This window comes from Romboutsia sp. 1001285H_161024_C4 (genome assembly GCF_015550185.1).
GTDB lineage: Bacteria > Bacillota > Clostridia > Peptostreptococcales > Peptostreptococcaceae > Romboutsia_C > Romboutsia_C hominis.
Genome location: NZ_JADNAJ010000001.1, coordinates 529,931 through 645,273, shown reverse-complemented (window position 1 = coordinate 645,273; position 115,343 = coordinate 529,931). Strand labels below are relative to the sequence as shown.

Genomic DNA, 115,343 nt, shown 5'->3' with positions numbered 1-115,343 from the left:
CTAATAGATTTATTAATATTTCCTTTATCTTATCTTCATTTCCAATTATTTTTAAATTTTCCTTAACATCTACATCTATTTTCATATTATATTTTTGAGACTTGTGTATCATGTCCTCACAAATACTTATTATGATTTTTGATACATTTATTTTTTTAAGTTCATAGTCAAAATCTTTTTTAGAATTTCTAGATATTTCTATTAATTGAACTATCATTCTATTTAACCTATTAGCCTCTGATATAATTCTATCTATACCTTTATTAAAAAATTTTTCATCTGTAAACTGATTATCCTTTAAAACTTCACTATATCCTATTATAGTGGTCATTGGTGTTTTAAGTTCATGGGTTACATTATCAAAAAATCTCTTTTGTTTTTTTGATAATTCAATTAAATCATCTCTATCTTTTTCTATTATCTTAATTTGATGTTTTATTTTTTTTGCCATGGTTTCAAAATCTAAGCTTAAACGACCTAGTTCATCATCTGAATTAATATCTATATCTATATCAAAATTACCACTTGCTATCTCTTTAGTTTTATTAGCTAAAGTTATTATAGGCTTAGTTATCTTTTTAGATATAATGTATGCTATTAGTATACTTATAAAAAATACGCCTATAGAAAAATAAGCTATCTTTTCTATAAAAGATTTACTTTGATTATATAAATATGTGTAATCACTTTTATACCTTATAATTCCTATTAACTTATCATCATGTAGTATTGGATATGATGAATATACATTGGTTTTAGAATTACTATGCTTTATAGTGTAAGATACCTTTTGATCTATAGCCTCATCTAAATCTTGCGTTTTCTCTAACTTTTGAGAATTTTTGGTTCTTGGATATACTAGCTTACCTTCACTATCATATATATATACCATACTTTCTAGTCTGTAGCTTAAATCCTTTGATATGTTACTAGAAGCCGCTCTAAAAGATATATTATTAAGGTTTAGTCTATTAAATTCAAAATACTCTTTTAGGTATAAGTCAATGCTTTTAGATTTTTCTTTTATCTCTTTATCAATTATAAATTCATTGTTATTTTTGAGTACTGAATTGCTATATGTTACTATGGAATATATTACAAAAAATATTATTCCTAAGAAAAATAGCATTATTTTATTAGTTATAGATTTTTTCATATTTACCTACTCTTATCATTTAGTTTGTATCCTGTTCCTATTACAGTTTCAATACAGTTATATTCTTTTAATTTTTTTCTAAGCCTTTGAACATGAGTATCTACTGTTCTTGTTTCACATTCAAAGTTTATCCCCCATATATTTTCTAAGAGCTGATTTCTCGTCAATACTTTATTTTTATTATTTATAAAATAAAGTAGTAACTCATATTCTTTACTAGTTAAATGAATTGCTTCATCTTTATCATTTTTTACTCTCATCTCACTTTTATTTATTTCTAATCCATTTTGTAGCTTTATTTTATCTTCTTCGCTTTTAATAGATTTTGATAGCAAATCTATTCTCCTAAATATAGACTTTACTCTTGCTATAACCTCTCTTACATTGAAGGGCTTTGTTATATAATCATCAGCACCTAATTCTATCCCTAGTATTTTATCTATTGTATCTGATTTTGCCGTCAACATTATAATAGGCGTTGAATATGTAGTTGTAACTTTTTTACATATATCTAATCCACTTATATCTGGAAGCATTAAATCTAGCATTATTAAATCTGGATTAAAACTTTCTATAAGCTCAAAAGCCTTTTTCCCATTTTCTGCTACTTCTGTTTTGTATCCTTCTTTTCCCAAAGAATATGCCAGTAAATCTGATATATTTTCTTCATCTTCAACTATTAGTATTTTTTCCATAGATACTTCACTTCTTTCTTTTAAATAATTCTACCTACCTATTATATATTTAACTATAAACTATTTATATATTATGTATGTTACATGAATGAAACAATTTTGTAACATGAATAGGATTTATGGTTATATTTTTTGTATATATATATCTTACTATATTTTAACAACTTATTTTTACCTTAAATGATAAATTTTGACACAAAACTGACACATCATTGACACACCATTGCTATATAAGTTTTGTAAAATTTATATATGTTAAAAAGATATAAAAAATTAGTTTAATATAGATAATAATTAGAGGTGTAAGGTTTATGTGCGGATTTGTAGGATTTATTGATAAAAATTCAGATAAAGAAAATATATTAAATAATATGCTAGAGGCTATTGTTCACAGGGGTCCTGATGAAATGGGAACTTTTATTAACGAAGATATAGCCCTTGGATTTAGAAGACTTAGTATAATCGGAGTTGATAATGGGTTGCAACCTTTATATAATGAAGATAATAGTTTAGTATTAGTATTTAATGGTGAAATTTATAATTATAAAGAATTACGTGATGAACTAATTGAAAAAGGTCATATATTTAAAACTCAAACGGATAGTGAAGTTTTAATACATGCATATGAAGAGTTCGGAAAATTTATGGTAAAAAAACTAAGAGGTATGTTTGCTTTTTCTATATGGGATAAAAAAGCTAAAACCCTTTTTGCTGCAAGGGACCCTTTTGGTATAAAACCTTTTTACTACTCTAGAATCGATAATGATAAATTATTATTTGGTTCAGAGATTAAAAGTTTTTTAGCTTATAAGGATTTCAAAAAAGAAGTCAATAAAGAGGCTCTAAAACCTTATTTAACTTTTCAATACTCAGTACTTGATGAAACTTTCTTTAAAGGAGTTTATAAATTAAAGCCAGGACATTATATGATTTATAAAAATGGTGAATTGAAAATAAGAGAGTACTTTGATGTAGAATTTAAAAATGAAGAAATTTCACTTGATGAAAGTATTAAAAGAATAGAAAATGTTGTAGCTGAATCTGTTGATATTCATAAAAACAGTGAAGTACCTGTTGGTAGTTTTTTATCTGGTGGTGTTGATTCTAGTTATATAACTGCATCTTTAATGCCTGCTAAAACTTTCTCTGTTGGTTTTGAAGAAGACAATTTTAATGAGTCTGGACTAGCTAAAGATCTATCTGACATGTTAGAAATTAAAAATATACAAAAGCTACTAACTTCAGAAGAATGTTTTGAAAACTTATCAACTATTTTGTATCATATGGATGAACCTCAATCAAATCCATCATGCATACCACTATACTTCTTATCAAAACTTGCTAGAGAACATGTTACTGTTGTATTATCTGGCGAAGGTGCTGATGAAATTTTTGGAGGATATGAATGGTATGATGATGATGATAGATTAAAAAAATATAAAAAACTTCCTTCTTTCATAAGAAAACCATTAGCAATGACTGCAAAAAAACTACCTTATTTTAAAGGTAGAACAACAATAATTAGAGGTGGTTCTAAAGTTGAAGATTACTTTATAGGACAAGCTTTTATATTTGAAGAAAAAGAGGCTAATTCTATATTAAAGCCAAACTATAAAAATGCTCCTTCTATAAAAGATATAACTAAACCTATATATGATAAAGTTTCACATATGGATGACTTAACTAAAAAACAATATCTTGACTTAAAATTATGGTTAGCAGGAGATATATTACTTAAAGCTGATAAAATGAGTATGGCTCATTCTCTAGAACTAAGAGTTCCATTTTTAGATATTGAAGTTATGAAAGTAGGAGAAACTATCCCTCCAAAATATAGAGTTAATAATGGTACTACAAAACTTGCTTTAAGAGAAGCTGCTAAAAATAAGCTTCCTGATGCTTGGGCTAAAAGAGAGAAAAAAGGATTCCCTGTACCTATAAGACATTGGTTTAAAGAGGAAAGATATTATAATACAATAAAGGAAAGTTTTACAAGTGATTATGCTAATGAATTTTTTAATACTAATGAAATAGTGAAACTTTTAGATGACCACTTTAATGGCAAAACTAATAATGCTCGTAAAATATATACTATATATACTTTCTTAGTTTGGTATAAAAGATTTTTTATAGACCAAATATAAGAAATTGAAAATATAAAAATATTAAAAGAAGTGAATTATTATAATAGTTCACTTCTTTTAATATTTTAATTACAATACAGTTTTTCTTATTATATAAATTGAATATATTTTTACTTTATATGAAATTAAGTTTATTAAAATAATCAATACTTAACCTTATTAATCCAAATTATTTTTTATTTGAAAGATATAACTTCACTACTTTTTTCTATTACTTTCCAACCATCTTTTACTTTCTCTAATTGGAGTTTAGAATGAGCTATTGCCTCTGAATGTTTTCCACCTTGAGTTACTATTACTTCTTTACCATCTTTGTTAGTGTATTTATTTTCATCTATCGTCTTATGAGTATGCCCTGCAAATATAACATCTATATCACTAGTTTCTCTTGCTAATTCTTTTATTTTATTTCCTGGATTTTTGGGCTTTTTAGGTTCTTCCCCACTATGAACCACACTTATTATTATATCAGCCCCATCTTTTTTCATTTTAGGTACCCATTTTTTAGCATCTTCTACTAAATCATTCATATATAATTTACCCTCATATCCATCTTGATCTTTTAATTCTCTTGATTTAGTAGGAACCAATTTTTCTCCATCCCATTCTTTTGATTCTCCTACTTCTTTTATGGTTAGTCCTAATATTCCTATTTTTAAGTCTCCATATTTTGTATTAATATTTTTTATTATGTATGGCTTTGTATAGTTTTCATTATTACTTTTATATGTGTTTGCAGATAATATTTCCATATTATTATCTTTAAAATCATTTATTAATGTATCTAAACGACTTTTATTATTGGATACAAACTCATGATTTCCAAGAATCACAGCATCATATTTTAATTTTCCCATATTAGTTACTATTGGAGCAACTCCTTCTATTTCACCATCTTTAAATCGTAGAATAGGAAACCCATTTTCTTCAACTATTACACTATTTTTTTTAAACCATGAGTTCATTTCTGGAGTTTGCATATCAAAAAAATCTCCACTATCTACTAATATCAAATTTTCATCCTTTTTTTCTTTGTTCATTTACATATTTTTCTAAATCCTTACTTACTATCCCATGTAAATCTGTTGTTCCAAGTACATTTACCTCAATATTTTCCTTTTTCCCAAATCCTATGCTAGTTAGTGCTAATACTCCTGCTACTACTCCTAATATAACCCTTTTTTTCATAACATCCCCCTCATTATGCTTTCTAATTATAGTATATCATAGATATTTATATGTTTACTATGCTTGTGTTAATAGTATAAATTTCTTAATAATTTTGTAATAATTAATACATTGGTTTATAAATTCTTAATAAATCTATAATTTATTGTTAAAATATGTTTTTTAGTTGTATGATATAATTGTTTTAAGGGAGTGATAAAATGAATGAAAATATATTAATAGTTGATGATGATAAAGAAATAGTTGATGCGATAGAATTTTATTTAAAACCTGAGGGTTTTAATGTATTAAAAGCTTATGATGGAATTGATGCTATTGAAACTTTAATAGATAATAATGTAGATTTAGTTATTATGGATGTGATGATGCCAAATCTTGATGGTCTTAAAGCGACTTTAAAAATAAGAGAAAATAATAATATTCCTATAATACTTTTATCTTCTAAAAATCAAGATATTGATAAAATTTTAGGTCTCAATATGGGGGCTGATGATTATATTACAAAGCCATTTAATCCACTAGAGCTCATTGCTCGTGTTAAATCTCAATTAAGAAGATTTATTAACTTAAATAGTAACTCTAGTAATAAGAATATTAACGATTCTAACGTATTAAAAAGTGGTGGTCTTAGTTTAAATAAAGATACTAAAGTAGTTAGTTTAGATGGAGAAGTTATTAAAGTAACTCCTATTGAGTACAAGATACTTGAATTTTTACTTTTAAATAAGGGAATCGTATTTTCATCTACAGAAATATATGAAAATGCTTGGGATGATATAGCTTATAACTGTGAAAAAACCGTTGCTGTTCATGTTAGAAGGATAAGAGAAAAAATAGAGATAAATCCTAAAGAACCAAAATATTTAAAGGTGGTGTGGGGAATTGGATATAAAATTGAAGACATTAAATAAATCTATTAATATAGAAGACTCAAAATTAAAGGTAGCTTCTTTACTAATTTTATTTTTATCTATGTCTATATGTTTTGAATCACTATTTAATTTAGCATTTAGCTTTCATAACATATATGAATATTCTCCAATAGCAAGATATATATTCTTTGGAAATGTAATACATTTAGATAATCGGAGTATTTTAAGTATTGAAGTGATAGTTACTATAGTTTCTTTAGCTATATCTATAGGTTGTATTGTAGTTTATAACATAACTAAAAAATCTAATATAAAAATATTTGACTCTTTTATAAATCTAACTTCAAATGTTTCTATTGAAGTATTTTTATTTATAATAGGTTTTATATTCTTTATAAGATTTCATACTTGGTCATCTGCACCAGATTTTTTTGATAATTCACTTATAGTATGTGATTTTTTAATCCTTACAACTACTTATATAGCTTATAAAAGTTTTAAATTATCATCTAATAATTTATTATCTAGATTAATAGTACTTTCTATGATTAAGGATTTTTTAGATAAACAAAATAAAAAAACGATAAACAATAAAATAGCTAGTATATTAGTAATATCTATAATAATACAGTTTATAATTATGTTTATATTTTTATCAGTTATAAGCTATTTTTCTATTTTTGCAATGATTTATGCTATGCTATTTTCCCTATTTAGTATTATACCTTACTCTTATATATACAAATTATTAACTAAAAAAACAAAATATATTGAATATATATCTAAAAATATAAAAACTATAGAAAATGGTGACTTAAGCCATAAATTAAAGGTAATTGGTAATGATGAAATATCATCTATTGCAAGCAGTATAAATAATATAAGCTTAGGACTTGAAAAGTCTCTTAATGAGCAACTAAAAAGTGAAAAAATGAAAACAGAGCTTATAACTAATGTAAGTCATGACTTAAAAACACCACTTACTTCTATAGTTAGCTATATAGATATACTTAAAAATAACGAATTAGATTCTAAAACTACTAAAGATTATATAAATATCCTAGATAAAAAAGCTACTAGACTTAAAGATTTAGTTGAGGACATATTTGAAGCATCTAAAATAAGTAGTGGTGATATAGAAATTAATCTAAAAAAAACTGATATAAAGGAACTTCTAATTCAAAGTATCGTTGAATTAGAAGATAAAATAGAGTCTTCTAAGCTAGATTTTATAATAGATACGCCTGATTATCCTGTATTTACTAATATAGATGGTAAAAGAATGTTTAGGGTTTTTGAAAATCTTATAACTAATATTACTAAATATTCTTTAGCTAATACTCGTGTATATATAGATATTAATGTTAAAGATGACTATATATTTATTACTATGAAAAATATATCTAATCATAGATTAAATATTTCTTCCGATGAACTATTAGAGCGATTTGTCCGTGGTGATGTTTCTAGAAATACTTCTGGAAGTGGATTAGGATTATCTATTTGTAGCAATTTAGTGGATCTTCAAGGTGGTAGTCTTAAGCTTGATATAGATGGAGATTTATTTAAAGTTATATTAAAATTTAAGATTTACTAAATTTATTAATAAAATTATAAAGGGCTATATTTTAATATAGCCCTTTATAATTTTATTTTTTATCTTCAAATACGACTTTACCGCCACATATAGTATATTTTACTTTACCAAATAATTTATGTCCTTTAAATGGAGTATTTTCACATTTTGATACAAATTTATCTACTAAGAATTCTTCATTTTCATCAAATATAACTATATCAGCAACTTTCCCTTCTTCTATGCTCCCACTTTCTAGATTGTATAATCTAGCTGGATTTATAGTCATTTTCTCTATTAACTTCATCATATCTAAATGATTGTTTTTAACTAAGCTAGTTATACCAAGAGAAAGTGCAGTTTCAAGACCTATTATACCACTTGGTGCTTTCGTAAATTCTACATTTTTCTCTTCATATGTATGAGGTGCATGATCTGTTGCTATTATTTCAATTGTATCGTCCTTTAAACCTTCAATTATTGCCATCTTATCTTCTAATGTTCTAAGTGGTGGATTCATTTTAGCATTAGTACCATAAGTTAATACATCATCTTCAGTTAGTGTAAAATGATGTGGTGTTGCTTCTGCGTATACATTAGCACCTAACTTTTTTATAAATCTTACCATTTCTACTGAATTTTTAGAACTTATATGTTGTATATTAACTTTTGCCCCACTTTTTAAAGCTAACATACAATCACGACTAACCATAACATCTTCAGCAACATTTGGCGCACCCAATATTCCCATTTGTTTAGATATTTTACCATCATTTATACCAGCACAAGTTATAAGCGATGGGTCTTCTTCATGAAAACTAAGAGGAACGTTTCGTTCCTTCGCCATGTTCATAGCCTTAAGTATAATATCACTATCCATTATAGGTAGTCCATCATCAGTAAAGCCTACAGCACCAGCTTTAATCATTTTATCCATATCAACTATTTCTTTACCTTTAAATCCTTTAGTTATTGCACTTGCTTGTAATACATTTATTGATGATAGTTTAGCTTTTTCATTTATATAATCTAAAGTTTCTTCATTATCAACTATAGGATTAGTATTTGCCATACATACAACTGTTGTAAATCCTCCCTTAGCTGCTGAAGCTGAACCTGTTAATATATCTTCTTTATGAGTAAATCCTGGATCTCTAAAATGAACGTGTACATCTATAAGCCCAGGTGATACTATACATCCTTTAGCATCTATTATTCTATCAACATCATTTTCATCTATATTCCCTATTTTTTCTATTTTATTATCTTTTATAAGTATATCTACTACTTCATCTCTTTTTGTTTTTGGGTCTATTAGTCTTCCATTTCTTATAAGTATCATATTTATCTCCCCTTTAGCTGATTAATGTATAACTAAATTTACTATATTATACATTAAGTTGTGTATATTTTAAATAGTTTTACGAATTTTATGCTAAAATTATTTTTTATAGTTCACATTTAAATATATTTTTTCTAAAAAAACTCATATATTATAGTAGAAAATTTTAAATTAGATATTAAATAATAATTATTATACGAATATTTATATAATCTACTTTATTAATTTAAATATTATACTTCTCTTTATATCTATAGCTTTTTTAGGACATAATTCATGGCAACAAAAACATCTTATACATTTATTTAGGTCTATTTCTATTTTATTATTTAAAGTAATAACCTTGGCCGGACATACTTCTATACATTTTTTACATTTTATACAATCTTTATGTGATACAAAAGGCTTTGGAGTTATCATCCTTGTAAGTGGCTCGTGTATAAATTTAGGCATAGTTGATGATAACAGCCTAAAATCTTTACTAGTTTTAGGTATCTTAAAATCTTTTATTATAAATCTTTCTATGTTATCACCCACTATAGATATATCACTTAAGTCTTTTTTTATATATTCTCTTTTTATACTCCCTCTTATAGTAGGTACTTTATTTATATCTAGATTTATAACTTTACATGCTACTATATCTATCATATAAGGACTAGGCGATGCTAATGTTATGCCAATTTTTCTTGGTGTTCCAGCTGAAGGCCCTTCTCCTTCCATGCCTACAATTCCATCCATAATAGTCAAACTTGGGTTTACATAAGAACATATATCTAATAATACATCTTCACAAAATCTTTCTTCATTTGGAAATCTATAATGTATTTCTGCTTTTTGAAGTCCTGCTATAGAGCCATATAAATTTTTAACTCCACCTGTAAATGTTGCCATTCCATGAGTTTTTAATTTACATATATTTATTATATGATCTACTTTAGTTATTGGAGTTATAATATTCATGTATTTTAAAGCTTTAGCATTTTTATTTTCTACCTTAATTTCACTTATATCATAATTTAGTTCTACACCTAGTTCATCCGCTATATCTTTCATACCAGTTGACTTATATATACTTTTTAATGAAGGTACTGTATACGGACCACCTGGGCTATCTCCTATTATTATTTTACAATTTAACTTAAGTAACATTTCACACACAACTTTAACTACCATTGGATGAGTAGTTGTTGCTTCTTTAGGACTTTTTTTCATTAGCAAATTTGGCTTTATTAGTACTTTGCTATTTGGTTTTATATACTTTTCTAACCCACCTAAATCTTCTAAATTTTTACTTATTGCATGTTTTACACTTTCATATCCATAATCATTACATTCCCTAATTGATACATTCCCCATTTGTTTCCCCCTTGATAAAATTGTTATCCTATATCTTTACATAATTATATCACAATGAAAAAATCTTTCTTGAAATTCTCATATTTATGCCTATTTTTAGCTATTATTTTTATATAATGTATAAAAAGTTTTCTATAAAATAACTATATCTTTTAAATTTTTATAATACTTTATATATAATTAGATTATAATTAAATACATAAGGAGGGATATTTTATGAATTCTCATGAAATAGATTATAAACTACATGGACATGACATGCAATTTGTTGAAATTGAGTTAGATAAAGGTGAAAGTGTAGTAGCTGAAGCTGGTTCTATGATGATGATGGATGAACACATTTCTATGGAAACTATATTTGGAGATGGCAGTAAAAAAGGTGGTTCTAAGCTATTTGGTGCTGCTAAAAGAGTTTTAACTGGTGAAAGTCTTTTTATGACGTCATTTACTAATACTTCTAACAATAGAAAAAAAGTATCTTTTGCATCACCATATCCTGGTAAAATAATACCAATTGACTTATCTGAAATGAACGGTAAGCTAATATGTCAAAAAGATTCATTTTTATGCGCTGCTAAGGGAGTAAGTATTGGAATAGATTTTAGAAAAAAACTTGGTGTTGGATTTTTTGGAGGTGAGGGATTTATCCTTCAAAAATTAGAAGGAGATGGTCTTTGCTTTATTCATGCTGGCGGTACTATTATAAAAAAAGAATTAATGCCTGGTGAAAAATTAAAAGTTGATACTGGATGCTTAGTAGCTATGACAAAAGATATAAAATATGATATAGAATTTATAGGTGGTATAAAAAATAGCTTATTTGGCGGTGAAGGGTTATTTTTTGCAACTCTTACAGGTCCTGGATATGTTTGGATTCAAAGCTTACCATTTAGTAGACTTGCTTCTAGAGTATTTGCATCTGCTCCTCAAGTTAGTAGTGACCAAAAAGGTTAAAAAATTATATTTATATATATTGTAAATTTATTTTAAGAATAAGTAATAGGAGCAAATTTCTACTTGGAGATAGCTCCTATTTTAAGTTAAAGATTAATTTTTAAAAAGGAAATTGTAATAATGATAGGGCAAGTAAAAGATTAAGTGGGAATCTTCTACGTCTAAAACGTCTAAATCTTCTAGGTCTTCCAAATTGTCTGCCACGTCTTAGTTGATTATTATCTTCATCTACAATTACATCTTCCCCAACTAATACAGTAACACCATCTTTATCTACACTCTCAATAATTCCATCAAATACTTGTCCATCTTCCATCATTAATACAACGTGGTAATTTAAAAATCTTTTACATTTATCTCTTAAACTTTGTAAATCTTTATTTTCGTCAATTCTTTTTAAATTCATTTTACTAATCCCCCTTTCTAATTATATAGTATTTATTTTTAGGATAAATGGTGATAGTTTTTATTAATATATATTAGATTAATATAATAATATTTTTAATAAAAAAATGTATACTTGCCAGTTCTGACAAGTATACATTTTTTTATTTATATATAAATATTGTATTATTTTTACAAGATATCTTCGTTAGAAATAGATTTTAAATTTAAATAAAAATTCCCTAATGTAGTATAATAATATGGTGTATACCATAAGAACCCTATTCCTAAAGTAAATACACATAATATAGCCCAACCTAGAAAACTTAGTTCTAATATAAACAATTCCCACTTAAAGCCTTTCATCATATTTGCACTTTTCTTTAAACAATCCATTATTGATAACTCTGGATTTTCTGCTAATATATAATATGATTGTGAGAACATTAACATCACTATAATACCTGGTATTACAAATAAAAATGTTCCTATTACTGAAGCTATAGTTATTATTAAATTTATTACAAAAGATTTTATAAAAACATTAAATCCAGAGAATAAATCTGTAAATTTAGCTTTTTCATTATCTATTGCTAAATTTAATATAAATCTACTAAATCCTAATTGTATTGGACCTGCAAATATTAATCCTATTATGTTCAAAGTAATAACTATATTTTCATTTAACCAAGATGTAGCTGTCCCTGATTCAACACCTGTTCCTTCTACTATTATAGTATATATTAAACATGTTAATATTGCTAATCCCCAATGACCCTTTAATTGCATTTTAGCACTATTTTTTAATTCAGCTCTTGAAATCATATGCCTTCCCCTCCAATTATATTGTTAGTTTATTATATTCTAACAAATATTGGATATATTTTATACTATATTAACAATATTGTAATGACTTTGTTTTGTCATTATATTTATTTAATATTTTATTCCACTCCAGTATACATTATCCTTTATAATAGTAATATCATCAAATTCTACACCCTCAAGTGCCCATTTTTTAAACTCCATAAATCCTGTTCTGTCAACAATATATCCAATATGTTCTTTTGGTAAACTTTTATCTATATATTTTTCTACATACTTATAAGTATTTAGTATTATCTTAATTATATTTTCTTCATCTGCCCATATTAAAAAATCTTCTGCTAACCTTGGATTCTTCTTACCGCTTCTTCCCATTATAGCTAATCTATAATATTTCTTAGGATCTCTACTCCATGCATTTGTAGGACAATTAAGTACACATTCTCCACATCCTATACATTTACTGTGGTCTCTTATTACCCTATAGTTTTCTGCATGTAATGCACCTGTTGATAACTGCTTACACTTTTTAACACAAGCCCCACAAGATACACATCTATCTCTTTCGTAGTGCGGTAAAGTCATTCCTATTATTCCAAAATCATGAGTTCTTGCTTTTATACAGTCATTTGGACATCCTGTCAAAGCTATTTTTACATGTAAATCATTTGGAAATACTGCTTTTTCTATTTTCTTTGCAAACTCAGTTGTATTGTATTGCGCTTTTGGGCATACTTTATTTCCTATACATGATGCTATATTTCTAGTTCCTGCAGCAGAATATCCTTTATCCTTTTCTTCTTGATTTATTTCCATTTTTTCTATAATTGGTTGGACAAGCTTATTGACCTTTTCCATATCTTCCATTTTTATACCAAGTATTTCAAACCCTTGTCTAGTAGTCATATGTATTTGACCATTTCCATACTCATTTGCTATCTTTGATACTATCATTAAACTTTCAGAGTCAACACATCCTCCAGGAATTCTAACTCTTAATGCTGTTTCGTATCTATTTTTAGTTATTCTATAAGCATTTTTCATTGTCTTTTTAGTATTTAAATCTCTTATCATAACATTCCCTCCTAATCTATAAGATTTTTAGCATAAGAATAATCAAATACAGGCCCATCTATGCAAATATAAGTATCATCCATTTTACAATGACCACACTTACCTACTCCACAACACATTTTTCTTTCATAAGAAACCCATATATTATTTTCTGCCAAATCTCTTTTTAAAAATTCGCCTACTGTAAAATGCATCATCATAGGAGGACCTACTACTATTGCTGATGTATTATTTACATCTTTTATTTCTAAATCTGGTATATATTTTGTAACTAAACCAACATTACCTTTATAATCGTTTTCACCTTTATCCACAGTAACTATTACATCTAATTTTTCACCCCATCTTTTTAAATCATCTTTAAATAATATATCTTGTGGTGATCTAAATCCAGCTATTAATTTAAAGCTTTTGAATTTTTGAGGATTATTATAAAAATATTCTACAATTCCTCTAACTGGTGCAATTCCACTTCCTCCTGCAACTACTATTATTTCTCTATTTTCATATATACTTATATCAAAACCATTTCCATATGGTCCTCTTATGAAGAATTTATCTCCTATTTTATAATTAAATATTTCATTAGTTACTTTTCCTACACTTCTTATTGTAAAATCTATATAATTATCACCATATCCACTTACAGATATTGGACTTTCTCCATATTTAGGTATTGATATCTCATAAAATTTTCCTGGAAGTACATCTTTAGTACTACATTCTACTCTAAAAGTCCACTCTATATCTGTATGTTTAACTATATCTATTATCTTAGCTCCTACTGGAATATACGAATTCATATTACTTTCTCTCCTTACTTATTTCATTTACTTTTTCTATACATTTTGAAAATGATATATATTGAGGGCAAGCATCATCACATCTTCCACACCCTACACACATGTTGTAGCCAAATCTCTTATTGAAATCATATATTTTATGCATTGTTTTAAATCTCATTCTTTCACCCTTAGTTTTTCTAAATTCATGCCCTCCAGCCATACTTGTAAAGCCGTCAACTTGACATCCTGCCCATATTCTTCTTCTTTCACCTACTTTTTCATTTTCTTTGTAAAAAACATCTTGCATAGTAAAACAAGAACATGTTGGACATACAAAGTTGCATCTTCCACAAGCTATACATCTTGAGTTATACTCTTGCCACATTTCATGTTTAGATATTTCTTTAGAGTTTATTTTATCTATTTGTGGCACTTCTATATTAAATAAGTTTTCCTTTACAAAATCTATTTCAAATTCACATTTTTCTCCATTAAATATTTTTAAATCCTTATCTTTTATTTCTAGGAAAACTTCATTATCGTCTATTTTAATTCCCATAGAATAATTATCCGTTTTATTTGAATCCATACTTACACAGAAACAATTTCTAAAACTTTCTCTACATCCAACAAGAACAAATTTTACTTTCTCTCTTAATTTTTTGTAATAATAATCTTCATCAATTCCATTTTTTAAATATATCTCATCTAGTCTTTTCATTGCATTTATATCACATGCTCTTAAAAAGATTAATAGTTTTTTATCATCAATATCGCTTTCCTTAAATTCATTTTCTGTAAAATAAAATAATATTTGTGTTATAGGAAATACTATTTCCTTGGCAGAAAAGTTTGATTTTCTATTTAGTTCCATTTCATCTAAAGAACTTACTTCTTTATATCTTACAACGTCTGTATCTGAGAAAGTTCCCATATATTCTAATGATACTGGTGCTAATATTTTATATTCATTACTAAGTGTTTTCAATTTTTCATTAAAATTTTCTTTGCTTAATTTTATCTTCACAACAATCACCTTTTCCCTTTTTTATTGATAAAATTTTAACATTTATTATAATTATTTTCCGTGATTAATATCACGTTTTTATAAAAATAAAAAGAAATAGCAAAACTTTAATGTTTTACTATTTCTTAAAGTACTCTGATAATCCTTTTTCTTTAACAAATATTTTTTTATTTTCTAATTTAACTAATCCTTCATTTTGAAGTGTTTTCATTGCCCTTGATAAAGTTTCTCTTTTACATCCTAGCATATCTGATAAATAAGTTATGCTTATATTTACATCTATTAATGTCCATACTCCTTTATTTGTTCCAAATTCTTTGCTTATTCTATATAATTTAGCTGCTAACTTTTTATCCATTTTTATAGAAATTGAATTTTTTAGTTGTCTATATAATCTTCTATTTCTTCTTTCCATGTAATTTATTATATTTTTAGTTAAGTAAAAATCTTTCTCCATAACCTTTATAAAATCATCTATATTATATTTTAGTATAGTGGCGTTCTCAAAGACTTCACAAAATACTGATGATTCTCTTTTTTTATCTGTAGTTATTTCATTAATCATTTCGCCTTCATTTAATATAAATATTACTTTTCTATCGCCATTTTCATTTATTTTAAATATAGATACTTTTCCATCTATAACAAAGTATATATTATTTATTTTTTCTTTTTCCTCAAATAAAACTTCATTTTTTTCTAATTTTATTGTGTTGCTATATTTCTTAAGTTCTTCTTTTGTTTCATCTTTTAAATTTTTAAATATATTTATATTATCTATATAACTGCTTTTTATCATCTCTTCACCATATTCACTCTTATTATAGTTTTATTTATCTACTTAATTAGTATATCACATATTATTATAAAAATTAAAAAAGGCCATCTCATATGAGATGACCCCTTTATTTAAACTATAATTAGTTTTGCTTTCCAAAATGTCTTTCTAATAATCCTAAGAATGCTTTACCATGTCTAGCTTCATCTTTACACATTTCATGAACTGTATCATGTATAGCATCTAATCCTAATTCTTTAGCTCTCTTAGCTATTTTTAATTTTCCTTCAGTTGCTCCATATTCAGCTTCTACTCTTGCAGTTAAGTTAGCTTTAGTATCAGCTACAACAACTTCCCCTAATAATTCAGCAAATTTTGCAGCATGTTCTGCTTCTTCAAATGCTATTCTCTTGTAAGCTTCTGCAACTTCTGGGTATCCTTCTCTATCAGCTTGACGACTCATTGCTAAGTACATTCCAACTTCTGTACATTCTCCAGTAAAGTTAGCTCTTAAACCTTCTAATATTTCTTCGTCTACACCTTTAGCAACACCTATTCTGTGTTCGTCAGCCCAAACCATTTCACCCTTCATTTCTTCGAACTTATCAGCTCCAACTCCACATACTGGACATTTTTCTGGTGCAGTTTCTCCTTCATGTATGTATCCACATACTGTACAAACAAATTTTTTCATGATTATACTCCTCCAATTTATATATTAATTTAATTTAAATTCATTATTTAACTACTATACTATATACCCTAAAATACATTAACTAAATAATAAATTCTTATTATTTATAAATAAGATATTTAATATCTTATCGATCATATTTTATATATACCCGGTGTAGCATCCCCTAAACAATAAATTTAAATTTTTTACAAATATAAGTTTACCATCTATACAATCCTAATTACAACCTTATTTTTCCATTTTTATATTAAATTATTTATTTTATATAATATATATTAAGATTTACTTGTATCTTCGTTAGATTCTATACATGCTTCCTCTATGTATATGTCTTTTTTCTTTAAAAAAGATAGTTTAGTTTCAGCCATTATGATGGCTACAAATATTATAAAACTTCCTAAAATCATTCTTAATGTTACTAGTTCTTTTAATATAATTACAGAGAAAATTGTTCCAAATACTGCTTCTGTTGAAAGTATTATAGCAGCCTTATTTCCTTCAACGCTTTTTTGACATATAGTTTGCACCAAAAAACAAACAGTAGTACTAAATACTCCTAGATATAAAACTCCTAGATATCCATCTATTCCAGCATTTATACTTCCCTCTCCCATAAGTATTTGTGTAAATAATGAAAGTATAAATGCCACACTAAATTGTATAGCTGTAAGTACTATTGGATTATACCTTACAGCATATTTACTTGTAAAGAATATATGAAATGCAAATCCAAAAGCACATACTAAAGTTAAAAAGTCTCCAAAATTGATAGAAAAATCTGATTCAAGCGATAGTATACCTATTCCTATAACTGTTAATATACTACTTATTATACCCATTTTATCAAGTTTTTGTTTATACATTAAAAATCCTATAAACGGAACTATAATTACATTAGTAGCAGTTATAAATGCATTTTTTGATGGTGTTGTATAAACTAACCCTATAGTTTGAACAACAAAGGCTGTAAATAGAAAAAATCCTAATATACAACCATACTTTATTGCATCTTTGCTCACATTTTCTTTTATCTGTTTAAAAAAGATTAAATTTATCAAAAGCGCTCCTATAAAAAATCTAAGTGTTATTATTTGTAGTGGCGTAAGTCCCCCATCTAGCGCCAATTGTGTTCCTACAAATCCACTTCCCCAAATCATAGCAACTATTAGTAATCCTATTTGTGAAATATATGTTTTTTTCATCTTTTTCCCCCTTTTTTTTGATATAACTCACTATTAACATTAATATACTAGACATATTTTGTAAATACATTAACATTTCTTTTATTCATAATTTCCAAATAATTTTATTTTTATATATAATTTAATTAGTACATAAAAAAAGAACTACATAATATATTAAACGTAGTCCTTTTTATTTTATTTTATAATGTTAAGTGTAAACGGGAAATCATAATCTCTATATGATCCATATCTTATCATAGCTATTATGTTAAGTACTAGATAGGCTATTGATACTAGTGGTAATAATATCATTCCAACTAACAAAAATACTAATAATCCAGATACTATTTCATATATAAAAAATGATATGTGAAAATTCAAAAGTCTTCTACCATTTCTAGCTATAAAGTCTGAGTCTTTACTATAATCTTTCCATACAAAGTATGATATTATAAACCCTATAAAATTAAAAACTATAATTCCACCTGCCATTAAAAGCATTATAATATTTTCTCTAGATATTGATTTTTTATAATCATCCATAATTATATCCTTTCTTACATAGTTTATAAACTATATAAAATTTAAGTATTAAAAATTTCCCAGGAAAACATTTTTATAAAATTTCCCTTCTCATCATGAATACATGTGTATTTTTAGTCATATCCACTTCCAAAAATATTATATTCATATTAAAGATATATGAAATATGATTTTTGTATATATCAAAAATTTATTTTATATATCTAGCTTTAATTGTTTATATAGATCTTCTTCTTGATTTTTGTTAGATTCTTTTTGATTTTCATTTATTATATTCATTTTAGATAAAAACCTTTTAACATCTGTTAAGCTATCTACTGCTATTTCTTTATAATTTATCTCTAAAAAATATCCAGTTGCAGTTTTTTCTATCTTTACACTTGGTTTATCCATTATAATAGATATTACATTTCCATTTAAATACTCAACAGCAAATGTCTTTTCATTTTCAGCAAATAACTCAACTAAATTCTCTGATATCTTAAAACTTTTGCTTTTATCAACTTGACTTGTGCTAAACTTCATAAGTAAAGGTTTGATTGATTTTAGATCATTTAATATAACTTTAGAACCTTTTATATCTATTAAATATCCTTTTGTACTAGCACTTATCGTTATATTTTTATTGTCAACTACTACAGATGTTATTTTTCCTTTACTATAGTATATGATATAAGACCTATTCATATTAGATAATATTTTAGTTATTTTACTTGGTAAATACATATAGCTCCTCATCTCTTTTTCGTCTTTAATAGATAAAATATAACATTTATCATTATTTTTTACAACTGCTTTATTCTAATTAGTACTTGTTATATCATCTATTAATCTTTAGTATAATATATTTTATCATTTAGTATAATGTGAGGTATATTAGGATATTAATCCAAAAAGAGATATAAGTTAGTTTCTTATATCTCTTTTAATTATATTATTTTACAACTACTTTTATAAACTTCTTCTTACCTATTTGAACTACTAATTCACCCTCAGCTACTACTTCTTGTAAATCAGCTATTTTTTCACTATTTACTTTAACTCCACCTTGCTTAACTAATCTTCTTAATTCACTTTTACTTGGAGTTAACTTGTTATCAACTATTATTTGAGCTAAATCAAAATCATTAGCATCTGCTTCTACTGTTAATATATCAACAGGTATTTGTCCTTTTTGGAATACTGATTTAAATCTTTCTTCAGCGAAGTTTGCTTTTTCTTCTCCGTGGTATAATCTTACTATTTCTTTAGCAAGTGCCATTTTTATATCTCTTGGATTTTTTCTATCTTCTTTTAAATCTTTTTCTATTTCAGCTACTACATCAGGGTGAACATCAGTTACTAAGTTGTAGTATTTAACTATTAATGAATCTGGTATTTCCATAGCTTTTTGATACATTACACCAGCTTCTTCATCTACTCCTATGTAGTTTCCTAAACTCTTACTCATTTTATTAACGCCATCTAGTCCTTCTATTATAGGCATCATTATAACTACTTGAGAATCTTGACCAAATTCTTTTTGTAGTGCTCTACCCATAAGTAAGTTAAATCTTTGGTCAGTTCCACCTAATTCTATATCAGCTTTTATAGCAACTGAATCATATCCTTGCATTAATGGGTAGAAGAATTCGTGTACTGATATTGGAGTATGGCTTTCATATCTCTTTTTAAAGTCTTCTCTTTCTAACATTCTAGCAACAGTTATAGTTGCAGCTAATTTAACAACATCTTCAAAGTTTAACTTTCCTAGCCATTCACTGTTAAATCTTACTTCTGTCTTTTCTTTATCTAAAACTTTAAATATTTGCTCTTGGTAAGTTTTTGCATTTTCTAAAACTTGCTCTGTAGTTAATGCCTTTCTAGCTTGAGATTTTCCAGTTGGATCTCCTATCTTTCCTGTAAAGTCTCCTATTATTATTACTACCTTGTGTCCTAAGTCTTGTAATTGCTTCATTTTTCTAAGAACAACAGTATGCCCTAAGTGTATATCTGGTGCTGATGGGTCAAGACCTAACTTAACAACTAACTGTCTTCCCTCTTTGTGAGCATTAGTTAATTTTTCTCTTAAGTCCTTTTCATCTATTAAATCTTCTACACCTTTTAATATAATTTTTACTTGTTCATCTAAATTAAACATATTTACCCTCCTGTTATTTTATATTTATAAATTTGCTTAAGTCTTATTTTTTAGCAAATCGTTTTTTAAGGATATAAAACTTTTTTGTATTAAAAAAAGCCTTCATCCTTACAAAAGGACGAAAGCTTGTGCTTACGTGTTACCACCTTAATTTATTAATACCTCACAGTATTAACCTCATTAGGTACAAAATTATACCCTAGCATTATAACGTATGCTACTCCGTTTTTCCCTAGTGGTTGTTATCTTTCAGGAAAACTGCTCCAAGATGTATTCAAATTAACTTTTCTTGCTCCTCTCACCTACCGGAAACTCTCTGTTAGAATACATTAATCCTACTAATTCTTATCATAGCTTTATATTAATATTTTTTCATTTATGTCTATAATATATTCTTAAAATTATATTTTGTCAATACTTTTTAACATTTATTTGGATCTATACCTTCAAATATTATATTATCTGCATATTTGGATGCTTTTTTATATTGATTACAATCAAGTATAGTCCAAGTTATAACTGGCATCTTCTTTCTAATTAACTGAATCCTTTGACTTTGAATACTTTTTATATCATAAGATACAAAATCAGGCTTTGTTTTAAAATTTAGTATCATTCCCCTTAAAAATAGTTTTTTGTACCATTTTATTATTGTATCTTTGTAATCAAATGATATTTGCCCTCTTATTAAATTATTTGCATTTTCTTTGTACCATAGAAGTACCCTTGGATTAAAAGACTGTATAGCAAACTTACCTTCATAATTTTTTACTATCTTATAAACCTCACTACTCATATCTATAGCATCTCCAAGAGCCTTTAATTCTATTAAGACTGGTACCCTGTTATTTACAATATCTAATACGTCCACTAAAAGAGGTATCTTTTCATCAGTGTTTAATAGCCTTAGTTTGCTTATTTCATTATAAGTCATATTATTTATAGTACCTTTATATCCTGTCATTCTTTCTAAAAACTCATCATGAAATACTACTGCCTTTTTATCTTTTGTAAGTTGTACATCTAATTCTATACCATAGTTATATTTTATAGAATTTATAAAAGCCCCCATAGAGTTTTCTGGATATATATCATTATGAAGTCCTCTATGTGAAAAGGGACATTTTTTGATAAAACTTACATCCTTAACCACATTTTCACCCTCTACTTAATATATTATTTAATATTCCTATTTGTTGATTTCTTATATTTATCTTTATATCTAATATTATATTAATTATGATTATAATAAATGTAGTTATCTTAAATATTAATACTAATGCTATTAACATTAAAATCGATAATATTCTTATATGAGCTACTTTCTTATTTTTAGATAATAAATAATTTTGTATTGCTGTATATCCATCTTTTATCACAAAGTAAAATGATAGATACTCTATACTTATTATTATAGTTTTTAGATATGTATTATCTATGTTTATATTAAACGCTTTAAAAACTTCTACTATAAAAATATATACTGATAATACATAAAATACATTTTTAGAACAACATACAAATCTTGAAAGTCTTCTAAAGTTAGCTATAATTTCAAATTTTTTATTTATATTTCCTTTTAGCATATTTAATTTCTTGCACATAAATAAGGATAAAATATATATAGAAAATACAGTTCCAAAAGGAAATGCAGCTATAAGTATATAATAAATAACTTGTACATATTCTCCCGACTTTAGTATATTTATATATCCTTGAAACTCTTTCATAAAGCTGTATCCTATTAACTTAGATGCATATACATCTACAAATACCATAAGTACAACGCCTATAAAAGAAGTATATACCATATCATCCATAATAGATGTATCCTTACTTATAAAGTAGCCACAAAGTATTCCAAGTATTACACTTTGGCTACACCATATAGCTATGCCTATATTCCCAAGTATCAACCATACTATTAAAAGTGATGTTATTCCAGAAAGTGCTGAATACTTAAAATCACATCTAAGTACTACTATTGAAAAAAATACAGGAACTATAAAATCTATGTAAAGTGCATATCCAAAACCAATTCCTACAAATAGTAAGGTACTTATAACAAATAGTGCGGATAGTATTGCTGACTCTGTTAACTTTTTAGTTTCATTCATCAAATTACCTACCTTTTAATTTTTATTTAGTTTATCCGTATATTATAATACTTCTAAAAAAAATAATAAAGCATGCTTTATTATAATATAAAAGAAACTGTGAATATTCACAGCTCCTTTTATTAATATATATGAGTTTATTTGTTGCCTACTTTAAATTTATAGCTTCAAGTGCTACTTTTGTATCATCAAAAGAATGCTTTTTCTTACCTATTATTTGATAATCTTCATGTCCTTTTCCCGCTATTATAACTAAGTCTTTATCATTTGCCATATCTATTGCCTTATATATTGCTTCTTTTCTATCTTCTATAATTATATAATTATCCTTTTTTATATTAATACCTTTTAATATATCATTAATTATTTTATGGGGATCTTCACATCTTGGATTATCTGATGTTATTATAGCTACATCAGAGTATTCTTGTGCTATTTTTCCCATTATAGGTCTTTTTAGTCTATCTCTATCTCCTCCGCATCCAAACACTGTTATTACCTTGCCTTTTGTAAATTCTTTTGAAGCTTTTAATATATTTTCTAAAGCGTCTGGAGTATGTGCATAGTCTACTATAACATTTAGTTTTTTATTATTTTTTATGCTTTCAAATCTACCCTTAATACCTTTAGTATTTCTAAATACTTCTTTAACTATGTTTATATCTATATCTAATATGTAGCAAATACTTATTATTCCCAATGTATTATATACACTAAACTTTCCTGGTATATTTACATAGATATAATCTTCATAAGTTGGAGTTTTTACTTTATATTCTATATGATCTTTTTCTAATATAATATCACTTGCCATAAAATCAGCATGTTCATTTATAGCATAAGTGTATACAGGTATATCTAAGTTTTTAATATTATTTAATATAATCTTACCATGTTCATCATCTATATTTATTATATTTGCTTTTGTTGTCATATAAAATAGCTTTTCTTTAGAGTTTCTATAATCCTCTATATTTTTATGAAAATCTAAATGTTCTTCAGTTAAGTTTGTAAATAATCCCATTAAAAAACTAGTATCTTTCACTCTACCTAAGCTAAGTGCATGAGAAGATACTTCCATAGCGCAATATTTACAGTTATTTTTTAACATATCATTGAAACTTTTTTGAAGGTCTAAACTTTCTGGAGTTGTATTTTTAGGTATTATTTTTTCCTTTGAGTTGTCTATTTCGATAGTTCCTATAAGACCACATTTATTAACTTTATTTAATATCTCCTTTAAAAGAGTTGATACACTAGTTTTCCCATTTGTTCCTGTTATTCCTATTACATCTAATTTTGTACTTGGCTCATTATAAAAATTAGATGCAATTTTTGCCATGGCCTCTTTAGTATTACTTACTTTTATAAATGTATACTTATCCATATTATCTATATTTATATCTTCTTCTATTAAAAATGCCTTAGCTCCAGATTTTATAGCATTTTCTATATATAAATGTCCATTAGTATTATATCCTTTTATACATATGAACATGCTGTTTTTTGTTACTTCTCTTGAATCATAATATATATTATCTATATCAATATTTGTGTCTCCATATATATTTAAAGTATCTACATTCTCTAAAATTTTATCTAATATCATCATATCCTCCTTATCTATTGTTTAATACAGTATATTTTACATATGATTTTTTTATGATATATAATTTAAGGTGGGTCTCCCCACCTTATCTTTCTTTTATTATAGAATTAAAGTACTTTTCATTACATTTTACACATTCATCATTTGGATTTAATTCCATACATTTTTGATGGTGATAATAAGCCCTTGGTAAATCTTTCAATTCATAATAACAGCAACAAAGATTTAAATGAGGTTTAAATCTTAAGTAACTCATATTAATGCATTGGTTAGTATCACAAGATATATCAGTATTAAGTATTATTTTATACCAACTTATAGCTTGTAAATATTTTTCCTCCTCTTCAAATGAATAAGCTATATTATACATTATATCAGCTCTTGGTATATCTTCTTCAAAGGCTTTATATAAATATATCCTTGCTAGTTTGTATTCTTTTTGTTTTATATAACATTCTCCTATTTTGCATAATGCATCTACCGTTTCTTCCTTAAATTTACTTACCTTTATAAATTCTTTTAATATTTCTATAGATTTTTCATATTTTAAATTACAATATAATTCTCTTCCATAATAATACAAATCTCTATTGCTTAATATTTTGCCATCTTTTAGTTTTTTTTCGTATATTTTAAGATTTCTATCATCTATATTTTTTACCTTATCATGTATTATACAAATATCACTATCATATACATTACTTTCATTTATACCCTCTATAGATATATATTCATGAACATATCCTACCCACTTAAAACCTTCATTTCTTTTGATTATTCTATTTCTTCTAGCTACTATTTTAGGATTATTATTTTCATCTATACACATATGAGTCTCTGTAGATATAACACTTATACTTTCATTTAAATTTTCTTTCAAGTTTATAAGTCTTTTTCTATTTTTCTCATCTAAATACTCGTCTGCATCTAACCAAAGTATATAATCTTTGGTTGCTTTATCAAAGGAAAAATTTCTAGCCTTTGAAAAATCATCAATCCACTTAAAATCATATATATTGTTAGTATAATTTCTACAAACTTCCTTTGTTTTATCTACTGACCCTGTATCTACTATTATTATTTCATCTACTATATCATAAATACTATCTAAACATCTTTTTAAAATATTTTCTTCATTTTTTACTATCATACATAAACTTATAGTAATCATACTATTTACTCCCTTAATTAAAAGTTATACTTCAATGTATGATAAAATGACATTTTTTGTGTTTATTGTACTGAATTTTCATTAATGTATATATGTTTTTAATTTATCTATATATATATTTATTTCTTTAATTGTATCTTCTATTTCGTGTTTGTTAGTTTGTATACCTTTTATATTTTTTAGTATTTCTAGTGTTGTATAGTTTATCTCTATACTATAATTTTCATATATATCTTTTAGATTCTCACTTATTTTATACTTTAGATTTTCTATAAAAGTATCTATATCATTTAGCAATTCCTTGCTTTTTTTATCATCTTGTACTTTATCATATATAACTTTCCCTACTGCTCCACTTATAGTCCCTGCTATTAATAGCGGTGGACAATAAGTCATTAGTGCTGCTGATATAGTAGTTGAAGTTGCCGATGCTCCAAGTATTGCACTATACATTGAAACAACTGTACCCGAAGTTGCCCCAAGCACTGCACCTGTTCCTACTACTGCTAATAATTCATTTACTGTTGCTTGGTTTTTTTCTAATTTAAAGCTTTGGGTATCTATGCATTCATTTTTATATGTTATATCATTTATATATCTTTTTATATCATCATCCATTTCATTGCTTATTTCTTTTAAACACTGACTCCACTCATTAAAAAATAAATTATCCAATTCTATTTTTTTCTTGTTTACTAATTCATTTATATATCCTTCATTTATGTATAACTTAGCTAAATCTATATTTAATTTAATTTTTTGTATTTCATCACTAAAAAATATTCTATCTACCCAATCCTTTATCTCAAAATCCATCTTTGAACTTATATAGTCTCTTTTGTTTTGAAGTAATTTATTGTATCTTAATAATTCATCATCTAAAACATATAAAGTCTTTAGATAATCATTATGGCAAACTATATCTTTGTGTATTATTCTATCTAAAGATGATTTTATACTACTATTTTTTTCTTCTTGAGAATTTTTTATTAGATAATTTATATAATCATTTAATCTATTAAATTCGTATTTTAAATCATTATAGTTTGATAATACTAAATCAGTACTTTTTGTTTTTACCTTAGGTAATACCTTCTCTTGGTATTCAAGATATGAAGATATCATAAAAAATTCATCTATATATATTCCATATTCATCTTTTATATAATCTATAATTTCTTCTTTATCAGAACTTAATAAATCACACTTATTTACTATACCTATAATGTTATTTTTATACTCACTTATCAAATCAAGCGCTTCTATTACATCTTCTTGTCCTAGGTGAGTTGCATCTATTACAAATAATATCAAATCAGCATTTTTTATATAGTTTAAAGTTTTTTCTTCATTGTTTACAGTTATGCTCTTTAACCCTGGTGTGTCTACTATATTTATCTTTTTTAAATAATCTATATTAAGACCCACCTTTGTTATGTCTTTATATGTTTTAGTATATGGCATGTTACTATATACTATTTCTATTATACTAGAAGTAGCTTCAAGTACATCTACTTCACTTATATCCCCTCCTATTAATGAATTTACTAAGCTTGATTTTCCTGATTTAACTTCTCCTAACACAACAATTTTTAATGGTTCTTCCTTATTACTTTCTATAGATTTAATAAGTTCAACCACTTCTTGTAATGGTTCTTTTATTGTATTTTTATATGGTAAATTTAAATCTTCAATTAACTTTTTTCTTATTGGTGAATTTAATATTTCTTCTTTAACTATACATATACCTTTATTATTTTCCAAAATATCACCCCAAAGTATTTAAAATTCTTTCTATATTGTTTAGGAAGTCTATATAAATATTTATATACTTATAGTCTATATATACTTTTTCAAAACTATGATTTTTTATATATTCTATGTTTGAAATTATAGTATTTATATTATCTTTTAATATTTTTTCTATGTCTTTTGTTATGAGTTCTTTATTTATAGATAGGTAATTTGGTTTATAATTTACGTCTTCATTAAATGCTTTAACTAAAAATTTATTAAATAAATTTTCTAGTTTATCTTCTTTTGCTTTATCTTTTAATTGTTTTTGAATTGGTACCTGGATTTTATCTAAATTTATATTAGTATCTATTTTTTGATAAATGGAGTCTTTATTGAAATTTGATTTTTTATAAATTATATCATATATATTACTAAAATCATTATTGCATTTATTTTGCAAACTTATTATATGGTCCTTTATTTCTATATCTATATCTTTTATATAACTTAGAGCATCCTTTTTTATATTATCTAAGGTGTATTTTAATTCATAATCTATTTCATTATATATAGATAAGTCTTTGTATAATTCTCTCTTATGTGAGTATATAGATTGTATTATATTACTTTTAGTTATATATAAATTTTTGTATTTGGATTCTATTTGCTTATTTTCACAAAGTTTTTTAAAATTAACATCTATACTTTTATATAATTTTTCTATATTGCTTTTCTGTATATAGTAATAATCTTTATTTAATATTCCTTTTATAGCATCCTTAGCTGATATGTATACAATGTCTTTAAACTTATCTTTAAATAATTCTTCACATTTATCTTTAACTTTATCTAGATCTTTTTCTTTTATTATATCAATCTTATTTACAACAGCTATTATATTTTTGTTAGTGTAATTTTTATCTATATCATTAATTTCATTTATAAGCTTTGTATTTTCACTAGATACTATATTTTGAGCATCTATTACCCATATAATTCCATCTGCTATCTCATAATATCGCTCTACTTTTTTATCAGTATTTAATAGACTTTGGTTAAGTCCCGGTGTATCTACTATAGTAAAATCATTTATTAAATTTCCTTCTTTTAAGTAATATTTAACCTTACATATTTGAGGTTTATATAAATATTTCTCTTCTAATTCTCTTTTGTATTCTTTAAGTTCTTTTTTTGTTTTTGTATTTTCTTTTTTAAGCTCTTGAACTAATCTATATATTTTTTCTTTAGATTTTTTGTACTTATCTTCTTCATCTTTCAGTAATCTATATCCACCTTGTATACTTTTTAAAATTTTTTCTTCGTTGTCATATATTATCTCTATTTTTTCTAAATTACTCTTTAAAAAAACATCAACCTTCCAAGTACTTGGTATATCTTTTGTAGCTACTACCTCCCTTTTTATTAATGAGTTTATAAGAGTTGATTTTCCGTAGTTCCCACAACCCACTATACAAAGTACAAATGGATTTTCTAGCTCTTTTACATTGTTTTTTAATTTATTTATCTCTTTTTGTATATAATCTATAATATATATTGATTTTGTTTTATCTTTGGTATATATATACTTTGTAATATTATTTATTTCATTTTCTATAGGTGTAATAATTTTCATAATATTGTTTAATTCTTCATATCTTGAATTATACATAATATCATCCTTTTTTGGTAAATTAATTTAATTATATTTTTACTTTAATAAGTGTAGTGTATATAAATTTAATATATAGACAAAATTAAAAACAAAACCATATTTAAAGTATATGATCTAATTATCTTAAATATTATACTAACTTGAAATATTATTGTATATATGATTTAATATTTGTATAAATTTGTAATATTTTGAAAGGAGATTTACTATGAGAAAAGCATCATTATTTATAGTCGTTAATGCTATATCCTTATATATAGTATCTTTACTTTTAAATAGCGTATATATAAGTTCTTTTAAGTCATTAATAATACTTACATTAATATTTGGATTACTTAATTTAACTATAAAGCCTATACTTAAGTTCTTTTCATTCCCTATAACAGTTTTAACTTTAGGGTTATTTTCACTAATTATAAATGGATTAGTTTTAAAGCTAGCATTCTCATTTGTTAATGGAGTTTATATAAATAGTACTTTAAGTGCAATAGGTGCATCTATATTGCTATCTATTGTAAATAGTGTTTTATATAGTATATTAGACTAATTAATAATATAAAAAGGGACTAAAAGCCAACTTTAGTCCCTTTTTATATTATTTTAATTGTTTATATAAAATAAATACAAGTATCAAATTATTTTTGTATATTTATATTTTTTGATTTTATCCTGTTATTTATATACCCACCACATAAAGTATATATCATACTAAAAAGAGGTACTCCTATTAGGATCCCTAATACTCCAAACATTGATGAACCTATTATTATAGGAACTAATATCCAAAATGATGATAATCCTATGGAATTTCCTACTATAAATGGATATATAAAATTCCCTTCTACTTGCTGAATTATAACTATCATTATTATAAAGTAAAGTGCTGTTACAGGTTTTATCATAAATAATATCAAAGCAGAAAGAGCTGCTCCTAAAAATGTACCAAATATCGGTATTAAATCTGTAATTCCTATTAATGTACTTATTAATATAGCATAAGGCATATTAAATATGGTCATACCTATAAAACATAAACTTCCCATAACTATACCATCTGTACATTGTCCTACTATAAATTTTGAAAATTTAACATCGCCTAATTTAATAATGCTCATTATTTTATCTGCCATATTTTCACTTAAAAGACCATATATCACCTTTTTAAATTGAACTATAAGCTTGTCTTTGCTAAGTAACATATATATGGCTATAACAAAACCTAATAATAAGTTAGTTATTATAGATGTTATTGAAAAAGTAATTCCAACTATATTAGATATAAAATAATTTAAAGTTTTTATCATAAAGTCTGACATCTTATCAACTCCTGATAATAAACTGTGATGTAAATTATCTGATATATTTATATGAGACATATAAGTTGTTATATAAGACTGTAATGAGTCTATATCCTGCGGAATACTACTTATTAAACTTGAAGTACTTTTTACTAATTGTGGTATTACTAAGTTTATAAATGCACTTAATAATAGCCCTATTGTTATAAGTGTTAATATTAATGATATTATCCTTATAATAATTTTTGAATTCTTTATATTATATTTTTTAACAATTTTTCCTATTAATCTATTTTCAAAAGATTTCATAGGTACATTTAGTAAAAATGCTATAGCTAATCCTATTATAAAAGGTTTTAATATAGATAGTGTAGTGTTTAAAACATTTCCTACAGTTTTTATATTTAATAATAAAAAGGATAATATAATTATATAAGTTGCTAGTATAAATTGATTTTTCAGTTTAAAATCCCTCATAAATTTTGACTCTCCTTTTGTTGATTGTTTATTATTAAATTATACAACAAACAAGTTTAAATTAGTATGTTTTCAAACAAGATATAATATTTTATTATTTTTTATATAATTTTTTATTGCATTTAAATATTTATTGACTATATAAGATTTATAAAGTATTATTTTAGTTATTGATATTTATTTTCATTTATTTTTAATTAACATTTAATATTAATTCGCAAGGAGGTTTTATGAGTAATTGGTTATTTTATGCACTTTTAGCGGCTATCAGTGCAAGTTTTGTAACAGTTTTTTCTAAGGTGGGAGTAACTAACTTGTCTCCTTCACTAGCTACTAGTGTTAGAGCAGTTATAATGGGAGTATTTTTAGTATTAGTATCTTTTATAAAAGGGGATTTTTCTAATCTATCTTCTCTTTTAAGTCATAAAAAAGACTTACTATTCTTAATATTTGCTGGCGTATCTGGTGCTTTGTCTTGGTTATTTTTAAATATAGCACTAAAGACGGGAAAAACTTGGCAAGTAGCTCCTATTGATAAGTTATCTGTAGTTTTAACTGTAATTTTTTCTATTTTAATATTTAAAGAACAAATAAGTGTAAAAGGTATAATAGGCGTTTTATTTATAGCTATTGGTACTATATTTGTTGCCTTAGGATAAATTTTATATTACATATCAAGACAATAAAAATATTAACTATATATTTCATAGTACATAGTAATTAATTTTTTTATTTACTATATACTATGAATTTGTTATTTTCTGTAGAAACAAATTAACTTCTTTTGCTTTTTTCAAAACTACTATTTTATTTTTAAAATCTTGTTCTATTTGTTTATAATGATTGCGTATTTCTTTAGTGCGGCCTTCATAAAGAATCCACCAAATAAATTCTAAGTCAATTTTCTCTATACATCCTTTAGCCATATCTTCACGAGTTGTGTTTTTGTATCTAAAATACCTCTTTAATGCTCTATAAATACAAATTCTACGTGGAAAATTCAAAAAAATTATTTTATCAGCTTGTTCTAATCTTTCTTTTTGAAAAAAATCACTATAATTTCCATCTATCACCCAAGAATCATTTTTCATAAAATCACATACTATCAAACGCCCTTCATCTCTATCACGTTCAATCCAATTGGGCAAAAAATTAACTTTGTCGAGAAATAAAACAGGTGCCTTATAATATTTTGAAAGCTTCCTAGCAAGTGTGGATTTTCCACTTCCACTATAACCAATTATTGCAATTTTCATTTTAATTTCCTCCAAAACTTTAATATTAATAAATTAAAATAATAGTAAATACATTAAAAACCTATTGCTAGTTATTTATAGCCATAGGTTTTTAATGTATTTTTATAGCAAAATATTCTTGTTTATTTTATAAATTCTTTGTTTACTATACTAACCATTTTGTCTAAAGCTTCATTTACTATTAGTTCTCCTTTTTCTTTAGAACTAGTTCTTCCTATGGCTAATAATCCTGATTTTGGAACTAAATCCTTTGGTATTGGATATACATGATAAGTTGGTACTTCTTCTATTTTTTCATCTATTAATCTATCCATATGAACTAGTTGTGGAGCAAATTTAAGTATTAATGAAGTCTCTGTTATAGCTGCATGTTCTAATGCCCACCCTGGAAACTCTATTTCATCAAATACTTTATCAATAGTATCTTGGCTTATTAAGTCCCACCAGCTCATCATTATTATTTTAGTATCATTTGGCATAAATTTGCTTACTAAATCTATGGCTTCTAGTAAAAATGCTTGATTTTCAAAATGAGAGTTTACTATAGCTATTTTTCTTACACCATCTCTTATTAACTCTTCTAAAATATCTTTTACTAACTCTATTAAAGTAGTTCCATTTAAATCTATAGTACCTGGAAATAATGGACCTCCACCTGATGCCGGTTGAGATTTATATCCATAATTTATAGAAGGCATTACTATAGAATTTGTTTTTTCTCCTAATAATTTAGAGAATCCCTCAGATATTATAGTATCTGTAGATAATGGTAAGTGTGGTCCATGTTGTTCAACAGACCCTATAGGTAATATTACTACATCTTTGTCTTTTCTTTCATTAAACTCATACCATGTCATTTCTGCCATTAGTGTCATAAAAATCACTCCTTTATTAATACTACTGTATAAATTATATCATATAAAAAAATGTATTTAACAAGTTTAAATAATTAAATTTACCAATAATAAAAATTTAATTTTTATACTTTAATAAGAGAGGGCATATACCCTCTCTTATATTTATCTTATTATAATTTTAAATATAGCTTTCTTTACATATTCTTTTTCATTTACTTTTATAGCTGTCATGTGAGCATCTTCTGGATAGCAAATCAAGAAATTTCCTTTTCTTAATTCTACATATCCATTATTTTCACCTTCTAGAGGTAAAAAGTCCGATTCTTCTTCATAATCTTTTTGAGTTAATTGTTCTATGAAATTTAAGTCAATTCTTTCGCATCCATCTATCATTAAATGAATATCTATGTACTTTTTATGAGCTTCCCAAAATCTTTCTTCTTTCTCATAAGTTTCATATTCTACTATATTTACAAATATATCTTTTCCATCTATAGTGTATGTCCCTTTTTCATAGCTTTTTAAATCATTTTCATTAGCATATTCAAAACACCTAAGTAGGTCTTTACTTAAATTAGGATAATTTTTTATATGCTCTATATTGCCAAATATCATAAATTTTCCCCCTATCTTAAAAGTCTTTACTTAAATTTATACCTTGATAGCTACTCATTAATTATTGTTCCTACAAAAGTTCTTTCTGTTCTAACACCTGGTTTTACTTCCCCATTTATTGAATATATCTTATTTCCATTAAGTATTAGACCTGCTCCACAAGGTGCATTAAATGGAATTTCTCCTACAGTTTTCCAGCTATCTTCTTCTGCATTATATATTAATATATTTTCATTCCAATTAAATTCCTGAGGATCTGCACCAAAATATTTTTGTCTAAAGGCTTGTAATTCTTCTCCTTTTAAGTTATCTAGATTATAAACTGCATCATCATATATTTCTTTATTAAATCCACCTATAACTAACATTTCTTCTTCATTAAGTTTCACTGAGCTTGCTCCTAATAAAGATATTTTATTATCATTTATTTTAATATCAGAAACCTTTTCCCATTTATTATTTTTTATGTTATATTTATATCCATCTGTATATGCTACTTTATCTCCACCACTAAATACATATATATCATCACCTAATATTTGAGCTACAGCTTGGTTTCTAGTTGCTTCTCCTGGCATAGGTGCTAACTCTTTAGTCTCACCTTTTTTTATGTCAAATCTATACATCTTATTACTAGGTGTTCCATTTTGCTTTCCTAAACCAACATATATATATCTATCTTTTTTAACTGCTATTCCATCGCTAAGTGTAAATGGTAAATCTCCTATGTGCTTTTCTTTAAGTTTTCCTTTTTTATTAACTGTAAATAAAGTTACATTATCAGCTTCTTTTTCATTACTACTTCCACCTATATAGTAAACCCCTTCTTTATCAGTAATTGAGCTCCCATATCCAATTTCATAATTTAGTTTTTCATGGCTAACTTGCTTCAGTCTTCCATCTTCTTCCTTTAGTACATACACATCTGGATAAAGCTTTTTAGCCCCTCCATCTAAAACTGGTTTATCTGGGAAATTTGCTCCTCCACCAGCTATTATATATTCGCCATCTTTACCCGCAAGTAAACCTGCAGTACCTATATTTTTATCTTGTCCAAATTGTGCCTCTAAGTCACCACCATGTTCCCAGAGTATTCTATCTACATCATTTCCACCTGCATTTCCAGTATAATTCATAGTACTTGCACCTAGTATAAACGTAGATGAAATTGCAATTGCCATAGCCTTTGTTAGCTTTCTCATTACTTACCTCCAATAAATAATATATTTTTAAAACTAAAAATTATAGATATAATTTGTAGAGGTATTTATTTTAGTCAAAAACTATTTATCAATTTTATATACTTTAAGATTTATATATACTGTTATTTATAAAAATGACATAACTATATTTTTAGTTTTTTTACTTTTACAATTAGATTGTACTAATAAAAAATATTCTTATCAATAAGATTTTTATATAACTTCTATATAAAATTAATTTTATGTTTAATGTAATAAATACATAAACTATAATAGAATTTTTTATGTATTTTTTAACTAAAATTTAATATTATATATATAGAAAAAGTTATGAAAATAAATATTCTCATAACTTTATATATTTAAATTTTATATACTATCTTTTTGAATATCTTAATATGACAATCCCATTGTCTGAAATATACTCATCTAAGTGTAAATCTATTTTAGGGTTATTACCCAAGAATAATGGTCTACCTTTTCCAAGTATTGTAGGTATTATTCCTATTATATATTCATCTATAATATCTGCTTTTATAAAGTTGTCTACTAATTTCCCTCCTCCAAATAAAAATATGTTCTTTCCTTCTTTTTTTCTTTCTTCTTCTATTACTTTACATATATCGCCATTTATAAAATGTATATTTTCATAATCTTCTAGCTCCTTTGATGTAGCTACATACACCTTTTTGCTTTTGTAGTCATTATGAAAATTTTGGTCATAACATTTTTTTCCCATTACTACAGTATCTACTTCACTTAGAAATTCATTAAAATCCCACTTTTTATCACTATTTAAAGAATTATCTCCATCTCCAACTATCCAGTCAAATCCTCCATCTTCACTTGCTATATATCCATCTATGCTAATTGCTAAGTTTAATATTATTTTTCTTTTCATATTTATGTCTCTCTTTCTTACTGATTTTTTTAGTTTAATTTACATTTTATCATAAAATATTTTAAATTATAAATATATTATAGTACATAGTTTCTTATATTCTATTAAAAATAGATATTATATTAAATTATCAACTTAAAATCATTAATTGTTAGTATTACTATATAAAAAGAGCACCTCTTTTTTAGAGGTGCTCTTTTTTAGCTTATATTAATTTATTTTACATAGCTAATTCAAGATATCCACTTGGGTGGAAGTAGTATATATTTGATGTATTTTTATCTACAAAGAAACCTAAGTCAGTATCATAGTCTGGGAAAAATACATATCCACTTAATCCTTTTTCTTTTAATGCACTAAAGTTATTTTCATCACCTTGGTATGTATAGTTTGCGTCTTGATTATACATTTTTAATAAATCTTTAGCTTGTTCTTGATTTAATACTTTTATAACTTCAACTTTACTTTCTTCTTTTATGTCTGGTTGTACTTTATCATTTGAAACTACTACATTTTCTTCTTGTACTTTATCATCTTCAGTTTTTTGTTTATTTTCAACTTTTGCATTTTCATTAGTAGTTGTATTTTCTTCTTTAGCTACTTGATTATTTTCTTGTTTGTTTTCTTCTTTATTTATTTTATTATCATCTTTTTTAACTTCTTCTTTATTTTCAACTTTTACTGATTCATTATGTACTTTATTATTGCTTTCATTTTTTATTACTTGTTTATCTATGTTGTTATTTTCTTCTTTATTTACTTCTTCTTTTGTATTAGTGTTTATACCTTCAACTGCTTCTACTTTAGGTTTGTTATTAGAATTTTGTGCAAATATTATGTTGTTTATTGGACTTACAAATAACATCCCTCCACATAATACTGATAATGCTGTTATAGCTCTTTTCATTTTAATCACGTCCTTTTAATTTATGTAAATTTATGTAAGTTTTTATTTTATTTCCTTCTATGTATTTATATTAACATATTAAAATTATATATAACAGTTACACGGCTGTTACTTTAGATTACAAGTTCGTAATTAAAGTAACAAGGATGTAACTTTTATATTTATACTTTTTGGGTACAACAAAAATTCGCTTTGCTTGAGCGACGTGTCGGCAAAACACTTCATGTCGCCCACGACTTCGTCTGTTGCTCAAAATATCTTTTTTTGCATTTTAATCTTATTGATATATGTTGTCTATGTAAGCTATCAACAGCTTTATGCTTAATATAAAGTACTGGTATATAAAAAAAAGATAGCATAAGCTATCTTTTTAATAAATATCTACTGTTTTAGCACTAACTACATCAATACCTGTGTCTAGTATATTTTTAACTATAACATCTCCTACACTTATTGGTGCACTTACCTTTATAGTGTCCAATTCTCTCATTATTTCAAACATCATATCTTTTGGTATAGATTCTTTTGTTTTTACTGGCAGTAGGTTTAAATATGAATTTTCAAGTCTTACAGTAGTAGTTATAACTCTTTTAGGATTAGTTAACTCTTCTACTCCATACTTTTCTCCTCTTTTACAAGTATTTCCTTCTACTTTATATCCATCATCAGTCTTAGTTACTACTAATGGACATCCCATAGGACATACTATACAAGTTATATTTGCCATATTTAAGCCTCCTTAACACTTACAGTTATATTTTCTTTTATATCTTTAAATAAATCTTTAGATAATTTTATATTTTCCATTTCAGATGGTATCATATGTTTTCTTTTCTTTTCTAATATTACTTTACCATTACTTTCTACTACTAATTTTTTGTTACTGTATATATTTCTAACTCTCATAAATAAATTTATATCTTCATCACAAGTTGTGTCTATATTTTGTGGTACTATATAAGAAATTCCTTCACTTGCTAAAGTTTTTACACTTTCATTATTTTTTAATTTATTTAATGAGTATAGAGCTGCATTTTTACCAGCTATTCTACTTTCTTTTGTAACAAAATCTACTAAGTCATGTACATGAACTACATTACCACAAGCAAATACACCATCTATATTAGTTTCCATGCTATTTCTAACTATTGGTCCACTAGTTTTACTATCTAGACTTACTCCTAAATCAACACTTAACTCATTTTCTGGTATAAGTCCTACTGATAAAAGTACTGTATCACATGGTATATATTCTTCTGTTCCTTTTATAGGCTTTCTGTTTTCATCAAGTTTTGAAAGTGTAACTCCTTTAACTCTTTCTTTTCCATGAATATAACTTATACCTGTGCTTAACATTAAAGGTATATTAAAATCATCTAAACACTGTACTATATTTCTAGTAAGCCCACTACTGTGAGGATTAACTTCTACTACTGCCTTAACTTTAGCGCCTTCTAATGTCATACGTCTTGCCATTATAAGACCAATGTCTCCTGATCCATATATAACTATTTCTTTACCTACCATATATCCTTCCATATTTGATAGCCTTTGAGCTGCTCCTGCGTTATATACTCCTGCACATCTATATCCTGGTATATCGATTGCACCTCTAGTTCTTTCTCTACATCCCATAGCAAGAACGATTGAATCTGCACTTATATTTATAAGTCCATCTTCTCCAAGTGCTTCTATAGTTTTATCTTTAGTTATATTAAGTACCATAGTATTTAGCATATAATCTATATTTTCTTCTTTTATCATTTCTATAAATCTATGAGCATACTCAGGCCCTGTTAGTTCTTCTTTAAATTCATGAAGTCCAAATCCATTGTGTATACATTGATTAAGTATTCCACCTAATTCTCTGTCTCTTTCTATTATAAGTACATCTTTTGCACCATTTTTCTTAGCTTCATAAGCTGCTCCAAGACCTGCTGGTCCTCCTCCAACAACAACAACATTATATTTCAACTAACTCACCCCTCATTTCCTTAACTTTACCTACTACCATGTTTGATTTGTCATAATCTTTTAATACATCTTCAACATTTATATTAAGTTCTCTAGCTATTATTTCTATAACTTTAGGACCACAAAAACCACCTTGGCATCTTCCCATTCCTGGTCTTACTCTTCTTTTAACTCCATCTACAGTTTTAGCTCCACATGGTGATTTTATAGCATCTATTATTTCACCTTCTGTTACCATTTCACATCTGCATATTATCTTTTTATATCTTTCATCTTTTTTTGCTATTTCTTCTTTTTCTTTGCTACTCATATGTGAAAATGGCTTATTTTTTCTTCTTATTGGGTTAAAATCTGTGTTTTTCTCTAAGTTTAATCCCTCTTCTTTTAGAATTTCTACTACATATTTTGCAATAGCTGGTGATGAGGCTAACCCAGGTGATTCTATTCCACCTACATTTATAAAGTTTTTACATTTATCTGATGCAAATATCATAAAGTCTCCTGTATTTGGTGTTGCTCTAAGTCCTGCAAAAGATGTTATTGTCTTTCTAAAATCTATATTTTCTATACTTTTTCTTGAAGCATTAACTACTTCTTCAATACCTTCTCTACTTGTAGATATATCTTCTTTGTCATCTACAACATTTGCATTTGGTCCAACTAATAAGTTTCCATGAACTGTTTGAGTTACTAATACACCTTTACCTTTTTTTGTTGGGCATTGGAATAATGTATGATTTGCTATTTTCCCTTCAGATTTATCTAGTATTTTGTACTCTCCTTTTCTAGGTATGATATAATACTCATCTCCGCCTATCATATTGTTTATTTTGTCACTGTATACTCCAGCTGCGTTTATTACATATTTTGATTTTATTATTTTGCCATTTTTTAGTTTTATATTAAATTCATCATCTATTTTATTAATATCTACTACTTCACTTTCTAATTTTAAATCTACTCCATTTGTTATAGCATTTTCCATAAGTGCTATATTTAAATTAAATGGACAAACTATACCTGCTACTTCACAAAGTAGTGCACTTACTACGTTTTTATTTACACTAGGCTCAAGTTTTAATACTTCTTCTTTGTTTAGTATTTTTAGACCTTCTACACCATTTTTTATTCCTCTATCATAAAGTTGTTGTATATGTTTTTTATCTTCTTCATCGAAAGCTAAAACTAAAGAACCATTTTGTTTAAATTCTACATTTAGCTCCTCACAAAGTTTAGGATACAACTTGTTACCTTCTACATTTAATCTTGCCTTTAAACTTCCTTCATTTGCATCATATCCACCATGTACTATAGCACTATTTGCTTTAGTAGTTCCTTGACAAACTTCAACTCCCTTTTCTAGTACTACTGTTTTTAAATTATATTTAGATAATTCACGAGCTATAGAGCTTCCCACAATTCCAGCGCCTATTATTGCTATATCATACATAACTTTCCCTCCAACTTATGTTTTTTCTAAAAAAAGACAGAGAGCCCCCTATACGTTGTATAGAAGGCTCTCTCATCTCTTAGCCAAAAATATTTAAATATTGTACTTAATAAAATTCACTTTGTTATAATTTGTAAATTATAGATATTACTTTAAAATTGTAAACATTTTCCTTCATATATTAATTATATACTATAAAATATTTTTTGTCACTAATTTTATATTAACTCTCAACTGATGCTAATTCAGATTTAAATTCTTCATCTTCTCTTGCCCAATCAAGACTTCTTTGTACTGCTTTTTTCCATCCTTTATATAATAAGTTTCTCTTTGCATCACTCATACTAGGAGTAAACTCTTTATCTATTATCCAAGATTTCTTAATATCTTCTTTGCTATCATAAAATCCTACAGCCAATCCTGCTAGGTAAGCTGCTCCTAGCGCAGTAGTTTCTACTACCTTTGGTCTATTTATATTTGCATCTAATATATCTGACTGGAACTGCATTAAGAAATTATTTGCACTTGCTCCTCCATCTACTTTAAGCCCATTTAGCTTTAGTCCTGAATCTTCTTGCATAGCATTTAATACATCTTTAACTTGGTATGCTATTGATTCAAGTGTTGCACGAACTAAATGTGCTCTATTAGCACCACGAGTAAGTCCCATTACGCTACCTCTTGCATACATATCCCAATATGGTGCTCCAAGCCCTGCAAATGCCGGTACTACATATACTCCATTAGTATCATCTACACTTTGAGCATAAAATTCACTTTGGCTAGCATCATATAATATTCTAAGTTCATCTCTTAACCATTGTATAGATGCACCACCTATAAATATACTTCCTTCTAATGCATATTCAACTTTCCCATCTACACCCCAAGCTATTGTTGTTAATAATCCATTTTTAGATTCTACCATATTTTCTCCAGTATTCATTAACATAAAGCAACCTGTTCCATAAGTGTTTTTTGCACTTCCTTCTTCAAAACAAGTTTGCCCAAATAGTGCTGCTTGTTGGTCTCCTGCACATCCTGCTATTGGAATTTCAGCTCCTGCTAACATTTCTTTGTCTGTGTGTCCATATACACAACTAGATGGTTTTACTTCTGGTAACATACTCTTTGGTATGTTTAACATTTCAAGTATTTCATCATCCCATTTTAACTCTTTTATATTATAAAGCATAGTTCTAGCAGCATTTGAGTAATCAGTTACGTGTACCTTTCCACGAGTTAAATTCCATATTAACCAAGTATCTACTGTACCAAATAATAGATCTCCATTTTCTGCTTTTTCTCTTGCACCTTCTACATTATCAAGTATCCATTTTATTTTAGTTGCTGAAAAATATGCATCTAGTATAAGTCCTGTTTTTTCTTTTATAGTATCTTTGTATCCTTTAGCTTCTAATTCATCACATATCCCTGATGTTCTTCTACATTGCCAAACTATCGCATTGTATATTGGCTTTCCTGTATTTTTATCCCAAACTATTGTAGTTTCTCTTTGGTTAGTTATACCTATTGCACAAACTTCATCTGGTCTTATAGAATTAGTTTCTAGAACTTCTCTCATAACTCCACTTTGGCTTCCCCATATTTCCATAGGGTTATGTTCTACCCATCCTGCATTTGGATAAAATTGAGTAAATTCTTTTTGGGAAGTTGCTATTATGTTTCCACTCTTATCAAATAATATTGCTCTTGAACTTGTTGTTCCTTGATCTAGCGCCATTATATACTTTCTTTCCATACAAATCCCTCCCGGAAATTTTAAAATTTATATTTATAATTATTGTTGTATTTAATGTTTCTACTTAGATGCTTCTGTAACCTCTTCATCATCTAAATATCTTTTTACACCTTTGTCATATACAAATCCTGCAAGTAAACCACCTATAATTGGACCTACTATTGGAACTAAGAAATACATATTTTCTCCTAATGCATTAGTTCCCCATCCTGCTATCATTGCAAATAATTTTGGTCCAAGATCTCTTGATGGATTCATTGCAAATCCTGTTAATACTCCAAAACTTGCACCTATTATAGCTATTGTTAAACCTATCATAACTGGTGCTAAATTAGCATGAGGCTTGTTTGAGTTTTTAGCTTCTCCAACTGCAAGTATAACCATAACTAAAAGCATTGTTATTATTATTTCTGTAAATAAAGCTGTCATTATACTTATATCAGCATGTGGGTATGTTGAGAATATTCCCGCTGTAGCCATACCACTTGCACTTGCTCTTACTATATTATTAGCATTTTCAAAAGATATGAATAAGTTCTTAAATAAAAAGTAAACTGTAGCAGCTCCTACAAAACATCCTAGTATTTGAGCTATTATGTACGGTAAGACCTTTTTCTTTGGAAAATCCCTATACACCATTAAAGCTATAGTAACTGCTGGGTTTATATGTGTACCCGACACTGCTCCTGTAACATATATTGCCATGGTAACAGCAAGGCCCCATATTATACCGATTTCCCACTGTGAAATACTAGCTCCATTTAATACAAGTGATGCAACTGATCCACAACCTATAAATATTAGTATCCAGGATCCTATAAATTCAGAGATACACTCTCCCATCAATGTTTTTTTCAACTTAATTCCCCCTTAATTTTTATAAAATCAATTTTTTGTAAAAAAACAGAGAGAGCTCATAGTAAAAAAACTATTAGCTCTCTCGTCTCCAGCCTAGTATTGATTTAATTAAATAATAATAAAAAAACTTTTTCCCGTCAATATTTTTTAAGGTTAAGTTTTTAACATTGCAGTTAAGTTTTTAACAGCCTTTTTTTAATCCTTACCATATACTTTTATCTGTAGTTGAAACTGCCATAGCACCACAAGATAATATATTTATAACTTCTTCTTTTTCATCTATAAGTCCACCACATATTATTGGTATATTAGGATAAGTTTTATTTATCCTTTTTACTATCTTTGGCATTATTCCAGGCATTATTTCTATAGCTTGAGGCTTTACTTTCCTTAAGCTTTCTATAGCATTTTCAAGTGACATTGAGTCTATAAAGAAAAACCTTTGCACAACATCTAGGTTTAGCTCTAATGCCCTTTTTACAATATTAGTTTTAGTAGTTATTATTCCATCTAATTTTACTTCTCTTTTTATATAATCAACAATAACCGGATTTGATGCTATTCCAGATATCATATCTATATGAACAAATACCTTTTTATCATATTTATGAAGATATTCGATTATTTTTTTTAAATTAAGTATATCTCCATTTAATAAAAATACAATATCACAATCTGATTTTGCTACAGCTTCTAAGTTTTCGTCATTTTTAATTGCACCTATTATAGGATTTACTTCTAAAATTTCTCTCATTTTTTCCCTCCAAATTTGTATGCGTCTATATTTATTATACATTAATAAAAAAAAGTGCAATATTAATTATTTTTTTAACAAATTTTAAAATATAAAAGAGGAACGATTCGTTCCCCTTTTATATTTAGCCCATTTAATTATTTATAGTCATTTTGATTTCGTAAATCATCCCAAAAATTTTCTACATTAACTACTTCTTTATTTATCCCTTTATAACCATCCTAATAAAATTTTTGATTAATATGTATTCGACTTTTAGTTACATTAGCTTTATATAATAAAAAAGTTGGTCTATAAATTAGCCCAACTTTTATTTATTCTTAATATTAGTATATTTTTATAAATTCTTCTAATAATGAACTAGCATTTTTAGCTGCTATTGGTAAGAATTCCTCATATGATAAATCAGCTTCTCCATTTGCTTTATCAGATATTGAACGAAGTATAACAAATGGTATATCATTTAAGTAAGCTACTTGTGCCATAGCTGCTCCTTCCATTTCTACTGCCTCTACATCTTTAAAATTATCTTTTATTTTTTTAGCAATATCTCCACCTGCTACAAATTGGTCTCCTGTAGCTACCATTCCATCTACTATATTTACACCTTTTACATTCTTAGCAGCTTCTTTTGCTTTATTTATCATATTTTTATCTGCATCAAAGAATCTTTTATTTAATCTTGATATTTCTCCAAGTGGATCTCCAAATACTGTTGTATCAAAATCATGCTGAACTGTAGTTGTTGATATAACTACATCTCCTTGATTTAAATCTTCATTCATAGTCCCAGCAACTCCAGAATTTACAAGAGCTGATACATTAAATTTATCAACTAAAACTTGAGTACACATAGCCATGTTAACTTTTCCTACACCAGAACGAACTAACACTATATTTTTATCATGTAATGTTCCTTTATAAAACTTTATACCTGCTATAGTCGTAGTTTCTTTTATATCCATCTTTTCTTTTAATATCTCTACTTCTTCTTCCATAGCCCCTATTATCCCTAATACATTTTCATTTCCTGGTTCTGATTGTGATGTGCACCCTACCATTAAAAATATTGATAATAATATTGTTGGTAGTAAAACTAATATTTTTTTCATTTTCTAATTACTCCTTAATTTTATGTCAAAATCATTTTACAATATTATTTATATCATTATTTTCATACGTTTTCAATATTTTTTTATATTTTTTATGCATTATTATGAATTTTTATATATTAAAATTAAATAAAGTTCGTTTTTCACTTTGTAATATATCTATTAGGCATTTTAATTTTTATAAAAAAATAGATATAATAAGCTATTGAAAACTTACTATATCTATACTTTTATCATATATTTTTTATGTTTTGATTATATGTACTTAAAATAACTGACTAAATATATGTGTATGTTCATTAAATATATTTATACCTATGCCTATAAGTATAATTCCACCTATAAGTTCTGCATATCCATTAAATACGTTTCCTATTTTTTTACCTATAAAAACTCCAAATAAACACATTATAAATGTTATAACACCTATAGCTATTGATACCTCTACTATGTTTATACTTAAAAAAGCAAAACTTATTCCCACTGCTAAAGCATCTATACTAGTAGCTACAGATAACACTAAAATATCCTTTGTAGATAGCTCTTCTTCAGATGTAGCAGCTAACAAAGTATCTACTTCATTTGCTTCTTTTCTTTCATCTATGAATCCTTTTATCATTTTATATCCTAAGTAACTTAATAATATAAGTGCTATCCAATGATCTATAGATTTTATGTACTTTTCAAATCCAATACCCATAACCCACCCTAAAAGTGGCATTCCACCTTGAAATATTCCAAAGAATAAGGCTATTTTTATACCTAAAGATTTTGTTAAATGTTTAATAGTCATTCCTTTTGTTACCGATACAGCAAAAGCATCCATTGAAAGTGCTAAAGCTGTAAATAATACTGCTGTAATACTCATAATTTCCTCCTAATTTTTCATTTTTGCAAAAAAATAACGAGACTCTAGGTATGCAAAATAAGCATACCTGAGTCTCGTTTTTTAAGATTAGACCAGACTATTTAGTCATTATGTTGACCTAATCACACAATACGTGCAAACTACTCCCTCAGTATGATAGGATATACATCTTATTATAATACAAATTTATATATAAATAAAGTTTTTAATCATTTAGTATATAAAAAATAGATAGACTTATTTTTATATAAGTCTATCTATTTTTAACTAAGTATATATTATTCATTTATAGGCTTTTTTAAAGCTGCTAATGCTATCATACCTACTACTGAACCTATTGCTATTGCAGCTAAGTATCCTAAAGGGTTACCAACAACTGGAACAACAAATATTCCTCCATGTGGTGCTCTTAGTGTTGCGTTAAACATCATACTAAGTGCTCCTGCTGTTGCTGAACCTAATACACAAGCTGGTATAACTTTAAGTGGGTCTGCTGCTGCAAATGGTATTGCCCCTTCTGTTATAAATGATAATCCCATTACATAGTTAACCTTACCTGATTCTCTTTCTTCTTTTGTAAATCTATTTTTAAAGAAAGTTGTAGCAAGTGCTATTGCTAAAGGAGGTACCATACCACCTGCCATAACTGCTGCCATTATTTCAAATTGGCCTGATTGTAGTGATGCAACTCCAAATACATAAGCTGCCTTGTTTATTGGTCCACCCATGTCTATTGCCATCATACCCCCAAGTATTAATCCAAGTATTAATTTAGAACTAGTTCCAAGTCCATTTAAAAAGTTAGTTATACCTAAATTAAGTGCTGCTACTGGAGGTATTATTAAAAATGTCATTATAATACCCATTAAAAGTGTCCCAAATAAAGGATATAAAAGTACTGGCTTTATTCCATCTAATGAATCTGGTAACACACTAAATACTTTCTTAAGCCCTACTACTAAGTATCCTGCTATAAAACCAGCAAGTAATGCTCCTAAGAAACCTGAACCACCAGTATTTGCTAGTGCTCCTCCTACAAATCCTACTACTAAAGCGGGTCTATCAGCTATACTATATGCAATATATCCTGCTAATACCGGTAACATAAATCCAAAGGCAATATCCCCTATTGATTTAAAGAATGCTGCTAGCGGTGTATTTGAGCCAAAAGTCTCTGGATTTATTGAGTAATTATCAAGTAAAAATGCTAATGCTATTAGTATACCTCCACTTACTACAAATGGTAGCATGTTTGATACACCATTCATTAAATGCTTATATACTTTTCTAAATGCACTTTCGTCACTACTTTCATCTTTTGTTTCTACATTTCCTTCGTGATTATATATAGGTGCATCTCCATTTTCTGCTTTAGTTATTAACTCTTCAGCTTTGTGTATTCCATCAGCAACTTTAGTTATTATAACTTTCTTTCCGTTAAATCTAGCCATATCAACTTTTTTATCTGCTGCTACTATTATAGCTGTTGCATTTTCTATTTCTTCTTTAGTTAATACATTTTTAGCTCCAGATGAACCATTAGTTTCTACCTTTATGCTAACTCCCATTTTCTCAGCTTGTTTATTTAAGCTTTCTGCTGCCATAAAAGTATGTGCTATACCTGTCGGGCAAGCTGTAACTGCTAATACTTTTGGGTATTTTGAAGTTTTTTCTTTAAATACTTCTATTTTTTCTTCTTTTTCTTCTGGGAATTTCTCTTTTTCCTTTTTATCTATTAAACTTAAAAACTCATCTTCGCTTTTAGCATTTATAAGTTTTTCTCTAAATTCTTCATCCATAAGTATTGTAGATAATCTTGATAACACCTCTAAGTGAGTGTTATTAGCTCCTTCTGGTGCTGCTATCATAAAGAATAAGTGTGATAGGCTCCCATCAAAAGATTCATAGTCTACACCATCTTTGCAAATAGCTGCAGCTAAACATGCATTTTTAACTGAACTAGTTTTAGCATGAGGTATTGCTATTCCTTCACCTATTCCTGTTGTACTTTGATTTTCACGAGCTATTATTGCTTTTTTATATTCTTCTTTATTATTTAAATTGCCACTATTATCTACTAAATCTACTAGCTTATCTATAGCATCACTTTTATCAGTTGCTTTTAAGTTAAGGCTTATAGACTTTTTATTTATTAAATCTACTATCTTCATAGCTTATCTCCTCTCTACATTTATTTCATCTATTAAACTATATATGTGTTCTTTATCTGCTAAATCATTAGAAAATGCTGTTGCACCTCCACTAGCTGCCCCTAGTTTTAAAGCTTCTTTGTAGTCTTTTGAATTTAGATATCCAGCTATAAATCCAGCTACCATAGAATCTCCTGCACCTACTGAATTTTTAACTTTCCCTTTTGCTACGTTACTTATAAAGGTTTCTCCATTTTCTGTTATAAGTAATGCTCCATCTTTCCCTCTTGATATTAATACATTTTTAGCTCCCATATCTTTTAACTTTCTAGCATAAGTTATTATTTCATCAACAGTTTCTAGTTTAACATTAAATAATTCTTCTAATTCATGGTTGTTTGGCTTTATTAAAAATGGTTTGTGCTTTAATACATTAATTAATAAATTTTTAGTTGCATCTACTACTATTTTTATATTTTTATTTTCTAGCCTTTTCATTATATTTTCATAAAAAGAAGAATCTAAAGTATTGGGTATACTTCCTGCTAATACTAATACATCGTTTTCCCTAAGGGTGTCTAATTTTTCATATAATTTATTTAAATCTTCTTCACTTATATTTGGTCCTTGACCATTTATTTCTGTTTCTTCACTGCTTTTAACCTTAACATTTATTCTTGTAAATCCATTTTTTATATTTATAAAATCTTCATTTAATCCTTTATCTTTTAATACATCTTTTATATAATTACCTGTAAACCCACTAACAAATCCTAGTGCTCTACTTTCATATCCTAGTTCTTTTAATATTAAAGATACATTTATACCTTTACCACCTGGATATACATACTCTTCTTTAGTTCTATTTACCTCTCCATTTTTTAGATTATCTAGCTTTATTACATAATCTATAGATGGATTAAGTGTAACTGTATAAATCATTTTATCACCTCATTGTGTTATCTTATATACTTATAATAAGCTAGAATACCTTTTCCTAAAAGACAAAAAATTTCTCTTAGTTAAAAGAGAAATTTATCTATTAAATATAAAGGTGTATTTTCACCTTTATTATATTAAATTTTTTTAGATTATAAATTAAATAGATTTATTTAAACATAGCTATAAATTTATCATAATTTTTAGATTCACATATACTTATAACTTTAGCTATAGAATCTATTCTTTTATATATGCTTGAAAGTAAATCTTCATAGTTTAATATACTATCTTTTTGTATACAAAGCATTACTATAAGCCTTACATCCCCTACTTCCCACTTTATGCTTTTTTTAAGTATTCCTATTGCTATAGTATTTTTATATACCTTTCCTTTAGCACCATGAGGAATAGCTACTATATTTCCAATTTCTGTTGTAGCTATCTTTTCTCTATCAATATAAGATAGTTTCATTTCTTCATCTATATAATTCTTTTTAAGTAATTTATCAGACATATAATCTATTACGTCATATTTATTATCAAAATCTAAGTCTGTAAAGAATAAATCCTTATCAAATATTTCAGATAAATTTATATTATAATAAATTTTACCTGTATCTATAAACTTTTCTATTATCATTATTTCCTTTTCATCTAAAAATGGTGATACATTTATAACAGGAATATTTTTAATATCTATAGGTACCGTAGATATTATAAAATCTACATCAAGTACTCCTATAAAATCTATTAAGTAAGAAGGAATTACTTTTAGTATTTCAATTCTTTTATCAAATTTAGCTTCAATCTTTGCCTTTATAAGCATAGATGTTCCAATGCCTGATGCACATACTATTATAGCTTTTAATACTTTTTTGTTTTCTTTATGAGAAGTTCTTTGTAATGCTCCTCCTATATGAATTGCAATATTTGCAATCTCATTTTCATCTATTTTAATATCTAAATCTTTTTCTAATGTATTTTTTGCAATAGTTGCTAGTTCAAATGCAAATGGATACTTAGCCTTTATATCGCTTGCTATTATACTTTGAGTATTTATGTTTAGTTCTTTATTAGTACAAAAACTAAGTATATGCTTATATAAATACTTTTTAAATATATTATCATTACTTAAATCTATAGATGTAGCTAATTTTAAATTTTTAATAAACTCATCTATAGAGCTTAGTACTTTTTCTTCATATTCTTTATTGTAATTACTGTTTATTTTTTCTTGGTAGTTATTAATATATATTTTTATAAATTCTTTATAATTATTATTATCTTCTAATGATAGTGATAGTAGTATATAATTGAATATATTATTAAATTCATAATCAGTAAATATTATATGTTTTTTATGTATATTGTATAATATTTCACTTCTTATTGAAGATATATTTGAAGCTACAATGTCACTAAAAAAGTCTTCAATATTTATGTTTTTGTACTTTAAGCTACTTTCTATTATACACTTTATTATATTTTTAGTATCTCCTGAAATACTAATACCTAGCTTATGTTTTGATATAGTTTTTAAATTATAATTTTCAAGTATAACTTTAACTTCTTTTAAGTCATTTTTTATGGTAGATAGACTAACATACATTTCATCTGCTAAACTTTCTATTTTCAATGTTTTATCTTTATAAAGTAGTAGTATCTTTTTTAATATATATCCTACTCTATCTATATTAACGTTAGTTTGTTCATCATCTTTATCAATAATAGAATCTACATTTCCAACTAATATATATCCTTTTCCTCTTATAGAATCTATTTTTACATTTTCTAAAGTAGAGTTTATCTCTTTTATTTCTCCTTGAACTGTTTTTGTAGAACAATCTAGTTCATATGCTAAAGCCTTACTAGTTATAGGTTGTGTACTTTTGTTTAATATATTAATTATCTTAACTTGTCTACTGTTTAAAATATATGTCAATATCATCAATCCTTATTATAATTTTTTATCTATTATTTTATTCTACTATAAGTGTAATTATAGTTTCAAATAAAAATTTATTTTCATTTACTAAGTATTTATCATTTATTTTTAAAGTAAAGTAACCTATACATAAGCATCTTTAAAGCTTATATACAGATTACTAATTAATATACATCAGACATTTCTAAATCTACTATTTTATTTATATCTTTTATACTTGAACCTTCATTTTGCATTTCATTTACTTTCAAATGTCTAGGAAGGCATATCTTAAAAGTAGAACCTTTATTTATTTCACTTTCTATTTGTATTTTTCCATCATGAATATCTATTATTTCCTTTACTATACAAAGTCCTATTCCACTACCTTCATTGTGTCTAGTATATAAGTTGTCCACTTGATAAAATCTATGAAATATATAATCAACCTTTTCTTTTGATATACCTACTCCATTATCTTTTACTTCAATAACTACATTTTCTTTTTCTTTATAAATATACACACTTATAACTCCATTTTCAGGTGTAAACTTTATAGCATTTGATAACAAATTTAATATAACTCTTTGAATTTGAAATATATCTATAGCTACTTTTACCTCTTCACATTCTGTGTCAAATACCATATCAATATTTTTTCTTCTTGCAAAATCTATACTAGACTCAAATATATCTTCTACAACACATACTATATTGCAATTTTCTAAGTTTAATTTTAACATTCCAGATTCAGCTTTAGTCATATCTATTATATTATTTGATATTTTAAGCAGTCTATAGGCATTTTTATCTACATTTTCTAGCTTACTTAATATATAATCTTTATCTAGATTTCCTTTTTCAAGACTTTTTTCTAATACTTTAGTTGTTCCTAATATTATATTTATAGGTGTTCTTAATTCATGGCTTAGATTAACTATAAAATCTGATTTTAATTTCTCTCTTTCTTTTGCTCTTTTTTGTATTTCTATTCTTTTTAATTTATCATTTCTAAATCTAATAAAAATTATGATTATACCTATAATAATTATTATTGATATGATTTGTAAAAATATTAAAACTCCTTTCATCCATGTAGGAATTAGTAATTCAAAAGGATCTTTATTTAAAACAACTACATCCTTTATTACAGAAAAAGGATTAATATTATACTCATATATACTGTTATAATCTACGTATGATTTTACTTTAGGTTCTGGAACGCTTTTAATATTTTCTATTTTTTCTCCATTTTTTAATTTAATTATCATCTCTCCAATTATACTACCTTGTTCTTGACCTATATCTATACTACCTCCTAATATACCAGCATTCATATAGGTTTGATCGTTAGAGTATATTGGTGCACTGCTATAATTTTTTATTGTATTTATAACTTCTATAGGAGTTTTATACTTTCCTAAATTTTTACACTGAAATTCTCCTCCAATTATATTAATAGTACTTTCTGAATTTTTAATCTCACTTAATTCTTTTGTTATATCTTCTAAATAATTACTTTTTATATGTCTTATTTTTACTTGATCTTTTAAGTATCTATCTACTATCCTTGATACTTCCTTATAAATAGAATATCCATATCCTGATTCTTCCGTTATTATATTTATATATCTTACTTTAGGAGTTAAGTCTTGCATTAAATACATTAAATCTAATGTATCATCACGGTGATATACACCTGTCATGTTTTCTTTTTCTTTGTTGGTTTCTTCTAAATTATTATCTACACCACTAAACAAAAGAGGTAATTTATAAAAATTGCTATTTATATTTTTTACTTCCTTTTTAAAAACTTCATAAGATTCATCATTTACTGCGTATATAAGATCTATACTTCCCTTTGGGTACTTTTTACTTAACATATCTTTTAATGATTTTATATATTCTTTATCGTGATTAACTCTAAAATCTAAATATTCAACTTTAAAGTTTATATTTGGCTCATTATTATTTGATATATAATTTTTAAGCCCCATTGCTATATTTGATTCCCAGTAATGTCCTTGATGATAAGAGTTTAGTACTAAAACGTTAAATGACGCATCTTTTGTACTTTTTGCATGTATTTTAGATATAAACATCTGTGTCATTAATATAACAGTTAATATGTATATTATTTTCTTAAATTTTGTCATTTATTAAATCTCCCTGTCCCAAAATATACTCAAGATTTAATAATTCTACATTATTTGTTTTTTTCCTTTATTATTTTTATTTAAAATAAATAAACCTAAGGAAATAATCCTTAGGTTATATATTAATATTTATATTTATTCCATAGATAATTTAAGTATTTCTTTTACTTCTTCATGAGTAGCAGTTATTGGATTAGTTAAACCACAAGCATCTTTTAATGCATTAGCTGCTAAAGTGTCAAAGTCTTTTTCTTTCACTCCAAGTTCTTTAAGTCCTGTTGGTATATTTACAGCTTTTGATAATTTTTCTATAGCATTTATACAAGCATTAGCTCCTTCTTCATCATTCATATTAGATACCTCTATACCCATAAACTTAGCAACATCTTTTAATCTATTTGCACATACTTTAGCATTAAACTTCTCAACTCTTGGAAGTAATACTGCATTACATACTCCATGAGGTAAATCATAAAATCCACCTAATTGATGAGCTATAACATGAACATACCCTAATGATGCATTGTTAAATGCAACTCCTGCTAAATACTCAGCATATGCCATATTTTCACGAGCGATTAAATTTTGTCCATCATTAACTGCACATATTGGAGTCATATTTTTATCCACTAAAGCCATTTTAACATGTCTTTCTTCATCTGTTATTATAGAGAATATTGTTAACTCACTACCTGTTCCTGCTGTTGTGTTTACACATATTAGTGAGAATTGAGGTAGTTTTGATTTATTAACACCTTCGTAATCTTTTATTTCTCCTCCATTAGTTGCAAGTATAGCTATTATAGATCATAAAAAGATAGTTGGGCCTATACTATCTAGTAATATTAATAATTTAAGGTTATGCTGTAATAACTTATTTAAGTCTTTGAATTTAAAAGAAGTAGGATATGAATTTATTGCTCAAGGTTCATTATTTAATAGGAATTATATTAAATAATGAACTATATATTCTTAATAGCAATATTTTCTATAGATATACTTTTATTATTAAAGCTTTTATTGTTACATTTGGTAATTATATCGACTGAATAACTTTCGCTATCTTCAAAAACTAAGACGTGTTGTTGATTTAATTGTATAGTTAAAGGTTCTGTTTGGGTAATATAAATATCAAATATATTATTAATAAGCTTTATATCGTTATTAGTTAATGGTCCTCTTACTATAACTTCACTTATACCAATGATATCATTGTCTCTGCTATTTGGAATCATATATTCATTCATAAACTTTCGAGATTTTTCATCATTCATTTGTTGAAATCCAATTTGCAATGGAACTCCTTCAAAAAAATTAATATAACTATTTTGCCAAGGCATAGTTCTTGTAATCATGTTGAAAAACCATTTAAATTTTAAATGCTCAGGTTTTGTAATTTCAATACTTTTTTTATTTAATAAGTTATAAACTTCATCTATATTAACTACATCTAACATAATACAAATTAATCCTCTATGCCCATTGTTGTATAAATCTACCCATTCAGTTTTCCAACCACCTCCATTAGATCTTAAAATATTTATCATCTCAAAATATTCATTTCCAATCCATAAGTTAGAGGCTTTGTTAATAATAATGATATAATTTTTTTCAAGATATTATCCTCCTTATCTCACTATCTTAATTACATATTTTATTTTCTAATTACATTGTAATCATAATACGTATCAAAAAGTTTGAATTTTAGAAATATATTTTAAAATTAGTATAAAATAGGAGCATCTGCTACTATTTTTTATTTAATTATTAATAGATTTAACAAACTCTTCTAAAAATTTAAAATCTATGTTTTTACCAATAATGTTGTATCTAGATACAGTGCTATAACTTAAACTTTTAGCTTTGCCCAGTATTATTTCTAGTAATATACTTTCTTAAAATATGACTATTTTCACTTTTTATTAATTTGTAATTGTGATTACTTTTGAAGTAGAAAATAAGGAGGAACGATTCGTTCCTCCTTGTAGTTTTAGAATTTATAAAGTTTGATTATTTTAATTTTATTCTATTATAATCAAACATTAAGAAACTAAATTTTTTGTTTAATATTGTTCATTACAAATCCACTTTTAGGCAACGTAGGTATCCTTTCTAGGCTATAACTTAAATCCTGATCAGGTACTTCAAACTCAATACTATTAATAAGGAAATCAATACTAGCTTTCATGATTTCAATTGTAATTTTTTCTCCTGGACAGCGATGACCTTTTGCAGGATCTCCGCCACCTTGAGGAATAAAATCAAATAAGCTCTCATTACGCTCTTTAAAACGCTCTGGTATAAATTCAAAAGGCTTCTCCCATATTCGTGAATCATGATTTGTACCATAAATATCAAGAATAACAAGCATGTCTTTTTTAAATTCGTATTTATTCCAAGCAAAATCCTTTTTTACTCTTGCCCCTAAAAATGGCCCAAATGGGTAATAGCGTCTAACTTCTTGCACAAACATTTCAAAATCTTTACTGTTGCCAGACAAAAGTTTTTCTTTACACTCTGGGTGCTCATATAAAGCCAAAGCCGAAAATGTAATAAATGTTGAGATAGCAACAATTGGACGTAGTATGTTGATAAGTTCCACCGCAGCAATTTGGGTATCCAGTTGACTACCATCTAACTCTCTATGAAAAGCCATAGCATAAAGTGCTGAGCTTTCTTCAACCTTAAGCTTACCAGAACGAACATCTTCTATGACTTTTTCTATCCACTCTTCGGCTCTAGATCTAGCTATTTTACCTTTCCAATATCGTGGCCCTACTGCTCCAAGGGCATCAACCATTGCACTAAAATCCTCTGCTCTCTCTTTTACCTCAGATTCTAAGAGAGGAACCCCAGCCCAATTACATGCTACCCAGCATAAAATATACTTTGCCTCATCAAAAAGTACAATCTCCTTATTATCTTTCCATTTACTAATTGATGATTGCAATTTATCCATTAGAAGTTTTGAAAGTTGATTTTGATGATGTGAGTTAGCCAATGACATAAAAAGATTTTTACGATGCCTATGTGATTCTCCATCCATAGACTGTACACCACCTATACCAAACAATGTTTTTTGTACTCGTTTTGGAGCAGCACCATTTCGCTTAAATAACTCTGAATCATAAAAAATCCTTGCTGCTTCCTCTCCAACTATACAGATTGCTTTTTCTCCTAGCAAATGTGTCTCAAATATATCCGACTGATATTTATCTACCCTATTTTTTATAAATAGATATGCCTCCTGGGACATAGCTATAGTATGGTCAATACCTTTATCTTGTGGAACTTGTTCTTTAATTGGCATTATCTTATATACTCCTTTATATTACATGTTTTAAAAATCGCTTTGCTCTTTTATTTTTTCCATACCAATTATAAGCTATTCTACTTGTTTATAAAGATATAATAAATGATGGTGTTCTATATAGCTTATTTATCTAATATTTCTTTAAAGTAAAAAATAAGAGGAACTATTCGTTCCTCTTACTAAAATTATAATTTATATAGCTTATTTTAATTTTATATTACCTAAGCTCATCTATAACAGAACCAATTATCTTAATTCCTTTTTCAATATCCTCAAAATCAAGCCTTGAAAAACCAAGTCTTAATGTATCATGCCCACTATCATCTGTATAAAATACATCTCCACACATAAATATAACGCCTTTTTCATAACATCTAGTTAATAACTCTCTACTATTTATATTGTCTAATTTCAAAAATATATGAAGTCCACCTTCGCCCATAATGTAATCTGTATGTATATATTTTTTTACACATTCTAGTGCAAATTCATATTTTTCTTTATAGAATTTTTTAATTTTTTTCATATACTTTTCAAAGGATCCATTATTTAAATAATCATATAAAATAGCTTGATCTAAAAAAGATACATGAATATTTTTACATCTTTTAACACTTTCTAATTTACTTATAATACTTTTATCAGCTAATATCCAACCTATTCTCATACCAGGGAAAAGTACCTTTGAAAAGCTTCCTATATATAATACTCCATTAGATGAACCATCAAGGGCTGCAATTGGACATATGTGAGAACCTGTATGAAGTAGTTCTTCATTAAACCCATCTTCAATTATAGGAACATTGTACTTTTTCATAAGATTATAAAGTTCATATCTTTCTTTGTGTCTCATAACTATACCTGTTGGATTGTGATAAGATGGAACTACAAATGAAAGCTTAACATCATTATTTTTAAGCTCTTTTTCTAAAATCTCTAAATCCATTCCATTGTCAGTCATATCAATTCCTACTATATTTAAATCATAAACCTTAAAAAGCTTTATAGCAGTATTGTGAGTAGGATTTTCACATATAATAGTGTCCCCACTTTTAGTAAATGAAGATAGTATTATATCAAGACCTTCTGTAAATCCATTAGTTATTAATATGTCTTTGTTAGAAGTATCAACGCCCTTATCCTCCATATATGAAAGTAAATAGTTAATAAGTGGTTGATATCCTTTTGCATAGCCATAGTTAAGTAGCTTATGACCTTCAAGACTTATTCTATTTAAAAATGATTTTTTTATTTCATCAATGTCAAATAGTTCTCCTTGAGGAGATATGCTTTTAAAAGATATTAAATCCTTCTCCCAAGGTATTTCACTTTTTACTATATCAAGTTCTTCGCATAAATTTGCGTATTTATTATATTTTTCATCCCAATTTATATTCCAAGTATTTTCCTTATATACATTAGATATACTTACAAATGTTCCTTTTCCTTTTTGAGAGTGTATAACCCCTTCATCCTTTAATTCTTCAAAAGCAGATATTACTGAGTTTCTACTTACATTTAGTATTTCACTAAGCTCTCTAGTAGAAGGTAATTTGCTTCCTTTATTAAGCATTCCCTTTGATATCATATCTTTTATGTTATTTTTTATTTGTATATATATTGGTTCTTCATCATTAAAATCTATATTTGAAAATATCAAGTGTTATATCACCTCTATCTTAATAATTATTTAAAATCCTATTTAAAATGAAAGTTATAACTAATGTAACTAGTGAAAATATTAGTCCAATCATTAAAAAAGATATTGTGTATATATTAAATTTTATAATTAAATCTAATAAAAAAATACTTTTATTTTTAAATATTGTACTAACTATAGTTAGAATTATAGATATAATGTAACATATAACTAACCCATTTAAGCTTCCTTGTATGTCTTTTTTGCTTAATGTCATATGAGTTGAAATAAAGTAAACTAATATAAGCATTATTATATGACTAATACTAAAAATATCTTTAGTTAAAAACATACTATCTATTATTACTTTTGTTTGTATTAATAAAATATTTATTATACTATTTATATCTATATTTTTTAGGCTATTTAAATACTCTATAACATTTATATTGTTTATAAGTTCATTGTAAGTATTAGGAGTTAAAACCATCATTATTAACCATATTAAAGCTGTTCCAAATATCATAGGTGCTATTCCTATAAAAAAGTCTCCTACCCTTTGATACAAACTATTTGATTTATAAGAGTGCTTAACGTATCCAAATACTCCATCTAAAAGTGCTTTTTTAGGTCTAAATAATTTAAAATCCACTATTTTATGATTAAATATTTTTGCCATTATCATATGACTTAACTCATGTACTACCGTTCCTCTATATCCTGTAACTACTAGTCCTTTAAATCCAAATGTAGATACTATAAGTCTTTCATTTATAGTTTGAATTACATTAAATATAAGGCCAAAAACTATAAAAGTACCTAAAACTGCAAATAAATTTTCAAGACTAGTTATTAAAATTTCTATCATTTACTTTTCTCCTTATTTAGTTTTTGTTTAGATAACAAATATAGGAGGAACGATTCGTTCCTCCTTGTAGTTTTAGAATTTATAAAATTTTATTAATTACTTTTAAGCTAGTGAATATTCTATTATTTTATCTATTAACTCACTATACTCTATACCTCTTGCTTTTGCACTTTGAGGTATTAAGCTAGTAGCTGTCATTCCTGGTAATGTATTAAGTTCTAAAACGTAAGGTACTCCTTCACTTATTATAACATCAACTCTTACATAAACTCTACAATTAAAAGCATCCCAACATTTTTTAGAAACTTCATTTACTTTCTCTTGTAAATCTTTATCTAAGTATACTACTTCTTCTTTTGCACCTTTTCCATCTTGTGAGTATTTAGCTTCATAGTCAAAGAATTCATTTTCTGTTTTTATAGATATTGTAGGGAATACTTCTCCATTTAATATAAATGAAGTGTATTCTTCACCTTTTATATATTTTTCTATCATGGCTTCTTTGTCATACTTTAATACTTCTTTAACTGCATCATATATTTCACTTTTATCTTTTATTAAAAATGTTGCTACACTAGAACCTCCGCTATTTGGCTTTATAAATAAAGGATAACCTATTTCTTCTATTTTATCGTAATCTATTTTATCTAAGTCTTTTACAGTAGTCCAAGGAGCTGTTGGTATATTTCCTTCTTTTAATATTTTTTTACTCATGTTTTTATCCATACATAAACCACTAGTTAAAGGTCCACATCCTGAGTATGGTATATCCATTGCTTCAAGTATTGCTTGAACTGTTCCGTCTTCTCCAAATTCTCCATGTAGTGCAAGTAGTGCAAAGTCTAATCCTTTTGCTTTTTCAAATATATCTTGTTTTGAATCTAATATTACTTCTACTACTTCATATTTATTTTTATCTATGCTACCTAGTATTCCTCTTCCTGATTTTAGTGATATTTCTCTTTCTGAAGATACACCACCCATTATAACTCCAACTTTCATCATTTTATCCATCTCCTATATGTCAATTAGTTCTTTTCTTGTTTATATTAAGATTATATGATTAAATGAACTTTATTTAAAGTACCACATATATATAAGTTTTAAGTAGTAGTGGTACCACTGTTATTTTCATATAAAAAGCCATATATAAGTATGAATATATTTCTACTTATATATGGCTTTTGTTTAAATTAATATTATTTGCAAAGTTATATTAAGCATTATTTAGTTTATTTTTATTGCTAATGCAACATTTATTTTAGTATATACATATATATTTAACATTAAAATATCATATTGTAAATAAATGCTGAAACTATAGCTCCACATATAGGTGCTATAACTGGTATTGGAGCATATTGCCAGTCAGAATCTCCTTTATTTGGAACTGGTAGTATAAAATGTGCAAGTCTTGGCCCTAAATCTCTAGCTGGATTTATAGCATATCCTGTAGGTCCTCCTAAACTTAAACCTATGCCCCATACTACTATACCTACTGCAATCGGACTTATTCCTTCAGCTAATGGATATGCTCCTATACCTAATATTGAAAACATTAATATAAAAGTTCCTATAAATTCAGTTATAAAGTTTGACTTTAAGTTTCTAACTTCTGGAGCTGTACAAAATACACCTAATTTAATACTTTTATCTTCAGTTAATTTAAAATGGTCATAATAAGAAATTAATACTAATGAAGCTCCTATAAATGCTCCTATAAATTGTGCTATTAAATACATTGGAACATCTTCCCACGGAAACTTTCCAATAGATGCAAGAGCTAATGTTACTGCTGGATTAAAATGAGCTCCACTTATATTACCAAACATAAATACTGGTATGGTAACTGCAAATGCCCACCCAGCTGTTATAGATATTATTCCACCATTTACACCTTTTGTTTTTTTAAGTATTACATTAGCTACAACTCCGTCTCCTAGTAATACTAATATCATCGTTCCTACTAATTCTGCAAAAAATCTTAAATCCATAATATTTCTCCCATTAAATTCCCCCCTCATTTCTGAAGGGGGATAATACTAGCTAATAATGATACATAAGCCATATTTATTCTAGCTTATAAATTCTCACAAATATCAACTGCTTGTCTTATGTTATTAGCTATTAACTTTATGAAAAGCATCAACAGCAGCTTGTGCTATTAATCTATCTTCTTCTACTGATCCTCCACTTACACCTACAGCTCCTACAACTTGTCCATCTACTACAATTGGTAGACCTCCACCAAAAGGAACTATCCTAGCATTGTTTGTAAGTTGAAGTCCATATAAAGATTCTCCTGGTTGAACAACTTCACTTATCTCATGAGTTCCTTGTCTTAAACAAGCAGATGTAAATGCTTTGTTTATTGAGATTTCTATACTTGTTATAAAAGCATCTTCCATTCTATGCATTAACATAAGGTTTGCACCTTTATCAACTGCTGAAAATACTACAGGTACATTTATTTCTAAAGCTTTTTTTTCTGCTGCTTTAGCCATTTCTTTAACTATTTCTAAGCTTAATTCTTTATATTCATTTAATTTTTTCAAGTAATATCACCTCTTTATATTTTCTTAAGTTCAATTCCTTTAACTAATCTTGCTCCGTTAGCTCCTAAGTTTCTAAATGATCTTAATTCTTGATTAAAATCTATACAAAATAATGGTCTATCTTTTTTTAATTTATTAGTTGTTAAGATTATCTTTTCTTTATTTATACCAATTCCTACAGACAACCTAGATTTTAAAGATGCTTCATGGCTTAAAGTTTCACAGTTATTAAATTTCATTTGTTTTACTATATACGGAATTCCTTCTTCTTCTATCCCCCACAAAACTTCCTTAAATTCATCTATATCTGTATCAGCTGAGTGATATACATATATACTAGGTGTATCTAAATCATAACTCTTTATAATCATAGCTTGCTCCTTATTTAGATGCTAATATAAGTCCTGTTGCTACTGCATTTCTTGGACCTTCTATTCCTCTTATATTTCCTCTACCTGCTACAACCCCATAGTGAGATAGTGCATCAGTTATAAGTTGTGGTACTTCAAAGTCTAGGGATGAGCCTCCAACTAATACTACAAATTCAATATCTCTAATATTGCCTGTAGGAGACACTATACTAAGTGATCTTAGACAGTTAGTAACAAACACTTTTTCTTTAGCTAATCTTCTTATATTTTTTATTTTTTCAACTGAATTTTGACCATCTATAGGAATCAGTTCATTATCTTTTATAATTACAACTTTTGCAAAAACTGATGGGTCTAGTGGTTTTTCAAAAAATTCTACACTTCCATCTTCATGTCTTATATTAAATAGTGATTCTACCTTTGCTAAAGAATACTTCTTTATATCTTCAGCTGTTGAAAAATCTTCAAGACCAAGTTCTGATTTTATAAGCATAGTTACCATATTTCCTGCACCTGCTAAATGTATTGATTTAACTTCACCTTTATTATTCATTATAGAAGCATCTGTTGAACCTGCTCCCATATCAAGTATTGCAAGAGGTACGCTGGTACCTGGAGTTGTTAGTGCTCCTTTTATAGCAACGTCAGCTTCTACTCCACCAACTTCTACTTTTATCTTTAGCTTTTCTTCAAGTTCATCTGCTATCATTTGCATTTGGAGTTTATCTGCTTTAACCATAACTGCTATTCCTACAGCATTTTCCATTGAAAACTCTTTTGCAAGTCCACCTTTTACGTTTTGTGGAGTAAATGTATCTACCGCTAATAAATCTTGAATCTTTATATCTGATATGTTTTGATTAGTAAGCTCACTCATTACTTGCCTTACTCTTTCAATCATTCCACCTGCATTAGTTCCAGCTTCACCTTTTATATCACAAACTGGTAAACTTAAATTAACTCCATCCATTATCTTCTTAGCACCTTGGTCAACATCAACTATTTCTTTTCTTCTTTCCCCTTCGATAATTATCTTACCAGCAGGAATTTTTTTCTCCTTAACATCCCCTTTAGGAGTCTTTATAACTACTGCAGATCTATTTCCTATAAGGGCTCTAGATATAGGAACAATCATCTTAGTTTCTTCAGAAGTTAAATTAAACACAGTCGCTATTCCATAAGGATTTGACAACTTATCTATAACCTTTCCTTGCATAGCAACTTCAACTGCACATAGCATTCCTATAGGTACTTTTTCAAGTAGAGTTACTTCATCTACTATTGGTATTTTTTTATCTAACCTATTATTTATTAATACTGCATCATCTCTTTGAACAATGGCACCAGTTATATTTATTCCTCTTTCAACTGCAAAATTTATTCTATATGATGCTTCTAAAAAATTTATATCTTCTAACACAAGAGGAATATAACTTTCTTTTAAATCTATATCTTCTAAATTCTCTAAATCTCTTATATCTATGGTTTTACCTATACCTAAACCTTCTCCACCAGGTGTAGCTGGGTTATGCCCTATCATAGTTGATTCAGTTATTATAGTTTCAGTTATAGTTTCCATAGCTACATCTCCTATAACTGGAGCTGCTTCATTTATTTTTACTAAATCTAAATCTTCCATTTTTAGCTTTGCATTATTAAGAGCAATATTTAAAGATGAAATTACACCATTTATATTCTCTTTTGTTCCTTTTATTCCACTAGTTGGGACAATACTACTAGAAATAAAATCTACTTTATCATCATAAACTTTTGCAAGTGCTACTTCAGTAGTAGCATTTCCAATGTCTACACCTGCTATTATTTTCATTTTGCTTACATCCTTTTATTTATTATTCTATTCTTAGTTTTTTTCTAACTTCATAAACCTCTGCCGCTTCTCTTATAAAGTCTGCATTTACTTTAGCGTCATAAATGTTTTCAAGTTCATCAGCTATTTCAAGTAATTCTTCTTTTGTAGATCTAAAAGGTCTTAATGCATTATATATTTCTAATATTCTTTCATCAGGAACACTTATAAGTTCACCTGCTCTTCTAAAATTTCTTGCTATTGCATTTCTATTCATTCCTTCAGCTATTTGAGCTTGCATTTCTAAAGTTTCTTTAGATATTCTTATATCTTCAGGCTTTATATCTTGTGACATAACACTTTCTAATGTTATATCTTCTAGTTTTTTACCTGTTGGAGTCTTTATAAGATTTGGTATCTTAGTTGCTAAAGGATAATCCTTAGGTGTTATTCTATTTTTTTGCATGAAATTTCTCCTTTCTATAATTAGAATTTAACTTTTATCTCATTTGGTTTTTTATTTTCTATAATATGTTTCGTTTCTTTTATATGAAGTAATGCAGCTATTGCCATAAACTTAGGTCTAGCCATTTGATCATTTTTAGTTGGTACTGGATTTGGCGATTCTCCCTTTGCGTATTTTGCTGCATTTTTTCCTATTGCTCTAAAAGTATCTAAATCTAAAAGAGGTGCTTGTGGAAAAAGTTCTACATTGTTTAGTGGAAGTAAATCCTTTTGATGTATAACTGTTGTTCCTTTTGATTGAATACCTATACCAATTCCTGAACCACTTAATTTAGCAGCATCATTTGCCATAAATGAGACATCAGAGGTTCTTAGTATTCTAACAACACGAGCATGTAATCCCTCTTCTTCTATACCTGCTATAAGTTCTCTTAATACTTCATCATGTTTTATATTAACTATAGTTTTAGTTTGATATTTTAAAAATGCAGGTCCTATCCCTATAACTACTTCATCTGATCTTGTTCCAACACTAGCTTCTCCCATTTCTTCTATTTGAAGAGTTGGCATTATAAACTTATCCATCTATATCAACTCCTTAATCTATATCTTCTGGTTTTATTACATTAGGTATATTCTTTATTTCATTCCATCTTTCTTCACTTAATCTATATCCAGTTCCAGGACCTTTATAGTCATTAATGTCATTAACGGCACTTATAACATCAAAGTTTTCATCTAATATAGCTGATGTTTGTAAATAATCACCTGTAACTCTTTGCTTAAGCATGTTTAATACATTATTTGCAACATCATCAAATCCATGTTTACTTAATGCTTTAACTATATCAAGTCCAGTTATTTTATTTTTTAACATTTCTTCTGCTGCTTTTAAATCTTCAACTATGTTTCTTTCTGGCATATCTTTACTTCCATGTGCATAAGTTGCAGCTTCTACCTCTTCATCAGTTACATCAGGGAATCCTAATTCCTTAAATACTGCTTGTATAGCTTTTGCTGCTTTATTTCTAATAGCTATTATTTCCTCTTCACTTACTGGTCTAAGTCCACCATCTACCATTAAATCTCTTTGAAGTATATTATAATCATCAAAATCTTCTGCATCAAAGTTTGATCCAGCGAACATATTATCATAGTTTGGAACTGCACTATATCCTGAGAATATAAAGTCCGTTCCTGGAAGCATTTGCATTAAAGTTCTCGCAGTTCTTCTTATATCAGAATGTGAGAATGTTTGATCATTTGCAGATGCTACTTCTATATCTAACATAGATGCAATTAGATTTTCTGCAAGTACAGCTCTTATTCCTGATGGAACAGCTCCTGTCATACCTATACAACTAACAGCTCCATTTTGAAGTCCTTGAACTCCAGCACCTTTAGTTATATATATACATCTTGCTTCTAAATAAAGCATTGATTTACCTTCTGCATATCCCATTAATGCTTCTGATCCTGTACCTGATGTATATCTCATTTTTAATCCTCTTGAAGCATAAGCAGATGCTAAAAATGCTTTTGACCAAGGTGTATCATCTCCATCTGTAAATACTGACTCTGTTCCATATACTGAAACTGTTTCAGCATAACTTGTAAGACCTCTCATTCCTAAGTCAAGTTCTGTAGCTTCTTCAACAGAACATTGAGTTAATATCCCTCCACGGCCAACTTGAGAACCTACAAGTATAGCTAATGCATTAAAAGGTGCATATCTAACTATTGCAACAGTAGTTTCTTGTTCTGAAAATCCTCTTTTTGCTGCTTCTGCTGCATCTGCTGCTATTTGAACTGGATTGTCTTTTAGGTTAGTTACATGGCATTGATTTGACGGAGTTTTTCTTGCTCTAGTCTTTTGAAGTGCCATCATCATCTCAACAACATTCATATGAGATACAACTTCAACAATCTTAGCAGGTGTTATAGCTGTACTTATATCAACTATTTCCTCTCTTGAAACATTTATATCTACTAATTTTTTAGCTATTTCAACTGAATCTAAATTCATGTATTCTTCTGCTTTTTCTAAATTTATAGCGTAGTCTGCTATAAATCTATCTATCATATCAAAATCTTCTCTTTTTTTACTATCTAACTCAACTACCTTACCATTTTCTATCTTTATAGAAGGCTTTGGATCATTTGGGCTACCCATTGCTATTAATCCTTCATCTGCCCACTCTCCAATAAGACCATCTTGATTTACTGGGCGCTTAGCTAAAACTTCAAATCTTTTTGACTTCATATTCTCATCTCCCTTAGTTAAATCGTTTTCTCGGTTTCACTTGTTATAATTTTAACTTATTTTTATATTTATTCCATTACAATATTTTGCCTTTATATGTGATTTTTTTATCAATTTATACGTATTTAAATAAGATTATTTTGTCTTTTATGTATTTTTAAATAAAAAAATAGTCCTATATTTAAATAGAACTATTTTTAATATGTAAATCTCTATATTTTTTTGGGGTAATGTTTTCTGACTTTTTAAATACTCTTATAAAATAACCACAATCTTCAAATCCAAGATTTATTGCTATGTTATTAATTGGCTCATCTGTACTTACTAGTAATTCTTTTGCTTTAGATATTTTTTTAGAATTTAAGTAGTTTATAAAATTTAATCCAGTTTCTTTTTTAAATAACTTACTAAAGTAACATTGGCTTAAATTGCAAACAAGTGATATCTTATCCAAAGTTATATTTTCATTTATATTATTATCAATATATTCAATAGCTTGTATTATAGGTGACTTAATTTCATTTTCTTCGTTAATCTTTAAATTAACATTTTTATCTATATTTTCTTCTTCTATTTCTATATTCACTTCTTCTAATTGGTTTTTCTTATTTTCTTCTTTTAATTTATGACTAGCTTCATTTAATGACATTTTAAGAATTGCTTCTTCCACTATATAGTTACTAATATGAAACATCATTTGTGCTATGGCTTTTATCTTCGTAATACTAACAACAGGTAAGTTTTTATATTCTTTTTCTAGCTCTTTTTTTAAATCTTCACCTAAATTATCAAAGTCTTTATTTACCCGTACAATTTCTTCTAATTCGATATTTTCATTATCTTCAAGTAGAACTTGACCAGCCATAACAGCACCTAAGTATTGATCTTTAACTATTATTGGTGCAGCAAAGTCTACTAAACCTTTATGGCATATATATATATATGAATTTTTCATTCTTACAGATTCTAGTCCACCTCTTGAATCACATTTTTCACAAATGGCTGAATATCTATCTATTTTTCTAATCATAGAACAAAATTTAGTACAATTACTATGATTTGTTATTGCCTTTCCCTCGTAATTAACCATTATTATAGCTATTCCTGTAGCTTGTGCTATATCATCTTGTATTTTTTGGAATGATTCTATGTTTATTATTTTTTCTAATGATAATGTATTGTTCAATGTGACACATCCTTTTTACATTTTATAGACTCTTTTTATGTCTTTATTATATTGTTATGTGCAAACTTTTTCAATACCTTAATACTAAGCATACTAAATAAGGAGGAACAATTCGTTCCTCCTTTAATGTATTATCTATAAACTAAATAGTTCATTAATATCCTCTTCACATAAACTAGATAATAATGAAGAGTTATTCATATCACCACTTATAATATTTTCAATTAAATCTTTTTTATCATCTTGAAGCTTTATAATCTTTTCCTCAATAGTTCCTTTAGCTATAAGCTTTATGACTTCTACAACATTTTTTTGACCAAATCTATGTGCTCTATCAGTTGCTTGGTCTTCAATAGCTGGATTCCACCAAGGGTCAAAATGTATAACAATATCTGCACTTGTTAAGTTAAGACCTGTTCCTCCTGCTTTTAGGGATATTAAAAATACCTTATTTTTATCACCTTCATTAAATTCATTAACAAGGTTTATTCTCTTGTTTGCACTAGTTGAACCATCTAAATAAGAATAATTTATATTCTCTTTATCTAATCTATCTCCTAGATTTTTAAGTACTGATGTAAACTGAGAAAATAGTAATATCTTATGTCCTTCATTTATATTTTCTTTTATTAATTCTAAACAAACATCAATTTTAGAACTTCCACCACTATAGTCTTCTATTAGTATAGATGGGTCTAGACAAAGCTGTCTAAGCTTTGTTAAATATGAAAATATAGTTATTTTATCTTGTTTGAACTCTTCATTTTCCCTTTTTTTGTTTATGTCATTTACAAGTGCTGTGTATGCTTTTTTCTGAGGTTTGTTCATTTCAACGAAGAACTTCTTCTCAATTTTTTCTGGCAATTCTTCTAAAACATCTTTTTTAAGTCTTCTTAATATAAATGGATTTATCATTTTCTTAAGTTCATCTATATTTTTATTATTACCTTTTATAAATTTTTCTTCAAAAGACCTTCTATTGAATAAATATCCTGGCATTAAAAAATCAAATATAGACCAAAGTTCTATTAAATTATTTTCAATAGGTGTTCCAGTTAAAGCAAATTTAACCCCTGCATTTATATTTTTAACACATTCTGTGTTTTTAGCAAATGGATTTTTTATATTTTGAGCTTCATCTATTACTAAATAATCAAAATACATTTTTTCATAATACTCAAAATCATTTCTAAGAGTTGAATATGTAGTAAGTACTACATCTACTTCACTAATTTCCTTAAATAATTTAATTCTTTGATTTTTATCTCCATGCATAATTAGTACTTTCATACTTGGAGCAAAGTTTTCTATTTCATCCTTCCAGTTATGCACTAGGGAAGTTGGAGTTATTATTAGACTTTTTTTATTTTCCTTTGAAAGTAAAAAAGATATTGTCTGTATAGTTTTACCAAGCCCCATTTCATCAGCAAGTATACCACCAAATTCATAATGATTTAAAGTGTTAAGCCACTTATACCCATCTATTTGGTAATCTCTTAATGTTGCATTTAGATTTTTAGGTACTTTAATATCTATGCTATCAATAGTATTTATTTTATCTGATATTGATTTTAAATATTCTTTACCGCTTATAAATTCTAATTCATCATTTTTTAAAAGTTCATTTAAATATATAGCTTTGTTATTATTTATCTTTAACTTACTACTACTTATATCTTTACTTAAATCACCAACTAACGTATCTAATAGTTTAAAAAATTCTTGTGCTTTATCATCTTTTAAATCTATTATAGTATCATTTTTAAGCTTGTAAAATCTCTTCTTTTCCTTAAAGGCTTTTAATATTTTTTTATACTCTTTTTCATCGACATTTTCAATATTAAAGTTAATTTCTAAGTACTTTCTATCGTTATTTTCATTTATACTTGCATTTATATTTGGATTTATTATATTATATTTAAACTTATCAGAATAATAAACTTCACCAATTTCTTTTAGTTCTCTTATTTTATCACTTAATAATATATATAAATCAAGTTCACTTCCTACAAATACAAACTTATTATCAGTTTCTTCTTCAAATTTTAAATTATTTAAAATTTCTTTTATATTATTTTCTTTGTTAACATCTCTTATTATATAGTAATCTTTATTTTCTTTTTCATTACCATATATAAATTTTAAATCAAGAATTATTAAATCTTTTTTTCTATCTAAGTAAATCTTAGTATTTAAGTCTTTCCTTATCTTTTTACTTATGTTTTCATCAATTGATACATTTAAACTAGCTTGTTCTAACTTTGGTATTACTTTAGTTATAACTTCTTGTGCTTTTGATTTATCAAATTTTATACTATTATCTTCTTTTAAATGCTTATAAAAGTGTTTATATGAACTATATTGATTTATTGAAGGTAGGTATATATCTCCATTGTAGAAAAATACATCTGCCTTTTCATTTAAAGGAATTGGCATATTTTCGTCACTACTTATAACTAATTTATCATTTTTATCTTCTATATTAAAAGATATTGGTAAGTCTTTATAAAGTATATTAGGTTCATATATTATGTCATCTATTTTTATCTTAATTCTTTTATTCCCTAAAGTAGTTAAAAATCTTTTTAAAGAATCTCCAATTATATTTAAAATTTTTCCCTCTACTAATTCTATTTGATCTTTATCTTTTTGTAATACTTTAAATTGTCCGTTTATAGTTACCATTTCATCTATATATGAAGCTATTGCCTCATCTTGTGATGAAAAAGTATGTTTTTTAGGCTCATATTTAAAGTCTTTTCCATAAGTTATGCTACTTCCAAATTTTCTAGCTTCGGTAAAATCGCTTAGGCTTTTTAAAACATACATCTTGTTTTTTCCTATCTTAAATTCAACTTTTGCATATTGTTGATTTGTAGATGTATCTATTAATACCTCTAGATTTATTTTTTCTTCAGTCTCTATACTTTCAAGTATCATATCTTGTGGAGTTTTCTTTTCTATTATATCTATTGTTTCTATACTTTTTATATTTTCATGTAAAGTTTCAAGTGGAAACTCTTCTTTTGATTGTTTTATATCATAAATAGCTTCTAAAAATGTTGCTACTAAGTGTTTACACATATATGGATGACTATTAGACTTTTTATTTTTAATATAATCATCACATGTGCAAGAGGTATCTTCAAGGGCTAAGTTTTCTAGATTTAAAGCTAATTCATTTTTATAGTCTATATATGCCTTAGATCCTTCTACTATTGAATGTATGCATATATATTTACCTTCTATAAATATATTTAGGTTGTATACATTTCCTATTTCATAGTATTCTTGTCCTCTACTCCATCTAGTTATATTAGTTATTTTTTTTGCATTTGAATTTATTTTATCTAGTATCACGAATTCACCCCTAACTACCTTTTACTATTTTGTATTATATCATACATTGTATTCTTTAATACGATATAAAAGGTCTACCCCAATAAATTAGGCATAGACCTTTTATATATTTTTAAATAACAATCTATATATTATATTAAACTTTAAGTAAACAATATAATTAAACAAAATATTGTTATAATATTACAAATTGCACTTACTATCCCTTCGTGCTTACCAGTTTTAATATTTGCCACACTTATTCTATGTTTGCTGTATGGGTAAAGTATTGGTACACCTGTTGGGTTTAGCATATCTAAAAGAAGATGACTAATATATCCAACAGTTACTCCCCAAGCAAATATGTCTAAACTATTATAAATCATATTAGAAAATATTGTACATAAAGCTATTAACACTATTAAAGATGGATATTCTAAATCTAATAACTTTTTTATTTTTTTGTTATGTACAAATTTAGGTCTCATTGAGTTTAGTGCTGTATCTAATGCTATCCATATTAAAAATCCACTAATTATTCCTATTGCTACTCTTGATGTTATGTCTTTAGTATAGAAATTTTTAAGTATATATATGCCACCAAGGGAAAGTATAGCTACTATAAGTGCTGCTACTAAGGTATGTGTAAATCCTCTGTGTTCTGTATGCTTTGCTACAAATTTAGATATTGGCTTTAGTTTTTTACCTACCTCACTACCTTTATGGTCTATATCTGGTAGTAATGCTCCAAAAGATGCTCCTGTAACTAACATTACACCTTGTTCTATTGATATATTTTTAAATCCCCCTAGTGCTACCACTGTAAGAGTTGCTAGTGCTACTCCACCACACTTATGTGTTGTTCCATTCATTATGTTTCTCCTAGTCTATATACTATCTTTTTTTAGCTTATCCTAAAGCTATTAATTGTAATTTTAATACTTATATAATATACACATTACAATATACTTTAGTCAAATAATTATTATATAATAAAAGAGCTTCTTAAAATATTTAAAATTTTAAGAAGCTCTTTTAATTTTATTTAATTATATTAACTAAGCATTAAATTTAATACAGATAATGCTCCTATTATCCAAAGAGTTAAGCTAATCTTTTCAGTTTCCTTAGAAACAACATGCATTATAATGTATGAAATAAATCCAAAACATAATCCTATACTAATACTATAAGTAAGTGGCATTAATAAAACTGTTACAAATGCACTAACAGCAATCTTACTATCATTAAAGTCAACTTGTCTAATACTTGAAAACATAAATACTCCTACCATTACAAGTGCTGGAGATGCAGCATAAGATGGTACTACACCTAAAAGTGGTGTAAATAGTAATGTTACTAAAAATAGTGAAGCTGTAACTACTGATGCAAGACCTGTTCTAGCACCAGCTGCTATTCCTGCTGCTGATTCTCCAAATGTAGTAACAGTACTTGTTCCAAGCATAGAGCCTATTAAAGTAGAAGTAACATCTGCATATAACATTCTTGATAATCCTTTTATGTTACCATCTTTATCTTCAAGTCCCATTTGCTTACAACAACTTATTAAAAATGCTAAAGAATCAAACATATCTATAAACATAAATGAAAATATTGGTCCTATTAATGAAAACTTAAGTGCTCCTAATATATCAAGCTTAAAAGCAACTGGCGCTATACTTGGAGGAGCTGAAATTATAGATGTAGGAAGTTCTACATATCCTAATACTATAGATAAAACAGTTGTTACAATAATACTTATTAAAATTCCACCTTTAACTTTTTTAACTTCAAATATTCCCATTAAAACAATTCCAAATAAAGCTATTAAAACTGTTGGTGTAAAATCAGCTAAAGCAACTAATGTATCAGGATTACCAACTATTACTCCCATACCTTTAAGTCCTACAAATGATAAAAACAATCCAATACCTGCAGCTGATGCTATGCTAAGTTCTTTTGGTATTGCATCTGCAATATATTTTCTAACTCCAGTTATTGCTAAAATTAAAAATATCGTTCCAGATATAAATACAACTCCTAGAGCTTGTGTCCAGTGAACCCCTTCTCCAATAACAAGTGAATATGTGAAAAATGCATTAAGCCCCATACCTGGTGCAAGTGCAAAAGGTGCATTACCTAAAAATGCAAATATTAATGTTCCAATAGCAGTAGCAAGTATTGTTACAGTTATAAGTGCTGATTTATCCATCCCTGCATCAGATAATATTGCAGGATTTACAAATACTATGTAGGCCATAGTTAAAAATGTTGTAACTCCACCTATTACTTCAGTTTTTGCATTTGATCCACGTTCAGTGTATTTAAATATTTTATCCAAAAAAGATAAAGATGCCTTACTTTGTTGTTTTTGTGCTATCATACTTTCCTCCTAGATTTTAATTTAAAAAAAGATATATATTCTAATTGAATAGAACATATATCTTACAAATCTAGTCTATAAGTATGTGTAGCTATTCATAGCAAACTCATTTACGGCGAGTTCGTAGAAACATATGGACCATATCACCATATTATACGAATAATATATCTATATTTTGAATTAATTATACATCATTACTGAATTTTTATCAATATTTTTATTTAAAAGTTTGTATTTTTAATAAAATTTTAGTTATATTTTCATATTTTAATATATAATTTTATATTATTTTTCAAAAATTAAATTAAAATCCGAACTATTTTATGTAATTATAAATTATATTCATAAAATCTAAATCATACTTATCTACACACTCATTAATATCATCATTTATATAGTTTTTTTCATCTACATTCTCTTTTATATATTTTTCTTTGTCAATTTTATCAATTACATCTTTTTTAACTATCTCTGACTTTATTATTTTTCCTCTATAGATAATATATATTTTATAAGTGTCCTCACTAACTTCATTTAATGCAATTTTTATATTTTTGTCTATACTACTATTTATTACTTTTTGCTTATTAATTAAGCTTTTTATCTTATCCATATCGTCTTTTATCTTAGATGCTTTTTCAAAGTTAAGACTCTCTATTTCTTTATTCATATTATCTTTTAGTATACTAAGTATATTATAACTCTCGCCTTTTAAATCACTTATTACTAATTTTATTATTTTATCATATTCATCTTTAGATATTTTATCTCTACAAGGTCCTATACATTTATTTAAGTCATAGTTTATACACTTATTCATTTTTTTGCATCTTCTTAGTTTATAGTTTTCGTTTAGTATTTCTTTTATTTTCTCTAGGTTACTTAACTTTGTATATGGACCAAAGTATATGCTATTATCATCTATTTCTTTAGCTACTTCAAGGTATGGGTAGTCTTTATTTGTATCTATTTTTATATATGAGTAATTTTCATGGTTTTTCATTAGAGTATTGTACATTGGCTTTATTTTCTTTATATACTCACATTCTAGTAATAGTGCATCTAGTTCTGTATCTGTCTTTATTATTTCTATATCATGTATTCCCTTTACCATTCTTTGTATCTTTCTTGAGTGATTTTTAGAATTTGCAAAGTAGCTTTTTATTCTATCTTGAAGCTTTTTTGATTTTCCTACATATATTATATTGTTATTTTTATCTTTCATAAGATATATACCTGGTGTTTTTGGAAAGCTATTTATTTTTTCTTTTAAATTCATAATATCCTCCAATAGCTTATTTTTTATGATTATACAATAAAAATGTAGATAGTTTAATGATTTATTGATTTAAATGTCTTATTTTGTTAGACTATTATATATTATTGTTTAAAGGAAGGATATATTATGGGGAAAAAAATTTATACATTAATAATTATTGCTGTAGCTATAGTAATTATAGCTATTCCTGTGTACTTCATATATTCTATATTTTTTGTAAAATCTACTTCTAAAAACTTTGAAACAACAGGTATTATTACTGAAATGGAATTTGAAGAGGGTAAATGGGAAACAAAAGAAGTTACTAAAAAGGTTAAACAAGAAGATGGAACAACGAAAAAAGTAAAGGAAAAGAAAAAAATATACGATTATGAAGAATGGGACTTAGAAATTGAATATACTGATAGTGAAGGTAGGGAAAGAGTTTATAAAGAGGAGCCAATCGAAAAGTCTGATTTATATAAAAGCTTAGAAAAGAATAATTTAAAAGTTGGAGATAAGGTGAAGTTATTAATTGAAGAACGTTTTAGAGGGGATTCATTGGTAGGAACAGATATAATAGGTGTAATAGAAGATAAAAAATAAGGAGGAACGATTCGTTCCTCCTTATTTTTTAATATTTCATCATGTATGGTATAACACCTCTTACTTCACCACAATTTACATCAATATTATATTCATCTGAATTATGCTTTTCATATAGTAGCTTTTTACCTTCATCTACTAAATCAAATATAGCATATGCTAATTCATTTTACAGTATATAATTATCCATTTCACAAAGACTATGATAAATTAGTTAGATAAAATCCCACAGATTTTAGAACCTATTTATAATAAGTGTGAAGTTAAAAATGTTTCTGATGAGGTAGCTCTTACTTATCTTTATATGTTATTTTATCTCAAAATAGCATCTACTTCTCATATAATTTTTCGACTTTGCTCCAATCAATTACATGCCATATATTTTCAACATACTCAGCTCTACGATTTTGATAGTTTAAATAATAAGCATGTTCCCAAACATCTATTGTAAGTATAGGTGTTAACCCTTGTTCAAGAGTTGTATCTTGATTAGATGTAGCTTTTACATATAAATTTTTATTTTCATCCATAAGTAAAGATGCATAACCTGAACCAAACTTAGATATAGCAAGTTTGTTTAACTCACTCTTTAAGTTCTCAACACTACCGAAAGTATCATTTATCTTATTTAGTAAATCTCCTTTTGGTATTTCGCAAGGGTTTGGAGATAAATTTGCAAAATATAAATTATGATTGTAAACTCCACCACCTTGATTTATTACAGACTGTCTAATTTCTTCTGGTAAACTAGATACATTTTTTAATATATCTTCTAATGTTTTTCCTTTAGTAAATTCTTCATAGCCTTTTAATATATTATTTAGATTATTAACATAAGTTTGAAGATGCTTTCCATAGTGAATTTCTAAAGTATCCTCGTCTATATACGGTTCTAAATCGTGAAATCCATAAGGTAATACTATTTTATCAAACATTTTAAACACCTCTTATTTTAATGCTCGTACTTATTAAAAAACATAAGTATCTAATTCCTATTGATTTTTAGTAAATACTTCATTATTATATTTTTATTTTCTTATATTTATACCCAAGTAAAATATATTTAACAATATTTTAGTTTGTTTTCTAATTTTTAATCTTATTTATATATTATTTTTATTTACATATATTTTAACTTCACTTTCATTAATTTCATATCCAATCAACAACTTCTTAACTATCCCCATAATACTATTAGCATTTAGATTTATCTCTAAATATAAATCTACTTCACTTAAATAATACGGTGCTTTCATAGTACTACTTTCTCTTGCAAAGTAAAGTCTTTTCTTTCCTCTTATGTCCATAGCCACTTTTATAAACTTTTCCTTATCTCTATCTATTAAATAATCACACACTTTTATATAGATATCTTTCCAAAATGAAACAGTTATTTTATTGCTCTCTATTTCTATACAGTTTGGAGATTTTCCTGTAAAATCAGAATCTAATCCTAAACACTCACTGTTTATATCTGTACTAGGAGAATTTTCACCCTCATCTTTTATACCTTCTGGTCTATCCACATCTAATATATCATTTAATTCTTTTTCTGATACTACTTTGTCTAGCCCATTATGTACCACTTGATTTATCTTTATGCTATGTAATACTACTCGTACAAAATCTTTGAAGTTTTTATTTATACTAAATAACTTGTTTATAGTTTCACCATCAAGTTTTTCTTTTCTTCTTGGTTGAATTAATATTTCACTATCTTCTACATTAATCAAATTTAATTTTATAATTCCTATATTAAATGCACTAGATAATCTCTTTATCTCTTGCATTAGTTCTATATCATCAGTATTTATATCAACACCTACCAAATACCCTTCATTTGCCCAACTAGAGTTAGATACAGCCTGGAAAAATTGTTCTCTTAAGGTTTCTATAGTTATAGTTTTTTTTAATTCAAAAGAGTATATAGTAGCTCTATTTATAGAAAAGTTACCACAAAGTTCTAATACCTTTTCATCCCAATTTTCAACTGGTAAATTAAAACCAACTACATCTGGATGTAACCATTCACTTTTTCCTTTTCCTAATTTAGTTGATACTTCGTGAAATATAGTTTTTGTATATATGTTCATCTTTTTAGCAAGATACCTTACTAAAAATGGATGTAATTCTCTTTCATGTATATCATTTAAATCTATATGTATATTGCTCATTTACTTCTCCTTCTTTATCCTACCCTCAGCTTCCTTCATCTTAAGCTCAACAGTAAACAATAAAGCCCTTACAAGATCATCATAAAACTCCCTCTTAAAATCATCAAAGTATGTGTAACTATCAAAACTTATAACACCATTGTTCTCAACACCAAACCTCTTACAATACTCCCTATGACACATTGATATAAGCCTTCTGTTAACTCCTAAATCTCTATTTTCACAAAGCACCTTTTTTAGCATTTCCTCTTTGCCAAGATACTTAATATCTTTTTCCTTAAACATTCCATCTAACTTTTTCATAGCCTTTTCATATACCTCATCGCCAAATTTAATACCTTCTTCATAAGGAGGTGCTGCTTCTATTTCTAAATTAGCATCTTGTGCTACTTCCCAAAAGTCCATTTCAAGCTCATCTATAATACTTGTAAGTATTTTTAAATTAGGTTCTCTTTGCCCTTGTTCATATTTTGCTATTGCATGTTTGCTTATTCCAATCCTTTTAGCTAGTTCTTCTTGAGTTATATTTTTTCTTTTTCTAGCTTCTTTGAGTTTTTTTCCTAAATTATCCATTCTTATCACCCATTAAATAATAACCCATTTTGGGTTATTATTCAATATTATTGGGTTATTTATTAAATAAAAAAGAGGAACGTTTCGTTCCTCTTTATTAATAAATATTAACTATCTTATTCTAAACTCTTTAATTATAGTGTGGTTATAATAAGAATAAAAAACTTACTAAATAAAAAATATATTAGTAAATATAGCAACTTAAGAAATAACTGTACTTTAATTTATATATTTAAATCACTAAAGTACAATTATTTTATAGTCTATTTTTAATTTTATCTACCCTTTACATACTAGTTTTATAAATACGTTCAATTAATTTTTTATAAATTAGTTATTAAACCATTCACTAGGCGATTGATTAAAGTAATGAGGTAAAAACTCCATAACGTTGTAATCTTGTATACCAGAAAGTTTAAGTGGCTCGTTAGATAGGTACTCATCTATTTTTTCAATAGATTCTGCCTTCATAACAAATAGTCCTCCACTCATATTTTCTTTAAGTCCAGCCATTAATATTAATCCTTCATCCATTGCCTTTTGAGAATAAGCCATGTGCTTTTTCATGATATTTTCATCAATTGGATTTTGATTTTTTAGTTTTCCTTCAACAATAAAATATTTCATTTTTATTATGCTCCTTTGACTATGTATGATAAATATATTTAACTAGCATTTCTATAATTAGACTTAACTTATTTAAAATGATAAATACCCTTAAAAATACATTTAAAAACTATTAACTAAGCAAAATAAAATAACTCTATCATAGTTTTTGTAATATACATACTAAGATAGAGTTTGTAATTAAATTTAGTAAACTTCTACCACCCTTCTTTGCTATACTTATCTATTAATTCTCTGTGCCTAGATTTGATGAACGTATTACAACTATTAATTATCATTTTTTATATACTCGATTAAATCATCTAAGGAATTCATATATAAATCTAATGATGTTCCATTTTCTAAATTACTGCTTCCATCTGTATTTAAACCTTTCTCTGTTGTACTTCTAACAACTAGACCACTATTTGGTAGTTTAAATACTATAGGGTCAATACCTACGCCGTCCCCACCGCTATTTTCATTTCCTACAACTTTTGCCCAGCCACTATCTTTACAAAATATAGCCAATCCTTCAGCTGCTGAAAATACTCTTTTATCTACCAATAAATATATATTTCCACTATAACCTTCTTTATTTTCTGTACCATCAAATATACTTTCATTAGAAAATTTTAATTTATATTCAGTGTAATATTTAAAATCTTCTATATTTCTCACTTTTTTTAACATATCCTTGTTAGGAAATTTATTTATGTCCTTTAAATCATTTCCTCTTGCTTCATAATATTCTTTTGTTATTTTTCCGTCTTTATGAAGTGCATATGTCGTGCTTTCATATATATTGTTTACTATAGGACTTACTATATGGTCAATCCATAGTTGTGTATTACCACCTCCATTACCTCTTATATCTATAATATAGTCCTTATAATTATTAATATCTTTATATAACTCATTTATTTTATTAATATCTTCATTAGTAAATTCTCCAAAACTATTAATTTTAATATACGCTATCTTATCATCAATTATCTTTGTTTCTATATTCCCCTTATTATTTTTAAACATCTTTTCATTAATTTTTTTATTTAAACTTTGTAAATCATTATTTTCACCTAGGTAGATTTTCCATTTTTTATTTTTATCTATTAAATCTTTATCATTTAAAACATTACCTTGATAACTTTCTTTATATGAATTTATATACCAATCTATGCTATCTGGTGGTATTAGATTGGTATGACCATCTCTAAGTAAATTTATTAAAGTGTTCATTATGTTATAAAATTCTTCATTGCTATTACTGTTTTCTACTTCTTCTTTAAAAACATCATATAAATCTAAGTATTCTGTATTGTATTTATTATAAAATACATCGAAGTTGCCGTAATTTTCTTTCATTGTATTTATATAATAATCAAAATCCTGTACTTTTTCTTCTTTAGTTAATTCTTTTAATTTATCATTACTGCTACATCCAATTAATAGACCTAATAAAAAAATTATTACAATTAATTTTATTATTTTCCTCATACAATCCCCCTAATTAACCTTAATACAAGTAAAAGAATGTTTTTATATATTTACTTTGAATTTATAAACTTTAGTACCTTCTTTTTATATTTATCATTATAATCCAACCAAATCTTAACATGCTCACTATCATTGACCGTTATTTTGGCCATATACTTAGTAACATCGACATCATCATAACTTAATCTTATTTACGATATTTACCGTAAACAACAAGTAATTCATTCTTTAAATAAAGTATATATATTCTTAGATGAAAATTCATTTGTAATTTTTAATGGCTATAAACTTTAATTAAAATATAAACTTAAATAATAGGTATAACTAAAAAAGAGTATGTCTGTTGAAATTAATATATTTCAGCAAACATACTCTTTTTTAGTTGGTTTTAACGTATATAACAATATCTTATGTATTTTTTGCTTGTTATTACTATATACACTAAAACCATCTGATATCTATATGTTAATCTTTTTTAATACTTTTTATAAAAATTATTTTCCTTAATTTCTAGTTAACTGAATAAGTTACTAGCTCATTTTCTCTAACATTTTCTAAAGAGAATTCCATTGTATCTATATGATTAAAAACACGTAAATATAATTTACCTAAATTTTGATCATATGCACACATATAACTTGAAAAATCTGAGTCATCTTTCTCTTCAAAAAAGCGTTCGACTCCCTTTGGAACCCAAACAGAATTTAAAATACTAAATAATTGAGCAGGTGATTCTTCATCACTAACTTCTCCTATAAGATTTCTTAAATATACTGCACGTACAAATCTTGATGGTGAAGTATAATCTCCTGGTAATCCAAGTAGACCTGTACCATTTGAAATTGGCGTAATTACAGTTTTATTGTTTAAATGATTTTGTTGTCTATTAAATCCTTGTGCTTGAATATAATTTGCTAAATTAGTCATATGCCAATCAAATGTTGGATCATTAGCCATTACACCTACATTATTGTCAAAAACTCTAAAACGTCCATTATTTGTTGGTTCTAATACAACTGAATTACCCATCTTGTCTGTAAAAGTATAATGAGCAGTGATAGGGTTTCCTTTACCTAACTCTCCTAATGCAGGAATATCATCACCAGTAACTGCAACTTTTGATATATTTTTCTTTATATCACTAACATTTTCAAAGTTGCTTAAAATCCAAGGAATTACTTCACCACTATTAATAGCTGTAAGACCTTCATTTTCTATGTTGTCTTTTTTATCCCATGTACATGCATTTAAAAATAAAAGTCCTCCAGCAAGTCCTTTTTCATTTACTCCATCAAAAAATAAAGTAGAGCCTGATAGACTTATACCTAAAAAAGCATATTTTGTTTTCCATGGTTTACTTTGTGTATCTAAAGTAAAATTTTTAGGAACAATAGTTACTTTTGAACCAATATCAAATGGATTAAAAGAAGTATCTAAAGTTCTTCCCCAATAAAAGTTATTTTTGTTGCTTGAAATGTGAACATGCGTACACATTTAAATCATCTCCTGTCAATTTATTATAATCTTTTATTTAATATTTTTTATACCCAAGATTATCCATTCAAAACAGAAAAATTTCTATTATTAATTTTCCCTTTAAGTTGTCATGTACCCTGTCGAGACATTCAATTTACTCTAGATCAAGCACTCTTCCTTATAAAAAACTATCTATTTTAATTTTGCTTATATACGTAAGTATTTCTTTTATCACCTATTCCTTAATCAATTTTTATTATTAAAGGACCGTGTATACTTGTTGTAAAGTTTTATCATATATACCCTGTTTAATTCCACTTAAATGTGTCCTAATGTCATTAATTTTATACAAAATACGTAACTAATCTCTAAAGTGAAATTTAGTAAATAGTTATATTATAATTAAATTACAAAGCATTTATTTTTCCTATAAAGTTTAGGAATAAGACAATAAACATAGATAAATTTCCTAATAATGAAATTAATAATATTGAATATCTTATAGTGAATACTTTATAAGGACAATTTCTATAATTGAATGTAAGCTTTTTTCCAGAATAAGATATCATAGCAAAAAGTGTAAATATTACTAACAATCCTTGTGCACTTACACTAAATAATTTAAATAAAGAATCAAGATTATTGTTTGTCCAAAATGAGTAATTCAATAAGCTTAAAATAGCGGTAATTATTGCAATTAATTGTGATATTTTAATCAGATCCTTTCTAGAAATCTAGTTTTTTTAATTATTATAATATATCATAATAATTAAACTAAACTTAAACTAAGCTTAAATTATTATTAAATTTAATTTTAACTAATCTTAAAAAACATTTAAAGATATCTAGAAAAATACTCTTAGAATCTTAATTTATCATAATTGTATGGGATACTTGTTCCAACCAATACATCTTCAATTTTATCTATTATTAACCAGTCATCCATCTTACTTTGTTTTTCAAATTCTACAAGACACATACATTTTTTATGCCAACGTTGCGTCTGTTTATTAGTAAGATTCAACTTCTCTTGATTATCGGTAAGAACAGTATTTATTTCATCTTCCGATAGCTTTACATAATTAGCATTTTGTATATGTACACTAAAACAGGTGTTTTCATGATAAATTTTAAAAATAGCTCTGTTAGATAACTTCGTGATAGATAGTAAGTAAAAAGGCTAGAAACATTGAAAATACATCAATTTCTAGCCTTTTTATATTTAAAAATAATAATTCGTAATATATTAAAATTGTTCATAAATCCAAGTGATAGATTGGTATATTATTTATCTTTTTGTTCATTTAAAATCAACCCATATTTCTTCATTAATACTAAGTATATAAATGATAATAAAGAGCCTGCTAACCCGTATATAGCATCAACAATATCTTTCGTGTTTATAATGCTTAAAAATAATTCATATACAAAATTTCCTAAAATCAAACTTATACCTAATACAATTACATATTGAAATTTAATATCAAATAAGACCATAATATAACCATAAGCCAAGTAAAAAAGCATACTTAAAGAAAAATTTGATATATGTGAAGTAATAGTGTTATTAATAAATACAATATCACTATTAAAACTATTAATCCACCTAATGATAGTTAAAATGAAACAAAAACAAACTAATGCAAAATAACATATATTAAATCCCTTTTTTATATTGTATTTAGATTTTGGTTTCATATTATTCTCCAATTCAAATTTATATTTACTTAATAATATAATAAAGTTCTAATTCCTGTAATATAACGTTTGCAAACTTTATTATATTATACTAAATATTCAATTATTTTCCAATTACCAAATAATTGAATATTTTCATTAAATCATATGTTTTTTGAATGAAAAATAGAGTAATAATATTATTACTCTATTTATATTTATTTAGTTATAATATAATTTTAATTTCATATGCAGTATAGGGAATGGATTACCCTGTTCATCGAACTTAGATTTTTAGAAGTCTAGTAAAATATAACAAAAACAAGTTATTTATGAGTGTGTAAATGTTTGTCCCTTAATTAATATAAAAATTCCCTAGAATTGATTCTAAGGATAATTTTCTATAAGTTTTTGCTATATATAAAAAAACTTCTTAGTGACTAGTTAAATTTTACGCTTAAAGAATATTAAATCTCCGAAATTTATTCCTACCGCACTTCCAAAACTTATACTAAAAATACTACCTAAATTTATACCTGAACTTCTCAGAATAAATTCTAAAATAAATAATACTATAAATGAACATAAAAAATCTTTTAAAGCATTAATTAATCTTCTTTTTCTATCCATCGAATTTAGATATATGATTTTTATTATTAATGAAATTCCTCCTATGACTAAGCATGAAATAAAACTTATGACAAAAAAACTTATACTATACTGTACTATTTTTCCTTCTCCTATAATAAATCCAGTAAAAATCAATACAAGTACGGAAAGTATAACTAGGTATGTTAATGCTCTTGTCAGCTTAAATAATTTATTGTATTTATCCATCGAACCCCCCATTAATTTGTATTACTTTAATAATATATCTTTGAAAAATAATTTACAATCCATATAATAATTCTAAATATATCTTAAATTTTACTTTAGGTATTAATTATGTACTTTACATAAAGAAAAATTAACACATTATTTATTCAAATAAGAATAATTTCCATTAATTTGGAAAATATATTTTTAACCAAAGATCAAATGGAGGTACATATTTAAATGTTTAAACATGATAAAAAGTTATTAAGAGAAGTAAAAGTTGAAAAACCAAACCCTCAATATGCAGTTTTAATGCAAGAACAATTAGGCGGAGCTAATGGAGAGCTTAAAGCAGCTATGCAATATGCGGCACAAAGTTTTAGAATAAAAGATCCTGTTATAAAAGATTTATTTTTAGATATAGCTGCGGAAGAACTTAGTCATATGGAAATGGTAGCTCAAACTATAAACTTACTTAACGGACATGATGTAAATTATAAGGCTGTTGACTCAGGAGAGATAGAAACACACGTATTAACTGGATTATCACCTGTATTAATTAATTCATCAGGAGCACCATGGACTGCAAATTATGTAACTGTAACAGGTGATTTAGTTGCAGATTTATTATCTAATATAGCATCAGAGCAAAGAGCAAAAGTTGTATATGAATACTTATATAGACAAATTGAAGATAAATACGTTAGAGAAACTATTGATTTCTTACTTAATAGAGAGGAAGCACATAATGCTTTATTTAGAGATGCATTAAATAAAGTTAAAGGTACAGGCTCAAATAAAGACTTTGGGGTTACAGAAGATTCTAAGTTGTATTTTGACTTATCTACTCCTGGGCCTAACCATGATACTAAAATAAATATTACTCCACCATCATTTGATAACCCTATAAATAATGATAGTATTCCAGTTGGAAAAAATTCTAAAAAGTAACATTAAGTATATCAATTTAAAATATACACTGTAATTAGGTATTTATAAAATAAAGTTAAAGCCCTTAGAACCCAAATAAATGGATTTCAAGGGCATTTTTCCTAGATATATTTACTTTAAATGTGTTTTAGATACTAATTGAAATTAAATTTATTTGTAAATTGTACCATATTTTTACATTTATTGTTTTTTAATTATAAGTCTATATTTTTTATTCATCATTATCATTATAATTATGATCTTTATCATCGTCTTTGTTATTATCTTTATATTTAAGATCTTTATCGTCATCATCTTCGTTATTATCTTTATAATCACGATCTTTTTCATCATCTTTGTTATTGTCATTATAATCACGATCGTTATCATCGTCATCTTTGTTACTGTCATTATAATCACGATCGTTATCATCGTCATCTTTGTTACTGTCATTATAATCACGATCACTATCGTCATTATCTTTATTGTCTTCATATCTATCTTCAAGTTCATCTTTTATTTCTTTATTTAAATAAACTGGAGTAGATTTATTTTTTAGTAGATTTATAAGCTCATCAACAGACATATTTTCTATAGTATCTTCTAATAAATCTTCATTTATTATCTCATCTACTTTATATCTTCCAAGGCTTATCCCTTTTTCAATTGCCATTTCTCTATCTTGTGATGAACCATACATATAAACTATTTCAACTCCACTAAAGTTCTTTCTTATTATATTTTGGATACTTTTTTCAAATACTTTATTGTTTGTATTTTCTAAAAATGCAAACCCTACTATCATTGAATCTTTATTCTTTATATCCTTATTACTTTGTACATAGGATCTAATAATCTTAGTTGCTTCATCAAGACTTTTCCCATTTAAATCTTTCATATTCATTTTCTTTCCATCTTTATTTAAACCTTTTGCATTAACTACTATTTTATTCTCATCAACTTCAATCCCTATACTTGGATTTATATCTAATGTTACTAATGCATATGGATTTGATATAGATTCTTTGTCTTTACCTGAAAAGTTAAATATAATTATAAAGAAAATTGATGCAACTAATGCCAATGGCTTTATCAATTTTTTATTTTTAAATTCTATAACTTTACTTTCTTTAATTATATCTTCTTCAGTAAATATAATTATATCTCCAATCAATAACCCCTTTTTAATTTTTATTTTTAACATATCCCCACTATTTTTCATAACTATTACATGGTCTTTATTTAATTCCATAACGATACCTTTGTAATACATAAGCTTAGTCACCTCTATTTCCCTATCCATAACATTAGGTTTCTATATTTTTTAAAGAAAATTATTATAAGTGAAATTATAAACTTTTTACTTCTATTTATGATTTTTTCTGTAACCATATATTTTAAAGAGATTTTTTTTATTGGAAGTCTCTTTTTTTCATACATAAAATCAGTAACCTCAAGGTCTTTACTTGCTTTCTTTGATACATTAATAGCATTTTCCCTTGTATCACGATGCTTTGGTGCTTCTTTTATTAAATCTTCCATTGTTAATTTAAATAAATTAAGTTCTTCTTTAAATTGTTGTATTTCATTTATAAGTTCTGTTTTATCTTCAATTGGATTATATAAGATATTATTTATGTCTATTCCTATCTCCTTATATAAATCTATTGATACAACATCAACCTTTTTTTTCTCTTTTACCAAATAATTTTTTACTCTGCTTTCAATTACTATCTTTGCAAATGATAAAAATGGACCTTTTTCTTGATTATATTTATCTAATGCTTCAACAAAAGCCATAAGACCTATGCTAAATTCATCATCATTTTCAATTGAAACATATTTACCTGTAACTTTTGAAATTGTATTTATTATAAATCCGATATTTTCTTCAACGATCTCATTTATATCACCATTTTGAAATACCTCTTTTGACATAATTATTATTCCCATCCTGATTCTTGAAATATATTTGCTAGTTTTATATAATAAATAACTTTCTATTTGATTAACTATATACTTTTTATTATTGATAAAATTAATTTTGGTAATGTCCCATTACATTACTAATAGAAGTTTCTTGATTTAATTTATTAATTTGCATATCATCCAATAAGTAAAAGCAGATACTTTAGTAAACTATCTACTTTTGTACTTTATATAACTTCTGTACTTGGTGCTAATACATTTACACTATCTATTTTTTCAAACTTTAGTAAGTCATCTATCAATAAATTATCTTGATTATTTGATACCTTTATCTCGTAAACTATTTCAAAGGAATCACTTAATATATTTTTAGCTTTTATATTATTTTTAATTTTATATTTATCAAGTATCTCTTGAATTGTATTTAAATTAACTTCTTTACCTCTTACAACTAGCAATAATTTATTTCCACACTTACTTTCTTTTCCCGTAATAATCATAAATAAAGCTATTAAACAAGAGCTTATTAGACATAAAAAAAGATTTTGTGTGGCTGATGCAAGACCTACTGACATACTCCAAAAAATAAATCCTATATCTCTATAATCTTTTATATTTGTTCTAAATCTTACTATTGATAATGACCCTAGCATTCCTAGAGATATGGCTAAATTACTTTGAATTAAATCCATAAGAACAGTACTTATAAAAGCTATCATAACAAGTGTTATATTAAATTTCTTATTATAATTTAGCGTATCATATGAAAGCTTATATGTATAATAAATTATTGCAGAAAAAACAATAGTCATGATAATACTTTGTATAATAAATTTTGGTGTTTGTGCATTTTGAATTATTGAGTTTAAATCTATATTTCCTTTTAAAATTTGATTCATAATATCATCTCCTGTCTAATAATAATATCTATTTAATAATTGTCTTGATGTTCCATACTTGCTTGGAGGCTTCCCAATAAAATTACATTTTGATAAAATTTCTTGTATCTGATAAAACAAGAATCTATCATATTTAACTTCAAGAATAGTTTGATCCTTAGGCATAGCTTGTTTGAAGTTTATATCTTCATCAAATAAATTATAATTAAAGTTTGTATACCTTAAATTGTTATCAAGAGTTATTCTTGTATTAAAGCTTTCATGTGTGAATGCTCTCCTATCATACTCAACCATAGAAACTGGTCTATAATTATGAGTTTTCATTAGATTAAATGCATAATGTGAAAGAGGATTATTATTATATTTTAATAGTACAGAATAATCTCCATTTATTAACTTTATTGCATCTTCTTTAGAAATTGTTATACTTTCTTTTAATTCTCTGTCTAAATGTTTTCGCTTAATTTCAAACTTAGCAAAAGTATCCGTAGTGTTGTATATTCTTAGTCTTACACGCTTTCTTTTTTCAGTTTTTACTAACTTTTGTGTAAAATCTTCATTATCAATACTATCAAAATATACACTTCTTGTTTTATAGCCATTATAATCACCATATTTATCTGGAGTTAATACTTTACTTAAAGAATTTAACAAGTAAATTCTATCTATAAGAGAAACTAAAAACTTTACTTCTTTTCTTGATACAGATAACATGTCAATATTGCTCATATTTTCACCTCCTAAATTATCTTTCGATATATAATACAAATTTTTTTAAATATTTAGGGACTTTTTTTCTAATATTAAAGAAATATTTAAATAAAAATATAATTAATTTAGAATATACTGATACCATGAATGCTTATTTAAGATTTATCAAATAAATATATTTATAGATTTTACATAAAGTTAAAGCCCTTAGAATCTATTTATTTAGATTTTAAGGGCTTTTTTACTAGATTTCTTTAGTATGTATTTTTTAAGAATAATCAAAAATGTATCTATTTTGTTACCACATAAATGAATCTATAGCTTAAAATTAGCATAAATTACATTTTTAAAATATATACGAAATGAGGGGTATCTATTATGGATATGTATTTTTTTGATCCAACTTTTGACTTATTTACGGTCATGTTTTTTATAATCTTTTTTCTTATTTTAGGTACAATTATAATTAATATAATTAGAGGTGTTAATCAATGGTCTTACAATAATAAACAACCTATATTAGATGTAAAAAGTAAAGTTGTTTCTAAAAGAAGTGAAGTTATAAGACACGCTGGACATGTTGACTCAAATGGAGTACATCATAACGGAGGTTCATCTACAAACTATTATATTACATTTGAGTTTGAAAGTACTGATAGAATGGAGTTTAGTGTTTCAGGAAAAGAATTTGGTATGATTGTTGAGGGAGATGTAGGGACTTTGAAATTTCAAGGGAGTAGATATCTAGAGTTTAAAAGAGAGATTTAATCTCCAGAATATGTTTATTTATAAATCTTTATACAGGTTTTATTGGATAATTATCCTGTAATTAAAACATCTACGACTAATAAAACAGATATAGAGGAATTATTATTTGAGAAATATCTAAAAGATAGTTATGAAAATTATGTAAATGATGAATATGAAACTATAAACATACTTAATGACTATAATATAGTTAGTTCTGAATTAACAAATATTTGATGTAAATAAAGAATTAGGTTATGAAGGAAAAGAAACACATGAAAGTGTTGATAAAAACTTAAATAAAATGCTTAATAGACTTAAATATTTAAAAGAAGTGTATTCTAAGCCTCTAAAATAGAATATCTAATTATAAGCTATATAATATATATAGCTTTAACTCTTGAAATTTTAGTAGTAAGCTTTTATTAACTTACTTTATTTATAAAAGCCCTAAAGATATATATAATAATTCTTCATACATAAAGTTTATAACAAATTTCTAAATTTAAATTCTCAAAATAGTAAAAAAGAGTGTATCTATTGAAATTGCTACATTTTAGTAAATACACTCTTTTTTCTTTTTTATAAAATTTTATTTATTATACTACTTTTGATTTATTTTTATCTATATTATTTGCATTTATTATACATTTTCTTTAATTATCTAATCTTTAAAATTTAATCCTCTTACTATTCAGGTACTATAGTAACTGTACATTTAGATTTTTTTACCACATATAAAGTTACAGAACCTATAGAATCAATAAAGTTCTTTTTAGTAGATTTGGTCATTATTATTTCATCAAATTTACCATCTATTGATTTTGATATAATTTCTTTGCCTGGATCTCCCAATATCCAATATTTTTCTACTTTATATCCTTGCAATTTATTCTTAAACTTTTCTAACATAATACCTGCTTCTTTTTGAGATTTTTCTATCTTCATGTCTATAATCATTGGATTTGTAATATTAGTTAAGCTAATATCACTAACAGTTATCAATACTATTTCAACTTCATCTTTAGAAAAATTATTTGATACAAAATCTAAAGATTTTTGGCTTCTTTCTGTTCCATCAATAGGAATTAATATTTTTTTCATTTCTCAACACATCCTTTTTAAGAAATATTAACTGTATAATTAATATATTATCAGAAAATATTGTAGAAAAATAGTCTTTTTTGGAAAACATTTCCCAAATTATTATAAAAATTTAAAAATTAAAAGGAATGGTTATTATGCCAATGATTGAACTTATTGATTCTATTATAACTTCTAGAATAGGAGGATTTAGCTCATTGTTTTATAAGTATTTTATAAATAATAAAAATGATAAAATTTAAGAATGCAAATTTCAACTATTACTTAATTTTGTATTTAGGTAATAGTTTTAAAAAAATCTAATATCTTCAACCCTTGTAAAGCCTCTCAGAATAAAGAAATGTCAAACTTAATTTTATTAATTCATCTCTAAATGTATTTAAACCATTTTTTACTATATATATAGTATGCATACATTTAATAAAAATACCTATCCCATTACAATTACTAATTAGATTTCAATTTCTTGACCTGTTGATAAATATTTAATTTGATTTTTAAGGCGTTGTTTTAATATATTAAATGGCTTTATACCTGTACAGTGGTAAGTATAAAAATCCATATTTTTATTTGATAGTTTCTCGCTCATTAACTCAATAAATTCAAATCTCTCACTTTTCATTGATACAGGATTGAACAAGTGAAATCCAGCAATAGTCATATCTAAATTGTTACCAATTATCTTCTCTGCTGTTTCTATAATATTAGTTATACCACGATGAGAACAACCTGCAATAAGTGTATATTTATTATTTTCTTTTAAAATAAGATTTTGCTCATGATTAAAATTATCTTGAACATATCTATCTTCTTCTTTTTTTAGTAGTGATTTATTTGAATTTGGAATTAAATTATTTTCTTTAACATTTGAAAATAAATATATACTATCATCTAATTTATAATTACCATCAATTAAAACAATTCTATGATTATTCTTAATTTTAGCACCTAGCCCTACATAATATTTTGCAAACTTCATTATTGAAGTATAGCCCGTGAGAAATAATAACTATATCAACATCAGAAATATCAATGTTTAGCTTTCTAGCGTTTTTATAAATGTATCATCTGGACCTACATCAAACAAAATACTATGTTCTCTAGTTTTAATATGTAAGCACAATCCATGTTTTTTCTTATATTCTTTTGATATTGTAGTATTCTCAACTAAAGTTGTTATTATCAAATATAATCCCCCAATCTTTTCCCCAATAAATTAGTATCTAAATTATTTAACATATAACCATCTGATTTATTGATATTATACAATACAAAAGTTATCTTTTTAATATATAATAGCTTAGTTAGGGAAAATATACCAATTGTACAAGAAAAATTCTCCTAAAACAGATAATATAAGATATATGATAGCCTCATTTTTAGATATGGACATAGTGGTTTTATATGTATCCATAGTATCTTCACTTTTAGATATAAAAGCAATTTCTTTATTTATGCTATTAAATAAATTGCTTACAAATATCCATATAAAATACCCCAAAACAGCACCTAAAGAATTCATTACTAAATCATCAATATCTGTAGCTCTATGGTTGAATAGTTGACAAATCTCAATTGCTAATGAAAAGCCTACTCCAGTTAGAAATACTCTAATAGGATTTCTAAATCTCTCCCAAATCAAAGGAAGTAAAAATCCTAAAGGCATAAACATAATAATATTTAAAATATAAGTCAAAATACCATTTGAGTTAAATAAAATTAAATTTATTTCTTCTAATCTAATAATTCCACTATATTGACCTATATCCCATACACTACCAATCCCTGCTACACTAATTGCTAAATAAATATAAATTAAGAAAATATATACCCATATTAAATGTGGTACTAGATATGTTTTTTCTTTTAAATCTCCCTGTTTTATAGCAAATATTTGGTATATTAAACAAGGTAATATTACACAAATAAATGGATAAAGACTCGACATAATTATAAGTTATCTCCTTTCAAAATTTGATTTGTTTATTAATATAAATACTAGCATAATAGTAATTTTTAAATATTAAGAAAATATTAAGAAGCTCTTAATATTTATTAAGATGTATTTTTTAAATTTAAGTCATAATATAAAATGAGTGTGATATATATGTAATATAGAGATATCAATATATCACATTAACAGGTGGCATTTTTAACTTACAAATTTGATACAGGAAACTAAAATTATGGCAAAATTTATTAGTAACTTAAAAAAGTATCGTCAATTTAATGAATTAACCCAAGAAGAATTAGCTAATAAAGTTAATGTTAGAAGAGAAACTATAGCTCGCTTAGAAAATGCAAAGTACAATCCTTCACTTGAATTAGCTGTTAGAATTTCAAAGGAGTTAAATACTCCCCTTGAAAAACTATTTATCTTTGAATTTTAAATAGTATTGAAAAATATTGTAATTAACCAATTAATAACTTAAAATATAAACTTGTTATACTAAATAATATATAAAATTATAAACAATAAAAAGACTAGAAAAAACTGGTCTTTTTTTATTTTGCTCTATTTTAAATAATTGTTGATAATTAATTACTTTTTTTAAATTAAGTTGTAATATAGATATATAAAGTTTTAAAAAGATATTTAATAAAGACCAAGTATGTATTTAAAATAAATAGAAATTTCGGAGGAAAAGAAATATGGAGATAAGAGAATATAAATCAAGTGATTGTGATAAAATAGCAGATTTGTTTTATAATACTGTTCATTTCATTAATGCAAAAGACTATACACAAGAACAATTAAATGTATGGGCTACGGGAAATGTTGATATTTATAAATGGGATAAATCTTTTTTAAATAACTATACATTGGTTGCAGAAGAAAATAATATGATAATTGGCTTTGGTGATATTAATAATGAAGGATATCTAGATAGATTATATGTACACAAGGATTATCAAAATATGGGTATTGCTACTGCTCTTTGTGATATATTAGAAAAACACTACCCTGTAGAACACATTATAACTCATTCATCCATAACTGCAAAACCATTTTTTGAAAAGCGCGGATATAAAGTAATAAAAAAACAATTTGTTGAAAGAAATGGTATAAGGCTAACAAATTATATAATGAAAAAATATATAAATTCCAGTTTATCTTCGTATTAAATGAATAATCTTAAATTTATAAGCATTTTACTCCTACTATAAATTTTATATCTAGTATATAACACATCCAAATAAAAAAAGAGGAACGATTCGTTCCTCTTTTTTTATTAGTTATTTATAACGTACCCATCATCTGGAACAAATTTTACCGTAACCCCTTTTAGCTCTATATTAGTGCCATCCTTTAGTACTACATTTTGTTCTTCTCTTTGATAAAAATCATCATTTCCATTTACACCCATTATTAGATTTACTCTAAAGTCAGATGACATTACATTTCCTCCACCTTTTACAGCATATAAATCATATATACCTTCTGGTATATCCTTACCTACTAAATAAGTTCCATTTCCTAAAGTTATACTTCTTGCATCTAATTCAGCTTGTTTTTTTGCTTCTTCTTCTTTTTTCTTCTCTTGAGCTATTCTTTCTTGCTCTTTTTTATTTTCTTCTTCTTTTTTATGAGTTTCTATTTTCATAGCCTCTTTTTCTGCATCTTTCATTTCAAAAAATGGCTTTGCTTCATCTACTTTTGCTTGTAATTCATTTACTGTATTCTTTGAGCTTTCTAGTTCATTACTTACTTTATCATACTTTGATTTTAATTCGTCATAGTCAGCTTTTGATACCATACCAGATGCTCCCATACCTATTCCTAGGAAAGCTGCTACTACAAATGTAACTATATAGCTTATTACTTTCTTTGCACCCATTTCCCTAATTTTAGTTAAAAACTTATTCATATAATTGCTCTCCTTGATATAAAATTTATTATTCCTATTTAAAAATTTTTATACTGCATCACTTATTAATCTACCTATAGCCATTACATCTATGCCTTTGCCTAGTTCAAACTCATATTGAACACTACCTATTACTAACTTAACTTCACTATCTAAATCAAAACTTCCAGAACTCTCTATTGCATAGCTGTTTATTTTGTTGTAATGGAAAAACCTAAATTCTTTTTTCTTTCCTGTTAATCCTTGGATATTAAGCATTATTACTCTTTTGTCTGTAAATACAAGTTCATCTCTTATTCCTTTAAATGAGTATATTATTTCTTCATTAGTTCCTAAGAAGTGATTGAATCCTTCATGTTCTTTTCCCATATTTTCATATCCGAAAAATCCTAATTTTACTATGTTCATACTTTATCTCCTTTTCTTTATTAAATACCAGATATTGTTATTTTGATTTTCACCATATTAATTATACATATCTACCTTGTCGAAATTTGCTATTTTTAGTCGTCTTATTAATTTTTTTATATTTTTTTGGTAGAATTTACAGTTAAATGTATTAATATATTAATTTTTTCATTTAATATATTGTAAAATAAGACCTTTTAAAAATGTTTAGTTAAATAAAAAAAGTGACTAGAAATTATTCTAAATCACTTTTTATTTATGTTATTAAGTTATAAAAATATATAAATAATTTAATTACGATTCACAATTATTTATATACACCCTTTTAAAGACTCAATATTCTCGTTTAGGGTATTTAAATATTTTATTCTTGCTTCATATTGTTTAACGGTTAATGCTCCTAGTTGTAATTGACTGTACATAATAGATGAGTTTTCAAATTCATAAAATTTATCAAATTTTATATCTAAATTATTTTCTTTACAATAATCATTAAGGATATTTACATATTCTTCAACTTTCTTAAAGTGTTTCTCGTGAAGTTTAACAAAAGGTGTCATTAGCATAAACATAATTGCGTTAGTTGTATACATAAATACACTTAAATTAGACTTTGATTTTTTTATATGATTTTGAATAATATTACAATCATTTTTAATATTTGACATATAAATCTCCCCTTTTATTTATAATTATATAATATATTAGGTTAGATATAATAGTTACGATTTGTATCAAATATATACACCTATATTAGCTTTTAAAATTAATTAAACAAGAATATTGTTTCTTTTTCCATAATACTTTATATACCTTTCATATATTGCTTTTTTAGTCTTTCAATTATATTTTTACATATTATACAAATAAAAATAAGGAACGAATCACTCCTCATTATTTTTATGCTTTTATATTTAAAACTAGTTACTAGCTTGTATATACGCTTTAATTTCTTCTATATTTGGATATTCTCCACATTTGATAATCTCATCATTTACAAATATTATAGGTAACTTTTTATTGCTCATTTCCTTAACTAACTTATTTCCACCTGTATTTATTAAAAAATCTATTTTTTTAGGTCTAACTCCATACACATCCACCTTATAAGTTAAAACTTCTATATCATTATATTGAGACTTTAACATATTTAAATCTTGATGAAATTTTGAAGCTTTCATATCCTTAGATGTATCCGTTAAACCTTGTATTCCATAATTCATTGATTCAAAAATCTCTATTCTCACAATTATTCACCTTCTATATAATTTTATTTTACAAACTAGTATCTGGTTTTATTTGCTACTTCAACAAATACTTCTTACTTATATAAACATATTCAAATTTATGAATATGTTTACTTATATTTAATATAAATATGTTATCTTAAATATAGATTTATTTTGAGTTACCCTCTCTTATAAGTCTTGCAAATTTATTTGGAAGTATTTCATTTTCCTCAATTTCTTTTGCTAGTTTCTCAAAATTATATTCTACTTCAATTATTTCAACTTCAACACTTGAATACGTTTTTGATAACTCATCATTATTTTTTATATCTATAATTACATAATTTGCATCAGGTCTATTAGTTTTTGGCTTTCCTACACTTCCTGCATTTACAAGTAATTTTTCTCCATGATACTTTGCATATGGTATGTGCGTATGACCACAAACTAATATATCCTCTACCAACTCGTTCATAACTTCATCTGCTTCTTTAGAGTTTTCCTTTAAGTATTCATTTATTGCTCTAGTACTTCCATGAACAAATCTTATAGTTTTATTGTTAAAAATTAATACTACTTCTTTCGGAAGATTTCTTAAATATTTTTTATTTTCTTCAGTTATTTCTTTCCCTGTAAAATGCATTGAAAGTCCAGCATTATGAGCATCTTTAGGATCTGGATAATCACATCCACATACTATTTTAGAGTTTCCTATAGCATCATCATAATTTCCCATTATAGTAAGTATATTTTCTTCCTTTATCCTATGTATAACTTCATTTGGTCGAGTTCCATATCCTACTAGATCACCTGTGCATACTATCATATCTACATTTTTTTTGTCAATATCTAATAAAACTTTATCAAGTGCATATATATTACTGTGTATATCTGATATTACTGCTATTCTCATGTTCTTCCCTCCTAAAGTGATTTTCTTTTGTTAATTTTACAAATTATATCTTTAACTTTAGATACATTTTCACAATTTAATCCAGCATCTTTATAGGCTGTTAAAATATCATAGTCATATTTTAATTTTTCCTCTTTATCTAATTCATTTTCTAAAAAAACTTTTATAAAGTTATATTTTTTTAAAGTTTTTTCATCTAATTTATAATACACATATTTTGCCTCTTTGTAATAAGTAACTATATTAGCATTCATTAACTTATTCAAATGCCTAGATGCATTAGATTGTGTAATTCTAAGTATTGATTCAATTTCACAAACGCATAATGGACCTTCTCTTAAAATATTGACTATTCTTATTCTAGTTTCATCTCCTAGAGCCTTTAACATTTGTATTATCTTCATAAAATCTCCTTCATCAAATTATCATATTCACTTTTAATCATATGGTATGCTAAAAAATTAATTTTGTAAACTATTATATCAATTCTTTTTTATATCCTTCTTCTTTATAATTAGCTTAATATAATAAAAATAGCCAAGGATAAAAATCCTTGGCTTTATTTTTAGTGTTGAGCATTAAGACGCTTTACATAACTTGTTTTTCTTAAAGAGCAAGTAATAGGAACTGCTATAACTATACTTGTTATTCCTTGAACTATGTTTGCTGGTATAGAACCTGCTGAAACTAAAACACCTCCATTTAATAATATACCTGCTAAAAAGTAACCAATTACCATAACTATACTTCCTAGTAAAGTTGAAGAAACCATATTTATCATTGTATGTCTTTTTAATATAGTAACACCTACTATATATCCTTCTAAACCTTTTATAATAAGAGTAAATAATGCCCAATGAGAATATCCACTTAAAATATCTGCTAGTGCTGAACCTACTCCCCCTGCAATCATTCCTGTAAATGGTCCAAATAAAATTGATGAAATAAATATTACACTATCACCTACATTTACATATCCTTGTGTTCCAGGTATTGGAATTTGAATAGTCATTGTAGCAAGGCATACTAAGGCTATCATAAGTCCATTTATTACAATTTTTTTAGTTTTATTATCCATTTTACTCCCTCCAAATTTTTAGTATCTTATAAGTTAATTATATTTGTGTTTATAAAAATTCTCAATATTAATTGTAACCATACAATTTGTTTTTTAAGGACAAACTAAACTCATACACATATATTAATTTAACTTAAAGCATCTCTCTAATAGAATCTAATAAAAAGGAGTTGATAATATGAAATGGTACTTAGACTTTGGTCATGGTGGCAAAGACCCAGGAGCATTGGGAGAGTTTTCAAAAGAAAGCGACGTAGTCTTAAAGGTAGGAAACTTAATAAAAAATACATTAGAAAAATCAAATGAAACTATAATAACAAGTAGAACAAATGATACATACCACACACTAGAAGAAAGAGTAAATAAGGCAAACAAAGAAAAATGTAATTACTTTATAAGTATCCACCTAAATTCATCAAGTAATAAATCAGTAAGAGGATGCGAAGTATGGGTATACGACAAAAATTCAAAACTATATAACCTATCTAAAAACATTTGTAATTCTCTATCAAAATCAATAAATACTAAAAATCGAGGAGTGAAAATATCAAAAGAATTTTATGTGCTTAGAAAAACAACAATGCCTGCACTATTAATAGAAATAGATTTTATATCAAATATAGAATTTGAGAAAAATCTATCTAATAGTTATTTCCTGGAAAATATAGCAAATACAATATCTAATGAGCTTTTAGCTTTTGTAAATAAGGAAGTGAATAATAAAAAACTATATCGTGTGTGTATAGGAGCTTTTGAGGATAGAGAAAATGCTATAAATTTTAAAAACAAAGCTATATCTAAAGGATTTAGTGATGCTTATATAATATAAGAGATAGATGTGTAAAAAAGTATAAAATATATTATCTAATTATATTTATTCTCAATTTTAATAATATATAAATCAAGGAGGAACGATTCGTTCCTCCTTCTTATAAATATTAAACCTTATACTTAATCTATATTCAAATACATCTTATATTGATAATATTATCTGAAAATTATAGACTTAAAGAAATTAAAATGAATTTAAATTATCAGTTAGTTTATAATTATAGTAGTTTTATCTAATACATTATTATAAATCCACCTAGCATTTTCTGTAGCTAATCTAACACATCCATGGCTCAAAGCCATACCAAGTCTATCATCAATTATTTCAGTTCCTGCTGCATTAAATAAAATTGAATGATAATAGTAGCTACCTCGGATTCTAGTAGCGTATTTTACCCTATAAATATCAGAACCAAAGTAAGGCTTTCTACCGCTAACATAAAAAGTTCCCCTAATAGTTGGTGTACTAGGTTTTCCTACTGTACATGACCACTTATAAAGTAAATTCCATGAACCATCATGATTTTTTTCAAATATATAAGTAAGCTTATTTTTTAAATCTGTTGTAATTAAATTTGTAGTGGGGCTTTTAATTTTATTATCATTTACAAACTTTGTCATATCTGTGTAAAAGTACTTAAAATCATATTCTTTAGGTAGGTTTCCATCATCAGAAAGGAAATAGCTAAATATATATCCTTCTTGATTATTATACATAACATGACTCCAATCTCCATTTACAGACAGAACTTGTACTATAGATTTTGGAGGAATTGTAGTTACTGGATTTGATTCAGCAGATTGATAAGATCTTAAAGTAACATCTGTCCATGTATATTTCGTTTTGGATAAATAATCACTATATATATATCCTCTTTTTCCATTATATAATACTTCATACCAATATTCTTCAGCTTCAATAACTTGAACCTTAGACCTTGCAGGTATTACAGTGATTACATTTGAAGAAGTAGACTTTTCTTCTCTTAGATTAGTGTTAGCTAAGGTATACTTATATAAATTTTGTTGTTGTCTTTTATATTCTTTCATACTTCACCTCTAAATTTACTTTCTTATAATATCCTATGAGGCTTTTTCTTTATTTGGCACCATTATACTCAATACTAGCTAATACAAAATTTTTATTCTTAAATATAAAAAACACATTGACTAATTAATCAATGTGCTTTTTATATTTATTTTTTATAAAATATATATCCTTTTCTTTTACGCATTCTATTTGTAGATATTTTCCTATACAATATTATAGACACTGCTAAAACAACTCCTACAACAGCAACAAAAATACCATATGGTACTATATTAGCTTTAATTAAATCAAATAATGATATATCCACTTTTCCTGGTACCTTTGCTTTATAATTTGGTAATGAAAATGTTAGCTCTACTTCTTTATCTGCTAATTTCCATGCATTTTTATCTTTAGTGTTATATTCTATTTTTGCATTTTTATCATTGATAGGATTTTTATAATACATTATATCTTTTGATACTACAATTGGAGCATCTACAGTCTTTTTAGGCCCGAATAACCCAAATAACTTGTACTCTAATTTTACTGTATCAATCTTTTCTCCAGCTTTTTTAAATACTTGCTTTTTAGCATTATATCCATCATCTGCAATTATCTTTGTATCATTAAATACATCTACATCATTTGCCCCATACACAGAATTAAGAGCAACTGTAACTAATTTTCTACCATCTCTTTCAAAGAAACCAACAAAGCAGCGACCTGCTTTAGCTTCATTTCCTGTCTTTCCACCTATATTGCCATGTTGGCCAAGCATTTTATTTCTTGTTTCAATAATAACAGGTGATCCTGCTAGGTTAACAGTTACCTTTTTATTTTTTTCTGATATTGTATCTCTAATCCATTCATTCTTAAAAGCTTCTCTTGCAATTATTGCTATATCGTATGCACTTGATAAGTTTATTTCTTTATTTTCTGGATTTAGAGCATTACTTTCTAATCCACATGGATTTACTACATGTGTATCTTTTAATCCCATAGACTTTGCTCTGTCGTTCATCATCTTTACGAAATCTTTAGTATTTCCAGCTACAGAGTCTGCCATTAAATATGCAGCATCATTAGCAGAAAAAATCATAACTGCTTTCATAAGATCATCACTTGAAATTTTATCTCCTGGATTAACCTTTTTAAAGTTATTTAATGCTGTTTGAGTAGTTTTAAGTGCATCTTCAGTAAACGAAATCTGCTCTGACTTTGAAGTATTTTCTGCGTAAATTAATGATGTTAGTAATTTTATAGTACTTGCTACAGGCATTTGCTTATCGGCATTTTTTGATGCTATAATTTCGCCAGTATCCATATCCATAACTATTGCTGACTGAGCAACTATTCCTTGGATTTGACCTGTGTTATCTTGGGCATTAGCTAAACTACTAACAGATGTTAGTGCTAATATTAAAATTGTTAGAATTATTGTCTTAAAAGACTTAAATTTTTTCACTTTAAACCTCATTTCTATCGTATATTATTAGTTGCTACTTTTAAAGTTTTATAGCTTTTTTCTTGGTCTTAGCCTAAATATAGCCTTCTTAGACGTAAGAAAGCACTCTTACTAATAGAATAAGAGTGATTTAATCGATTTCTTTTTAATTATACTATATTAATAATAAATAAACAAAAACTTATTTATAATGTGAAAAATAACAACTATCTTCTATTATCTAGAGATATATTTTTTATATAAAATTAAAAAGCTATTGATAATTTATCAATAGCTTTTTCGTAAATTTCAATGTTAAAGACGATTCGTAGGAATAATACCCTCGATTATAATATTGTCTCCAAATTAATTCTTAAACATATTTACTAATTTATTAAATGCATTTTCATTTCCATTTCCACCAACCTTAGTTATTTTGCCTGGTTGTTTTTTGGATAGTATACTTTCTTGCTTAGCATTTAAATCATTTCCTACTATAACTACTGGTGACTTTTCTTTAGATGCTAGCACCCCTACTGAAAGTGCATCTATTAAATCATCTGGCTTCTTCATTCCATTTTTAGCAATAAATATGTTATTTAATTCTTCATTTGTATAAAACTTTTCTAATATAGCTGCATTAGTTTCATTTCTATCTATTCCACCCAATCTTTCTGGATTTGGTAGTTTATTAGCTATCTCATTTGATATAGATGCTTCACTTCCTATAACGTAAGATTTTGATACCTCGTTATCTTTTATATATTGATCAAATACCTTAGTTCCTTCATTTGGTGATGCTAATACTATTGGCATATATCTATCCCCTGCAACTGGAGCAATACTTATTGCATCAGGAAGTCCTGTTACTCCATTTACAACTGCTATTTCTGATGATGCAGGATATAATTTTTTAGCTACTTCTAAAGAAGTCTTATATCTATCATTTCCACTTATCCTCTCTACAGTAATATTCATAGACTTTAATTCATTTATAATTGAATTTGATACAGAGCTTTCTCCACCTATTACAAAAATATATTTAGCGTTAAGCCTTGATATTTCTTTTTTAGTTTCACTATTTAATTTATCTGGTCCTGTTAGAAGTATTGGTGCATCTTTACGTTTTGCAAATGGTGTTGCACTAAGTGCATCTGCTATTGAATTTGAATTTACTATTACTACCTGGGATGAGTTTTTCCACCCTTCATTACTTACTTTTACAGCTGTTTGATATCTATCATCTCCAACTAGCTTATTTTCATATACGACAGACTGTGGTTCTTTTCCTTCTCTATTTTTCGTACTATAATAAGTATGTGACCACTTATCAATTACTTTTTTTATTTTATTTTCATCATAATATACCTTAGTGTATTTACCTTCATCTTCTGCCTTTATTGTGTATGTATCTCCTTTTTGCTTTATATCTCCATCTATATATAGCTCTACTGGATTATCTGTACTACTATTATCGCCTTTTTTCAGAACTATTGCATCTTTTTTTGAACCATCTATCTCTAATGTTCCCTTTATTCTCATCTTACTTTCAAGTTTCTTGCTCCCTTTTACATATATTGCGTGGTCTCCTGGATTTGTTATTTTTATATTTTCTAATTCTATATTTCCTCCACTTAAATCTATTGCATTAGCTCGACTATCTATTTCAGTATTAGTTATTTTAGCTACTCCACCTTTATTTTTATAATAGTCTGAGATTGAAATCGAGCTATTTTTTAATTTACTTGAATTTACAACTAAGTTCCCATTACCATATACTGATGATTTATTCATTTTTATATTTTCTAATAATATATTATTTGTAAACTCTATGAATATATCATTTATTTCGCTGTTATTTACTATATCTAAACTCTTTCCTTCTACAGTGAATATCCTTCCTCTATCTAGCTTTAAATTATCCATTTTTGTATTTGCATATATGTAAAACAAGTTTGGTCCTGCACTATTACTTATTGTATATCCATTTCCTTTTATTTCTTTTTCATTTCCTTCTATCCTTATACTAAATAGTTCGCCTTCAGGTCCATTTATAACTATATCATTTCTTATATTTAGAGTTTTTACATTTGGGTCTTCTAATGCTCTTAGAAAATCATATTCATTTGTTACTACTACAAATGGATTTTCATAATTCGGAAGTGGTGGTGTGTTTCCTTCTCTATTTTTAGTGTTGTAATATTCATTTGACCATGGGTCAGTTCCTTTTTCTATCTTACTTTCATCATAGTGTACCTTAATATTGTTGCCTTTATTTTCTGCCTTTATTGTATATGTATCCCCTTTTTGCTTTATATCTCCGTCTATATGAAGTTCTAGTGGCACACTTTTATTACTATCATTATTCATCTTTAACAATATTGCTTCTTTTTGTACCCCATCTATATCTAATGTTCCTTTTATTCTTATCTTTTGCTCTTCTAATTGATCTATTATACTAGAACCTACTGCATATATTGCATAATCATCTGGATTTGTTATTTTTACATCCTCTAATTCTATATCCCCTCCGGATAAATATATGGATGCTTTATTACTCTTGCTATCATACGTATGTATTATATCATCCCTCCAGTGATTCCCATTTATTTCAGTATCAATTATCTTCGCAATGCCACCCATACCTCCATAATGAGAAATTGAACTCGAGTCCATTTTACTTGATTTTATAACTAAGTTTTTGCTATTTTGTATTATAGTTTTATTTATTCTTACATTTTCTAACCTTGTATTCATTGAAATCTCTAGTCTTACATTGTTTATTTCACTGTTGTTTACTATATCTAAGTTAGTTCCACTCCAACTAGATATTCTTATTTGATTTATCTTTAGATTATCTATCTTTGTATTCGCACATATCCATATTGTTATATTTTCTTTGATAGCGCTTACTGTGTGTCCATTTCCCTTTATTTCTTTTTCCTTTCCATTTACTTCTATCCTCTCAGGATCACTTGCATGTCGAGTTATGACTATATCATTTTTTATCTCTACTGTTTTTATATTTTCATTTCTCAATGCTGCTACTAACTCTTTTTCATTTGTTACTTTTGCAACCTCTGATTTTGCATAATTAGAAGATTGTGTAACTTTTTCTTCTATGTTTTTTTCTAGTTTAGTTTGGATTTTATCGTCTTCTAATGCATATGATAGTGTTGTGATTTGTGTAGTCGTAGCTATTACTACTCCCGATAAAATAATCCCCATATTTTTATTATATTTTCTCATGTTACTTCCCCCTATTTGTAATAATGCCCTTAAAATTAATTATACTATTTTTATTAAAATCTTTATACACTAAAACAAAAATACATTGACAAAATTGTCAATGTATTTTCGTGGATTTCAATAGTGGAAATAATTCTCAACAATCAAATCTACAATTGTATTATTAAATATAATATTCTAGTATATATATCTATATAAATATTAATAGTTATATTTTTAGTTATTGTATTGTCTATCTCTAACTTTTTCTTTAATATATTTTTCTACTTCTTCTCTAGATATTCCTAAGGCAATTGAAAATTCATCATTAATTAATCCTTTAGCTAATTTCATAAACTTTTCATCTACTTGACCTAGTTTTTTTCCATTATATTTCTTCTTATAAACACCTAATATTACAGCTAATAAATCTACACACTCATAGTTTTTAATAAAACGTTTATATTTAGATTGCAGTAAATTTACATTTTTCTCATTACAATCCATTTCCTCCATGGAAGAAATACCATCTATTAATTGTTGAACTTCTTCATACGTAGAAATTGCTCTCATAAATACATCTGTATCTATTGGTATGAATATTTTTCCATTTTCATATATTGGTTTTAGCGTGTAATAATCCTTTTTATTGTTAATACCTGAAATATTAAGTGGACCTATATCCTCTACTTCACATAATCCACAATTACTATAAATAATAAATTCTCCAATTTTGTACATGCTTTTATCTCTCCTCTTTTATTTTATATATGAAAATAAAACTTAGCCTATTTAACTAGATTTATCTTTCTAAAGATGTACTGTATACTAATATAGTATTTTATTTAAAGTTTGCTAGTAATGTAGATTTTAAGTTTAAATTATTTTCTATATTAAATATTATTAATATTATATTCAACTCTTTATACTGTTATAAATATAAAAAAGATCCCACTAAGGAATCTTTCTAATAACAATGTATATATTATAATATAGTTATATTTTCTGCTTGAGGACCTCTAGCCCCTTTAACTATATTAAAGCTTACTTTTTGACCTTCTTCTAATGATTTGAATCCATCTGATTGTATAGCCGAAAAATGAGCAAAAACATCATCTCCACCTTCAACTGATATAAATCCAAAACCTTTTTCATTATTAAACCATTTTACTATTCCGTTATTCATATAACTTCTCCTATTGAACCTGCATCAAGATATTCTTGACTTGCTTTTGTATCTCTACAATATTTATTATAGCATAAATATATAATAATAGATACTATTATATATTTTTTATTTTAAATCTGTCTTATTTATTTTCTATTAGTATATATTTTTAATTTTTTAAATCTGGCTCAGCTGTTAAAGGTATCGCTTAGGATTAACAGTGTGTTCTCACATTTTAATATAAAATCTATACAACCTAAATAGACCTTAAAATTTAATGGTAATCAAATTCTTTACCAATAAATATAAAAAATATTAATGTGCTATAATTTTTTTTAACTAGTAAATTTTATATTTATTAAAATACAATCTATGGATAAATTACTTTATTAGAGAAAAAGGATTAATATTTAAAATAAAAAATAGTTAGGGAGATATAATTATGATTTTATATTTTAGCGGTACTGGTAATAGCCGATATGTAGCTCGCAAAATTGCACAAGAATTAAATGATGAACTGATATCACTAAATCAACTTATAAAAGAAGAAAAAACAGATGAATTAATATCAACAGATAAACCATTCGTATTCGTATGCCCTACTTATGCATGGAGGTTGCCAATAGTTGTTACGGATTTTATAAAAAATACAAAATTTTTAGGAAGTAACAAAGTTTACTTTGTAATGACTTGTGGAGGAGATACAGCAAAAGCCATAAACTATATTCAAAGGCTATGTAAACATAAAGAGTGGCAACTAAAAGGTATGGCAGAAATTAAAATGCCAGAGAATTACATAGCTTTATTTTCTGTACCAGATAAAGAAACACCAAAACAAATTATTATAGATATCTACTTAAAATACGCTTCTATCAATATTTTTAAGAAGCGTATTTTTTATAGTATTAAATATGTCCTCCATAATCAAAGGAATTACAATATACATCGACTTTATCTATTTCAACATATTCTGCATAGCACTTTTTATTTTCATTATATCTACAATTATGAGCCTCACATTTTATATCAGATGGTTTTGTAGTTGAATCCCCTGTACTATTTACAAAACTGTTATTAGAACTATTAAAAAATGATTCTTTCTCATTAGGACTTCCAGCTAAACTATTTGCTAAACTACTACTCTCTCTATCTACAAAGCTTGTACAACTAGTCCCTTTAACCTCTACTGCACCAAGTCCACTTACATGTATGGCACCTGCCTTACAGTCATAATTTATGTTATGTATACAATCAGTTGCATTACATTTTAAATTCCCACTTTGCATTTTGTTTTCCTCCTTAATAAATATCTATTTTATTATTTCCAAAATACAAAATATAATTCGATTTGATGTGTTTAACTTTATCTAAAAAAATAAATAATATCTATAAAACAGACTATATATGTCCTATTTAAGGTTTATATTAAAAAAAACACTTTATACATTAAGGAATTTTTTACTGTATATAGTGAAAAATATAATATAATAAAATTTTTTATCAAAATTAATAAAGAGGTGCAAATATATGAATAACTTTATAAAACAAGCAGATTTAATAAAAGATGAAATAGTAAATTATAGAAGAATAATTCATAGTAATCCAGAAGTTGGAGCTAAATTACCTAAAACAAAAGCTTTTGTAATAAATACATTAAAATCATTTGGATATAATCCAAAAGAAATTTGTGAAAGTGGTATAATAGCTACTATACAAGGAAATAAACCAGGAAAAACATTTTTATTAAGAGCAGATATGGATGCACTTCCAATGAATGAAGCTACTGAGTGTGATTTTAAATCAACAAATGGATGTATGCATTCTTGCGGTCATGACATGCATACTGCAATGCTTTTAGGAGCAGCTAAGCTACTTAAACAAAACCAAAATCAAATTGAAGGTACAGTTAAATTAGTATTCCAACCAGATGAGGAAGGATTTACTGGGGCTAAAAATATGTTAAAAGCAGGTGTACTTGAAAACCCTAAAGTTGATGCTGCTATGGCTATGCATGTTCACTCTGGAACACCTTCAAATGTTGTATTATATGGATTAGGAACTAGTATAGCAGGATGTATTAGATTTAGAATAGTTGTAAAAGGAACTGGATGCCATGGTGCTCTTCCTGAAACAGGCGTAGACCCTATAAATATTGCTTCTCATATATATTTATCTCTACAAGAGATAATTAGTAGAGAAATATCTCCAACTAAACCAGCAGTACTAACAATTGGTAAATTTGCTGGTGGAGATGCTCCAAATATAATACCTGAAGAAGTTGTTATGGAAGGTACAATAAGAAGTTTAGATAAGGAATTAGGAGAATTTATATTTAATAGAATGAGTGAAATAGTAACTTCAACAGCACAAATGTTTAGAGGACAAGCACAACTTATAGAATTATCTTCTGTTCCACCTCTTACAAATGATACAAATTTAGCTAATGAACTTGGAAACTATGTAAAAGATTTAGTTGGAGAAAAATCTGTTGTTTCATTTGAAGGTGGAGGTATGGGCTCTGAAGATTTTGCATCTTACTCATATGAAGTTCCAAGTGTTTACTTTATGCTAGGTGCAGGTACTGAACAAGAAAATCCACTATATGGGCTTCCTATGCATAATAATAAAGTTGTATTTAATGAGGATATAATGGTTACAGGAGCAGCAATGCATGCTTATTGTGCTATTCAGTGGCTAAAAAATAATAAGTAATTAATTAAAAGGAGAAAGATATGAGATTATTGGAAATACTTTTTTATCTATTAAAAATCAACTCTAAAACTACAATAAAGAATTTAGCAGAGATGTTTAATGTATGTGAAAAAACTATACAGAGAGATTTAGATAAATTATCACTCTTGGGTATTCCTATAATTTCATATCGAGGTGTAAATGGCGGAATAGAAATAGATAAAAATTATATAATAGCTAAATATATACTAACTGACAATGATTATAAAGATTTAATATTGTCACTATATATTTCTCAGCATATAAAACCAGACTTAAAAAAGACAGATCTTATTGAAAAATTCAGGCTAGTTGACTCTGATAGATGTAATAAAATATTAGAAAAACTAAAAGAAATATTTATAATAGACTTAGATGAAGACCAAAGTATTGATAAAAAAGATATATATAAAGTAATTGAGGATGCTATAGATGATAAGTCTTTTGTAAAGTTACAGCTTGAAAATACTATTATGGAAGTATTTCCTATTTCTTATGTTTTAAAAAAGGAAGGATTGTATTTATATTGTTATGATGAGGAGTATAAATTAGTTTTAATGAATATGGTATTTGATGCTTTAAAATGTGATAGATATTACACCGGGTCTATAATTAAATACAATGATAATAAGAGTAAATTAAAAATTATCTATAATTTTTAATTTATGTAACTAGTATACCAAAAATACTTCCAGCATACCTAAAACTTGTGAAATTCTCACAAAAATTCCCTTGGCAAATTCTATTTTACATATAAATAAGGAGGAACGAATCGTTCCTCCTTATTATAGATATTAAACCTTATGCTTTGTCTATATTTAAATAAATTTTATGTTATTGTTCATCCTCTCTAAATATTAATTCACTTTATTTACTTTTAGTGTATTTGATTTAATATACCCTAATAAAAAATAAGGGGAGTATTTTTCATTTTATGTGCCCTTGCTTAAAACTATATACTAGCTCCTTATTTTTAAATAAATATAAAAATACCCTGAAATATTATAAATTAATACTCCAGGGCATTGATTCATTTTTAGTAATTACATTGATACTATTTTACCATCACTAATATTTATAATATTATCTGCACTATTAGCTATTTCATTATTATGAGTTATCATAACTAACGTCTGCTTATACTCATCTACGCAAAACTTTAGAAGCCACATAACTTCATCAGTCGTTTTACTATCTAAGTTTCCAGTGGGCTCATCTGCAAATATTATTGAAGGTTTATTGGCAAGTGCCCTTGCAATGGCTACTCTTTGTTGTTGTCCACCTGATAGTTCATTTGGGAATTTATTTACTTGAGATTCTATTCCTAATTTAACTATTAAATCATCTATATAGTTTTTATCTATTTTTCCTCTATCAATTAAAATTGGTAAAACTATATTATCATAAACATTTATAACTGGTATTAAATTGAAACTTTGAAATATAAATCCAAACTCTTCTCTTCTTATTTTTGATAGCTTGTCATCATTTAAAGTATATAAATCTAAATCATCTATAAATACATTTCCACTCGTTGGTTTATCAAGGCCTGCCATACAATGAAGTAATGTACTTTTACCTGATCCACTTTGACCAACTATAGCTGTAAATTTACCAGGCTGTATTTCTAAATCTATACCATTTAGTGCATATACCTTATTATCATTTTTACCATATATCTTTTCTATATTTTTTATAATTAATTTCTTCATAGCTCTGCTCTCCCTTATCCTTATCTTATACTTTCTACATTTAATCATTTTCTGAAATTCCTTCTGCTATAGATATCCCTTCTATCTTATCCTTAGATAAAAACACTGCAATAAATCCAATAATTATAAAAATTGCAAATAGTATAAGTATCTGATTCCAAGGAATACTATGTTCTATAGTTCTTTCAAAGCTACCTTCTATAAGAGTTTTATTTGCACTTGAAATCCCCCAGTTATGATAAGCTGTTGCAATTACAGCACCTATTGTAGAGGCAACTATTCCGTAAAATTCACTTTCTATTATCAAAGTTTTTTTTATATCCTTAATACTCATTCCAAGGGCCCTTAGTGTTGATATCTCTTTTTTTCTTACAATAATATTACTTCTCATAATAAAAATACTGTTCACAGAAAGTATAAGTAAAATTAAGCACTGATATATTACTGCAAGTCTGTCCTCTGAACTTTGTTGCGCCCCAATAAATTTCATATCTTCACCTTTACCACCAATTGATGAAAATGCATAGTCCTTTGTTAGTTTCTCTAATCTTTTTTCAACTGGGTATAACTCACCTTTTTGAGTCATTACATAAATTTTGTTATAGTCCTTTTGACCTGTTAATTCTTTATAGTCGTCCTCTCTAAATATTACCTGTGCTCCATTAGCATCAACATTTCCATCTTGAGCTGCTGCATAAGCTTCTTTCATAATAGCGCTAACTTCAACCTTAAATGTTTCATACTTTTTTATACCATCTTTATATACAGGTAATTTTATATCTATAATATCTCCAACCTTTGCATCATCAATGACCTTTGCCTCAAATGAATGCGTAATTTTGGAGTTTGTATTGTTTACTAGTATAACTTTTTTGTATCTTCCTTCTTTAACATTTATCAAATTTTTTCCGTCTTCAATAAATAACTCTCTAGTCTTTAACATCTCGTCACTATATCCTCTTATAAGAAGTGGATATTCATTATTATTTTCATCTTTATATAGTTCATTTTTTCTGTTTAATTCATCTTGATATGCCTTAGATATTTTATCTTTAGAAAGTAAAATATGCCCATCAGGATTATAAAAGTTTGGTTCTACACTTTTTACTCCTTCTATACTTTTTATCTTTTCTATCATATCCTTATCAATTTTATAAAATAAACTTTCTGCGCCATTATAACTACCACTTACTGTTTTATCAACACTTCCATAGGACATTCCCCAAATACCACCTGTTATTCCTTCCTCTATATTAGTTTTTAATGTATCTTTTACTGCAAAGCTAACTATAAACATTGTTCCAACCATTGTTATTGCAAGCATTGTTATAATAGTTCTAGGTTTATTTCTCCATATATTCCTAATTGCAATACTTCTAATTATATTTTTTTGTCTTCTATTTTTTTTGCTACTCTTCCCCTTTGATTTTTTTTCATACTTTTCACTAACCTTTATTGAATCAATTATAGACATCTTTACAGCTTTTCTAACTACTATAAAACTACTTATAGATACTGATAATACTGATACTATAAAAGAATAAATTATGCTTAAAGCTTCTATCGTTAACCTAGAGCTGTATCCATATACTATTCTTACTCCAATATATGATACTATTATCCCAAATAATATACCGATTACCGTTCCTAAAACTATATAAATAAGACTAAGCTTTACAAACATATTCTTAATTTTTTTTCTTGACATACCTATTGCTCTCATAAGCCCTATTTGTATTATCATATCTTTAAGAATAATATTAAAAATATTATATATTACAAGGCTAGATACAATTACTAAAAGAATTATCTTCTTAAGATTTTCTAAACTATTCTTAGATATATCTTTTAATAACTTAGCTGCACTAACTTCCGAATTTTCACGTAAATTATCAAAGCTAAGATTTAATTTCTTTTCCATTTCATTTAAAAACTTAGATGTATTTTTTTCAGACTTAAGAAATATTGTTCCTTTATATGTGTCTTTTGTTTTTATTGGAAACTTAGCTCCTTCATATACAAATGCTTGAGTTTTAATTCCACTTATTGAGTTAGATAGAGAACTATAATATCTCTCTGGCTTTTCAAGTATTCCAACAATTTTAAAACTTTTATTAACGCTATCTATCTGATTAGCTCCACTGTCATCAACATACTTATTCATTAACATCATATCTATATTCTTATTTAATGGGTTTCTTATTCCCATCTGCTGTGCAGTTTCTTTTTCTATAACTATTTCTCCATCTTTTCTTGGTTCTCTTCCTACCATCTTGTAATTAAGTGAATCTATAAAACCTTTATTAAATGAGTTCAAATCAAATTTAACACCATTTTTCTTACTAACTATTTCACAGAAATATTTAACTCTATTTGCTGATTTAACTTCAGTATTATTTTCAAGTTGTTTTGCACTATCCATATCAATTCCTTCAAACCATACTTGATAATCACCATGTAAATCTTTTGCTTCTTGAATTTGAGAATCATATCCCGAATCTCTAATTACATTCATTGAAAAAATAAGCATCACTGAAAGTGCAATACTTGATAGTAATGCTATTGTTTTTCCTTTTTGTTCTTTCATATAAGACATTGCTAATTTAAATGTAATCAAATCCTTCCCTCTCTTTCTCCTATTAAATCCTCGCATAAAAAAATGCTACCTTCTTTGTATAAAAGGTAACATTTCTAAAATTTTGCTTCAATATAAGTCCGACAAGTGGTATTTTTTCACCGACAACTAGCATGTCAAACGAATATTTCTATTAAATTTTTACTCAACTGGTATATGAATAGTAGCTATAAACTTAGACTCACTATCCTTAATTTTCAATTCTCCATTATATTTTTTTATTGAAGATTTTATACTATCAATCCCTATTCCATGAAGGAATTTATCTTTTTTAGAAGTAAAAATCTTACTATTTTTAATTATTACTTTATTTGTCTTGCTGTTTTCACATCTGACTACATAGTACCCTTTTATAAAAGTACTTTTTATAGTTATGTATTTTTCTATATTATCATCTATTTTATTGCATGCTTCTATTGCATTATCTATTAAATTTGAAAATATACTACTTATATCAATCATCTCTATAAAATCACATTTCCTAAAATCTATGCCTACATTAAAATCTATATTATTTTCCATACAAACTTTACTTTTTTCATGTAGGATAATATCTAGTAGTACATTTCCTGTGTTATAAATATTTTTAGTTCCTTTTACTTCATCTTCTATATTGTTAATATATTTATTTACATCTTCACTACTATTTTTTAATGATTTTATATTTTCCATATGATTATTCATATCGTGGTATACTTGTCTCATTTTTTCTTGTGAATCCTTAACCATTATATAGTATTTATACTGCATATCTAATTTTTCATTTACAAACTCTGATTTAACTTTTTCTTTTTCTGATTTTATAGAATTTAAAAATATAGATATTAATAATATATTTACTATAAATAAAAGATAAGGAAATGTCTCTTTAATAGTAGCTGAAAATTTAAGCATATCTGAAACATAATAAAAATCAACATTATTTTTAACTACCATCTCATATAAATCACCTATATCTGCAAATGATTTATTTATAAATAAAATTATTAATAAGTTAATTAAAGTGGTTAATGCAATGTATAAATAATATTTCTTATCTTTATAGATATTTTCTAATCTATTATAAAAATAGATGCTAGTCATAAAGATAATAGTACTACTTATAAGCGTTGTTTCAAGTATGTAATCTACTTTTATAATTGAAATTTGTACAAACCAAAAAATACTGCCCCCTACTAAAATATAAACTAAACTATATATTACTGAGCTAACAATAGATTTTCTTGTATTAATTTTATAAAAAATTTTACAAATTAAATATATAGCTAAAAACATTCGTAGTATTTCCTGTAGGTATGCTGTTCCAAATCCTAATCCCATTATAATTGTAAAAATTAAGAATATACTTGTAAGTATATATCTACACTCAAATTTATATTGATAGACATAACCTTTTTTATTCATTATCATAAAGAATGAAACTATAAATATTGTCATGTTTAAAACAGCTAAAATATAGGTACTTACTAACATAATTTAGCCTCTATTACGTCAAAAAATTTATCTTTTGTTTCCTTAAACCTATATCTGCTAACAGGTACTTCCTCACTATTTTCAAGTACTAAAACATACTGTTTTATACTTTTTACATGTTCTAAATTAACTAAAAAGCTCTTGTGACATCTAAAAAATCTACTACAATCTATCTTCTTTTCAATATTAGTCATTGTCCCATTTAGTTTGTAAACTTTATTTAAAGTATGTATAGTTATAGTTTCTTTTTGAACTTCTACATAAGTTATTTCATTTATATCTAATTTCATTTGATTGCCTTGTTCTTTTACTATAATATATTTATTTTTTATATCTATTTCTTTTATGCAGTTTATTATATTTTCTTTTAAATTCTCATATTTGACTGGTTTTATTAAATATCTATAAGCCCTTACCTCATACCCATCTAATGCATATTCTATTAATGATGTAATAAATATAATTTCGACTTTATTATCTAACGTCCTAATTTTTCTTGCAGTATCCATTCCATTAATTTGCCCCATTTGTATATCTAATAAAATTACATCAGTATCATTTGGATAATTTTCAAGCAATGCTTCCCCAGAATTAAATATTTCCAATTTATATTTAATAGATAATTCTTTAAATATTTGATATATATGCTCTTTTAGCAACTCTTGTTGGTCTTTTTCATCCTCACATATTGCTATTTTTATCAATTTACTTCACCCCATGTCCCTTTATTTACGTCCTATGTTAATCCTACATAAATACGCATTATTTATATTATAGTAACAACCTTAACATAAGTAAATAACTATATTTTCATAAAAATCAGCTGGGTAATTTTCATTTTCCACATAAATAAGGAGGAACGAATCGTTCCTCCTTGTTTATCCTATAATTTAATCTCTTTCCCTTAACCCTTGCTCATCTTAAATAGTCCTACTACCAATAGCCTCATCAATATTAATAAGCTTATTAAAGCTCTATATATTTTTACAATACCATACTAGATTTGCTTCTACAAAACTTTATTCTTCAATAAATTGTACCAACTCTTCGTTAAATCTCTCTTGCTGATCATAAAAGGATGCGTGACCGCTAAATTCAAATGGTATAAGCTTTGAGTTTTTAATACTTTGATTTTGTACTTTGCCTAGTGAAAATGGAACAACCTTGTCATGAATTCCATGAATAATTAAGGTTGGAACATTAATTTCTCTTAGATCAGTAAATAACACTTCATTTATCCAAGTATTTGCAATAGCTGCTGTTGACCAACCTGCTGCCTGTAAGCCTAATTGCAAGAACCAATCAGAGAATGGTTTAGTTATATACTGAAAGAAAAAAATGTCACCAAAATCACTCAACATTTTGGGACGATCAGTATATGTTCCCTCAATAATTTTGGTAACCTCCTCTTTTTCTAAACCATATGGGAAATTTGGACGTTTTATAAGGCTAGGTGCTGCTGCAGCAAAAAGAGCAAGTTTAGATACTCCGTATCCTTTATGGCGAGACATGTATCTGATAGCTATAGCTCCTCCAGTTGAATGTCCTGCCAGTGTAAAATTATGTAGCCCTAATGCATTAACCACACATCTAACATCGTCTGACAATCTATCGTAGTCGTAACCTTCATAAGGCTTATCTGACTTACCAAATCCTCTCTGATCTATACCAATACATCTATATCCCATTTTAGGAAGCTGATTAAACTGATATTCAAACAACTTATGACTACCAGACCACCCGTGCAAAAACAAGATTGTCTTCTTCCCCTCTGGGTTAAGATCCTCTACGTAAAGTTTTACATTCGATTCTACTTTAACATAATATCCCATACAAATACCTCCATTAATAGAAAGTCTTTATTAGTAGCTTATTCTTATTGATATAAATATGTAAGTTGTCTTTTGC

110 protein-coding genes, 1 pseudogene, 1 riboswitch and 1 other annotated feature (1 of these 113 cut by a window edge) are annotated in these 115,343 nt (G+C 26.3%); of the genes and pseudogenes, 16 read left to right on the top strand and 95 right to left on the bottom strand.

Translation table 11 applies throughout. The features are described 5' to 3' along the window. Both I1959_RS03305 and I1959_RS03300 read right to left on the bottom strand, forming a co-directional pair. Positions 1–1,156, bottom strand: the 5' portion of a protein-coding gene (locus I1959_RS03305; RefSeq protein WP_166505264.1) for a HAMP domain-containing sensor histidine kinase. It extends 299 nt beyond the left edge of the window; only the first 1,156 of its 1,455 coding nucleotides appear in the window; the start codon lies at positions 1,154–1,156; its stop codon lies beyond the left edge, outside the window. Between the two features lie 2 nt (positions 1,157–1,158). Next, on the bottom strand, positions 1,159–1,851 hold the full coding sequence (locus tag I1959_RS03300; RefSeq protein ID WP_092926244.1) for a response regulator transcription factor: 693 nt from the start codon (positions 1,849–1,851) through the stop codon (positions 1,159–1,161). A gap of 311 nt (positions 1,852–2,162) precedes the next feature. Here I1959_RS03300 and asnB point away from each other — a divergent pair, with 311 nt between their 5' ends. Next, the gene (asnB, locus tag I1959_RS03295) at positions 2,163–3,995 is read left to right on the top strand and encodes an asparagine synthase (glutamine-hydrolyzing) (RefSeq protein WP_195237087.1); all 1,833 of its coding nucleotides are present in this window, start codon (positions 2,163–2,165) and stop codon (positions 3,993–3,995) included. Between the two features lie 176 nt (positions 3,996–4,171). On the opposite strand, the gene I1959_RS03290 is transcribed toward asnB, so the two are convergent. Then, complete coding sequence (locus tag I1959_RS03290) at positions 4,172–5,035, bottom strand: metallophosphoesterase (protein WP_195237086.1); 864 nt, start codon at positions 5,033–5,035, stop codon at positions 4,172–4,174. Continuing rightward, positions 5,013–5,183, bottom strand: a complete 171-nt coding sequence (locus I1959_RS03285) for a hypothetical protein (protein WP_195237085.1) — start codon at positions 5,181–5,183, stop codon at positions 5,013–5,015. Before I1959_RS03285 ends, I1959_RS03290 begins: the two co-directional genes overlap by 23 nt. A 200-nt stretch (positions 5,184–5,383) precedes the next feature. On the opposite strand from I1959_RS03285, the gene I1959_RS03280 reads away from it, so the two are divergent. Both I1959_RS03280 and I1959_RS03275 read left to right on the top strand, forming a co-directional pair. Further along, a complete protein-coding gene (locus I1959_RS03280; protein WP_195237084.1) occupies positions 5,384–6,094 on the top strand; it encodes a response regulator transcription factor in 711 nt (236 codons plus the stop codon). Beyond that, the gene (locus I1959_RS03275; protein WP_240275925.1) at positions 6,066–7,652 is read left to right on the top strand and encodes a HAMP domain-containing sensor histidine kinase; all 1,587 of its coding nucleotides are present in this window, start codon (positions 6,066–6,068) and stop codon (positions 7,650–7,652) included. The genes I1959_RS03280 and I1959_RS03275 overlap by 29 nt, the downstream gene beginning before the upstream one ends. Positions 7,653–7,704: 52 nt before the next feature. Here I1959_RS03275 and I1959_RS03270 read toward each other — a convergent pair whose 3' ends face one another. Both I1959_RS03270 and I1959_RS03265 read right to left on the bottom strand, forming a co-directional pair. Next, the gene (locus tag I1959_RS03270) at positions 7,705–8,973 is read right to left on the bottom strand and encodes a dihydroorotase (RefSeq protein ID WP_195237083.1); all 1,269 of its coding nucleotides are present in this window, start codon (positions 8,971–8,973) and stop codon (positions 7,705–7,707) included. Between the two features lie 213 nt (positions 8,974–9,186). Next, positions 9,187–10,332: a DUF362 domain-containing protein gene (locus I1959_RS03265; protein ID WP_166505260.1), complete on the bottom strand. Its 1,146-nt coding sequence runs from the start codon at positions 10,330–10,332 to the stop codon at positions 9,187–9,189. 216 nt (positions 10,333–10,548) lie between these two features. On the opposite strand from I1959_RS03265, the gene I1959_RS03260 reads away from it, so the two are divergent. Next, the gene (locus I1959_RS03260) at positions 10,549–11,286 is read left to right on the top strand and encodes a TIGR00266 family protein (RefSeq protein WP_092926256.1); all 738 of its coding nucleotides are present in this window, start codon (positions 10,549–10,551) and stop codon (positions 11,284–11,286) included. A gap of 100 nt (positions 11,287–11,386) precedes the next feature. On the opposite strand, the gene I1959_RS03255 is transcribed toward I1959_RS03260, so the two are convergent. The 17 genes from I1959_RS03255 to I1959_RS03175 form a co-directional block, all read right to left on the bottom strand. Further along, positions 11,387–11,692, bottom strand: coding sequence for a hypothetical protein (locus I1959_RS03255; RefSeq protein WP_195237082.1), 306 nt, complete (start codon positions 11,690–11,692; stop codon positions 11,387–11,389). A gap of 170 nt (positions 11,693–11,862) precedes the next feature. Further along, positions 11,863–12,495, bottom strand: coding sequence for a DUF975 family protein (locus tag I1959_RS03250; protein WP_207733513.1), 633 nt, complete (start codon positions 12,493–12,495; stop codon positions 11,863–11,865). 111 nt (positions 12,496–12,606) lie between these two features. Then, positions 12,607–13,569, bottom strand: a complete 963-nt coding sequence (gene asrC, locus I1959_RS03245; protein ID WP_166505258.1) for a sulfite reductase subunit C — start codon at positions 13,567–13,569, stop codon at positions 12,607–12,609. Between the two features lie 11 nt (positions 13,570–13,580). Further along, positions 13,581–14,372 (bottom strand): anaerobic sulfite reductase subunit AsrB, encoded by a 792-nt coding sequence (gene asrB / locus I1959_RS03240; RefSeq protein WP_166505257.1) that lies wholly within the window; start codon positions 14,370–14,372, stop codon positions 13,581–13,583. 1 nt (position 14,373) lies between these two features. Beyond that, positions 14,374–15,381, bottom strand: a complete 1,008-nt coding sequence (gene asrA, locus I1959_RS03235) for an anaerobic sulfite reductase subunit AsrA (protein WP_166505256.1) — start codon at positions 15,379–15,381, stop codon at positions 14,374–14,376. Between the two features lie 118 nt (positions 15,382–15,499). Further along, positions 15,500–16,180, bottom strand: coding sequence for a Crp/Fnr family transcriptional regulator (locus I1959_RS03230; protein WP_166505255.1), 681 nt, complete (start codon positions 16,178–16,180; stop codon positions 15,500–15,502). A 121-nt stretch (positions 16,181–16,301) separates the two neighbouring features. Beyond that, positions 16,302–16,853 carry an NADH peroxidase gene (locus tag I1959_RS03225; protein ID WP_092926268.1) on the bottom strand — a complete coding sequence of 184 codons (552 nt, stop codon included), beginning with the start codon at positions 16,851–16,853 and terminating at the stop codon, positions 16,302–16,304. 278 nt (positions 16,854–17,131) lie between these two features. Next, complete coding sequence (locus I1959_RS03220; protein WP_092926270.1) at positions 17,132–18,058, bottom strand: DMT family transporter; 927 nt, start codon at positions 18,056–18,058, stop codon at positions 17,132–17,134. 177 nt (positions 18,059–18,235) lie between these two features. Then, complete coding sequence (locus I1959_RS03215; protein ID WP_195237081.1) at positions 18,236–18,583, bottom strand: DUF4870 domain-containing protein; 348 nt, start codon at positions 18,581–18,583, stop codon at positions 18,236–18,238. A gap of 195 nt (positions 18,584–18,778) precedes the next feature. After that, on the bottom strand, positions 18,779–19,309 hold the full coding sequence (locus I1959_RS03210; protein ID WP_166505253.1) for a hypothetical protein: 531 nt from the start codon (positions 19,307–19,309) through the stop codon (positions 18,779–18,781). Positions 19,310–19,517: 208 nt separating this feature from the next. Beyond that, positions 19,518–20,723: a tyrosine--tRNA ligase gene (tyrS, locus tag I1959_RS03205; protein ID WP_195237080.1), complete on the bottom strand. Its 1,206-nt coding sequence runs from the start codon at positions 20,721–20,723 to the stop codon at positions 19,518–19,520. Between the two features lie 111 nt (positions 20,724–20,834). Beyond that, positions 20,835–21,084 (bottom strand) — a binding site (T-box leader). Between the two features lie 60 nt (positions 21,085–21,144). Beyond that, a complete protein-coding gene (locus tag I1959_RS03200) occupies positions 21,145–21,876 on the bottom strand; it encodes a glycerophosphodiester phosphodiesterase family protein (protein ID WP_195237079.1) in 732 nt (243 codons plus the stop codon). 4 nt (positions 21,877–21,880) lie between these two features. After that, the gene (locus tag I1959_RS03195; RefSeq protein WP_195237078.1) at positions 21,881–22,840 is read right to left on the bottom strand and encodes a DUF2232 domain-containing protein; all 960 of its coding nucleotides are present in this window, start codon (positions 22,838–22,840) and stop codon (positions 21,881–21,883) included. Positions 22,841–22,988: 148 nt separating this feature from the next. Then, entirely contained in the window at positions 22,989–24,449 is a 1,461-nt protein-coding gene (locus tag I1959_RS03190; protein ID WP_195237077.1) for a UDP-N-acetylmuramoyl-L-alanyl-D-glutamate--2,6-diaminopimelate ligase, read from the bottom strand. A gap of 85 nt (positions 24,450–24,534) precedes the next feature. Continuing rightward, a complete protein-coding gene (locus I1959_RS03185; protein ID WP_195237076.1) occupies positions 24,535–25,620 on the bottom strand; it encodes a glycosyltransferase in 1,086 nt (361 codons plus the stop codon). An 81-nt stretch (positions 25,621–25,701) separates the two neighbouring features. Then, positions 25,702–27,384, bottom strand: coding sequence for a dynamin family protein (locus tag I1959_RS03180; protein WP_195237075.1), 1,683 nt, complete (start codon positions 27,382–27,384; stop codon positions 25,702–25,704). A gap of 4 nt (positions 27,385–27,388) precedes the next feature. Next, positions 27,389–29,026: a dynamin family protein gene (locus I1959_RS03175; protein WP_195237074.1), complete on the bottom strand. Its 1,638-nt coding sequence runs from the start codon at positions 29,024–29,026 to the stop codon at positions 27,389–27,391. Between the two features lie 211 nt (positions 29,027–29,237). Between I1959_RS03175 and I1959_RS03170 the strand changes: the two genes are divergently transcribed. Continuing rightward, a complete protein-coding gene (locus I1959_RS03170; RefSeq protein ID WP_092926290.1) occupies positions 29,238–29,576 on the top strand; it encodes a phage holin family protein in 339 nt (112 codons plus the stop codon). 88 nt (positions 29,577–29,664) lie between these two features. Here the strand turns inward: I1959_RS03170 and I1959_RS03165 are convergent, their stop codons facing one another. Continuing rightward, positions 29,665–30,804, bottom strand: a complete 1,140-nt coding sequence (locus tag I1959_RS03165; RefSeq protein WP_166505246.1) for an AI-2E family transporter — start codon at positions 30,802–30,804, stop codon at positions 29,665–29,667. A 230-nt stretch (positions 30,805–31,034) separates the two neighbouring features. Here I1959_RS03165 and I1959_RS03160 point away from each other — a divergent pair, with 230 nt between their 5' ends. Beyond that, positions 31,035–31,463 carry an EamA family transporter gene (locus I1959_RS03160; protein ID WP_092926294.1) on the top strand — a complete coding sequence of 143 codons (429 nt, stop codon included), beginning with the start codon at positions 31,035–31,037 and terminating at the stop codon, positions 31,461–31,463. Between the two features lie 84 nt (positions 31,464–31,547). Here I1959_RS03160 and I1959_RS03155 read toward each other — a convergent pair whose 3' ends face one another. The 36 genes from I1959_RS03155 to I1959_RS02980 all read right to left on the bottom strand — a co-directional run bounded on the left by I1959_RS03155 (position 31,548) and on the right by I1959_RS02980 (position 73,960). Next, positions 31,548–32,060, bottom strand: coding sequence for a DNA topology modulation protein (locus I1959_RS03155; RefSeq protein WP_166505244.1), 513 nt, complete (start codon positions 32,058–32,060; stop codon positions 31,548–31,550). A gap of 122 nt (positions 32,061–32,182) precedes the next feature. After that, complete coding sequence (locus I1959_RS03150; RefSeq protein ID WP_202819468.1) at positions 32,183–32,935, bottom strand: creatininase; 753 nt, start codon at positions 32,933–32,935, stop codon at positions 32,183–32,185. 144 nt (positions 32,936–33,079) lie between these two features. After that, a complete protein-coding gene (locus I1959_RS03145; RefSeq protein ID WP_092926298.1) occupies positions 33,080–33,532 on the bottom strand; it encodes a YhcH/YjgK/YiaL family protein in 453 nt (150 codons plus the stop codon). Between the two features lie 50 nt (positions 33,533–33,582). Then, positions 33,583–34,734, bottom strand: a complete 1,152-nt coding sequence (locus tag I1959_RS03140; protein ID WP_176579606.1) for a cyclically-permuted mutarotase family protein — start codon at positions 34,732–34,734, stop codon at positions 33,583–33,585. 376 nt (positions 34,735–35,110) lie between these two features. Then, positions 35,111–35,635, bottom strand: coding sequence for a dihydrofolate reductase family protein (locus I1959_RS03135; RefSeq protein ID WP_166505242.1), 525 nt, complete (start codon positions 35,633–35,635; stop codon positions 35,111–35,113). 220 nt (positions 35,636–35,855) lie between these two features. Further along, the gene (locus I1959_RS03130) at positions 35,856–36,542 is read right to left on the bottom strand and encodes a hypothetical protein (RefSeq protein ID WP_092926302.1); all 687 of its coding nucleotides are present in this window, start codon (positions 36,540–36,542) and stop codon (positions 35,856–35,858) included. Between the two features lie 370 nt (positions 36,543–36,912). After that, the gene (locus I1959_RS03125) at positions 36,913–37,269 is read right to left on the bottom strand and encodes a DUF1667 domain-containing protein (RefSeq protein ID WP_166505241.1); all 357 of its coding nucleotides are present in this window, start codon (positions 37,267–37,269) and stop codon (positions 36,913–36,915) included. Positions 37,270–37,271: 2 nt separating this feature from the next. Continuing rightward, on the bottom strand, positions 37,272–38,516 hold the full coding sequence (locus I1959_RS03120; protein WP_092926306.1) for an NAD(P)/FAD-dependent oxidoreductase: 1,245 nt from the start codon (positions 38,514–38,516) through the stop codon (positions 37,272–37,274). After that, positions 38,506–39,966: an NAD(P)/FAD-dependent oxidoreductase gene (locus I1959_RS03115; RefSeq protein ID WP_166505240.1), complete on the bottom strand. Its 1,461-nt coding sequence runs from the start codon at positions 39,964–39,966 to the stop codon at positions 38,506–38,508. The genes I1959_RS03120 and I1959_RS03115 overlap by 11 nt, the downstream gene beginning before the upstream one ends. A gap of 223 nt (positions 39,967–40,189) precedes the next feature. Continuing rightward, positions 40,190–41,728: a glycerol kinase GlpK gene (gene glpK, locus I1959_RS03110; protein WP_195237073.1), complete on the bottom strand. Its 1,539-nt coding sequence runs from the start codon at positions 41,726–41,728 to the stop codon at positions 40,190–40,192. Between the two features lie 60 nt (positions 41,729–41,788). Continuing rightward, positions 41,789–42,586 carry an MIP/aquaporin family protein gene (locus I1959_RS03105; RefSeq protein WP_195237072.1) on the bottom strand — a complete coding sequence of 266 codons (798 nt, stop codon included), beginning with the start codon at positions 42,584–42,586 and terminating at the stop codon, positions 41,789–41,791. A gap of 202 nt (positions 42,587–42,788) precedes the next feature. Further along, positions 42,789–43,340: a glycerol-3-phosphate responsive antiterminator gene (locus I1959_RS03100; RefSeq protein WP_092926313.1), complete on the bottom strand. Its 552-nt coding sequence runs from the start codon at positions 43,338–43,340 to the stop codon at positions 42,789–42,791. Between the two features lie 326 nt (positions 43,341–43,666). Further along, positions 43,667–44,452, bottom strand: a complete 786-nt coding sequence (locus I1959_RS03095) for a 5'-methylthioadenosine/adenosylhomocysteine nucleosidase (protein ID WP_240275932.1) — start codon at positions 44,450–44,452, stop codon at positions 43,667–43,669. 265 nt (positions 44,453–44,717) lie between these two features. After that, positions 44,718–45,320 carry a manganese efflux pump MntP gene (locus I1959_RS03090; RefSeq protein ID WP_092926315.1) on the bottom strand — a complete coding sequence of 201 codons (603 nt, stop codon included), beginning with the start codon at positions 45,318–45,320 and terminating at the stop codon, positions 44,718–44,720. 278 nt (positions 45,321–45,598) lie between these two features. Further along, the gene (locus tag I1959_RS03085; RefSeq protein ID WP_195237071.1) at positions 45,599–47,491 is read right to left on the bottom strand and encodes a PTS fructose transporter subunit IIABC; all 1,893 of its coding nucleotides are present in this window, start codon (positions 47,489–47,491) and stop codon (positions 45,599–45,601) included. Positions 47,492–47,494: 3 nt separating this feature from the next. Then, positions 47,495–48,412: a 1-phosphofructokinase gene (pfkB, locus tag I1959_RS03080; protein WP_166505236.1), complete on the bottom strand. Its 918-nt coding sequence runs from the start codon at positions 48,410–48,412 to the stop codon at positions 47,495–47,497. A gap of 166 nt (positions 48,413–48,578) precedes the next feature. Continuing rightward, positions 48,579–50,360: a BglG family transcription antiterminator gene (locus I1959_RS03075; RefSeq protein ID WP_243239970.1), complete on the bottom strand. Its 1,782-nt coding sequence runs from the start codon at positions 50,358–50,360 to the stop codon at positions 48,579–48,581. 161 nt (positions 50,361–50,521) lie between these two features. Continuing rightward, complete coding sequence (locus I1959_RS03070; protein ID WP_195237070.1) at positions 50,522–52,492, bottom strand: sensor histidine kinase; 1,971 nt, start codon at positions 52,490–52,492, stop codon at positions 50,522–50,524. A gap of 135 nt (positions 52,493–52,627) precedes the next feature. Then, complete coding sequence (locus I1959_RS03065; protein WP_330615159.1) at positions 52,628–53,287, bottom strand: iron-containing alcohol dehydrogenase; 660 nt, start codon at positions 53,285–53,287, stop codon at positions 52,628–52,630. Between the two features lie 167 nt (positions 53,288–53,454). Continuing rightward, positions 53,455–54,039 (bottom strand): hypothetical protein, encoded by a 585-nt coding sequence (locus I1959_RS03060; protein WP_195237069.1) that lies wholly within the window; start codon positions 54,037–54,039, stop codon positions 53,455–53,457. A 503-nt stretch (positions 54,040–54,542) separates the two neighbouring features. Continuing rightward, positions 54,543–55,802, bottom strand: a complete 1,260-nt coding sequence (locus I1959_RS03055; protein WP_195237068.1) for a cytochrome P450 — start codon at positions 55,800–55,802, stop codon at positions 54,543–54,545. Between the two features lie 220 nt (positions 55,803–56,022). Continuing rightward, positions 56,023–57,465, bottom strand: a complete 1,443-nt coding sequence (gene pdxR / locus I1959_RS03050; RefSeq protein WP_195237067.1) for a MocR-like pyridoxine biosynthesis transcription factor PdxR — start codon at positions 57,463–57,465, stop codon at positions 56,023–56,025. Between the two features lie 19 nt (positions 57,466–57,484). Continuing rightward, a complete protein-coding gene (locus I1959_RS03045) occupies positions 57,485–58,312 on the bottom strand; it encodes a hypothetical protein (RefSeq protein WP_195237066.1) in 828 nt (275 codons plus the stop codon). Positions 58,313–58,414: 102 nt separating this feature from the next. Then, on the bottom strand, positions 58,415–59,314 hold the full coding sequence (locus I1959_RS03040) for a D-alanine--D-alanine ligase (RefSeq protein WP_166506240.1): 900 nt from the start codon (positions 59,312–59,314) through the stop codon (positions 58,415–58,417). Between the two features lie 284 nt (positions 59,315–59,598). Next, the gene (locus I1959_RS03035; protein WP_195237065.1) at positions 59,599–60,306 is read right to left on the bottom strand and encodes an MIP/aquaporin family protein; all 708 of its coding nucleotides are present in this window, start codon (positions 60,304–60,306) and stop codon (positions 59,599–59,601) included. Positions 60,307–60,432: 126 nt separating this feature from the next. After that, positions 60,433–60,867, bottom strand: a complete 435-nt coding sequence (locus I1959_RS03030) for a GlcG/HbpS family heme-binding protein (protein ID WP_092926338.1) — start codon at positions 60,865–60,867, stop codon at positions 60,433–60,435. 14 nt (positions 60,868–60,881) lie between these two features. Then, positions 60,882–61,238, bottom strand: coding sequence for a glycerol dehydratase reactivase beta/small subunit family protein (locus I1959_RS03025; protein WP_207733512.1), 357 nt, complete (start codon positions 61,236–61,238; stop codon positions 60,882–60,884). Between the two features lie 10 nt (positions 61,239–61,248). Next, on the bottom strand, positions 61,249–63,066 hold the full coding sequence (locus I1959_RS03020; protein ID WP_092926340.1) for a diol dehydratase reactivase subunit alpha: 1,818 nt from the start codon (positions 63,064–63,066) through the stop codon (positions 61,249–61,251). A gap of 22 nt (positions 63,067–63,088) precedes the next feature. After that, on the bottom strand, positions 63,089–63,511 hold the full coding sequence (locus I1959_RS03015) for a diol dehydratase small subunit (protein WP_195237064.1): 423 nt from the start codon (positions 63,509–63,511) through the stop codon (positions 63,089–63,091). 20 nt (positions 63,512–63,531) lie between these two features. Then, complete coding sequence (locus I1959_RS03010; RefSeq protein WP_092926344.1) at positions 63,532–64,095, bottom strand: propanediol/glycerol family dehydratase medium subunit; 564 nt, start codon at positions 64,093–64,095, stop codon at positions 63,532–63,534. Positions 64,096–64,108: 13 nt separating this feature from the next. Next, complete coding sequence (locus tag I1959_RS03005; RefSeq protein WP_166505226.1) at positions 64,109–65,773, bottom strand: propanediol/glycerol family dehydratase large subunit; 1,665 nt, start codon at positions 65,771–65,773, stop codon at positions 64,109–64,111. 181 nt (positions 65,774–65,954) lie between these two features. Continuing rightward, positions 65,955–66,959 (bottom strand): PocR ligand-binding domain-containing protein, encoded by a 1,005-nt coding sequence (locus tag I1959_RS03000; RefSeq protein WP_195237063.1) that lies wholly within the window; start codon positions 66,957–66,959, stop codon positions 65,955–65,957. Between the two features lie 135 nt (positions 66,960–67,094). Further along, complete coding sequence (locus I1959_RS15620; RefSeq protein ID WP_195237062.1) at positions 67,095–70,319, bottom strand: SNF2 helicase associated domain-containing protein; 3,225 nt, start codon at positions 70,317–70,319, stop codon at positions 67,095–67,097. A gap of 143 nt (positions 70,320–70,462) precedes the next feature. Continuing rightward, the gene (locus I1959_RS02990) at positions 70,463–71,170 is read right to left on the bottom strand and encodes a metal-dependent hydrolase (protein ID WP_195237061.1); all 708 of its coding nucleotides are present in this window, start codon (positions 71,168–71,170) and stop codon (positions 70,463–70,465) included. Between the two features lie 182 nt (positions 71,171–71,352). After that, positions 71,353–72,681: an NCS2 family permease gene (locus tag I1959_RS02985; protein WP_195237060.1), complete on the bottom strand. Its 1,329-nt coding sequence runs from the start codon at positions 72,679–72,681 to the stop codon at positions 71,353–71,355. A gap of 78 nt (positions 72,682–72,759) precedes the next feature. Continuing rightward, a riboswitch (purine riboswitch) is annotated at positions 72,760–72,860 on the bottom strand. Positions 72,861–72,997: 137 nt separating this feature from the next. After that, positions 72,998–73,960, bottom strand: a complete 963-nt coding sequence (locus I1959_RS02980; protein ID WP_195237059.1) for a GIY-YIG nuclease family protein — start codon at positions 73,958–73,960, stop codon at positions 72,998–73,000. Positions 73,961–74,086: 126 nt separating this feature from the next. On the opposite strand from I1959_RS02980, the gene I1959_RS02975 reads away from it, so the two are divergent. Further along, entirely contained in the window at positions 74,087–74,545 is a 459-nt protein-coding gene (locus tag I1959_RS02975; RefSeq protein ID WP_092926353.1) for a hypothetical protein, read from the top strand. A 329-nt stretch (positions 74,546–74,874) separates the two neighbouring features. Here the strand turns inward: I1959_RS02975 and I1959_RS02970 are convergent, their stop codons facing one another. The 9 genes from I1959_RS02970 to I1959_RS02930 all read right to left on the bottom strand — a co-directional run bounded on the left by I1959_RS02970 (position 74,875) and on the right by I1959_RS02930 (position 83,385). Then, positions 74,875–75,480, bottom strand: coding sequence for a superoxide dismutase (locus I1959_RS02970; protein ID WP_092926355.1), 606 nt, complete (start codon positions 75,478–75,480; stop codon positions 74,875–74,877). Positions 75,481–75,648: 168 nt separating this feature from the next. Continuing rightward, entirely contained in the window at positions 75,649–76,719 is a 1,071-nt protein-coding gene (locus I1959_RS02965) for a hypothetical protein (RefSeq protein ID WP_195237058.1), read from the bottom strand. Next, the gene (locus I1959_RS02960) at positions 76,720–77,292 is read right to left on the bottom strand and encodes a helix-turn-helix domain-containing protein (protein WP_195237057.1); all 573 of its coding nucleotides are present in this window, start codon (positions 77,290–77,292) and stop codon (positions 76,720–76,722) included. Between the two features lie 330 nt (positions 77,293–77,622). Further along, positions 77,623–77,919 carry a YciI family protein gene (locus I1959_RS02955; protein WP_195237056.1) on the bottom strand — a complete coding sequence of 99 codons (297 nt, stop codon included), beginning with the start codon at positions 77,917–77,919 and terminating at the stop codon, positions 77,623–77,625. Between the two features lie 267 nt (positions 77,920–78,186). Further along, on the bottom strand, positions 78,187–79,395 hold the full coding sequence (locus I1959_RS02950) for a S41 family peptidase (protein ID WP_195237055.1): 1,209 nt from the start codon (positions 79,393–79,395) through the stop codon (positions 78,187–78,189). Positions 79,396–79,905: 510 nt separating this feature from the next. Further along, positions 79,906–80,889 carry a linear amide C-N hydrolase gene (locus I1959_RS02945; protein ID WP_195237054.1) on the bottom strand — a complete coding sequence of 328 codons (984 nt, stop codon included), beginning with the start codon at positions 80,887–80,889 and terminating at the stop codon, positions 79,906–79,908. A gap of 841 nt (positions 80,890–81,730) precedes the next feature. After that, complete coding sequence (locus tag I1959_RS02940; RefSeq protein ID WP_330615155.1) at positions 81,731–81,895, bottom strand: hypothetical protein; 165 nt, start codon at positions 81,893–81,895, stop codon at positions 81,731–81,733. Between the two features lie 260 nt (positions 81,896–82,155). Next, entirely contained in the window at positions 82,156–82,368 is a 213-nt protein-coding gene (locus I1959_RS02935; protein ID WP_242871332.1) for a hypothetical protein, read from the bottom strand. Between the two features lie 624 nt (positions 82,369–82,992). Continuing rightward, positions 82,993–83,385: a hypothetical protein gene (locus I1959_RS02930; protein ID WP_195237053.1), complete on the bottom strand. Its 393-nt coding sequence runs from the start codon at positions 83,383–83,385 to the stop codon at positions 82,993–82,995. Positions 83,386–83,604: 219 nt separating this feature from the next. Here I1959_RS02930 and I1959_RS02925 point away from each other — a divergent pair, with 219 nt between their 5' ends. Then, a complete protein-coding gene (locus I1959_RS02925; RefSeq protein ID WP_195237052.1) occupies positions 83,605–84,315 on the top strand; it encodes a manganese catalase family protein in 711 nt (236 codons plus the stop codon). A gap of 211 nt (positions 84,316–84,526) precedes the next feature. Here the strand turns inward: I1959_RS02925 and I1959_RS02920 are convergent, their stop codons facing one another. From I1959_RS02920 to I1959_RS02905, 4 genes are all read right to left on the bottom strand, one after another. Then, positions 84,527–85,567: an anti-sigma factor domain-containing protein gene (locus tag I1959_RS02920; protein WP_207733511.1), complete on the bottom strand. Its 1,041-nt coding sequence runs from the start codon at positions 85,565–85,567 to the stop codon at positions 84,527–84,529. A 14-nt stretch (positions 85,568–85,581) separates the two neighbouring features. Further along, positions 85,582–86,232 carry a sigma factor gene (locus I1959_RS02915; RefSeq protein ID WP_195237050.1) on the bottom strand — a complete coding sequence of 217 codons (651 nt, stop codon included), beginning with the start codon at positions 86,230–86,232 and terminating at the stop codon, positions 85,582–85,584. Positions 86,233–86,450: 218 nt separating this feature from the next. Then, positions 86,451–87,122 (bottom strand): DUF4956 domain-containing protein, encoded by a 672-nt coding sequence (locus tag I1959_RS02910; RefSeq protein WP_195237049.1) that lies wholly within the window; start codon positions 87,120–87,122, stop codon positions 86,451–86,453. A 15-nt stretch (positions 87,123–87,137) separates the two neighbouring features. After that, complete coding sequence (locus tag I1959_RS02905; protein WP_242977278.1) at positions 87,138–87,851, bottom strand: polyphosphate polymerase domain-containing protein; 714 nt, start codon at positions 87,849–87,851, stop codon at positions 87,138–87,140. A 360-nt stretch (positions 87,852–88,211) separates the two neighbouring features. Here I1959_RS02905 and I1959_RS02900 point away from each other — a divergent pair, with 360 nt between their 5' ends. Together I1959_RS02900 and I1959_RS02895 are read left to right on the top strand one after the other, a co-directional pair. Further along, positions 88,212–88,601 carry a DUF2500 domain-containing protein gene (locus I1959_RS02900; protein WP_330615154.1) on the top strand — a complete coding sequence of 130 codons (390 nt, stop codon included), beginning with the start codon at positions 88,212–88,214 and terminating at the stop codon, positions 88,599–88,601. 42 nt (positions 88,602–88,643) lie between these two features. Beyond that, positions 88,644–88,817, top strand: a complete 174-nt coding sequence (locus I1959_RS02895; RefSeq protein WP_195237048.1) for a hypothetical protein — start codon at positions 88,644–88,646, stop codon at positions 88,815–88,817. A gap of 453 nt (positions 88,818–89,270) precedes the next feature. On the opposite strand, the gene I1959_RS02890 is transcribed toward I1959_RS02895, so the two are convergent. The 4 genes from I1959_RS02890 to I1959_RS02880 form a co-directional block, all read right to left on the bottom strand. Next, the gene (locus I1959_RS02890) at positions 89,271–89,684 is read right to left on the bottom strand and encodes a universal stress protein (RefSeq protein ID WP_195237047.1); all 414 of its coding nucleotides are present in this window, start codon (positions 89,682–89,684) and stop codon (positions 89,271–89,273) included. A 451-nt stretch (positions 89,685–90,135) separates the two neighbouring features. Further along, positions 90,136–90,663: an MBL fold metallo-hydrolase gene (locus I1959_RS02885; protein WP_243239968.1), complete on the bottom strand. Its 528-nt coding sequence runs from the start codon at positions 90,661–90,663 to the stop codon at positions 90,136–90,138. Between the two features lie 57 nt (positions 90,664–90,720). Continuing rightward, positions 90,721–90,870 (bottom strand): hypothetical protein, encoded by a 150-nt coding sequence (locus tag I1959_RS15430; protein ID WP_243239967.1) that lies wholly within the window; start codon positions 90,868–90,870, stop codon positions 90,721–90,723. A 114-nt stretch (positions 90,871–90,984) separates the two neighbouring features. After that, positions 90,985–91,632, bottom strand: a complete 648-nt coding sequence (locus I1959_RS02880) for a VanZ family protein (protein ID WP_207733510.1) — start codon at positions 91,630–91,632, stop codon at positions 90,985–90,987. A gap of 238 nt (positions 91,633–91,870) precedes the next feature. On the opposite strand from I1959_RS02880, the gene I1959_RS02875 reads away from it, so the two are divergent. Next, a complete protein-coding gene (locus tag I1959_RS02875) occupies positions 91,871–92,074 on the top strand; it encodes a helix-turn-helix transcriptional regulator (RefSeq protein WP_092926387.1) in 204 nt (67 codons plus the stop codon). 262 nt (positions 92,075–92,336) lie between these two features. Continuing rightward, the gene (locus tag I1959_RS02870) at positions 92,337–92,810 is read left to right on the top strand and encodes a GNAT family N-acetyltransferase (RefSeq protein ID WP_195237046.1); all 474 of its coding nucleotides are present in this window, start codon (positions 92,337–92,339) and stop codon (positions 92,808–92,810) included. 107 nt (positions 92,811–92,917) lie between these two features. Here I1959_RS02870 and I1959_RS02865 read toward each other — a convergent pair whose 3' ends face one another. From I1959_RS02865 to I1959_RS02835, 7 genes are all read right to left on the bottom strand, one after another. Continuing rightward, on the bottom strand, positions 92,918–93,553 hold the full coding sequence (locus I1959_RS02865) for a hypothetical protein (protein ID WP_195237045.1): 636 nt from the start codon (positions 93,551–93,553) through the stop codon (positions 92,918–92,920). 48 nt (positions 93,554–93,601) lie between these two features. After that, positions 93,602–93,961 (bottom strand): PH domain-containing protein, encoded by a 360-nt coding sequence (locus tag I1959_RS02860; protein ID WP_092926393.1) that lies wholly within the window; start codon positions 93,959–93,961, stop codon positions 93,602–93,604. 311 nt (positions 93,962–94,272) lie between these two features. Further along, complete coding sequence (locus tag I1959_RS02855) at positions 94,273–94,629, bottom strand: hypothetical protein (RefSeq protein ID WP_195237044.1); 357 nt, start codon at positions 94,627–94,629, stop codon at positions 94,273–94,275. A gap of 252 nt (positions 94,630–94,881) precedes the next feature. Beyond that, entirely contained in the window at positions 94,882–95,208 is a 327-nt protein-coding gene (locus I1959_RS02850) for an arsenic metallochaperone ArsD family protein (protein WP_195237043.1), read from the bottom strand. Positions 95,209–95,359: 151 nt separating this feature from the next. Then, complete coding sequence (locus I1959_RS02845) at positions 95,360–96,103, bottom strand: metallophosphoesterase family protein (protein ID WP_195237042.1); 744 nt, start codon at positions 96,101–96,103, stop codon at positions 95,360–95,362. A gap of 11 nt (positions 96,104–96,114) precedes the next feature. Next, on the bottom strand, positions 96,115–96,507 hold the full coding sequence (locus tag I1959_RS02840; protein ID WP_166505185.1) for an ArsR/SmtB family transcription factor: 393 nt from the start codon (positions 96,505–96,507) through the stop codon (positions 96,115–96,117). Positions 96,508–96,668: 161 nt separating this feature from the next. Next, positions 96,669–97,181, bottom strand: a complete 513-nt coding sequence (locus tag I1959_RS02835; protein WP_092926403.1) for an ECF transporter S component — start codon at positions 97,179–97,181, stop codon at positions 96,669–96,671. Between the two features lie 178 nt (positions 97,182–97,359). Between I1959_RS02835 and I1959_RS02830 the strand changes: the two genes are divergently transcribed. After that, the gene (locus tag I1959_RS02830; protein ID WP_195237041.1) at positions 97,360–98,010 is read left to right on the top strand and encodes an N-acetylmuramoyl-L-alanine amidase; all 651 of its coding nucleotides are present in this window, start codon (positions 97,360–97,362) and stop codon (positions 98,008–98,010) included. A gap of 209 nt (positions 98,011–98,219) precedes the next feature. Here the strand turns inward: I1959_RS02830 and I1959_RS02825 are convergent, their stop codons facing one another. The 5 genes from I1959_RS02825 to I1959_RS02805 all read right to left on the bottom strand — a co-directional run bounded on the left by I1959_RS02825 (position 98,220) and on the right by I1959_RS02805 (position 104,903). Next, positions 98,220–99,062, bottom strand: coding sequence for a L,D-transpeptidase family protein (locus I1959_RS02825; protein WP_195237040.1), 843 nt, complete (start codon positions 99,060–99,062; stop codon positions 98,220–98,222). A 146-nt stretch (positions 99,063–99,208) separates the two neighbouring features. Next, positions 99,209–100,510, bottom strand: coding sequence for a D-alanyl-D-alanine carboxypeptidase family protein (locus I1959_RS02820; protein ID WP_242871335.1), 1,302 nt, complete (start codon positions 100,508–100,510; stop codon positions 99,209–99,211). Between the two features lie 345 nt (positions 100,511–100,855). After that, the gene (locus I1959_RS02815; protein WP_195237039.1) at positions 100,856–103,738 is read right to left on the bottom strand and encodes a cell wall-binding repeat-containing protein; all 2,883 of its coding nucleotides are present in this window, start codon (positions 103,736–103,738) and stop codon (positions 100,856–100,858) included. Between the two features lie 216 nt (positions 103,739–103,954). Next, positions 103,955–104,458, bottom strand: coding sequence for a CarD family transcriptional regulator (locus I1959_RS02810; protein WP_092926411.1), 504 nt, complete (start codon positions 104,456–104,458; stop codon positions 103,955–103,957). Between the two features lie 244 nt (positions 104,459–104,702). After that, the gene (locus I1959_RS02805) at positions 104,703–104,903 is read right to left on the bottom strand and encodes a cold-shock protein (protein ID WP_166505180.1); all 201 of its coding nucleotides are present in this window, start codon (positions 104,901–104,903) and stop codon (positions 104,703–104,705) included. Between the two features lie 424 nt (positions 104,904–105,327). Here I1959_RS02805 and I1959_RS15835 point away from each other — a divergent pair. After that, positions 105,328–105,747: pseudogene (locus I1959_RS15835) on the top strand (EFR1 family ferrodoxin); the annotation flags it as partial. A gap of 43 nt (positions 105,748–105,790) precedes the next feature. Here the strand turns inward: I1959_RS15835 and I1959_RS02795 are convergent. After that, entirely contained in the window at positions 105,791–106,171 is a 381-nt protein-coding gene (locus I1959_RS02795) for a DUF1540 domain-containing protein (RefSeq protein ID WP_195237038.1), read from the bottom strand. A 241-nt stretch (positions 106,172–106,412) separates the two neighbouring features. Between I1959_RS02795 and I1959_RS02790 the strand changes: the two genes are divergently transcribed. Then, positions 106,413–107,597 carry a M20 metallopeptidase family protein gene (locus I1959_RS02790; protein ID WP_195237037.1) on the top strand — a complete coding sequence of 395 codons (1,185 nt, stop codon included), beginning with the start codon at positions 106,413–106,415 and terminating at the stop codon, positions 107,595–107,597. Positions 107,598–107,617: 20 nt separating this feature from the next. Further along, positions 107,618–108,277, top strand: a complete 660-nt coding sequence (locus tag I1959_RS02785) for a helix-turn-helix transcriptional regulator (RefSeq protein ID WP_195237036.1) — start codon at positions 107,618–107,620, stop codon at positions 108,275–108,277. 381 nt (positions 108,278–108,658) lie between these two features. Here the strand turns inward: I1959_RS02785 and I1959_RS02780 are convergent, their stop codons facing one another. From I1959_RS02780 to I1959_RS02760, 5 genes are all read right to left on the bottom strand, one after another. Beyond that, positions 108,659–109,327, bottom strand: a complete 669-nt coding sequence (locus tag I1959_RS02780) for an ABC transporter ATP-binding protein (RefSeq protein ID WP_195237035.1) — start codon at positions 109,325–109,327, stop codon at positions 108,659–108,661. A 40-nt stretch (positions 109,328–109,367) separates the two neighbouring features. After that, positions 109,368–111,944: an ABC transporter permease gene (locus I1959_RS02775; protein WP_243239966.1), complete on the bottom strand. Its 2,577-nt coding sequence runs from the start codon at positions 111,942–111,944 to the stop codon at positions 109,368–109,370. 159 nt (positions 111,945–112,103) lie between these two features. Further along, positions 112,104–113,435, bottom strand: a complete 1,332-nt coding sequence (locus I1959_RS02770) for a sensor histidine kinase (protein WP_195237034.1) — start codon at positions 113,433–113,435, stop codon at positions 112,104–112,106. After that, on the bottom strand, positions 113,429–114,139 hold the full coding sequence (locus I1959_RS02765) for a LytR/AlgR family response regulator transcription factor (protein WP_195237033.1): 711 nt from the start codon (positions 114,137–114,139) through the stop codon (positions 113,429–113,431). The genes I1959_RS02770 and I1959_RS02765 overlap by 7 nt, the downstream gene beginning before the upstream one ends. 315 nt (positions 114,140–114,454) lie before the next feature. Beyond that, a complete protein-coding gene (locus tag I1959_RS02760; RefSeq protein WP_195237032.1) occupies positions 114,455–115,267 on the bottom strand; it encodes an alpha/beta fold hydrolase in 813 nt (270 codons plus the stop codon). Positions 115,268–115,343 lie beyond the last annotated feature (76 nt).

Coding starts and splice junctions, on each gene's coding strand:
- I1959_RS02945 (WP_195237054.1), bottom strand. CDS start 80,889: ATGTGTACGCATGTTCACATTTCAAGCAACAAAAATAACTTTTATTGG.
- I1959_RS03160 (WP_092926294.1), top strand. CDS start 31,035: ATGAGTAATTGGTTATTTTATGCACTTTTAGCGGCTATCAGTGCAAGT.
- I1959_RS02860 (WP_092926393.1), bottom strand. CDS start 93,961: ATGAACATAGTAAAATTAGGATTTTTCGGATATGAAAATATGGGAAAA.
- I1959_RS02885 (WP_243239968.1), bottom strand. CDS start 90,663: ATGAAGTTTGCAAAATATTATGTAGGGCTAGGTGCTAAAATTAAGAAT.
- I1959_RS02815 (WP_195237039.1), bottom strand. CDS start 103,738: ATGAGAAAATATAATAAAAATATGGGGATTATTTTATCGGGAGTAGTA.
- I1959_RS03075 (WP_243239970.1), bottom strand. CDS start 50,360: ATGATATTGACATATATTTTAAACAGTAGACAAGTTAAGATAATTAAT.
- I1959_RS02840 (WP_166505185.1), bottom strand. CDS start 96,507: ATGAAGATAATACAAATGTTAAAGGCTCTAGGAGATGAAACTAGAATA.
- I1959_RS03155 (WP_166505244.1), bottom strand. CDS start 32,060: ATGAAAATTGCAATAATTGGTTATAGTGGAAGTGGAAAATCCACACTT.
- I1959_RS02760 (WP_195237032.1), bottom strand. CDS start 115,267: ATGGGATATTATGTTAAAGTAGAATCGAATGTAAAACTTTACGTAGAG.
- I1959_RS03220 (WP_092926270.1), bottom strand. CDS start 18,058: ATGAAAAAAACATATATTTCACAAATAGGATTACTAATAGTTGCTATG.
- I1959_RS02930 (WP_195237053.1), bottom strand. CDS start 83,385: ATGGATAAATACAATAAATTATTTAAGCTGACAAGAGCATTAACATAC.
- I1959_RS03010 (WP_092926344.1), bottom strand. CDS start 64,095: ATGGATAAGTTTATAATGCCAACTCTTCAAATAGAAGAAATGGGAGAA.
- I1959_RS03150 (WP_202819468.1), bottom strand. CDS start 32,935: ATGACACTAATGGCAGAAATGACATGGTATGAGTTTAATGAAAGAAAA.
- I1959_RS02805 (WP_166505180.1), bottom strand. CDS start 104,903: ATGAATAACGGAATAGTAAAATGGTTTAATAATGAAAAAGGTTTTGGA.
- I1959_RS02830 (WP_195237041.1), top strand. CDS start 97,360: ATGAAATGGTACTTAGACTTTGGTCATGGTGGCAAAGACCCAGGAGCA.
- I1959_RS03130 (WP_092926302.1), bottom strand. CDS start 36,542: ATGAAAAGAGCTATAACAGCATTATCAGTATTATGTGGAGGGATGTTA.
- tyrS (WP_195237080.1), bottom strand. CDS start 20,723: ATGTTTAATTTAGATGAACAAGTAAAAATTATATTAAAAGGTGTAGAA.
- I1959_RS03215 (WP_195237081.1), bottom strand. CDS start 18,583: ATGGATGATTATAAAAAATCAATATCTAGAGAAAATATTATAATGCTT.
- I1959_RS03115 (WP_166505240.1), bottom strand. CDS start 39,966: ATGTATGATATAGCAATAATAGGCGCTGGAATTGTGGGAAGCTCTATA.
- I1959_RS02785 (WP_195237036.1), top strand. CDS start 107,618: ATGAGATTATTGGAAATACTTTTTTATCTATTAAAAATCAACTCTAAA.
- I1959_RS02915 (WP_195237050.1), bottom strand. CDS start 86,232: ATGTCAAAAGAGGTATTTCAAAATGGTGATATAAATGAGATCGTTGAA.
- I1959_RS03260 (WP_092926256.1), top strand. CDS start 10,549: ATGAATTCTCATGAAATAGATTATAAACTACATGGACATGACATGCAA.
- I1959_RS02790 (WP_195237037.1), top strand. CDS start 106,413: ATGAATAACTTTATAAAACAAGCAGATTTAATAAAAGATGAAATAGTA.
- I1959_RS03140 (WP_176579606.1), bottom strand. CDS start 34,734: ATGAGAAAGCTAACAAAGGCTATGGCAATTGCAATTTCATCTACGTTT.
- I1959_RS02810 (WP_092926411.1), bottom strand. CDS start 104,458: ATGTACAAAATTGGAGAATTTATTATTTATAGTAATTGTGGATTATGT.
- I1959_RS03040 (WP_166506240.1), bottom strand. CDS start 59,314: ATGAAAGTTGGAGTTATAATGGGTGGTGTATCTTCAGAAAGAGAAATA.
- I1959_RS02880 (WP_207733510.1), bottom strand. CDS start 91,632: ATGTCGAGTCTTTATCCATTTATTTGTGTAATATTACCTTGTTTAATA.
- I1959_RS02780 (WP_195237035.1), bottom strand. CDS start 109,327: ATGAAGAAATTAATTATAAAAAATATAGAAAAGATATATGGTAAAAAT.
- I1959_RS02975 (WP_092926353.1), top strand. CDS start 74,087: ATGGGGAAAAAAATTTATACATTAATAATTATTGCTGTAGCTATAGTA.
- I1959_RS03250 (WP_207733513.1), bottom strand. CDS start 12,495: ATGATTTCAAGAGCTGAATTAAAAAATAGTGCTAAAATGCAATTAAAG.
- I1959_RS03015 (WP_195237064.1), bottom strand. CDS start 63,511: ATGCAAAAAAATAGAATAACACCTAAGGATTATCCTTTAGCAACTAAG.
- I1959_RS02925 (WP_195237052.1), top strand. CDS start 83,605: ATGTTTAAACATGATAAAAAGTTATTAAGAGAAGTAAAAGTTGAAAAA.
- I1959_RS03045 (WP_195237066.1), bottom strand. CDS start 58,312: ATGATAGAAATTTTAATAACTAGTCTTGAAAATTTATTTGCAGTTTTA.
- I1959_RS02990 (WP_195237061.1), bottom strand. CDS start 71,170: ATGAATGGAACAACACATAAGTGTGGTGGAGTAGCACTAGCAACTCTT.
- I1959_RS02935 (WP_242871332.1), bottom strand. CDS start 82,368: ATGGTCTTATTTGATATTAAATTTCAATATGTAATTGTATTAGGTATA.
- I1959_RS03035 (WP_195237065.1), bottom strand. CDS start 60,306: ATGGATTTAAGATTTTTTGCAGAATTAGTAGGAACGATGATATTAGTA.
- I1959_RS03280 (WP_195237084.1), top strand. CDS start 5,384: ATGAATGAAAATATATTAATAGTTGATGATGATAAAGAAATAGTTGAT.
- I1959_RS02955 (WP_195237056.1), bottom strand. CDS start 77,919: ATGAAATATTTTATTGTTGAAGGAAAACTAAAAAATCAAAATCCAATT.
- I1959_RS03020 (WP_092926340.1), bottom strand. CDS start 63,066: ATGAAAATAATAGCAGGTGTAGACATTGGAAATGCTACTACTGAAGTA.
- I1959_RS02855 (WP_195237044.1), bottom strand. CDS start 94,629: ATGTCAAATATTAAAAATGATTGTAATATTATTCAAAATCATATAAAA.
- I1959_RS03025 (WP_207733512.1), bottom strand. CDS start 61,238: ATGATTATAAAGAGTTATGATTTAGATACACCTAGTATATATGTATAT.
- I1959_RS02980 (WP_195237059.1), bottom strand. CDS start 73,960: ATGAATTTAAAAGAAAAAATAAATAGCTTTCCAAAAACACCAGGTATA.
- asrC (WP_166505258.1), bottom strand. CDS start 13,569: ATGATAAGAGATTTAAATACTAAAAAGACAATGAAAAATGCTTATAGA.
- I1959_RS02770 (WP_195237034.1), bottom strand. CDS start 113,435: ATGTTAGTAAGTACCTATATTTTAGCTGTTTTAAACATGACAATATTT.
- I1959_RS02835 (WP_092926403.1), bottom strand. CDS start 97,181: ATGGATAATAAAACTAAAAAAATTGTAATAAATGGACTTATGATAGCC.
- I1959_RS02985 (WP_195237060.1), bottom strand. CDS start 72,681: ATGATAGCACAAAAACAACAAAGTAAGGCATCTTTATCTTTTTTGGAT.
- pfkB (WP_166505236.1), bottom strand. CDS start 48,412: ATGATTTATACAGTTACACTTAATCCATCTATAGATTATGTAATAAAG.
- I1959_RS03005 (WP_166505226.1), bottom strand. CDS start 65,773: ATGAAGTCAAAAAGATTTGAAGTTTTAGCTAAGCGCCCAGTAAATCAA.
- I1959_RS03210 (WP_166505253.1), bottom strand. CDS start 19,309: ATGTATTTACCAAGTAAAATAACTAAAATATTATCTAATATGAATAGG.
- I1959_RS02865 (WP_195237045.1), bottom strand. CDS start 93,553: ATGAATAAGTTTTTAACTAAAATTAGGGAAATGGGTGCAAAGAAAGTA.
- I1959_RS02900 (WP_330615154.1), top strand. CDS start 88,212: ATGGATATGTATTTTTTTGATCCAACTTTTGACTTATTTACGGTCATG.
- I1959_RS03170 (WP_092926290.1), top strand. CDS start 29,238: ATGAGAAAAGCATCATTATTTATAGTCGTTAATGCTATATCCTTATAT.
- I1959_RS03165 (WP_166505246.1), bottom strand. CDS start 30,804: ATGAGGGATTTTAAACTGAAAAATCAATTTATACTAGCAACTTATATA.
- I1959_RS03095 (WP_240275932.1), bottom strand. CDS start 44,452: ATGAAAAAAATATTAGTTTTACTACCAACAATATTATTATCAATATTT.
- I1959_RS03265 (WP_166505260.1), bottom strand. CDS start 10,332: ATGGGGAATGTATCAATTAGGGAATGTAATGATTATGGATATGAAAGT.
- I1959_RS02905 (WP_242977278.1), bottom strand. CDS start 87,851: ATGAGCAATATTGACATGTTATCTGTATCAAGAAAAGAAGTAAAGTTT.
- I1959_RS03300 (WP_092926244.1), bottom strand. CDS start 1,851: ATGGAAAAAATACTAATAGTTGAAGATGAAGAAAATATATCAGATTTA.
- asrB (WP_166505257.1), bottom strand. CDS start 14,372: ATGAATTCGTATATTCCAGTAGGAGCTAAGATAATAGATATAGTTAAA.
- I1959_RS02965 (WP_195237058.1), bottom strand. CDS start 76,719: ATGAGCAATATACATATAGATTTAAATGATATACATGAAAGAGAATTA.
- I1959_RS02825 (WP_195237040.1), bottom strand. CDS start 99,062: ATGAAAGAATATAAAAGACAACAACAAAATTTATATAAGTATACCTTA.
- I1959_RS03060 (WP_195237069.1), bottom strand. CDS start 54,039: ATGATAAATATTTTAAGATCTAATGGAGGTGGTTGGAAAACTGAATGG.
- I1959_RS03070 (WP_195237070.1), bottom strand. CDS start 52,492: ATGACAAAATTTAAGAAAATAATATACATATTAACTGTTATATTAATG.
- I1959_RS02890 (WP_195237047.1), bottom strand. CDS start 89,684: ATGAAAAAAATATTAATTCCTATTGATGGAACAGAAAGAAGCCAAAAA.
- I1959_RS03190 (WP_195237077.1), bottom strand. CDS start 24,449: ATGATATTAGATAAAATTTTAGAGAATGTAGATACTTTAAATATATAT.
- I1959_RS03230 (WP_166505255.1), bottom strand. CDS start 16,180: ATGATAAAAAGCAGTTATATAGATAATATAAATATATTTAAAAATTTA.
- I1959_RS03195 (WP_195237078.1), bottom strand. CDS start 22,840: ATGAATGAAACTAAAAAGTTAACAGAGTCAGCAATACTATCCGCACTA.
- I1959_RS03285 (WP_195237085.1), bottom strand. CDS start 5,183: ATGAAAAAAAGGGTTATATTAGGAGTAGTAGCAGGAGTATTAGCACTA.
- asnB (WP_195237087.1), top strand. CDS start 2,163: ATGTGCGGATTTGTAGGATTTATTGATAAAAATTCAGATAAAGAAAAT.
- I1959_RS03090 (WP_092926315.1), bottom strand. CDS start 45,320: ATGAGTATTACAGCAGTATTATTTACAGCTTTAGCACTTTCAATGGAT.
- I1959_RS03145 (WP_092926298.1), bottom strand. CDS start 33,532: ATGATATTTGGCAATATAGAGCATATAAAAAATTATCCTAATTTAAGT.
- I1959_RS03270 (WP_195237083.1), bottom strand. CDS start 8,973: ATGATACTTATAAGAAATGGAAGACTAATAGACCCAAAAACAAAAAGA.
- I1959_RS02870 (WP_195237046.1), top strand. CDS start 92,337: ATGGAGATAAGAGAATATAAATCAAGTGATTGTGATAAAATAGCAGAT.
- I1959_RS03290 (WP_195237086.1), bottom strand. CDS start 5,035: ATGAACAAAGAAAAAAAGGATGAAAATTTGATATTAGTAGATAGTGGA.
- I1959_RS03255 (WP_195237082.1), bottom strand. CDS start 11,692: ATGAATTTAAAAAGAATTGACGAAAATAAAGATTTACAAAGTTTAAGA.
- I1959_RS03125 (WP_166505241.1), bottom strand. CDS start 37,269: ATGGCAAATATAACTTGTATAGTATGTCCTATGGGATGTCCATTAGTA.
- I1959_RS02795 (WP_195237038.1), bottom strand. CDS start 106,171: ATGCAAAGTGGGAATTTAAAATGTAATGCAACTGATTGTATACATAAC.
- I1959_RS03175 (WP_195237074.1), bottom strand. CDS start 29,026: ATGTATAATTCAAGATATGAAGAATTAAACAATATTATGAAAATTATT.
- I1959_RS02920 (WP_207733511.1), bottom strand. CDS start 85,567: ATGTATTACAAAGGTATCGTTATGGAATTAAATAAAGACCATGTAATA.
- I1959_RS03225 (WP_092926268.1), bottom strand. CDS start 16,853: ATGAAAAAATTTGTTTGTACAGTATGTGGATACATACATGAAGGAGAA.
- I1959_RS02845 (WP_195237042.1), bottom strand. CDS start 96,103: ATGAGAATAGCAGTAATATCAGATATACACAGTAATATATATGCACTT.
- I1959_RS03185 (WP_195237076.1), bottom strand. CDS start 25,620: ATGATTACTATAAGTTTATGTATGATAGTAAAAAATGAAGAAAATATT.
- I1959_RS03055 (WP_195237068.1), bottom strand. CDS start 55,802: ATGCCAATTAAAGAACAAGTTCCACAAGATAAAGGTATTGACCATACT.
- I1959_RS02970 (WP_092926355.1), bottom strand. CDS start 75,480: ATGTTTGATAAAATAGTATTACCTTATGGATTTCACGATTTAGAACCG.
- I1959_RS02960 (WP_195237057.1), bottom strand. CDS start 77,292: ATGGATAATTTAGGAAAAAAACTCAAAGAAGCTAGAAAAAGAAAAAAT.
- I1959_RS02950 (WP_195237055.1), bottom strand. CDS start 79,395: ATGAGGAAAATAATAAAATTAATTGTAATAATTTTTTTATTAGGTCTA.
- glpK (WP_195237073.1), bottom strand. CDS start 41,728: ATGGAAAGAAAGTATATAATGGCGCTAGATCAAGGAACAACAAGTTCA.
- I1959_RS03100 (WP_092926313.1), bottom strand. CDS start 43,340: ATGAGAGAAATTTTAGAAGTAAATCCTATAATAGGTGCAATTAAAAAT.
- I1959_RS02875 (WP_092926387.1), top strand. CDS start 91,871: ATGGCAAAATTTATTAGTAACTTAAAAAAGTATCGTCAATTTAATGAA.
- I1959_RS03135 (WP_166505242.1), bottom strand. CDS start 35,635: ATGAAAAGAAAAATAATATTAAACTTAGCAATTAGCATAGATGGATAT.
- I1959_RS02910 (WP_195237049.1), bottom strand. CDS start 87,122: ATGAATCAAATTTTAAAAGGAAATATAGATTTAAACTCAATAATTCAA.
- I1959_RS03085 (WP_195237071.1), bottom strand. CDS start 47,491: ATGAAGATAGTAGATTTAATAAATAAAAAGTCTATAAGCCTTAACTTA.